The organism is Mucilaginibacter sp. JRF (assembly GCF_015223065.1).
Taxonomy (GTDB): Bacteria; Bacteroidota; Bacteroidia; order Sphingobacteriales; family Sphingobacteriaceae; genus Mucilaginibacter.
In genome coordinates, this window is record NZ_JADFBY010000011.1 from 1 (window position 1) to 115,343 (window position 115,343).

The 115,343-nt window shown below is 44.3% G+C and carries 86 protein-coding genes; 23 read left to right on the forward strand and 63 right to left on the reverse strand.

Features of this window, described 5'->3' with window-relative positions; translation table 11 throughout:
- Positions 1-499: 499 nt before the first annotated feature.
- Genes IM792_RS19225 through IM792_RS19245 form a run of 5 tightly spaced genes read right to left on the reverse strand, consistent with a single transcriptional unit; the run spans position 500 to position 7,990 of the window.
- Positions 500-1,390, reverse strand: a complete 891-nt coding sequence (locus tag IM792_RS19225) for a metallophosphoesterase (protein WP_194103536.1) — start codon at positions 1,388-1,390, stop codon at positions 500-502.
- A gap of 26 nt (positions 1,391-1,416) precedes the next feature.
- On the reverse strand, positions 1,417-1,677 hold the full coding sequence (locus IM792_RS19230; protein WP_194103537.1) for a hypothetical protein: 261 nt from the start codon (positions 1,675-1,677) through the stop codon (positions 1,417-1,419).
- A gap of 6 nt (positions 1,678-1,683) precedes the next feature.
- Positions 1,684-2,925 carry an alkaline phosphatase family protein gene (locus tag IM792_RS19235; RefSeq protein ID WP_194103538.1) on the reverse strand — a complete coding sequence of 414 codons (1,242 nt, stop codon included), beginning with the start codon at positions 2,923-2,925 and terminating at the stop codon, positions 1,684-1,686.
- A 14-nt stretch (positions 2,926-2,939) separates the two neighbouring features.
- On the reverse strand, positions 2,940-4,739 hold the full coding sequence (locus tag IM792_RS19240; protein WP_194103539.1) for a RagB/SusD family nutrient uptake outer membrane protein: 1,800 nt from the start codon (positions 4,737-4,739) through the stop codon (positions 2,940-2,942).
- Positions 4,740-4,750: 11 nt separating this feature from the next.
- A complete protein-coding gene (locus IM792_RS19245) occupies positions 4,751-7,990 on the reverse strand; it encodes a TonB-dependent receptor (RefSeq protein ID WP_194103540.1) in 3,240 nt (1,079 codons plus the stop codon).
- A gap of 135 nt (positions 7,991-8,125) precedes the next feature.
- Here IM792_RS19245 and IM792_RS19250 point away from each other — a divergent pair, with 135 nt between their 5' ends.
- Positions 8,126-8,746: a TetR family transcriptional regulator gene (locus IM792_RS19250; RefSeq protein WP_194103541.1), complete on the forward strand. Its 621-nt coding sequence runs from the start codon at positions 8,126-8,128 to the stop codon at positions 8,744-8,746.
- Positions 8,747-8,810: 64 nt separating this feature from the next.
- On the opposite strand, the gene IM792_RS19255 is transcribed toward IM792_RS19250, so the two are convergent.
- The 4 genes from IM792_RS19255 to IM792_RS19270 form a co-directional block, all read right to left on the reverse strand.
- Positions 8,811-9,503, reverse strand: coding sequence for a chitosanase (locus tag IM792_RS19255; RefSeq protein ID WP_194103542.1), 693 nt, complete (start codon positions 9,501-9,503; stop codon positions 8,811-8,813).
- 13 nt (positions 9,504-9,516) lie between these two features.
- The gene (locus tag IM792_RS19260; protein WP_194103543.1) at positions 9,517-10,560 is read right to left on the reverse strand and encodes a hypothetical protein; all 1,044 of its coding nucleotides are present in this window, start codon (positions 10,558-10,560) and stop codon (positions 9,517-9,519) included.
- A 61-nt stretch (positions 10,561-10,621) separates the two neighbouring features.
- Positions 10,622-10,951: a hypothetical protein gene (locus IM792_RS19265; protein WP_194103544.1), complete on the reverse strand. Its 330-nt coding sequence runs from the start codon at positions 10,949-10,951 to the stop codon at positions 10,622-10,624.
- 4 nt (positions 10,952-10,955) lie between these two features.
- Entirely contained in the window at positions 10,956-11,390 is a 435-nt protein-coding gene (locus IM792_RS19270; protein ID WP_194103545.1) for a hypothetical protein, read from the reverse strand.
- 255 nt (positions 11,391-11,645) lie between these two features.
- Between IM792_RS19270 and IM792_RS19275 the strand changes: the two genes are divergently transcribed.
- The gene (locus IM792_RS19275) at positions 11,646-12,428 is read left to right on the forward strand and encodes a helix-turn-helix transcriptional regulator (RefSeq protein ID WP_194103546.1); all 783 of its coding nucleotides are present in this window, start codon (positions 11,646-11,648) and stop codon (positions 12,426-12,428) included.
- Here the strand turns inward: IM792_RS19275 and IM792_RS19280 are convergent.
- The 20 genes from IM792_RS19280 to IM792_RS19375 are packed head-to-tail and all read right to left on the reverse strand — an operon-like array spanning position 12,421 to position 37,419.
- Positions 12,421-13,809, reverse strand: coding sequence for a DUF4157 domain-containing protein (locus tag IM792_RS19280; protein ID WP_194103547.1), 1,389 nt, complete (start codon positions 13,807-13,809; stop codon positions 12,421-12,423). The genes IM792_RS19275 and IM792_RS19280 overlap by 8 nt on opposite strands.
- A 28-nt stretch (positions 13,810-13,837) precedes the next feature.
- On the reverse strand, positions 13,838-15,073 hold the full coding sequence (locus IM792_RS19285) for a DUF4157 domain-containing protein (RefSeq protein WP_194103548.1): 1,236 nt from the start codon (positions 15,071-15,073) through the stop codon (positions 13,838-13,840).
- A 2-nt stretch (positions 15,074-15,075) separates the two neighbouring features.
- On the reverse strand, positions 15,076-16,446 hold the full coding sequence (locus tag IM792_RS19290; protein WP_194103549.1) for an ATP-binding protein: 1,371 nt from the start codon (positions 16,444-16,446) through the stop codon (positions 15,076-15,078).
- Entirely contained in the window at positions 16,440-17,915 is a 1,476-nt protein-coding gene (locus IM792_RS19295) for a contractile injection system tape measure protein (protein WP_194103550.1), read from the reverse strand. The genes IM792_RS19290 and IM792_RS19295 overlap by 7 nt, the downstream gene beginning before the upstream one ends.
- 2 nt (positions 17,916-17,917) lie before the next feature.
- The gene (locus IM792_RS19300; RefSeq protein WP_194103551.1) at positions 17,918-20,812 is read right to left on the reverse strand and encodes a hypothetical protein; all 2,895 of its coding nucleotides are present in this window, start codon (positions 20,810-20,812) and stop codon (positions 17,918-17,920) included.
- Between the two features lie 4 nt (positions 20,813-20,816).
- Entirely contained in the window at positions 20,817-23,423 is a 2,607-nt protein-coding gene (locus IM792_RS19305; RefSeq protein WP_194103552.1) for a hypothetical protein, read from the reverse strand.
- Between the two features lie 8 nt (positions 23,424-23,431).
- Positions 23,432-26,584: a hypothetical protein gene (locus IM792_RS19310; protein ID WP_194103553.1), complete on the reverse strand. Its 3,153-nt coding sequence runs from the start codon at positions 26,582-26,584 to the stop codon at positions 23,432-23,434.
- The gene (locus tag IM792_RS19315) at positions 26,581-27,003 is read right to left on the reverse strand and encodes a GPW/gp25 family protein (protein ID WP_194103554.1); all 423 of its coding nucleotides are present in this window, start codon (positions 27,001-27,003) and stop codon (positions 26,581-26,583) included. Before IM792_RS19315 ends, IM792_RS19310 begins: the two co-directional genes overlap by 4 nt.
- A 26-nt stretch (positions 27,004-27,029) precedes the next feature.
- Positions 27,030-27,287, reverse strand: a complete 258-nt coding sequence (locus tag IM792_RS19320; RefSeq protein WP_194103555.1) for a hypothetical protein — start codon at positions 27,285-27,287, stop codon at positions 27,030-27,032.
- A 10-nt stretch (positions 27,288-27,297) separates the two neighbouring features.
- Positions 27,298-29,184, reverse strand: a complete 1,887-nt coding sequence (gene vgrG / locus IM792_RS19325) for a type VI secretion system tip protein VgrG (protein WP_194103556.1) — start codon at positions 29,182-29,184, stop codon at positions 27,298-27,300.
- A 6-nt stretch (positions 29,185-29,190) separates the two neighbouring features.
- Entirely contained in the window at positions 29,191-29,901 is a 711-nt protein-coding gene (locus tag IM792_RS19330) for a hypothetical protein (protein ID WP_194103557.1), read from the reverse strand.
- A complete protein-coding gene (locus IM792_RS19335; RefSeq protein ID WP_194103558.1) occupies positions 29,901-30,062 on the reverse strand; it encodes a DUF5908 family protein in 162 nt (53 codons plus the stop codon). The genes IM792_RS19330 and IM792_RS19335 overlap by 1 nt, the downstream gene beginning before the upstream one ends.
- A gap of 3 nt (positions 30,063-30,065) precedes the next feature.
- Positions 30,066-30,602, reverse strand: coding sequence for a phage tail protein (locus IM792_RS19340; RefSeq protein ID WP_194103559.1), 537 nt, complete (start codon positions 30,600-30,602; stop codon positions 30,066-30,068).
- 19 nt (positions 30,603-30,621) lie between these two features.
- Positions 30,622-31,059, reverse strand: coding sequence for a phage tail protein (locus IM792_RS19345; RefSeq protein ID WP_194103560.1), 438 nt, complete (start codon positions 31,057-31,059; stop codon positions 30,622-30,624).
- Positions 31,060-31,093: 34 nt separating this feature from the next.
- Entirely contained in the window at positions 31,094-32,662 is a 1,569-nt protein-coding gene (locus IM792_RS19350; RefSeq protein ID WP_194103561.1) for a phage tail sheath C-terminal domain-containing protein, read from the reverse strand.
- An 18-nt stretch (positions 32,663-32,680) separates the two neighbouring features.
- On the reverse strand, positions 32,681-33,733 hold the full coding sequence (locus IM792_RS19355) for a hypothetical protein (RefSeq protein WP_194103562.1): 1,053 nt from the start codon (positions 33,731-33,733) through the stop codon (positions 32,681-32,683).
- A gap of 32 nt (positions 33,734-33,765) precedes the next feature.
- The gene (locus tag IM792_RS19360; RefSeq protein ID WP_194103563.1) at positions 33,766-34,377 is read right to left on the reverse strand and encodes a DUF4255 domain-containing protein; all 612 of its coding nucleotides are present in this window, start codon (positions 34,375-34,377) and stop codon (positions 33,766-33,768) included.
- A complete protein-coding gene (locus IM792_RS19365; protein ID WP_194103564.1) occupies positions 34,374-35,033 on the reverse strand; it encodes an FkbM family methyltransferase in 660 nt (219 codons plus the stop codon). Before IM792_RS19365 ends, IM792_RS19360 begins: the two co-directional genes overlap by 4 nt.
- Positions 35,033-35,773 carry a capsular polysaccharide synthesis protein gene (locus IM792_RS19370; protein ID WP_194103565.1) on the reverse strand — a complete coding sequence of 247 codons (741 nt, stop codon included), beginning with the start codon at positions 35,771-35,773 and terminating at the stop codon, positions 35,033-35,035. The genes IM792_RS19365 and IM792_RS19370 overlap by 1 nt, the downstream gene beginning before the upstream one ends.
- A 26-nt stretch (positions 35,774-35,799) precedes the next feature.
- Complete coding sequence (locus IM792_RS19375) at positions 35,800-37,419, reverse strand: glycosyltransferase family 2 protein (RefSeq protein WP_194103566.1); 1,620 nt, start codon at positions 37,417-37,419, stop codon at positions 35,800-35,802.
- Positions 37,420-37,876: 457 nt separating this feature from the next.
- Between IM792_RS19375 and IM792_RS19380 the strand changes: the two genes are divergently transcribed.
- The 9 genes from IM792_RS19380 (at position 37,877) to IM792_RS19420 (ending at position 48,232) form a co-directional block, all read left to right on the forward strand.
- Positions 37,877-38,938: a hypothetical protein gene (locus IM792_RS19380; RefSeq protein ID WP_194103567.1), complete on the forward strand. Its 1,062-nt coding sequence runs from the start codon at positions 37,877-37,879 to the stop codon at positions 38,936-38,938.
- 21 nt (positions 38,939-38,959) lie between these two features.
- On the forward strand, positions 38,960-40,006 hold the full coding sequence (locus IM792_RS19385; protein WP_194103568.1) for a hypothetical protein: 1,047 nt from the start codon (positions 38,960-38,962) through the stop codon (positions 40,004-40,006).
- Positions 40,007-40,189: 183 nt separating this feature from the next.
- Positions 40,190-42,445 carry a TonB-dependent receptor gene (locus IM792_RS19390; protein WP_194103569.1) on the forward strand — a complete coding sequence of 752 codons (2,256 nt, stop codon included), beginning with the start codon at positions 40,190-40,192 and terminating at the stop codon, positions 42,443-42,445.
- A 41-nt stretch (positions 42,446-42,486) separates the two neighbouring features.
- Positions 42,487-43,848: an HmuY family protein gene (locus tag IM792_RS19395; RefSeq protein WP_194103570.1), complete on the forward strand. Its 1,362-nt coding sequence runs from the start codon at positions 42,487-42,489 to the stop codon at positions 43,846-43,848.
- A 120-nt stretch (positions 43,849-43,968) separates the two neighbouring features.
- Positions 43,969-44,919, forward strand: coding sequence for an AraC family transcriptional regulator (locus IM792_RS19400; RefSeq protein WP_194103571.1), 951 nt, complete (start codon positions 43,969-43,971; stop codon positions 44,917-44,919).
- Between the two features lie 86 nt (positions 44,920-45,005).
- Positions 45,006-46,142, forward strand: a complete 1,137-nt coding sequence (locus IM792_RS19405) for an endonuclease/exonuclease/phosphatase family protein (protein WP_194103572.1) — start codon at positions 45,006-45,008, stop codon at positions 46,140-46,142.
- 185 nt (positions 46,143-46,327) lie between these two features.
- Complete coding sequence (locus IM792_RS19410) at positions 46,328-46,525, forward strand: hypothetical protein (protein ID WP_194103573.1); 198 nt, start codon at positions 46,328-46,330, stop codon at positions 46,523-46,525.
- 185 nt (positions 46,526-46,710) lie between these two features.
- The gene (locus IM792_RS19415; RefSeq protein WP_194103574.1) at positions 46,711-47,175 is read left to right on the forward strand and encodes an OmpA family protein; all 465 of its coding nucleotides are present in this window, start codon (positions 46,711-46,713) and stop codon (positions 47,173-47,175) included.
- A 169-nt stretch (positions 47,176-47,344) separates the two neighbouring features.
- Entirely contained in the window at positions 47,345-48,232 is an 888-nt protein-coding gene (locus tag IM792_RS19420) for a bestrophin family ion channel (RefSeq protein ID WP_194103575.1), read from the forward strand.
- A gap of 836 nt (positions 48,233-49,068) precedes the next feature.
- On the opposite strand, the gene IM792_RS19425 is transcribed toward IM792_RS19420, so the two are convergent.
- The 20 genes from IM792_RS19425 to IM792_RS19520 all read right to left on the reverse strand — a co-directional run bounded on the left by IM792_RS19425 (position 49,069) and on the right by IM792_RS19520 (position 82,825).
- Positions 49,069-50,133 carry a hypothetical protein gene (locus IM792_RS19425; protein WP_194103576.1) on the reverse strand — a complete coding sequence of 355 codons (1,065 nt, stop codon included), beginning with the start codon at positions 50,131-50,133 and terminating at the stop codon, positions 49,069-49,071.
- 386 nt (positions 50,134-50,519) lie between these two features.
- Complete coding sequence (locus IM792_RS19430) at positions 50,520-50,969, reverse strand: cold shock domain-containing protein (protein WP_194103577.1); 450 nt, start codon at positions 50,967-50,969, stop codon at positions 50,520-50,522.
- 126 nt (positions 50,970-51,095) lie between these two features.
- Positions 51,096-51,287: a cold-shock protein gene (locus IM792_RS19435; RefSeq protein ID WP_194103578.1), complete on the reverse strand. Its 192-nt coding sequence runs from the start codon at positions 51,285-51,287 to the stop codon at positions 51,096-51,098.
- A gap of 189 nt (positions 51,288-51,476) precedes the next feature.
- Positions 51,477-54,677: a GH92 family glycosyl hydrolase gene (locus IM792_RS19440; RefSeq protein ID WP_194103579.1), complete on the reverse strand. Its 3,201-nt coding sequence runs from the start codon at positions 54,675-54,677 to the stop codon at positions 51,477-51,479.
- Positions 54,678-54,733: 56 nt separating this feature from the next.
- The gene (locus IM792_RS19445; protein ID WP_194103580.1) at positions 54,734-55,864 is read right to left on the reverse strand and encodes a DUF5009 domain-containing protein; all 1,131 of its coding nucleotides are present in this window, start codon (positions 55,862-55,864) and stop codon (positions 54,734-54,736) included.
- Between the two features lie 23 nt (positions 55,865-55,887).
- A complete protein-coding gene (locus IM792_RS19450; protein WP_194103581.1) occupies positions 55,888-58,083 on the reverse strand; it encodes an alpha-N-acetylglucosaminidase in 2,196 nt (731 codons plus the stop codon).
- A gap of 84 nt (positions 58,084-58,167) precedes the next feature.
- Entirely contained in the window at positions 58,168-59,646 is a 1,479-nt protein-coding gene (locus IM792_RS19455; protein ID WP_194103582.1) for a RagB/SusD family nutrient uptake outer membrane protein, read from the reverse strand.
- A 5-nt stretch (positions 59,647-59,651) separates the two neighbouring features.
- The gene (locus tag IM792_RS19460) at positions 59,652-62,957 is read right to left on the reverse strand and encodes a TonB-dependent receptor (protein ID WP_194103583.1); all 3,306 of its coding nucleotides are present in this window, start codon (positions 62,955-62,957) and stop codon (positions 59,652-59,654) included.
- A 264-nt stretch (positions 62,958-63,221) separates the two neighbouring features.
- Positions 63,222-64,286 (reverse strand): FecR domain-containing protein, encoded by a 1,065-nt coding sequence (locus IM792_RS19465; RefSeq protein ID WP_194103584.1) that lies wholly within the window; start codon positions 64,284-64,286, stop codon positions 63,222-63,224.
- Positions 64,287-64,365: 79 nt separating this feature from the next.
- Entirely contained in the window at positions 64,366-64,908 is a 543-nt protein-coding gene (locus IM792_RS19470) for an RNA polymerase sigma-70 factor (protein ID WP_194103585.1), read from the reverse strand.
- 90 nt (positions 64,909-64,998) lie between these two features.
- Positions 64,999-66,291 carry a carboxypeptidase-like regulatory domain-containing protein gene (locus IM792_RS19475; RefSeq protein ID WP_194103586.1) on the reverse strand — a complete coding sequence of 431 codons (1,293 nt, stop codon included), beginning with the start codon at positions 66,289-66,291 and terminating at the stop codon, positions 64,999-65,001.
- Positions 66,292-66,316: 25 nt separating this feature from the next.
- On the reverse strand, positions 66,317-68,692 hold the full coding sequence (locus IM792_RS19480) for a carboxypeptidase-like regulatory domain-containing protein (RefSeq protein WP_194103587.1): 2,376 nt from the start codon (positions 68,690-68,692) through the stop codon (positions 66,317-66,319).
- 219 nt (positions 68,693-68,911) lie between these two features.
- Positions 68,912-69,784, reverse strand: coding sequence for an ATP-grasp fold amidoligase family protein (locus IM792_RS19485; protein WP_194103588.1), 873 nt, complete (start codon positions 69,782-69,784; stop codon positions 68,912-68,914).
- A gap of 210 nt (positions 69,785-69,994) precedes the next feature.
- Entirely contained in the window at positions 69,995-70,858 is an 864-nt protein-coding gene (locus IM792_RS19490; RefSeq protein ID WP_194103589.1) for a hypothetical protein, read from the reverse strand.
- 191 nt (positions 70,859-71,049) lie between these two features.
- Positions 71,050-71,934, reverse strand: coding sequence for an AraC family transcriptional regulator (locus tag IM792_RS19495; protein WP_194103590.1), 885 nt, complete (start codon positions 71,932-71,934; stop codon positions 71,050-71,052).
- Positions 71,935-71,961: 27 nt separating this feature from the next.
- Positions 71,962-74,961 carry a glycosyl hydrolase gene (locus IM792_RS19500; protein ID WP_194103591.1) on the reverse strand — a complete coding sequence of 1,000 codons (3,000 nt, stop codon included), beginning with the start codon at positions 74,959-74,961 and terminating at the stop codon, positions 71,962-71,964.
- A gap of 82 nt (positions 74,962-75,043) precedes the next feature.
- Positions 75,044-76,252, reverse strand: coding sequence for a glycoside hydrolase family 99-like domain-containing protein (locus IM792_RS19505; protein ID WP_194103592.1), 1,209 nt, complete (start codon positions 76,250-76,252; stop codon positions 75,044-75,046).
- A gap of 82 nt (positions 76,253-76,334) precedes the next feature.
- Complete coding sequence (locus IM792_RS19510; RefSeq protein WP_194103593.1) at positions 76,335-78,131, reverse strand: RagB/SusD family nutrient uptake outer membrane protein; 1,797 nt, start codon at positions 78,129-78,131, stop codon at positions 76,335-76,337.
- A gap of 13 nt (positions 78,132-78,144) precedes the next feature.
- Positions 78,145-81,447: a TonB-dependent receptor gene (locus IM792_RS19515; protein ID WP_194103594.1), complete on the reverse strand. Its 3,303-nt coding sequence runs from the start codon at positions 81,445-81,447 to the stop codon at positions 78,145-78,147.
- 214 nt (positions 81,448-81,661) lie between these two features.
- Positions 81,662-82,825 carry a FecR domain-containing protein gene (locus tag IM792_RS19520; protein ID WP_194103595.1) on the reverse strand — a complete coding sequence of 388 codons (1,164 nt, stop codon included), beginning with the start codon at positions 82,823-82,825 and terminating at the stop codon, positions 81,662-81,664.
- 254 nt (positions 82,826-83,079) lie between these two features.
- Here IM792_RS19520 and IM792_RS19525 point away from each other — a divergent pair, with 254 nt between their 5' ends.
- Positions 83,080-83,661 (forward strand): sigma-70 family RNA polymerase sigma factor, encoded by a 582-nt coding sequence (locus IM792_RS19525; protein ID WP_194103596.1) that lies wholly within the window; start codon positions 83,080-83,082, stop codon positions 83,659-83,661.
- Between the two features lie 4 nt (positions 83,662-83,665).
- On the opposite strand, the gene IM792_RS19530 is transcribed toward IM792_RS19525, so the two are convergent.
- The 5 genes from IM792_RS19530 to IM792_RS19550 all read right to left on the reverse strand — a co-directional run bounded on the left by IM792_RS19530 (position 83,666) and on the right by IM792_RS19550 (position 92,236).
- Positions 83,666-85,090 carry an arabinose isomerase gene (locus tag IM792_RS19530; RefSeq protein WP_194103597.1) on the reverse strand — a complete coding sequence of 475 codons (1,425 nt, stop codon included), beginning with the start codon at positions 85,088-85,090 and terminating at the stop codon, positions 83,666-83,668.
- A gap of 209 nt (positions 85,091-85,299) precedes the next feature.
- A complete protein-coding gene (locus IM792_RS19535; RefSeq protein ID WP_194103598.1) occupies positions 85,300-86,808 on the reverse strand; it encodes a RagB/SusD family nutrient uptake outer membrane protein in 1,509 nt (502 codons plus the stop codon).
- A 17-nt stretch (positions 86,809-86,825) separates the two neighbouring features.
- The gene (locus IM792_RS19540; RefSeq protein WP_194103599.1) at positions 86,826-90,158 is read right to left on the reverse strand and encodes a TonB-dependent receptor; all 3,333 of its coding nucleotides are present in this window, start codon (positions 90,156-90,158) and stop codon (positions 86,826-86,828) included.
- A 218-nt stretch (positions 90,159-90,376) separates the two neighbouring features.
- On the reverse strand, positions 90,377-91,573 hold the full coding sequence (locus tag IM792_RS19545) for a FecR domain-containing protein (RefSeq protein WP_194103600.1): 1,197 nt from the start codon (positions 91,571-91,573) through the stop codon (positions 90,377-90,379).
- 87 nt (positions 91,574-91,660) lie between these two features.
- The gene (locus tag IM792_RS19550; protein ID WP_194103601.1) at positions 91,661-92,236 is read right to left on the reverse strand and encodes an RNA polymerase sigma-70 factor; all 576 of its coding nucleotides are present in this window, start codon (positions 92,234-92,236) and stop codon (positions 91,661-91,663) included.
- 655 nt (positions 92,237-92,891) lie between these two features.
- Here IM792_RS19550 and IM792_RS19555 point away from each other — a divergent pair.
- From IM792_RS19555 to IM792_RS19570, 4 genes are all read left to right on the forward strand, one after another.
- Positions 92,892-94,244, forward strand: a complete 1,353-nt coding sequence (locus IM792_RS19555) for a caspase family protein (protein ID WP_194103602.1) — start codon at positions 92,892-92,894, stop codon at positions 94,242-94,244.
- A 1,558-nt stretch (positions 94,245-95,802) separates the two neighbouring features.
- Positions 95,803-96,045 (forward strand): hypothetical protein, encoded by a 243-nt coding sequence (locus IM792_RS19560; RefSeq protein WP_194103603.1) that lies wholly within the window; start codon positions 95,803-95,805, stop codon positions 96,043-96,045.
- Entirely contained in the window at positions 96,026-96,841 is an 816-nt protein-coding gene (xth, locus tag IM792_RS19565; RefSeq protein WP_228085277.1) for an exodeoxyribonuclease III, read from the forward strand. Before IM792_RS19560 ends, xth begins: the two co-directional genes overlap by 20 nt.
- Positions 96,838-97,569 (forward strand): DUF3891 family protein, encoded by a 732-nt coding sequence (locus IM792_RS19570; RefSeq protein ID WP_194103604.1) that lies wholly within the window; start codon positions 96,838-96,840, stop codon positions 97,567-97,569. Before xth ends, IM792_RS19570 begins: the two co-directional genes overlap by 4 nt.
- Positions 97,570-97,629: 60 nt before the next feature.
- On the opposite strand, the gene IM792_RS19575 is transcribed toward IM792_RS19570, so the two are convergent.
- The 4 genes from IM792_RS19575 to IM792_RS19590 all read right to left on the reverse strand — a co-directional run bounded on the left by IM792_RS19575 (position 97,630) and on the right by IM792_RS19590 (position 101,403).
- Entirely contained in the window at positions 97,630-98,586 is a 957-nt protein-coding gene (locus IM792_RS19575; RefSeq protein WP_194103605.1) for a manganese catalase family protein, read from the reverse strand.
- Positions 98,587-98,664: 78 nt separating this feature from the next.
- A complete protein-coding gene (locus IM792_RS19580) occupies positions 98,665-99,204 on the reverse strand; it encodes a DUF4142 domain-containing protein (RefSeq protein ID WP_194103606.1) in 540 nt (179 codons plus the stop codon).
- Positions 99,205-99,228: 24 nt separating this feature from the next.
- Complete coding sequence (locus IM792_RS19585; protein WP_194103607.1) at positions 99,229-100,212, reverse strand: SMP-30/gluconolactonase/LRE family protein; 984 nt, start codon at positions 100,210-100,212, stop codon at positions 99,229-99,231.
- A 3-nt stretch (positions 100,213-100,215) separates the two neighbouring features.
- Positions 100,216-101,403: a PQQ-dependent sugar dehydrogenase gene (locus tag IM792_RS19590; RefSeq protein ID WP_194103608.1), complete on the reverse strand. Its 1,188-nt coding sequence runs from the start codon at positions 101,401-101,403 to the stop codon at positions 100,216-100,218.
- Between the two features lie 243 nt (positions 101,404-101,646).
- On the opposite strand from IM792_RS19590, the gene IM792_RS19595 reads away from it, so the two are divergent.
- The 7 genes from IM792_RS19595 (at position 101,647) to IM792_RS19625 (ending at position 108,973) form a co-directional block, all read left to right on the forward strand.
- On the forward strand, positions 101,647-102,306 hold the full coding sequence (locus IM792_RS19595) for a DUF6766 family protein (RefSeq protein WP_194103609.1): 660 nt from the start codon (positions 101,647-101,649) through the stop codon (positions 102,304-102,306).
- Positions 102,307-102,380: 74 nt separating this feature from the next.
- Positions 102,381-103,934: an FAD-dependent oxidoreductase gene (locus IM792_RS19600; protein WP_194103610.1), complete on the forward strand. Its 1,554-nt coding sequence runs from the start codon at positions 102,381-102,383 to the stop codon at positions 103,932-103,934.
- Complete coding sequence (locus IM792_RS19605; protein WP_194103611.1) at positions 103,927-104,973, forward strand: glycoside hydrolase family 130 protein; 1,047 nt, start codon at positions 103,927-103,929, stop codon at positions 104,971-104,973. The genes IM792_RS19600 and IM792_RS19605 overlap by 8 nt, the downstream gene beginning before the upstream one ends.
- A 7-nt stretch (positions 104,974-104,980) precedes the next feature.
- Entirely contained in the window at positions 104,981-107,206 is a 2,226-nt protein-coding gene (locus tag IM792_RS19610) for a hypothetical protein (protein ID WP_194103612.1), read from the forward strand.
- A gap of 102 nt (positions 107,207-107,308) precedes the next feature.
- Positions 107,309-107,677, forward strand: a complete 369-nt coding sequence (locus tag IM792_RS19615) for an inorganic diphosphatase (protein ID WP_228085278.1) — start codon at positions 107,309-107,311, stop codon at positions 107,675-107,677.
- A gap of 208 nt (positions 107,678-107,885) precedes the next feature.
- On the forward strand, positions 107,886-108,446 hold the full coding sequence (locus IM792_RS19620) for a ferritin-like domain-containing protein (protein WP_194103614.1): 561 nt from the start codon (positions 107,886-107,888) through the stop codon (positions 108,444-108,446).
- A gap of 62 nt (positions 108,447-108,508) precedes the next feature.
- A complete protein-coding gene (locus tag IM792_RS19625; protein WP_194103615.1) occupies positions 108,509-108,973 on the forward strand; it encodes a hypothetical protein in 465 nt (154 codons plus the stop codon).
- A gap of 265 nt (positions 108,974-109,238) precedes the next feature.
- Here IM792_RS19625 and IM792_RS19630 read toward each other — a convergent pair whose 3' ends face one another.
- From IM792_RS19630 to IM792_RS19650, 5 genes are all read right to left on the reverse strand, one after another.
- Complete coding sequence (locus IM792_RS19630; protein ID WP_194103616.1) at positions 109,239-111,296, reverse strand: ATP-binding protein; 2,058 nt, start codon at positions 111,294-111,296, stop codon at positions 109,239-109,241.
- 71 nt (positions 111,297-111,367) lie between these two features.
- Positions 111,368-111,817, reverse strand: coding sequence for a hypothetical protein (locus IM792_RS19635; protein ID WP_194103617.1), 450 nt, complete (start codon positions 111,815-111,817; stop codon positions 111,368-111,370).
- 1 nt (position 111,818) lies between these two features.
- The gene (gene ligD / locus IM792_RS19640) at positions 111,819-114,557 is read right to left on the reverse strand and encodes a DNA ligase D (RefSeq protein ID WP_194103618.1); all 2,739 of its coding nucleotides are present in this window, start codon (positions 114,555-114,557) and stop codon (positions 111,819-111,821) included.
- Between the two features lie 3 nt (positions 114,558-114,560).
- The gene (locus IM792_RS19645) at positions 114,561-114,734 is read right to left on the reverse strand and encodes a DUF3606 domain-containing protein (protein ID WP_194103619.1); all 174 of its coding nucleotides are present in this window, start codon (positions 114,732-114,734) and stop codon (positions 114,561-114,563) included.
- Between the two features lie 102 nt (positions 114,735-114,836).
- Complete coding sequence (locus IM792_RS19650; RefSeq protein ID WP_194103620.1) at positions 114,837-114,977, reverse strand: DUF3606 domain-containing protein; 141 nt, start codon at positions 114,975-114,977, stop codon at positions 114,837-114,839.
- Positions 114,978-115,343: the final 366 nt, after the last annotated feature.

Here is a 115,343-nt window from a genome sequence, read left to right on the forward strand (position 1 = left end):
ATTCGCTTACCATTGCGGTAAGTAAATCTTTCACTATTTTTTCCTCCGAAATTCGCTTTCGAAGCTTCCCCCGTTTTGGGTCTGCAAAGGTAGAAATCTCTTTCTCTTTTCCAAAATAAAAAAACTTTATTTTTTTTTATTTTTTTCAAACTCTCAATCCGATCACTCCCTCAGCCTTTCAGCCTTAGAAGCCCCGCCGTTGCGGGTCGCAAAGGTAGCACTTTTTCTTTCACTCCGGCAAGAAATATTTTTTATTTTTTTTCTCGCCCTTTCCGTCGCTCCGGTCGCCGCTATATCAGCTCCCTTCGCTCCCACTCTACCCTCGTCTATCCTTTCAAATAACTCCGCTTTATCGTTCAAAGCGGCTGCAAAGGTACGCCTTTATCTTTCTCATCCAAATACTCACCCAGCTTTTCCTTGCTTATATGTTTAAACACGCTGTAAATCAATGGGAAAAAATTATAGCGAAGAGCAAACATTCGGGAGAAGGATGAATAATCTACTTTTCGAGCGCTATATAATTGTTCTCTACCGAGCCATCAGCATATAGTTTTAAAACCGCGTAACCCGGAGGCGTTTCCTGATAATAATAGGTACCGGCCGACTCCTTATCGCCCTTTCCCCACCAATATCCACTCATTGAACCATTGCAGAAATAATGCACGCCATTATATTCTACCTCGTCCTGCAAGTGCTGATGACCGCTTAAACACACTTTTACTTTATCCTTATGTTTATAAAAAAGCGCTTTCAATTCCTTGTAATCGCCGTGCTGGCCACCGCTCCAGGCGCAGGTTGATGATAGTATGGGGTAATGCGACATAATGAGCACAGGGGTATTAGCCGGCAGTTTAGTCAAATCATCGCTTAACCATTGCATCTGCTCCGCATCAAGGGTTGTACCTTTGTTATTTCCATCCAGAATAATGAAGTGCCATCCCTTTTGATCAAAGCTATAATAACGGCGCGGCATTTTTAAGCGTTTTACCACGTATGGTATGCCGTACATTTCATCCTGCTGCGATGGTGCCTTCCACCACGAATCGTGATTACCTATGCAACTGTGCACTTTAAGATTGGTGCCGCTGATAAATTTATCCCACAAAGCCCACTGGCTGGTTACCATATCGCGGGTAACGTTATCGTAAGAGGCATCGAATATGGAATCGCCGCCGTTCAAAATAAAATCGAAACGGTGAGCTTTGAGTACCTTATCAAGATAAGCAGCCGCCCTTGCAGGTGCGTCATCCTGATCGCGGATATGTATATCTGTAATATGCGCTATGGTCAGCACAGGTTTAGTCTTTTCGGCAGCCTGAGCACCCGGTGCCGGCAAAACAGCGGCACCACCCAGCAAGGCAGAGCTTTGAATAAAATCCCTTCTTTTCATTTGTTTATTGATAATGTAGATGATGATTAACCTTTACGCAGATTATCGGTATACATACCATATATGGCTATAGCGCCCCAAACAAAGTTGAGGAATGCCGCCGGGTACGAATGATCGTACAGAGCGCTGGCGCCTACAAATAATCCGCCTAAAATATTAGCTAAATGAAAAGCGACCGAGGTTGGTCGCCATTTTTTGATGATGAGCAGGAAATATGAAACTAAAAAAAGCAATGCACCAAGCCAGCCTAAAACATCAAATACTATTTTAGTGGTGGCCTGGTGCATACTTGTTTATTTTTTATTGATTATCCAGCGATTTACGGTATTGTATTTACCCTCCAATACTATCTTATAAAAGTCTGAAGCGGTTTCGCGGCTTAAATCTATATCAAATTTTCCATCCTTTACGGGTACCTCACCTATTAACTTATAATTATCGGGCTTGCCGGTTTCCTTAAAGTTATTGGTAGCGGCAAGCCATACCTTCACTTTACCTTCGGTATCGGCAGCTTTCCAGCTCAGGCTGATCTTATTATCGGCTTTAATAGCAACCGGGTTTGATAATGAAACTTTGCCTATCAGCGGCACGCCGTCAAGCTCGCGCTGCTGATCGGCTGATAGTTTTACATCCACAAAACGGGCTATGGTTGGCAATATATCAACCACAGCTACCTGCTGTGCCTGTTTGGCGTAGGTATTAAGTGGTTTAGCATTGGTAACTATCCATGAGGCACGCTCACGGTCGCTTTGGCCGCCATGATCTTTACCTTTTTGAGGATCGCGACCATGATCAGTTGTTATCACGATCAGCCAATCTTCCTTATACTTCTCTTTACGCTGCTTAATGGCTTCCCAAAGCTGACCTACACGACGGTCGGCAGCACGAACGGCATCATAAAACTGCTCGCTATCGCCATACATGTGGCCCATATCATCAGTATACTCCAGGTATACCCATGAAAGGTCGGGCGCATCCTGACTGATGGCACGTGCGGCATCATCAATAACAGCCTGATCAATGTTCGACATGAATTTGCGGCCCCTGTCATGCGGGTATTTCACGGTGTCGAGCTCCAAACCATCAAAATGATGATCGAGCTTGATGTTGCCGGTTTGTGCCAACCCCTCGCCTACCAGTTTGGTACGGTTATCTTCCCAGCTCGAAAATATGGCTGTTTTCTTTTCAGGATACTGATCCTCAAAAAACCTGAAGATGGTTGGGTAATGGTAGTTTGGCGCCGCGATATCATTATCGGGCACGTTATGCTTGTGGAACCATACACCGGTAATCACATTGTTATAGCCCGGGGCCGATATGGTTGGCGTTTGGTTGAACCCGCCCTTTTCGCCGCCCTGGAAAGCGCTCAACAGAGCGCCCTCCTTTGCTATGGCGTGCATATTAGGGGTCGATACTTTTTCCAGAACATCCTTTGATACACCATCAATGATCACAAAAATGGCTTTCTTTTTTTGTGCCGAGGCCAGGCCTGCAACACAAACAAGTACAGCAACGGTTATAAATTTCTTCATCATAACAATTTTAATAATTACCAGCCAAATATTTGCTTCAGGTTTGGATTAAGCAGCACCTGGTTTGCAGGTACCGGGCGATAGTAAAACTTCGGCTCCTGGAAAGTACCCATATCGGCAATGGTTTGTATGGTGCCTGATGTACCGTTTTTAAGAAACACACCCGCATCCTGCCCAATGGTGCCTGTACGGTAATAAACATAAGCTACCCCAAGTTCATTCTGCTCACGTACGGCAGGTATTGATTCAGAATTGGCTAATAAAATAATATCGCCAATGCCATCGCCTGTTAAATCGTGCTTGCCAAGGCCTGAGAAATAGATACCCTCTGGTTCCTTCTCCAACAGCTTACCGGCATTCCAGCGCATCAGGTCATCAAAACGGTAACCTTCAAGCGCCATCTCGATACGGCGCTCGCGACGGATTTCAAGCACGGCAGCACGTTGCGATGAGCTGATAGTTGGATAACGGGCATTCTGCACCGGATCAATCGCCGGACTTACCGACATACCCGGCATACCTACCCTTTGGCGCAACAAGTTGATACTTATATCCAGATCATTCTGTGTTAGCTCGCCAAGCTCGGCCTTAGCCTCGGCATAGGTAAGTAATATTTCGGCATAACGCAGTACCGGTATATCAATATTTTGCTGTACCTCATTACTGGTAACGTTTACAAAGCCCTTTATTTGGTGATAACCGCTAAAGTTTTTGGCCAATTGCTGTACATATAAACCACCACCTTGCGAATAGGTAGATGTATTTACAAGTACAAACCCCGGGTAAGCATAAGTTTGGCTCAACCTTGGGTCGCGGTTTTGAAACTCCTGCACGAACGAGAAAGTTGCATAACCGCTTTGGTTGGTGTATGGCGTACCATCGGTTCTTAAATAATCCTGCAACAGATCTTTTGACGGCGATACCTCATAGTTACCGAATACGGTAGTGCTAAAGCCGCTGCCTAATACACCGAATTGAAAATAACGGGCAAGTATTACTTCGGAGTTACGGCTCAGGTCTTCCTGAACAAACAGGTTATGATAATCCTGGTCAGGGTTGCCGGTGGTGTATAACTCGAAACCACCGTTATCAATTATATCCTTTGATACATCGCCGCCAAGTTGTAAAAACTCATTCGCGGTAGCGGTAAGGTTAAGTTCAGAATGGTAGCGTCTGTAAGTACCTTCGTACAGGGCGAATTTTGCCTGGTAGGCTTTTACCACCCATTGGTTTACACCGCCCTGGTCGCCATCCTGATACACGTGCTCAGCGGCGAAGGCCAGATCTTCCATAATTTTCCCAACCACAAACTCGCGGGTGTCGCGAGGTTTGGTAAGCAACTCGGTATCGTCAACGTTCATGGTTTGTTCGTACCATGGCACATCTGAGTAGCGTTTTACCTTATCTATATAGAATTGCGCCCTGAAAAAGCGTGCTATACCTTCATAGTTGTTCAATATTTCGTCAGACAGGCGCGCATTTCTGAAATTCTCCAGAAAGTAATTGGCGCTGCGCAGTTGCTCCCAGTTCCAGCCTGATACTATGGTTGAGGCGGTTGGATTGCCTACCATCATGGTTTTAACTTCAACAGCACCGGTTGTTGGGGCGTTATCAGTTGAGCGGTCATCATTATAGATGCCGAATCCCGGAAAATTGTATAAGCTGTTCAAATACATTTTCAGATCTTCCTCACTGTTAAAGTAATTGCCCTCGCCAATATTACTTTGATTTTGCCTGTCTAAAAAATCCTTTTTACAGGCGCTAAGGCTAATTGCCGCCAGCGCAATGCCGGCTATATATTTTTTAATGAGTTTCATTGTTCGCTTTATTAAAAGTTTACGTTTAGGCCGATAGAGTATCTGCGCTGCCATGGGTAAGCGTAGCCGTTACCGCTACGGTTAGTATCATTATTCGGGTTTATAGCCGCATTTACGTTAACTGCTTCCGGATCGTAGTATTTTTTTAGTGCCGACCACTCGTAGATGTTCTCGCCACTTACATAGAACCTTACGTTTGACATGCCCCACTTTTTGGTAAGCGTAGCCGGTAAGGTGTAACCTACAGTAAGGTTTTTAAAGCGTATATAAGCCGCGTTTAACATGTAACCTGTTTGCGGTATAGCTAAACCTTTGGCGTTACCTGTGGTAGTACCCAGGTTAACATCCGCCAACCATGATTGCAGTATAGGGTAACGTGCATCTAAATTTTGGTTGCCTAAACCAGCATTGATATAAGCCTGTGAGTGTTTGGCCATATCCACATCGCTATCATTATTAGGCCTGTAAAAATCAAGCAGGTGCGTGTAGCCACCGGCGTATGGTTGCTGGTAGAAGCCCCAGTAAAGGTAATCAAGCGGATAGTAATCGCGTTTGGCCACACCCTGGAAGAATGCGCGGATATCAAAGCCTTTCCAGCTCGCGTTAAGGTCAACACCAAAACGGTAGCGTGGCGATGAGTTACCAATAACCGAAAGATCCTTGGCATCATTAGCGGTAAGGCCGGTTTCGATAGCGCCGTTGCCGTCAATATCCTTATACTTTGGCCAGCCCGGTACTATTGAAAGCGCATCCCACGGAATGATTGATGATTGATCAAGCGCGTCTATCTCTGCCTGGTTTTGGAACAGGCCATCGCTTTGCAAGCCCCATATTTCGCCCAGTTCCATACCTTCACGGTAACGGGTTAAGCTACCACTTGGGTTACTGAAACGGGTAATGTGTGAGCGGCTGTCAGACACTACTACCCTCGCGCTAAAGTTAACCGGGTCGCTGCTGGTTCTGAAAGTGGTTTGGTATGCTGCCGAGAATTCCCAACCGCGGGTTCTCAGGTCGGCGGCGTTTTCAATTGGTGGCGTAGCACCCAATACACCCGGCATTTCCTGCCCTGCTACCAACATGCCTTTGGTATCGCGCTGATAGATATCAAACGTAAAGTTCAGTTTATTATTAAATAAACCAATATCGGTACCCAGGTTTACGGTTGATACATCTTCCCAGGTATAGTTAGGGCTTACCAGTTGAGGCACACCTATGTTAATAGGCAACTCACCATTAATAAGGTAGTTTGATGATGGCCTGCTGAATGTTGGCTGGAAGCCGTAATCAGAAACCAGCTGATTGCCTAATGAACCGTATGATCCTCTTATTTTAAAATTACTTACTACGTTACGCAGGTTCTCCATAAAATCCTCCTGATCAACACGCCAAGCCGCTGATGCTGACGGGAAGAAACCAAAGCGTTTTTCTTTAGGGAAACGTGAAGTACCATCGTAACGACCGTTAAACTCAAGGATATACTTATCATCATAAGTATAGTTTACACGGTAAAACAAACCTTGCAAAGCCCAGTCATTGATAGGATTGCGCGGCTGACCTGCCAGCGTAGTTGCCAACCCTACTGTTGGGTACGATGACGAGATCAGGTTATTCATCGTAAAGTCGGTAATATCAGTTTTTGAATATTCCTGATTATAACCACCCATTACACTAATCGCGTGCTTGTTCCACTTATCGCTATAGGTGGCATATAAGTTAAGTACGGTATAATCGGTAAAGGCGGTGTATTTACGGGCATAGCTGGTACCCTCGCTACGTACATCGTTCGGGCCAAAACCTATATCAATAGGTAAGCCATACTCGTCATAGTTTTCAGCGCCACGGCGGTAGGTGAACTCACCGTTAACTTTCAGCTTGTTTTTGATAAGCGATAACTCGCCATTGAACTGGGTTTGCAAGCTGAAATATTTATCAGATGCCTTACCACCCTCAGTTAACCTCGCGCCTGTACGGCCAACCTCGGTATTAGCCCAGGTACCATCAGGATTTTTATCATAATCAGTAGGGAAAAGGTTATAAATACCCGATATAGAATAGTTTGACGGGTTTTCGCGCCTTGTTGATGTTAGATAAGTGTTGTTACCTAGGTTTAACCAAGGTGTTACCTGATAATTCACCTTACTACGGAAGCTGTAACGATCAAAATAATCATCAGCTATTTTAAGTAAACCATTTTGGCGGTTATAGTTACCTGACAGGTAATACTGTGCCTTTGGCGATTTGCCGCTTATTGAAAGGGCATGATCTTGCGAGAAGGTATAATCACTTAAAAAGTAACGGGTCCAGTCGCGGTTACCCATGTACTCCCAAAGACTGTTGTCTGTAGGGTTAACACGCACACCTGGAATTGATGGATTATCTGAACGCTCTTTAGCGTACTGGTAATACTGGTCGCTGTAGTTTACGTTATCCCAAGGGGTATTGTTGGTTGATAGCTCCAGCAAACGTGAATAGATATATGGGTCGGTAATTTTATCGGGCATTACCGTTGGTTTGTTGAATGATGAGTTGTTGCTGTAACTTAAGCTCACACCATCCTGTGTACCGGTTTTTGTAGTGATCAATATAACACCGAACGCGGCACGTGCACCGTATACGGCAGCTGATGACGCATCTTTAATAACCGATAAATTTTCGATATCCTGCGGATTCAAACGGTTAAGTTCAACCGCGTCCGATGGTACACCATCTATCAGGATAAGCGGATCGCCACCATTAATTGAAGTGATACCACGAATGTTGATGTTAGCGGCTGCACCAGGCTCGCCCGAGCCAAAATCGATATTAAGGTTGGGTACCAAACCCTGTAAGCCCTGCGCCACGTTTGATATTGGGCGGCTGGCCAGTGTTTTAGCGCTTATCTGATCGACCGCGCCCGATAGGTTTACCTTTTTTTGCGTACCGTAACCTACAACTACAACCTCGTTAAGTTCGGAGTTGTCGGCTTTCAGGTTAACGTCAACAGATTTACGGTTACCTACCGTTACTTCCTGTTTAACATAGCCAATGTAAGTAAATACCAAAACGGCATCAGGGCCTGATACATTGAGGGAGTAAGTACCCTTAACGTCGGTTTGCGCGCCGGTTGATTTACCTTTTTCCTGAACGGATACGCCGATAAGCGTTTCGCCAAGATCATCTTTTACTGTACCCGTGACCTTTACTTGTTGAGAGTAGGCAAGGTTGGCGTACAATAACAGACATGCAATTAGTGTGATGTAAAGTTTTTTCATGTCAGCATTTTATTTGCTGCAAAGGAATAGCAGCAATGTTAAGCCGACGTGAAATGCTTATTAAATAAACTGACCAATCAGTAAATTTATTTTTTTTCTGTTTTTCTTAGCGCCATGTTTTACTTTTAATGAATTATGGGCAGACGGAGTTTAAAGGAAGATCAGCAAAAACGAATTGTAGAGGCATTTTATGAAGTGGCTAAACGCGAGGGTATCGAGAATACCTCATTTGGCAAGGTGGCCAAGGAGTTAGAGATGCACCAAAGTTTGGTGATACACTATTTTGCCAATAAGGAAGATCTGCTGCTGGGGTTGATAGATTTTATAATGATGCGCTATGAAAATATCTACCAGGCTGAAAGTGAATTGGACGACCAGCCCCTTGAAAGATTGACAAGCGTACTGCACAACATATTTTCGCGAAAGTGGGATAATTATATTGACGACAGTATTTTTTACAATTGCTTCGCGCTGATATTCAGGCATCAGGAAATTAAGAACCGCTTTCGCGAATTGCACCTGATGCTGCGCGGCTGGCTGCAAAACTTGATACAGGCCTGTATAGATAAAAAGCAATTGGTTTATGATGATGCCTCAAAGGCCGCCGATATTATATTCGTGATATCTGACGGAGCCTATTATTATCTCAGCATGATAGAAGACCCGGTTGCTTATGATATGCACCTGGAACGATATAAAGAGGAAGCCTTCAGGTTATTAGGTTTGAATGTGGCCGCAGCCAAAGTCAATAACTAAACAGCATAAAAAAACGCCCCTTATCATGTTTTGATGAGGGGCGTTTTTTTAAGATACCTTTTACTTAGGCTACGGTAACACCATGTGCCTTTACAGGTTGTTCCAGATCCCAATTATTGGCCTTTATCTGATCTTTAAAGCATTGCGTGCGATAAACCGTGTTGCGCAATATTTGGTTCGAGTGGGTTTCCAGCCAGTGGTGCCTTGCGCGTACGTATTGTGCTATCCATGTTTTTTCGTCGCCGCCCTTTACCGGTGGCGATTCGGCAAACCTTTCGCGCAAAAAGCCTAATATGCTGCCCGAATGGATATGGCTATCATATATAACCAGCAAACTTAACGGCAGGGTAAAACCCATTTGCTTGAACCAGCCTATTGCCGGCAGGTAATAGAACGAGTCAAAAAAATCATCCTGACACTTGCGCATCACCGGGTCGGTTCGGCCGGCCAGCTGTAAGGTATCGCAAAAAAGCTTATCGGTACTGAGGCTTGGTTTTTTGCCTATGCGGTTAGCGTAGGGCGATAGCGTAGCGGCATGTGCACCGCCCGCGGCAATGTACTTGCCAATAAGCGCCTTTAAATTTCCAAATTCAGTAGTTTGTGATCGGCCGAAAGTGATCTGCACAATGCGGGTTTTGGTTTCCGGATCGTTATAATCCTTTAGTTTTACCAGCGCGCCATACTTACCCTCGGTAGCGCCGGTTTCAAACACATTTACAATGCGTTCAATTTTTTCTTTAATTTCTTCAGTTATCATTTTTTTAGATTAATCAGGGGGTATTAATTACTTTACTATCATCAGGTTTTTTGCCGTTACCGCGCAGGTTGGCTATCTTGTTCAAAATATCAAACCAAAACGGCGCGCCCATCATAATAGCCAGCACTGTGGCGGCCAGGCCAACCAGCTTAATAAATATAAAGAGCGCTATGCCGGATGAATCTTTACCGGCAAACATCCCTTTATTCCATCCCAACGGAATGGTATCTTCGAGCGTTGCCTTTATGCCTTTAATGTCCTGATAGTTGGCAATAATTATTTTATTTAGCTCCTCAACTGTGGCCGAGTCAGCTTTTTTATCGGCAGTTGTTAATGCCTGTGTTACCTTTTTCTTGAACATCAAACTATCTGATGCTGACGCGTACGATTGCTCAGCCAGTTTGATACGCGCTTCGGGGTTGTTATACAGATAGGTGGCAATGCTTATGCTATCGGCATTTAAAAACCCTACCGCCACTACCGATATCCAAAAGGTGAAACGACGCGTGTATTTAGTTTTTAATGCGCCGCCTACCCGCTCCATGTTGGAATTGTACCAATCTTCTATCTTACCTTTAAAAATATCAAGCTCGCTAAGTGTGCGTGTAGTTACCGAAGCGTAAGTTTGCCGGGCTTCGTTAGCATAGCTAAGCAGTACCCGTTGCAGATCAATAGGTAATGCCGTTGTGTTTTGAATGGCCGTTTCTATTTGGCCTAATGTACCGGCAATTAATCTGGGCGTTGCAGGGTCGAATGATATTTTTTCGATCAGCGCCGAGGTGAAATCTTTTGGGTTTATATAAGCGTTTGATTGCCCCGGCTTTGATAGGGCAGTTATTGAACAATGGTCTAATATGGCTTTGCCTAAGCTAACCACACTACCATTATACAAAGTTAGCTCTTTATTAAATATACTTAGTAGCCATTGTTCTAACATTTTTGCCCGGTATCGCCCCATGGTTATTACTATCTCCAGAGCCGAACTAACAATAATGCTTAGCAGAAAATAGATAAATATCATTCCTGCCACCAGATCTAAGATGGGGAAACTGCTCATAAATAAGTTGGGTAAATTGGTTTATAATTAATAAGTGGTGGTATTAAAGCTGATACCTCAATTAAGGTATCAGCTTTAATACGGAGTTGGTTACGAGATTAAAAACATCATTCTTAAACTCGTCCGACTTTATTTTGGCCAGGCCCGCGTTTTTCAGGGCTATCATTTGTATCAGATCTTTTTGGCTTAGCAGGTTGTATTCAAAATCTTCTTTAGATAGTGTGCCCTGCTGTAGTTGTAAGGTCCATGTCTTCAGGTCGGCCTTAAGTTCGTTTATAATGGCCAGCCCATCCTTTGTAGCATCATCAACTACTCCGTTCAGGTTTTTTTTAGCGAGGTCAAGCACGCCCGATTCAAGCGTTTTTAACAGGTTGTCAAAATCAAAAGGCATAACTTTATGGTTTTATTTCTGATGGTTTAATTTTTTTGCTCTCTAACTCGGCTATCTGGTCAAACGCCTTACCGACTATCTTTTTCTGTGCGCTGATAAAGGCGGTATCAAGTGTTGATTTTTCTTTCCATCTAACAAAATATCCACCCAGCAAATGCTTGTCGGGCGCATTCAGCAACTCCCACATGGTTATCGTAATACCGTTGTTGGCTCGATGTTTATCATACTCAATGGCCTTGTCAACCTTTATTTGCAGGTCTTTTACTTCGGCCTCGTGCGATGAGTAGGGTTCTGTTGCCTTACCCATCAGGTTAAGCGCGTCAACCTTTAACGACGTGACCTGCGTATAGGCAACCTGATCAAACGGTGACATTAGCGGACTACAGGCTGCCATTACCGTAATAATGATAGCCGCAACATGAATTTTAAGTGACTTCATAGCATGGTTATTTTAGGTATATCAAAACAGAAATTATATCAGCAATGAGGGTTTATATAATATTATTAGCAACAGTAATGCATCATTTTATACAGGTAAATAACATGCCCTGATATTGATGGAAATTTAACTTGCAGCAAATAATCAAAATTGCATATATTTGAAGCATACCCCTCTCGGGTGGACTACGCTTTCCACTGTATATCAAATATTTATTACACCGACGTATGACTTTAACTTTAATGTTTGAGGGTTATGAAAAACAACACCACACCATCTTATCTCGATTTTTTAAACAGGGTAAAATCCTACAAAAGCATTGATATTGCCACACCCGGTAATATTTTAAAAAGCTTTCCGCTGGTTGATATTTCATCCCTTTATCCGGGAGCGGTATTTATTACCGATTATGTGAACAACAGATACCTGTACCTGGCCATCAACAGCAATAAATTCCTCGGTTATTCTGATTCATTTTTACTTGGCGAGGGACCATCATTCATCAACAGCCTCTTACACCCTTATGATTTTAAGGTGTACAATGAAAAGATATTCCCGGCTAATATTGCCTGCCTTAAAAAATACGCCGATACCGATTATAAAAACCTGCTTTTCACTGTAAATTGTCGCTTGCGCGATGGTAAGGGCAAATACTGCGCGCTGAGGTTATGCTCATCATTCATCAGCATAGCTGATGATGGCACGCCGCTGTTAGAGATCAGTGCCCTGTCAGACATATCCGACTATAAAAGCGATGTCAAGATCGTTCATCTTATACAGAAATATAACGCTCAAAACAAGATCAGCCTGCTTAACCGCAAATGCTACCTGCCTTGTGTAAACCAGGTGTTACTCACCAAACGCGAGGTTGATATATTACGTTGGGTATGCGAAGGCTTTAGCAGCAAGCAAATTGCCGATAAGCTGAACATCAGCATATATACCATCAACAACCACCGCAAGAACATGCTCAGAAAATCGCAGTGCCATAACCTTACCGAGTTACTGCACAACGCGGTTAACGAGGGGCTTATTTAGGCCAATCAAACCTCAATTCGAGCAAGTTAGGCGTAGGAGCAAAACCTCTTTGAGCAAACGGATCAAGGAACCTACCGCCCGGTTGATCAATTAACACACTGCTTTGCCGCACCTGCAACAAAACAGACAGTGGCAAAAATGGCGTTGAAGCCATTTGCGCTATAAGCCTTGCATGGTCAGGTAATTCGGCAGCAATTTCGGCACGCCTGCCGGCCGCGTCAATATTCGCATTAAACCCTTGCGCCTTTAAATGATTCGATTTATACGTGCGGGCATCACCTGCCGGTGTTGATAATATCCCTTGATCACGCATCATGGCAAAATAGTTCTCTACAATAAATGCCTGCTGCTCGGGCGCGTACTGAAAAAAGCTATTTGTTGAATTTATTGAATACGCATAAGCGAAATTACGGTTACCCCTTGTAGCGCTTGCATGCAACTGTTGCAAAAGCGAGGTTGTTATATACCCTGCACCATTATGCTGAAATTGCCAAACATGCGTCATTTCGTGTACTAACAACTGCTTGTGTTCATCTTTGGTTATATCAAAATCAAGCGGGAGCCTGATGTTGTTGCCCGCGGTGGTTCCGGCTGAAATGCTTGTAATGATTAGCCTAACCCTCGAATAATCAACGCTGGTTCCAAATATGGGGCTCACTACATCTCTTTCCGGCTGACTTAAACGCCTGCCTGCCACAAGTGAATGTACATCGCTTACCTGCGTCAAAAACTCATCAACTACCGGCGAGTGTATGGATAAGCCTCCCCTCGGCCCCGGCTCTGCATCCTTACGTATAGTATTGTTTTTACCCTGTTGCAGTGTATGCGTTAACTCGTGCGCCAGCAAATGCCTGCCCGATGCTGAATCGGGAGCGTATTGGCCTTTGTTAAAATAAACATCGTTACCTACGGTAAATGCCCGGGCATGCAAACCTTGCGAAAGCTGCGCCGCGTGTTCGCTGTTATGTATCCTTACATTTGAAAAATCGGCCCCGAAACGGCTCTCCATAAAGCTGCGGGTATTTGATGGCATTGGCGAACCGCCGCCCTTAGTACCATCTATTTGTTGCGTGGTTGAATTATTAATGGCTACGCCGCTATCGTTACCTTTTCGTTGCACAACATCCGCCACAGGTTGATGGGTATGTTCATCATCGCCACACCCACCGCATTTGCGCTGAATAAAGTTATCATTAGCGGGCATACGCATAACCCTGTCGGCCACGGCATCAGCTTCGTGCTCCATGGGGTCGTTAGCGCTGCCAACGGTTAGTTTGCATTGTACATGATGATTGCCTGCCGATTCATTTTGCCGGTCGATACCGGCTATGTTCAGCGTATTTTTATGTTCAGGAGATGATACACGATCATGAGTTGGCATGTGGATAGATATTTAAGGTTCAAGTTTTTTATGGTGTAACACAGGTAGTAGGTTCGGGTGTAGGCGCATTACCATTGGTACCATTCACCGTTAACCGCCTTGCTTGCAGATCCTGTAATTTACTCAGATGTGTAGCACGCGTGGTAGCATCTAAACAAAAGAAAGCACCTATAGCGGCATCTATCAATCTTTTACGAGTGCCATGCTGCATACGGCCTGTACCAATAAATTCGTCAGCCGTACCCTCGTGGTAAAATGCCAGAAACTCTCTGAGTATGCGGTTATTGCCCCCGGACAAACCTGTACGGTATTGCTCAATATGTTCCAACTCATGCGCTACCTGTAATACCCTGCGCGATATGTGCGTGCGTGTGGTATTGGTTAAAAAGTCATCGCCAACGCAAATATCGCCTTGCGCTGTCGCTCCTGAGCCTACACTTTGGGTACGTAAACCAATCTGCGTTGCGAAGTAATATATCTTACGCACCTTTGATGCCTGCGATGGCATGTACGAGCAAATGATACTGTTAACCACCTGCATCGCCTTATCCTGATTGGCACCCGTGCCAGCGGCGATGGCGACAATAGCATCGGCCCTTGTGTCAACAGCATTGGGTTGCCCTTGGGCTTGTCTGCCTACATCAGTAGCTCCCTCGGGACACGCTGCTGGCGTTATGGAGGGGCTTCCTTCTTCAAAACAAGCCCGTTGAATAAGCTTGCGGTTCAAACTACCGGTTTGTTGCAGGGTGTGCGTTAACTCATGCGCCAGTAAATGCTTACCCTCTGTGGTGTTAGGTTTATATTGATTGCTGTTAAAATAAATATCGTTACCATAAGTAAAAGCCCTGGCGTTGATCTGCCTGCTCAAGCTTGCCGATGCGCTGTCGGTATGTATCCTCACATTGCTCAGATCGGTACCGAACCGGCTGCTCATGAACGAGCCGGTGTCCCTGTCCATAGCATGCCCACCACTTGCCGATGCTTGTAAGGCATTGCTGAAAGAGTTGGTTACAGTGCCGCCGCCCGATACATCCGATGCTTTGCGCCTTACCTGGTTTTCTTCTTCCTTTTCGCACTCAGCACATTTACGCTGCATAAAGCTTTGTGCCGATGTACGGGTAATGTTATCTGCCTGATGTATACCTTGATCGCCATCAACCGTTGGTTTTAATGGCGCAAGTGTACCATTAAGCAAGCCACCAGTACGACTTGCAGCCTGCATTGCAGCATCCTGCTTTTCCGAAGCTTTATCGGCAACTAACATGGTTAAACAGTTTTACCTTCTTTTTTAAATTCCTTTTTTATGCCTTCGGCGATATCGGCATATCTGATAATATTCTCGTTACGGTTTAGCGCCATTAACGAGGCATATTGTACTACGTTTATAATGGAGCCACCTGCAATTTCATACTGCTCAGCAATATTTTCGAGGTTGATATCATCAGCCAAATGTGTTTGGTTACTGAACGAGTTTTGCCATAACGAAAACCGCTCTGTTGATTTTGGTACCGGGAAATAGATGATAGACTGCAACCTGCGCCCAAATGCCTCATCAACATTATTGCGCATGTTTGATGACAGTATAACTAGCCCGTTATAATTCTCCAAACGCTGCAACAGGTAAGCCACTTCCTGATTGGCATATTTATCGTGCGCATCGGCAATGGTGGTGCGTTTGCCGAACAGGGCATCGGCTTCGTCAAAAAACAATATCCAGTTCTTGTTCTCGGCCTTCATAAAAACCTTTTCAAGGTTCTTCTCTGTTTCGCCAATATATTTTGATATGATCATCGACAGATCAATACGATACACATCAACATTGGCCAGCTTGCCAAACAAACCCGCGGTAAGGGTTTTGCCCGTACCCGGCGGCCCGTGAAACAATGCCTTATAGCCCGGCTTAAGCTTTTTGCTCATGCCCCAATCATTCATCAGTTTATTGCCGTGCTGCAACCATATCTTTATCTCGTTAAGCTGCTGCATGGTGTGGCGGTCTAAAACCAGGTCGTCCCAATCCAGCGTGGTGGTGATCTTTTTAGCCGGAAAATCCATACTAAAGGATGGACTACGCAGCTTACCACCTGTAAACAGGTCTACATATTCATCATTCAACATCAGTTGTCCGCATAAAACAGGTTCGTTAGCGGGCGATGGCGCCAGCCACAATATATTATGCGTTTTAAAAACATGATCGGCATCAAACAATTGCAACACCTTGAAACGGTGCCCCAGGTCATTACCCGCCAGTATGAACAAGGCTGTTTCGCCGGTTGGCAAAAAGCCTGAATGCGCGCTTCCTTTTAATCCGCCAAAGGGTGTATACCCCCGCTCCTTATATTCTCCGCTTAAAAAAACGTCCAAAAATTGCGGACTAACATGGGGCAACAAAGCCAGTATCAGTACAATACGTTCATCAAAACTGAGGTTATAAAAGCTAACAAACTCCGCAAATACTGAGCTTTTGTTATTTAACGGCGGCGGAGTTATGTCATAAATATTCTTGTAGGCCCCCTCCCCGCCTTTGTACAAACTAAGCCGGGCATTCAACACCGCCTCAAACCATTCTATCTCCGCCAGTACATCAACCGCGTTTAAATAGATGGCATCCTTGTTAACCGTTGCATCATCAGTTACCATTCAGTATATATTATCTGTTTAAGCCAGGGCAGTTTAGCGGTGCCAATGCCCCAAGGCAATCTGTCTAAAAGTATATCGGTACCGGTACGCTCAACCTGTAAAAGCCAGTTATCATCTTTAAAAGATAGCTTGCCGTTACGCAATAAAAACGTTTGCCTGAGCGCGCCAATGCTGGCACCTTTTAATGCCGACCAATGTTCAGCAACAGCTTCTAATAGCGAATCGGCTTCCTGCTTTTCGTCGTCGGTAAGTTTTATATCATTTGGTAAAGTATCGGTAAGTTCTACACCACAAAGTATTTTGTTGAAGGGCATCTCCCATTCATTATATTCATCATCGCCACATTGCAAATAATAAAGCAATACAGTTGCCTTTTGCTGATGCTGTACTGATGCGAACTGATTAGCATCATTCAACAAGCCGACACCCTTAAAGTAGTTGCTTAAAAACGGGTGCAATAAAATAAGCCCGGCATTAATTATGTACAAGCCTTCGTGCTTTATCGTATCAGCGGCGGGTTTAGTAGCTGCTTTTTCATCAGAAAGTGCAGTATATTTTGCAGCAGGAAAATTGTTGATGGCTGTAAATACATTTTCGTCAACCTTTAATAAAATGGCTTTGTTTAGTATTTCCTCATGCGGTATATCGGCGTGTTGTATCAGTTCATAAACAAACTTTTGGTCGTTAGCGTTATTGCCGTGATGCCATATATATTTAAATAAGCGACAATAATATTCATTTAACGATATATCAAACAGATCGCTCAGGGTTGATTGCCCCTGAAACAGGTTATCCAGATCTACCGAACTCAATGATCGCTCCTTTACCAAAAGCTGGATGAATTGCTGCTGCTGGCCGATGGTCAGGTAGTTAAAAACACGCTGAATTATATTTTTGGCATCCTGCCCGGCTTGTGCGTCAATCATAGTTAATACTTGTGATAATATGGTTTCCAGATGTTTTGCAGATGAATCACCCAACACTTGTCGCGGATCATTTATAAGCTCGTTTTTTTGCCACCAGGGATATACGCCATACTGCAAAAAATACAATAAGGCAATCATCTCCTGCTCCCCGGCAGAACGGTATTGTATATCGTCCGACGATTTTTTATTAGCATCAGCAGCTATTTCAAAAGCAGTACTTCCCCCATCGGGCCATGATGGTGTATGCTGATAATTACCCGTATCATTAAATAATGCGGCCAGCTCCTTTACCAGTTTTTGCTGCATTAATTCGGGTAAGCGATGCTCAAGATCATGTACCGATATGGTGCCGATATCAACATTAAGCTGATCAATAACCAAATACCCGCCAGCGCTGATGCCTTGATTAAATACGCCCTCAAGCACACTGGTTATATCAGCCTCAAAATTGGCCTCAATATGCTTGCGTAACGAAAATGCCAAAGCCTCATCGCTTACATTGAGCTTTACAACTTGCTTACGTACCAAAATATCGTTATGCACGGTTAGCGGTTGGTTTTAAGTTTCAGGTTAACACGGTTAACGGTATTGGCTACTTCTGATGCCTGACCTCGCAACTCCTGATTTTGCACCAGGGTTGTGCCCGAATTCATATCGGCCAACAAACCTTTAATTATGAGCGCATTACTTGCATCATTAGTTACCCCGGCTTTATCAATCTGTTTGGCCAGCGCATCTGTAGTGCGGATAAATTCCTTTTCCTTTTCGGCGCGACCAGGATCATCAGCAGCCATGCCCTCTAAATCAACTTGCCGCCTTTGGAAATCCTCAACTTGCGCGGTAAGATCTACATCGCCTACAACAAAATCCTTCGTGTTAAGCGTACGGGTTTTAATACCCGACTCAAATACGTTGTTGAACAATGTCGAGTTATTCTTCAACCGCTCGTCAAAACTGTTGAACTGCGAATTGAAGCTATCGAGTTTGGTAGAAGTTACAGCCAGTTTCAGGTCGAATTTTGATTCAACATCCACAAACTTGTCGTTAACTTTTGCATTAACTCGGGTATCAATATCATCAAGTTTGGCGTATGATGCTATGGTATTCGTTAAATCCAGCTTATAATTCGGTATTCTTTCAAAAAGGGTATCTAACGGGAATTTAATTATTGGTGTGTTAGGCATCGGTATAGGTTTAAATATTGGCGGATCAGGAACCACATCCTTATCAACACTGGCATAAGGCAGCATAAAATCGGCCACTACCTTTTTATCGGCCGAGGTGTATACAAGCACAAAGGTACCGCCACGCACTACGCCTCCGGTATGTTCAAGTCCGGGGTTTTGCCTCAAAAAGTTGCCCAGCATTAACCCTTCTTTCTTTTTAATGAGTTGCTGCTGGTAGATGTTTGACAGCAGATCGGTCTTTTGCAAAATATCGGTATTGCTTATAAAATCGTGCGGGGTGGCTGAGTTAGAGAACGCGAACTGCTTGGTTTGCGCCTTAACATTGGCCGCCGCCGTAATTACGTTAGCTACCGATGCCCTGAATTGCACGGGGTTAAAGGCAGGGTCGGATACATCCTTATTATTATCGATAACGCTTTGCCGGGCGGTTTTAAATTCAGTTACCGGGATGGTGCTTACCACTGCTTTCAATTCATCATTAGCGAGGTCGGCCTTGTCAAGCCGCTCCACAAATGTGGTACGTAACGATTTCTCGTACAGGTGCAAATGCGGGAAGAACCAGGGTTTTAAGGGTATGGTATCGGCCAGTTTTTCTACCTGTACCGATTGTATGTTTATAGGCAGATTATTATCAAGTATCAGCTTATTAAGCGCGGCTTCGGTTTCGCTCAGCGTAAAGCCGATATGCCCCTCTACCCTGAAAAAATCATAAGGCAAAATATTATACTGCAACGGATTAAGCGTAACCTGGTTATTAGAGTAACTGGCAGCTGAGTATGATAATATCCTGTCTTCCTTTCTGCGCACGTTGGCTTCAAAATTCCAGTACAGGTTTAGCGGCAGGCTACGGTTATAGCTGTAGTAAAACGGAATACTGCGCTGGCCTACCGGTTTATCCTCGTACATACCCGGTGTAACCTTCAAGCCCTGCGCCACGCTTTGCACTTCTGACGATACAGGTATCTTAAAGTTAGTTATCATGGCATGTATCCGCATAAAGCAGAAGCGGGTTTGCTCGGCAATATTGGCATTGCTGTTTATTACGGGCGAATAAAAAAAGTGATGCCTGTACTCTACATCAATACGCACGGGGTTAAACCGGCGAATAAGCGTACCAATATTAAAACGAATGGTACTACTTAACAACTGCGCCCGCGATGTGGTATTGCTTAACAATTGTGCCCTGCCGGTGGTGATATTTAGCCGAGTTAAATCAACAGCCGTAACCGGCGATGCTATAGGCCCTACCGATGTATTGATGCTTGCCGCCCTCACCAAACCCATCAGCACGTGTTTTGGGAACAGGTCAACATCCGGGTCGGTTAAAACATCTTCGGCAAAAAGTGTTTCGCGCATTTCGTTGTAGGCATAACCAATATCGCGCGCGAAATCATATATATACTGTACGTAGATGGATGGCGACAGGCTGAAGTGTTTATCGATCAGTGTATTCCATTCGTTAGTAGGGTCGCCGTTGGCAAACTCGCCCTCAACAATGGGTTTACAAACCTGGTAAGCCTTGCTCAGCTTGGCTTTTATATCATCCTTAATAATTAAGGCATTGGTAAATGAGGCATTAAGCTCGGCATAAGTATCAATCGCGGTGCTCACTACTACCCTCGGGATGGCGATATCCTCCAGCGAAAAATAATCGGTATTGGTTGCGGGCATACTTTGCAGCAGCAAGCGCATATTGTTTTTATGAATGAGCAGTACCTTCAGGTTCTTTTCGGAAATGGCGCCCTTATTATCGCAATCGGTACCGGTGCACAGGTCGGGATCGTTAGTATAGGTTTCTAAATAAAGTATGCCTACAAAATCACTTATCACTCCGCCGGTAACTTCGCCAAATGTGGTCAGATCCTTACCCGGTATGGTGCCTGATATGCGGCTATCCCTTAACTCATAAAGCGCCAAAGGTTGATCGGCATTCAGCCTGAAGTAACCGTACTTGGCATTCTGATCCTCAAAAACATCAAACTGATCAAACTCCTGGTCTGTTTCAAAATTCAGCAGATCGCCATCGGTAGTTATGGCCGCGCCTTGCGATACTACAATGTGTCCGTTATCAAGCGAGCCTATTTCCAGTCCGCTTATAATGCCTACACCAATGGCCTTGGTGCGTGTTAACCGTGATTGCACATCGAGGTAGTTGAACAGATCATTCAACTGGTCGGCGGTCAATACCTGGTCGTTCTCAAAAATGGTGAACCGGGTATTATCTTTATTAATACTATCTAACACGTTACTCATAATTTCACGTTTTAAGTGTACCTAATGCGTTTTGATTCAATATAAAAAGCTGCCGTTCGGCGCTGTTTTTGCAATCCTCGAGTTTTGCCGGCGGGTAGATGGTTTTTAGCGCTGTAAGTGTTTTTACAAACTGGTTGAGCCTTACATTGCCCGCATCAACCTTACCGGCCTTTACATCAAGCCAGTTTTTGTAATCTCTTTCAAAAATTACCAGTTGCTCGTTACTTACCCAGCATATTTTAACAAAGGTGTGTGCCGGTGCTTCCATGCGGATAATACGCTCGCAGTACCGCCTGAAATCCATATTTAAAAAGCGGGGAGCGTAAGCAGGCAGCACAATACTTATCCTGAACGAATAAGGGTCCTTATCATCACAATCGCGGCAATTGCTATCGACACATATCGGCAAAAATGGGTCGACCGTTGGCTGGGGCGGCGATGCCGGAGTCGCGACACTCTTTTCGGGCAATAACAACAGGTGCTCTACCAAAAACATACCTTCATCGCTTTGGCTTAAGGCCATCAGCTTATAAAAGTTGTTCATGGTAGTTTTTGCCGTGTTGGTGTTCGGGTAGGTTACGCCGCTTTTGCCAACAACAACACCGGCTTTTTTTAATATGTACGAAAAACTGTTATCTGCATTTTTAATTACCGACAGGTTACTGAAGGTACTCAATAGCTCGATCGCGTCATCCCGGTCATATTCTGCTGATTCCTTAAGCGGGAACCTTTGTGCACCCTCAAGCAGGACTGTTTTGGTTTTATTGTCGATTATTTGATACCAATACTCATCCAGATTAGCGGCATTCAGGCCTTTTTTGATGGTGCTGTATACGTTTACCAAACTGCGGCGTTGTATATTTTTAAAGCCCAACAGGCGTTGCAAACGGTTTTCCAATCCGCTGATGTTGGCGCTATTCCACAGGGCGGCGGTATTGGTGTAATTGTAGGCTGCAAAGCGTTTGCCGCTTACGGCCGGGTAATCTTTTAAAAAGTTTATTTTGGTGGTTATGATGTCTCTTTCGTTAACAATAGCAGGCGAGATCTGGCTTTTATTGCCGGCCGATAGACCTGTGTTAAGTACGCTCACATAATCATAAAATGTTTCGGCAAAGCGCGATAGCAAGTGATCCAGAAACATATTGCGGCGTTTGTTAAAAGTACCCGCATCCGCAACGGTTTGTATGTTGGCCGCCACAAGCGCCGGGTTAACAAACAGCTCATTGGCATCCTTAAATGATGTTACTACCTGCGAAAAATAAGTATTCTGTTCATCGTCTGTAGATAGCAGATTACGCAGGTGCGACAGCTGCGAAAAGTAGCAGGCCAATTGCTGATCGAACAGATACAGATACCCTTGTAACTGCCGGGCCTGTATCTTACGCTCAGGCGTGGCATCGCTTGGTAAACCCCAATGGCTTATGCCATAGTTTTTAGGGAAATGGTTTTGTATTGAGTAGTAATTACCCGCGTCAACATAATTGCCGGTATCATAGACGATATCATCGGTTTTCACCTGATCGTTGCCGCTAATGGCGGCGTTCATCAGCTTATCAAACCGGGCCTTTACCACATTAAGATCAGGCCTGAACGGGATACCCTCTTTGTAAAACAATATATTCGATCCCAGAATATTAACCACAGGCTGCTTACCATCCTCAACATCAATTATCCATTTATTTTTGAGCGCGTCAACCTGACCGGTGGTATTGAATACAATGTCGGTTATGTTGGCAACCCCATCAACAGCAAGTATCTGCTGCATAATGTCAGACAGGTGTATCTCTGTTTTCAGATCAGAATTCGCCAGTTCCTCATCCTTTATAAAACCATGCGTAAGCAACGGCCCTTCAAATATGGCATCGGCAGATATGCCTTGCGCAAGTATATCGCGCAACCAATAAAAATTTATAAGCGGTGTAAGGTGCTGCTGTATGTTAAAGAATATCTGCGCCAGCACATTAAACGGATCGGCATTGTTCTTAAGCTCTATCTCGCTGCACATCCTGAACTGCTGTGCGGTAACCTCGTTAATATCAACAAAATCCTCGCACAGGTTACGGTTAGCCATTAATTGCCGGCGTACGGTATTTTTTATATTGGCTTTTGATGCATTAATTATATTGGTATCAAACTCTATCAACACATCATAATATCCCTTTATCTCAACCTTTTCCCAGCGCTGGCTATCGGGCACATCAAACTGTAGCTTTTTGCGGATAATATCGGCATATACAGGTTTGGTACGTTTAGTTAACCACGCATTTTTAACGCCATCAATATCAATCAGCAGCTTACGGTAATCATTTATGGTGACCGCATTGTTAGGCAATATTTGCGCTGCGGAGAAAAAGTGCTTACGGATATTCTTAACCGTATCGGTTTCGGTAGCCAGCAGATCGGGAATGGAATTGTTTGTACGATAGCTCAGATCGGTTATGGCATAGCACAGTAATTCCAGCGTGGTTATCCCCGGATCGTGAATGTTATAATCCGTCCATATAGCCGATGCGGTTTGCTCAATATAGGCTATACCGGCTTTCCTGAGCTCGTCATAATCAAAAGCTGGGTCTGATGGCTTCTGCTTAGATATGGTTATATCATCAAACATAATTGCTGCTAATTATTAATTACCTCATGATGGTTGTGTGAAACCAGTATAGCTGCCGGGTTTGAAGCCTCGGCCACCTCAACACTGCGGCCAAAACTTATACGTTTGCCGCCATAATGAAACAGCGACAGTTGCGTGATATAGTCCACATATTCCATATCTTCCAAAAACTTGACCACCATTGATTTGGTTACCTTACCGCCAAAATGTATATCACTGCTGGTATTCCTCAACCAGGGCGACAAAAATTCCTGCAAACGCTGGTTAATTACCTTTTCGTAATAATTGAATTCAAAACCTCGCTTTAATTTCAGGCTTACTACAACCTTAACCGGTTCATAATACGGGTTACTTACATGCTGCTCGGCCCAGGCCGTGGTGTGGCCTTTTACAAATGCGTAAACTTCTTCAATGGTATTCTTATCAACCTTGGGTTGAAACGGATCTACCGCGTTACGATTGGTCAGATCGGGTACCAATATAAACATAGTATGCCCCGGCGAATAAAATGAGCCCGGCGATGCATGGTTAATACACTTCACCTTATGTACCTGCGGAAACTGCTGTAATATCAATCGTTCATGATCCCATATACTTACGCCGCGTTGCTTATGCCTTAAGCGCTCGCTTACCCTTATATAGTAGGCATCACTATCCTCCAGCACCTTACCACCAAATGAGGCATAGGGTTGTTTTACTGTTTTTATAGCCCCGGTTTCGCTCACCATTTTATTTACGGTGCCCGCAACCAATGGCGCGGCTAAATGCGATGCCGCGTTGGCCTGATCAAAAAATACAGCCACCGCCGCATTAGCCAGCACAGCCGATAGGTTACAAACAGTATCGGTATTTTTTTTGATAGATGCCTTTAACCATAACAGATCCGGCGGGAATATACTGTTTGATGTTGTGGCCTCGCGGGGAATGATATATTTGATGATGCCGCTGGTAAGTAAACCGTTGGTGGTATCAAATAAAAGGTCATCATTGGTGAGCTGTTTCCAATAATCATCGCACAATACGCTCCAGGTTACCGCCACTTTTTCCTTTTCAGGATTGGCGCTGCCCTCAGCCAGTTGGAACAGTACGCAAACAGAGTCCTGCGCCTGTAAGCCGCTTAGGCCTATGTATAGTTCGCCCTCGTTGGTGTACTCGGGGAGTAGCTTTACCAGGTTATTTTGCAAAAACGCGTGCTGGCTTTTAGCATAAGCATGCTCACGCATTTGCCCGAACGGCCCGTAATGGAAAAACTCTATCTCCTCGTCAATATAATCGTTAAGCGATAATCCGTTAAATGAGGTTTTAGTGGTAACCGCTGTATAATTCAGTGTAATGGATTGTACCTCGGGCGCGAATGGCTCAGCCGGTAAGGCTAATGTACCGCCATCTTTACTAAACCGTAAAATCTCGGCGGCATATTTATTACGGAACTCATCAAACATGAAACCGTGGTTAAGCCGCAGGCTAAGCATTCCCTTTCGGATATCCTTAAACAAATTGAGCTGCAAAATGAGTAACGGCTTAAATAACAATTGTGCCGATTTAACCGACTTAGATTGCAACGATGTATAAGCAGGCAACAAGTAGGATATTTTACTTGACAGATTTTGCTGCATGGTTTGCCCGGCATTTACCAAATAAGGCGCAACCACTACCGGGAAACTAAAAATGGGCAACTTTACCTGCAAGGCCGGGTTGGTAAACTTCCAACTGGTGGAAGCCTGCGCGTTGTTTACATTAAATAACGACACGCTTTTTGAACTCTCCTGCCAGCTAAATCCATCCTTAAATGCTGCAAGAGCTGTAAAATTGGCATTGTTGTTATTGCTGCCGCCGTAGTTCTTAAAATAATCGCCAAGCTGTGCGGCTGGGATGTTTTTCCACTCCACATCTAAACTAAATTCTTTCAGTCGCTTTGAAAAAGCCTCATCGTGCTTTATGTAGAAATTAGAGTTCTTTTCGGCAAGCGAGCCGAAGGGTTTAAAGCTTTTCTTGGCATCCAGCGAACCCTGATCATTCTCAATATCAATACCTTTAACGCCTGTTACTTCGGCTGTTATGGTAGCATCCATCAATTCAGCCGAACTAAGGTTGCTATAGCCAAAATCAGCTTTTTGATTGTTGACCAGTAATTGAATAATAGGTTTCGTTGTATCAAATTCACCGCCATGTATGGCTTTATTATAAACTGTTACAGCAGGTTCATCGGCGTTAACGGTAAACGTTACTGTGATGGTAAACACCTTATTATCAGCAGAGGTAATCTTAGCCGGTAATGTTTTGGGGCCGATCCATCCCTTTTCGCCGGTTATACTTACGCTGAACAGATCGGCAGTCAGTGTAGTATTTACCGCCGAAGCCGCTATGCTACTTACTGACAGGTTAATGATAACCCTACGGGTGCCTTGTTTCATCAATAAAACATCGGCAGCTAAGCAAAAACCTACATTGGCCAGCGGCATGGCTTTACTGCCAAAACCCAGCCATTTAGGGTTACTTTCATCCAGCTCGGCGCCCAACCCATCTATCGAGTTGGCTATGGGCGCGTGATGTATAAAATTCTTATTTACCTGATCAATGTATAATGATTTAAGCCCCTCTATTTTGGCATTGTTCACCACAATATCGTGGGCAAGTTCGTAGTGGAGTTCCTTTTTCAGATCATCCTTACCGGCCAGTACTTTTGTACCCTTGGCGAGCAATGTATTGGTGGTGCCTTTTTTTAGTTCGAACTGCACGTGCACCCTATCGGGCACGGGGGCATTACGTTTAAACTTTAATACCTCGCCATAGTAAAAATCAAGGTGCCTTTGGGTGAGCTTGTTCATCAGCGCCTGCGGGTGGGTGTACAGCTCAATAAAACTATCCCACAGGGCTAAGTGCGGTGGCAGTTTATTGTCATCGGCCAGGCGCGAAAACTCATCAAAACTAATATCAAAAAAATCGGCCCAGGTGCCGTTTACCGGATTAGCTGTGTTGGCCTTATCAATATCATAATACTTAATTTGCCCGGCAACCGCCTGCAAAAAAGCATACAGCTGCTGCTTGGTACGTGCATCAACAGGTACCTTTAAAGGGTCGAGCCACTCAGGCATGCGCTGCTGCTGCGTTTGGCCATCCCTTTTCAGAATAACTTTATAGTTGATCGCTTTGTCGCTCATGCTGTTTTATTATTGGCTTCGTTAATATAGAACGGATATACCAGGTTAAACCTTGAGTTGGTATTGATCACCTCATAATCAACTGATATATCTATTCTCCCTTCGGATATAAAATCGGTAAGCAGTTTTATGGTCAGCAGCTTTATCCTGGGTTCAAATATCAGGATGGCGTTTTTTACGGTTATTTTTATGGCCGTTTCGGTTGAGGAGTTCATGGCCTCAAAAACATAATCATCTAAATTGCAACCATACAGCGGCTGCAAAAAGCGTTCGCCAATGGTGGTTGATAGCAATATCTCCAGGCTTTTGTTAATATCATCCTCATCAGATGTCAGCAACAAACTGTTCGTTTTTTTAGAGAATGTAGGCGGAAAACTCCAGCCCCTGCCTAAAAATGATCGTTCAGAAATATCAGCCATAACTCAATTATTAATAAGATAGATTACTAAGCCCCGGTTATTTTTACCGTAGCGTTTTGCAATTGCTCGCCGTTATAACTCACGCTTATCTCAAAAGCTTCCGGATGAGCAACTAAATGTTTTACCACACCCTGCGCAACGGCTATGAATAATAGCTTCATTTGCTTATTACTTTCAGGAGCGGCATTACCCATTATACCCGGCCAGTTCTCTAAAAAGGCATCCTCAATGGCCTTGGCCATGCTGCCATTGGTATCATTATTATTTCCAGATTTTAGCGCCATAATTTAATATTTATCCGGTTTTAACCTTTAGTGATAGTAACGCCGGGGTAGCCGGTGGCATTGGCGGTATGGGCGGTGCGGGGGTTACCGGTAACGCGCCCAAAGCAAGCTGGCCGGGGTGCATGTGGGTTTGGTATATATTAACTATCTGGTTCAAATAGTTAAGCAACTCATCGCCAAACACCAGCGGATGGCCCGCGCCTTCAACCAGCTCTATCTGCGGGGCATCAACAACAACCTTGTTGTTGGCCTTTATTTTTATAATACCCGGACTAATGTCGATCAAAACACTGTTGCCATTACTATCCGTAATTTTTATCTCTGATGGGTCGGTAGTTATCTTATTCCCGTTCTGATCTTCAACCCTGAAACCCTTTTTATCATCGGTGATGAATACCTTGTTGCTGGCCGGTGTTTCAAACTGTATCTCTTTCAGCTCATCATCAAAGGTCATTTTCAGCTTTTCGCGCGAGGTGTAGCCTTTCTTAAAATTATCATCAGTTGGTGTAATGGGTGGCGGCAGCTTTGAGCTGTGCAGCATACCTAATATAATAGGTAGCCGCGGGTCGTCGTTTAAAAAGCCGAGTACTACCTCATCGCCCACCTCGGGCCTGAAGAACAGGCCACGATCATCACCGGCATCGGCCAGCGCCATGCGTGCCCAAACACCGTCAACGTTATCGCTAACACCGCTTATTTTTATTTTAACCCGTTGATTGCCTTCGGGGTCAACATTATCAGTAACAATACCTGTAGCAAGGCCGGTTACGCCGGGCAACATGCCCGATGCCTTTGGCGCTTCCACCTTATTATCCTCCGTAAACCAACTGTTGGCATAGCCAAACTGCGCATGTGTTTTCCAGCCGGATGAAAGGGTGAACTCGTGCATTACACCACTTACAAAGGCATTGCCGTTAAACCTTTCGCCTAAACCGGCCAGGCCTACAATATCGCCCGCGTTAATGGTGGCAATACCCTGAAACTTTACCCGCCCCCGTATTTTCGACAGGCGCGATTTCAGCAAAGCCGCATCAGCCCAGCCCTGCCGTTCATCGGGCGGTATAGCACCCGCGTGCTGAATAACATATTGTTGTGGTCCCGCTACAGATGCCAACTCGGTAGCCTGCATATTGCCATGCTCGGTAAGCTCCTGCGGTTCGGCGGCGGATGTTTCAGCAACCTCCAGGTTGTCCATATCCCACGAGCGGCTCACTACCGACGAATATTGATTGCGGCTATCCATCTCGGCATCAAGCTCTAAAATGGTAGCGCCGTGCAGTAAATTCAAACTTACATCATCAGATACCACAGGCTTTTTTATTACAATGCCTTCATCGTTAGTAGTAACTACCTTGCCGTTTACTTCGGCCCGGCTTACAATAAAATCCCAATCGGTACAATTGTATTGCACCATTTCCTTGTGGTTTACCTTGGTATCCTCCACATCAATACCTGTAGCTGCAAAGCCACCATCGGTTAATATTTTGGTGATGATATCGGCATCGGTAATATCATGAAAGCAGGCACTTTTACGCCCAATGGTGGTTGATATCGCCCTGTGCTTGCACTCCAGTATCAGGTGCGGGGCGGCGTTATTCCTGATCTTGAGGGATTGTTTTATAATGATGCCATCAAATATTGCCGTGGTATTGTCCGGATCACCGGCGGATATGCTTACTTTATTGCCCGGTTTAAAAAGGTCGCCATCAGTTAGCGGGAATAACCCGTTCGAGGCTTCGCCATCCTGCAAGGTAATAACGGCGGTAGATACCTTGTTAACTATTTTTTGTACAGAAACAGCCAACTTGGGTACACTGCGCGGTATCTCCAACCCATTAACACTGATGATAAACTCAGCTACGGAGTGTACAGCCGGTATGATTCTTTCTTCGGGCATCTCTCCTTATTTTTTTAATGGCGGAAAAAACAGTTTTTGGCCGGGTGTTAAATTTCTGAAGTCCTTTAAGTTATTCACTTTGGCCACTTGCAGGTAGTATCTGAAATCGCCGTATATCTGGTTGATCAGAGCGGGCAAGGTGTCCCCTTCCTTCACCACCCTCACATGCGTCAGGTCGGCCGATTTATCTTTTTGCTCGGCCTGCTTTACCTCGGGCATCAGCTTTTCGGCAAAGGTGGCGGTAATTACAGCCCTAAGTGGTGTGCCATCAAACTTGAATAGCTTGTATTGTATATTGGTTGATTTCAGTTCGCAATCAAACTCGTACTGGTTGGTGCGCAGCCAGGTTAATGTACCCCAGGTTATGCGTAAAAAGCAGGTGCGGTGCCATTTACCATCATAGCCAACGGCCTCGTAAAACTCTTTTATCTTATCGGCCACGTTCAGTTTTTTGCCGGTGGCGTTGGTGCCATCCAAAAAAAACTTAAGCGTTACCTCTAACGGACGTGTACCTAAAAAGCCGCCCTCGCTGCCGTTGCCCCCAATAGCGTTAGTGCTCTCGGTTATAACCGAATAGTTGAGCGTAAACTCATCGGGGTTGATGAATGCCGTAAAGGTTTTTTCGGCAGCGCCGGTACGGTTGGCGTTGGTCCACGATTGTATCTTAAGCTTTTGAGGATCGGTGCCCGGTAGCAGGCCGCTAATCATGTCTAACATCAGCGTTCGTTTTTAAGATTCAGAATTTCAATTACCCGCTCTACACACTCCTTAAGTATCTCCTCCTTTTGTGTTGAATTTACTTCGGATGATGAGGCGCTGGCATTGTTATCAGCAGAAACACTTACTGATACCACAAGCTCGTTAATTATTACCGGCATAGTTTAAAAGCTTACTGAACCCGATATACTGCCACTTACAGCACCGGCAACACCGGCCATAAGCGACAGATCCAAGCCCATTGGTTTAAAGTATTGATAGGATAATTCCAGTGTTTCAATGGCCAAAGTATTTTGCTCGGCGTTAAACTCTGATATTTCAATTTTAACAGGATAGGCGTTAAATACATGCCACACCGCCACCGGTACATGCAGATCATTCAACAGGCTGATAACGATATTCTTTGGCTCGAATTCAAAATTCTCGATGGCGTTTTTACACCATACCGAAATGAACGAACCAATGAACAGCCCACGTTTTAATACCAGCTTTTGAAACTGCGGCACGCCCGGCATTTGATGTTTAAAGCGATGTTCGCCCCCCTCGGCAACAGCCTCGGTAGGTATGCTTACGCTGAGGCCGCTCACGCTTTGAAAGCGCAGATCCTGCGGGGTTTGCGGAAACATCTCGATAACCACCATAAAGTGGAAACCCGGCGGCGGATAGATCAGCCCATCCAAAATACCATTGATGATACCCATAAGCTTTTAAATTTGATTACTATCCGTTTTGTATAACAAGGCCCTCGTGCGCAATATCCAGCTGCTCAATAGCTACTTCGTTGCCATCGGCCTTAAGGTCGGTACTTTGAATTTTTAGCGGAAATGCGTTCTTAACCTTCCAGGTAACTACCGGCTCGTGGTTCTCGTTCAGCAGGTTTATGGTGATATCCCGGCGTTCAACCGTGTTGAGCGATATGGTATCAAACCATTTATAAAACTCGTTATCATTACTAAAAACGCCGCGTTTAAAGGTGATGTTACCAAACTCACGCATACCGGGCATCTTTATTTTGCTGTATTCGGGCGATGCGCCGTCGCGGTATTCAATAACCTTATTTTCGACGTTTAGGCCGCTTACCTCGGAGAAACCGATATTGGTACCGCCCCACTCAACCTTAAAGTGAAATTTGGGTAGCGGATATTTATTATTTGCCATGATGGAACAGATTTAATGTTGATGAATTGATGTATTATGCTTCCTGCAACTTGTGTGAGAATTTGAGTATGATAAACTCAGCCGGACGAACAACTGCCATCCCTATCTCGATGTTCATGCGGCCTTCCAGTATGTCAAGCGCTGTCATGGTAACACCAAGGCCTACCCTTACAAAAAAGGCTTGCTCGGGCTTGGCACCTGCAAGCGCGCCGGCACGCCATTGTTTTATCAGGAAGTTCTCTATCATGGCCCTTACCCTTACCCAGGTATTGGCATCATTAGGTTCAAACACCACCCATTCGGTACCTTTTTTAATTGATTCCTCAGCAAAGATGAAGAAACGGCGTACAGGCACATATCGCCACTCGTTATCATTACCGGCCAATGTGCGTGCTCCCCAAACAATGAGGCCCTTACCTGTAAAATAGCGTATGGCGTTTATTGATTTACCCGAGGTTGGGTCAACATTCAGGCTCATTTGGTCGGAGTGTGATATTTTTAAGCTTGCTGCCGTGGTATAAGCTAATGATACATTGGCGGGCGCTTTCCAAACACCTCTTGAGCTATCAACCGCGGCATAAATACCCGCTATAGCTGTTGATGGAGGCATAACAATGTTCAGTTTACCCAGCTCAAGCTTTATCAGGTTATACAACTCGGTATTACCCGAAACAACTGCCGGTGCAGGTGGAGACGATACTACTGTTGGCGCCGGTTTTTTCAGGTTTAGCCCATCGCGAATGGCAGGTTTTATTGTAGGCAACGGACTTTGTATGGTAGCCAAGTTGATCACCCCTATAGTTGTGGCATCAGTAGCTTCGTTAGCATCGGTAACCGGTGCCCCGTCTTTTGTATATATAATATTTATATCGGTATCGGCATAACGGTAATTCAGCGTGGTTTCAATATCAGGGAAATAGGCCGCGCCGTATTTAAGCAGATCGATATTACTACCCAGCGGAGCCGCGTTTCTGAAACCCTCGGCAGATGCGTTGATCTCGTTTGGTGTACCGGTAACATGCTTTACATCCAGTATGGTAAACCTGTCCTGCAATAAAAAGCATTGGTTGAGGGCTTCATTAATAATGGTATGGTATCTGTCGCTATCCAACGCGGTAGCATCAGGAAAAAGCAGCAATGTTGGTTCATCAACTTTCGCCGCTTCGGCCAGGCCGTTCCGCAGATCAGCAATATTCACATTGGTATCTGACGGGGCACCGGCCAGGTAATCGCCAACAGAAATAATGTAGCAAGGACCGCCGCCATTGGCAAAGTACAATTGCAGGCCATAGTACATTTTGTAGCGGGAGCGTTTAGCCAGATCGCGGCTTGTACCAATGGTTCTGTTTATTACACCACCAACGGTAACATCAGTAATGGTTACTGATATTGATGTTTCCTTTTGGGCCAAACCAAACAGCTGCTCATACTCCAGCAGCGAGCTGATTTTTTGCGGCAGCAGTTTAAGGCTCTTTCCATTAAACGTAGCTTTCTCGGTATAGCCAATAAATGCCGGAATAGCTGTTTCCACTTCAGCTACAGAAGGTGGAAAGGTGGGTATCTCCTTGATGTAGACCCCCGGTGTTTTAAATACGTCAGCCATAATGATGGTGTTTTTGATTTAAATGGTTATGAAAATGTCTGAAAAGGTATCTGCACCTTCTGTCTTTATAAGATGCAGAGGCGGATTAGGTAAATTGGCAATAATAAGGTTATCACTTTGATCGGTTAGCTTGATGCCCGTAACCGGGGCCTCCTTTAGCGGCAGCATGTTATTTGATGCCACAATGAACACTCCCGGAGGCGCCCCCGCCCCCACACTGAAAGCTATTGGCGTACCGTTGGCCTTAGCTATTTTAACACCTGTTACTGTTTGATTAAAGCGCTTGGTAACAATGTAACGCCATTTGGTAAGCCTGTTGGCAAAAGCTATTTTGTAATGTTTGGTATCAATTGAGTTATCATTATTTTGAAACTGGTATGTTGTAGGCAAATCATTCTTGTAGAATATCTCAACCATACCAAATGTATCGGCCACATCTGCCGGGTTAATGGAATATATCGATGCCTTTTCTGCACCCTCAACAAACAATTTTGCACGGCCGGTTGAGGCCTTGTTCAGATCAAATGAATAGTTGAATATGTTATTGGAGTTTGCCAGTTGCTGTTGCAGCACTTCGTCGTTATCAATAAACCGCAGTTCGGCGTTTTGCGATGCGGCGGTATTGGTGTGTACATAGCTTAGACTATTGCTCACAAAAGGCAAAATATCCGAATCGGAAACTATTTTGCTGGTGGTATTGGCAACCAACAACGGCTCGGATGTGGCAGATAAATTATCAACCAGGTTATTAAAATAGTATTTGCTTGTACGGGGTTTAATCAGGTTAAGCTGGCTGATGTTCTCAAAGGTGCTCAGCTTTAACTTTATTAAGAACGAAAAGCGGGTACCGTTGCGCAGGGCATTGTGAATTACATCCTTATTATCAACCGTATTAACTTTGGTAAACAGCGCGCCACCGTATTCGCCGGCAATAAAGCGCAGGCCTAAAGTATTGAGCAGCATTTGGCAATCTCTGGTAGGCACCAACAGCAGGTCGGCACTTTTACCTGATTGGTAAAAGCTGTGCTCAAACTCAATATCAAACAAGGCCTTATACTTTATCTTTATCATCGCTTTAATAATTGGCAGTGTTTCGGCTGCGTTTAGTTATCAGATATATTGATCTCGGTAATTGGCGGCGCTTCCATTTTGGGCTCCATATCAATAAAGCTCATGGTGCGCACCTTATAAATTACGTTGGGCATGTATTTGGCTCCCATGGCTCCCCACAGGTTGTTTTGCTGCTCAAAAGTTGTTGGATGCAGTGATACCAACAGCCGGTTTAACTTATGCCAGGGCTTATCGGCATCAACCTTGGCGTTCATTTGCGGGTATTGACCCGAATCAAACACATAGGTTGTTTGAAAAAAGGATATCACATACGACAGTAGCCTTAACGCCGTAGGATAATTAGCCGCGAATACCGAGAACAGCACATAAGCATTCAAATTTACCGGCGGGTTGATCATCTGTATCTTATCATCAACCTTGCGGTAGGTTTGCTGCGAATCGGCAATGCGGTCTTCTTCCAGGTTGATGAGTGTGAGTATCACTCTGAAAACGTTATCGCCCTCGGTAGTTACCGCGAAATTACCCTCGGGTGTCATCAGTGCCGAAACTATAACGCAGTCAACATTCCCAAAATTCGCGGCGTCCTTGCGCTTTAAATATTGGTTCAGTTCATCTGCTAAAAATTCAAGTGCGGTACGTATCATGCTATTAGTGGTATTCGGGGTTTTGAATAAACAAATTGCCTTGCCGATGATATTTCGGGATTGAACAACAGTTGATAACCATAATCCAGCAGTTTTTGATGATCAAAAGCCGGGGTATGGGTTTCAACAATTATTACCTGTATATTTTTAAAATCGTGCTGTTCGGCATCATTAAAGATCAACTCCTCATAACCTTCAATGTCCATTTTTAAAACAAACACCGGCTTATTAAGGGCGTGTATAAAATCGAACAAACCAACTACATCAACCGTGATGGATGTATTGGCGTTGGGCAGGCTTGTCCACCGGCCGCTCCATTCGCTTTGGTCGGGCGCGTAAATTTCCATTTGGCCTGATGTTACCCCTACTGCCTTATTATAAGCCTGTATATTTTTAAACTTGGCGGCATTTGCATCCAGGTATTTAAAGCTATCAGGATTAGGCTCGAACGATATTATCTCCGCATTTTTTAGGTACATGGCACACATGGCCGAAAACGCCCCGATATGCGCACCGCAATCAATAACATACGATGCCGTGTCAGGTTCCAACGCCGCGAGCTGATCTTTTACATGGTACATGTCCATGTGCATTATCTCGGGGATAACCCATTGGTCATCATCGGTATTTGTTCGGTGATCAAGTTCTACCAGCATCAGTTTCTGTATATTAATTGTCCGTTATTGGCTATGTTGGTTTTTGAGCGTACTAATAAAAAATTAAAGAATGTACCGTCGGCCAACAAGTCCTGCCCGGCATCCTTCTCTACCACCCCGCGCACCATATTACCCGATAGCATGTAGCTGTAAGCATCATCCTCAAATGCCTCATCGTGCTCGTTATAGCTTCCTTTTTTAAAAAATGCTTGCGGGTTGCTCCAGCAAATGGGTTGTACCTGCATCACATCAAGCTCATGCCAGGGCAGGCCGCTCTCATTAATAGTGGCCGTTAGCGCTTTTGAGCCGATGGTTAGCCACTCCAGCTTTTGCCCCGACCGCAGGATATCGCAAACCGTATTATAATACTTGCGGGCTATAAAACTACCCTCGGGCGCGCCCATAAAATTGTTGGTAACCTCGCCCGAGCGTTCCCGGTAACCCATAAAATCATAGTGTTTCAAACTATCTATTAAAGGTTCTATTGATCGCATCAGCATACAATCGGCGTCAATCCAGATACCACCGTAACGGGCCAGTAAAAACGCCCTGATATAATCGGCCCGATGGGCAACGTATAAACCTGACAGATCAATATCCGTATCAATATCTCTCAGTTCGGCAAAACTTTCGGGGCTTATTAAACATACATTGGGTGCATGGGCAAAAATGCTTTCGCGGCACTTTTTTATCCATTCGGGTGCTGTGCCTTCCCAGTATATCCAAACATATAAGCCCATATTTTTAACCGTGTTATTTATATTATTTATGCCGATAGTAATACCGGATTTATACTATTCTTTATTTGCTCAGTATCCTGATAGTTATCTAAGCGCTGCCTGATGTGCGCTCGTAAAGCATCGTCATACCGGCGCTCAACAGGATGAATCCAATACGCGTTTTCGGTAGCAAAACATTGCCCGGCATCATCCAAAGTATAGGTTTGGCGGTACTGCACATAGTTGTGCGAGCATGGGTTTTGCACAATATCATACCCCAACAAATTAACCAGCGTGGGTAGGATGATCTCCTCGGTAGCCCATATCTGGGTATGTTGCATGATGCGTTTCAGAATTTCGTTCTCCTTAAAAAGCTTAACCAGATCGGCACAAGCCGCAGAGGTAAATACGGTTGATGGCCAAAAAGTCCAATGCACAAACTGCGCCCGGCCATAGGTAAGGGTATTGAACAACGGCTCCCACAGATCGTACTCTCTAAATGCCTGTATCGACGTAAAAACATCCGTATCATAATAGGTTATCCGCTCCGGCCGATTTGATAGCATGCCCGCGTTATTATTTCCGGACAAATAATCGCATATAAAATCGCCGTAACCGCTACAAACACTCAACTGGTCTGAGTCAACTATGGTGAATGCCTCAAAATCAAAGTTCGCGATAGCATATTCCATACAATCAAGCGCGGCCGTATGCAAATACCCATGCTGCATGGGTTGCGGCGTCGGGTGAAAGCACGCGTTATATTTTTCGAATGGGAAATCGCTCCCGCTCATATCAAAATCGCTCCCCCCGTTATATATTATTATTGCCGATGACGGATCATTATGATACAGGTTAAGAACCAGATCAATAACGCATTCCTCACTCTCGTGTATCAGGCAGGCGTTTATGTTTCTGACGCTTTGTTTTACATCTGCCTTTTCTACCAATGTTTTGGTTTGCCTTTGGGGGATAATTGGTTTATGATAACGCGCCCAATCATCCTGCATAATTGCTTCCAGTTGTGCTAAGGGATATGGCTTCCACCATTCATTATCGGTTTGCTTGGGGCTGGCATTTTTATCGTGTATCATGTGCACGGCAATGGTGGCATCGCTTAACACAGTGATATACTCAGGCCGGGTATTCCATACAAACAGGCCATCCATGCCTACATCTATCTCGGCATAACTATTAATGCTCCAAAGCTCGCGGGTATAACATAACGAACTGCCCAGCAACCATACCCGCTGATCGGCCGGGTAGGTATATTCATATCCCGCTTTGCGGCGCGTATCGTAATACAATAAATTATTTATGCCGCATAGTTGGGTGCCATTATTTAGTAACTCGTTAACCTGGTACTCCAAGCGGTGGGGCGCATACCAATCATCATCATCCCAGTTGGCTATTATATCGCCCTTGGCCATAGTGCAGGCCATATTCAGTTTTTTACCCAAACTGGTTTTGGTATGCAGGCGTACGTAGTTAATCAGTTCGCTGTCAGGTAAAAGGTCGGCTATACTATCGCTGCCATCATCAATTATTATCAACTCCTTATTAATATATGTTTGCCTTAAAAAATAAGTTATAGCATTAGGGATAAACTCACGCCTGTTGTAAGTTGGCATTATACACGAAACAAGTGGTTGATTATGCTTGTCCATAAGTTCAAATAAATTTTGGCGAAACCAGGGCGTGGCAGTCAAAAACGTTCACAACCGGCAAAAGCTTCGCTACTCTCACTTACATGAGCCTGACTTTTAAGAAAATAATATCAAACTAAAAACCATTGCCCGTTAGGGCGGTGCCATTTATAAAACTCAAAAAAAATTGAGGAACTTGATTTATACAATTTAGGTAAGAACGTGAATTGGGGTATTCAACTATGGTAAAACTCACCAATATTTAAATGCATAACAATAGCTATTTGTAGCTATTGTTATGCTTAAAGCATTATATGATTGTGCATATTATCACTGTAAATAATATGATAAATGAGCAGTAAAAAGAAAAATTGCTCAGTTACGATTTCCCAGTTATGGGACAAGAAATGTACATGCGTTAATAAGGTATTTATATCATAAATAATAATTAGTCACTTTGCTATATAAACCTATAGTAATGAGAGCGCACACCTACCAACTGCTCATCTGCGGATTATTTATCGCTTTATCATCATGCAGAAAAGAACCTGCCATACAGGGTTCAAACAGTAACCCGTCTACCGAAAGCGACGATCAGCTAAAAATCACCTCTGTTAATGAGGATTATCTGCCACTCACGGTTAAAACCATCGCCGGCAAGCGTAATGTAAAGGGCTACCTTGATGGTACCGGCGACGCGGCCTTGTTTAACGGCAGCTGGGGCATTGAGCTTACTGATGACGGTAACCTTTACGTGGCCGATATATTTAACAATAAAATACGCAAGATAACGCCCGACGGTGTAGTTACAACGGTTAAAATACCGCTTAGGCCCGACCGTACATCGCTACGAAATCCGGCCGTGATCAAAATAGCCAAGGATGGTACCATGAACATTTTGGCGCTGGAGTATACCTACAATTTTAAATACAGAGTTTGGATAGTTAAGCCCAATGGCGAGCTATATAACCCTGAGATAAAAAGCAATGAATTTTTTGTTGACATGGGTAAAGATCCTTATGAAGATAACTACTGGATATGCGGAGCCCAAACCACGGGTAATGGGAGCGCCCGCGGGCTTATAGCTAAATTTTTGACTGTTAATGATACGCTGGGTACAAATCCCTACAGCCCTGACAATAACCAAATTGTTGACCCTCAATATCCATCAATCACTGGTATTTTTTGCGGATATAACGGGGTTAAGTACCTGGTAGTAAACCAGCGGTATATTTATAAACTTACCAAATCGGGCGAGTTTAAGCGGATATTTATAAACTATAATTTTAGAGGCATATACAGTATTATAGCCAATAAGGATAGTCGCACGGTATATGTGGCCGATGACGGACGCATCCTTGCCATATCAAATAATCACTTGCAATTTTTGGTAGGCCCGCGCGCGCCTTATGATGGCCGCGATGGTGTAGGCAGCAGCGCGGATGTAAGGGCACACCACATGGTTTTATCTAAGGATGAAAACACGCTGTACTTTACTGATTACAGCCATTATACCATTCGTAAAATATTGCTGAAGTAACGATACTTTAAACCTACCATCATGAAAAACAAAAGCTATACCTTGATCGCCCTGGCATTGATCATCTCAGTATTTCAGGCTTGCAAAAAAGAAAGCCCTGTATCTGAATCTATTAATGCTGAAAAACTTGCAAGCCAAACCCGTGCATCTGTAAGTGATAATTACGTGGTAAGCACATTTTTTGAAGGATACCCCGCACTTGATAATGCTTTCAGGTTATGCCGTTCAGCTAATGGCACATTATATGCAAGCTCGGCTTTTGCTAACAAAATTTATAAGATAACCACTAATGCTGTGGTTTCTGATCAGGCAATACTACCAGCCGGCAGTAATGTAATAGGTGTAAAGGCAGGGGAAAGTGGCACCACCTATGCGGCTTTGTATGCAGAAAACAGAGTTGTTAAGATAGATAGAAATGGTGTTATAACTACAGTTCCGGTAAGTTTAGCTCTTAAAAATCCGGCAGATGTAGCCATTGGACCCGATAGTACACTTTACATATGCGATGCAGGAAACAAACGCATTGTTAAAGTAACACCATCGGGTACTGCAACCGTTTTGGCCGGTAAAACCGGGGTTGCAGGTACCGCTGACGGAAAAGGTGCAAATGCACGCTTTATATTCGCCATAAATATTCGTTACGCATCTGACAATACATTATGGGTTACAGATGTTGACCCCGTATCACACGCTCCCGGAAAAACATTACGCAAAATTACGCTCGATGGAACTGTGACTACTTTTTTCACGGTTCCATCAAGCGGCGTACAAACCGGTATTGTTGATTTCGCACCTGCCAAGCGCGATAAAAACTTTAACGTATCATCTCGTGTAAACTTTTTTGTAGTTACAAGCAATGTTCCTTCATCCGGAGGGCTTGAGCATAAAATCAGTCATTTAAGTTTTGATGGAACAGAAACTACGATTGTACCATTTAATAGCGGTGAGTATACAGATGGCCCTGCTGGTCAGGCTATATTTGGCGCTCCACAAGGTATAGCTGTTACACCGGAAGCCATATTTGTTACAGACGGTTCAAAGATCAGGAAGATCAGTAAAAAACTTTAAGTTGTATTTTACAATTATTTAAACAAATAGATGTTTAACCACCAAAAAGGCAATTTACAAGCATTTTTAAGCGTAACATTTACACTACACTCCCGATTTCGTTACATTTAATCCCTCTCGCGTTGGTAAGATTAAGTTAAAATAACACACTTTTGCGGCGTTATATATATTTAGTCTAAATAAATGTATCCCAGATTAATTTTTACGCTCATAGCGTTTTGTGTATTTATCAGCACGTCGATCGCCCAAAACAATAAGGGTAATATTACAGGCAAAGTTTTAACTAATGATGGTAATCCGGCTCCGGGTATCACCATAAAACTGCTTAATACATCAACCACCACAACATCGCAGGCCGATGGGAATTATTCAATCAATACTTCCCCGGGTAGATACACCATACAATTTAGCGCAGTAGGTTTAACAACAAAACAAATTGATGTTGAGCTTAACGGCGAAACAACGCGTGTGGCCGATGTGGTTTTAGAGATCAACTCGTTCGATCTGAAAGATGTGGTTGTAACCGGCCAGTACGCGCCGCAATCCCTTAAGAATTCGGTGTACATGGTGCGCACCGTAAGCAGCGAACAGATACGCTTGCGTAATGCCACTAAAATACAAGAAGTATTGAGCGATCAGCTGGGTTTCAGGTTTAGTAATGATCTTACGCTGGGTACTGCGGATGTTTCCATGATGGGCGTTTCAGGCCAGCGGGTTAAGATATTATTGGATGGTGTGCCGATACTTGATCGTGGTGAAACACGCGAGGGTTTGAACCAGATCGACATTAACACTATTGATCATGTGGAGATAGTGGATGGCCCCATGTCGGTAAGTTATGGTACCGATGCTTTAGGTGGCGTTATCAACCTGATCACTAAAAAATCAAAGGGCGATCAATTATCTATCCATGCCCGTGTGCAGGAAGAAACCGCCGGAAAGAAATACGACGCATTCCAAAACAGCGGTACGCATTACGAAAATGTAGGTTTGAACTGGAACCACAAAAGTTGGGAGTTTGGCGGTAATTTTAGTCGCAACAACTTTGATGGCGCCACATTAGGCTGGATGCCAAAGGATCAATGGCTGGGCAATGCCCTGGCAGGCTACCGCACCAATAACCTGCATGTATGGTACAGGTTGGATGGTACTAACGAAACCCTAAAAAACAACGGACCGGTAAACGTGAACACCGGCATACGTACCGATGCGCATTATATTACCTACCGTTGGATGCATCAGCTACAAGCCGAATGGCTGGTAAACAATAAGCTGAGCATAAACGGCGTAGCTTCATATACCGACTATAGCCGCAGAACACTTACTACCACCCTGAACACCCTCACCGGCGACAGGCGCTTAACCCTGGGCGCAGGCGAGCAGGATAAGGCCGTGTTCGATAATAAATTCTTTCGTGCTACGGCGCAGTACTCTTTATCAAAAACGGTATCGTTACAGCCGGGTGTTGAGGTAAACCTTACCGGCAGCAGCGGCGCGCGTATTAATGGCACCCCTACTATTAATGATTATGCCTTCTTCATCTCGTCAGAAATTCAACCTACTGATGCCATCAGTGTAAGGCCGGGGTTAAGGTTCATCAAAAACTCGGTTTACGATGCGCCGCCGGTAATACCATCCATCAATACAAAATTTAAACTTAACGATGCCTTTGACCTGCGCCTGGCTTATGCCCGCGGTTTCCGTTCGCCGGCATTGCGTGAATTGTATTTCAACTTTATTGATGCCAACCACTCCATCAGGGGTAACACCAACTTAAAGGCCGAATATTCAAACAGTTTTAACGGTTCGGTAAGCTGGGTAATGGCGGGTGATAACAGGTTTAGCTTACGCTCATCATTAGGCGGCTTTTATAATGATTTTAAGGACCTGATCACCATCGGCTATGATCCGGCTGATCCATCAGTGATGATGTATATCAATATTGACAAGGCCAAAACCAAAGGCATTACGTTTAATAATACCATCAACTTTAAAAACCTTGAAGCCAGGGTTGGCGCAGCCTACATCGGCACATATAATAAGCTTGTTGATGATGTAAACAACGAGGCCAAATTTGTTTACTACCCCGAAGTAAGCAGTACGTTGCTTTACCACTTTACTAAAATTAAGGCTGATGCCAGCTTGTTTTACAAATTCAATGGCACGTTACCCACTTACGAGGTAATCACTAATACCACTACCGGCGAAAATGATGTCCGCCTGGCCAAACGGTCCGCTTTCAGCATTGCCGATTTCACACTCAATAAGTACATCACCAAAACTATTAATCTATCGGCAGGGGTTAAAAACCTGTTCAACGTAACCAACGTCAACAATACATCAACCAATACCGATGGGGCGCACAGTACAGGTGGCCCGGTGCCAATGGGTTATGGCCGGTCGTACTTTTTGGGGCTCAACTTCCAGTTTCATAAATAGCGCATTAATCTTCAATTAAATCATAAAACAACAAACAAACGATGAAAAAAATCCTATACATGATGTTAGGTTTGGCGCTTTTAACCAGCGCTTGCTCAAAGGATGATCCGGCTGCTCCGGATAATTTGATCAACTTTTCGGCCTCAACACAAGGTATCGAATCAACCAGTACATCTGCCGATGTTACCCTTACCTTAAGCAGAGCTGCTGACGTAGCCGTACCGGTAACCATTAACCTGGTAACTACAGGCGTAACTTACGGTACTGAATTTACAACTACCCCGGCTGCTACAAACAACGCTATCACCGTAACCGTACCGGCAGGTAGCAACACCGTATCATTCAAAATAAATAAAGCCGAAGGCCTTTTCCTTAACGGTGGCGAATCAGTAACCTTTAACATAGCTACAGCGGGCAGCCCGATATTGGTTGGTGCAACAAACAGCACAAAGGTTAGCTTTGCCGCTATAACATCTGATGGCACTACCCTCACCCTTAACGGTGGTGAAGGTGGCGCGGCAGCGGTTAATTCTGTTTTTGTAGACCTTAGCGCTAACAAACAAACATCAGTATTACGTAACAGCTGGGATCTGGGTTTTTACGCCGGTGACGATTTCAGGGTGATCATCAACAACACTACCGCTGCATCAGTTATCGCGGTTGATAAAACCGACCTTACCCAGGTTTCAGAAAGCGATATCACTATCAGCAACCTTAATTTAGGTTACGGTCAGGGTTCTTTCAGCATTATTGATGATGTTAACGGCGACCTTACCAAAACCGCTATCCCACAAGTATCAGCAACAGATGCCGAGAACAAAGTATACGTTATTAACCGTGTAGGCGGCTCAGCAACAACATCACCGGCTGCCGATCTGTATAAAATACGTGTACTACGCGCAAACGGTGGCTACAGCCTGCAATACGCTAAACTGAATGAAACTACATTCAAAACCATCAGTATAGCTAAAAATTCAACCTTTAATTTTAACTACGTATCATTTGAAAAAGGTGCCGAAGTTGAGGTTGAACCAACCAAAGATCACTGGGATATGCAATGGACTTACAGCATTTACTACACCGGTACAATCCCTTATGCTTTCTCTGATCTGGTATTTACCAACAGCTTAGGCGGCATAACATCAGCCGAAGTATTGACCAGTACTGTTAGTTACGATGCTTACGCATCGGCCAATGTTGCTACCACTACATTTACTACCAGCCGTAACACTATGGGTTCGGCATGGAGAGCTACCACAGGTACCGTTGGTGTAAAAACTGATCGTTTTTATGTAATTAAAGATGCCGCGGGCAACGTATACAAACTGAAATTCAACAGCTTTACCACTCAGGATGGTGGTACTCGCGGTTATCCGGTTATTCAATACGCTTTGGTGAAATAAGCATCATATTAAATAAATACTTACACCCAATAAGCAGCTTAATTATTAACGCTGCTTATTGGGTTTTATACATTTTACATAAGCCACTGTGCAAAGGCTTTACAAAACAGGTTGTACCGCATGCATATCAATATCTTTTCGCCGGATAGTAAACTTTCCCTAAATGAGCATAACGCCCCCTCGAAGGAGTCGGACCTGGTTAATATACGGTCTGAACTGGCAGGAACATGGGGCGCCATGACATCGAACACCTATTGGTTCAGCAACTTTTGCCTGATAGTAAGCGAATTTGATTTGAATAACGATACCGTTTTTAGCATTGAGATGGATGATTTTGCCTGGCAAACAAGCTTTGTAATTGAGGGGGGCTTAACTGTTATATCTCAAACAGCAGCGCTAAAATGGCAATGCAACAGGGCCGATGGTAATTACAATCGCACCTTTAACGCTAAGGCCAGCATTGCGCATAATACCAAAATATTCAGCATTGTGGTTACCAAACAATCCGTGGCGAGGTTGTGGGGCGATGGCATCAATCTATCGGCACAACAGTATGATAAACAGATGTTTACCCTGGTTGAAAAGGATTCGTCCCTCAGTAATAAAATCAATATACTGCTTGAATACTTAACATCAAATGATCATGCTCCTAACCTAAAAAGAGCCATCAGCGAAGAAAAGGTGCTGGAGATCATGGCCATGAAACTGCATTTTAACCTGAACGTGGCCGATAAGTCGGCAGCCTTTAAGCTAACCCGCGAGGATATAGCCAAGCTTTACCAGGCCAGGCAATTGGTGGAGAGTAATATAAAAACACCATTCTCTATACTGGCACTATCTAAAAAGATAGGCCTGAATGATTTTAAGCTTAAAAAAGGCTTTAAGGAATATTTTGGCAATACTGTTTTTGGATACCTGAACAACATACGCATGGAAACCGCCTACAAGCTGCTAAGCAACGGCAAAAGTGTTACCGAGGTAGCTACCACCGTTGGATACAAAAATCCGCATCATTTCGCGGCTGCCTTTAAAAAGAGTTACCAGGTATCGCCCAGCAAAATACGGATGTAGGCATTGCTACTTATTTAATATTTGTTTAACAATTGGTTAGTATATTTAAATAATCAACTGGCTGTTAACACCTTAAATAAAACGCCATGCCATTTTATCATGCCATTAAAGCAAATACTCCCGAGGGAAAACGCACCATTACCAAGTTACAAGTGTTACGCAAGCAACTTGCTGCCGAAATTCCGGAAAAGCAAATGGAGAGTAACCTGCTGCTGGGCACCTGGAACATCAGGGAGTTTGGCGGTAGTAAATATGGTGGCCGCATAAGTGAATCGTACTATTACATTGCCGAGATCATCTCTAAATTCGACATTATTGCCGTGCAGGAAGTGCGTGATAATCTTAAGGCGCTGGATAAGGTGATGAATATTTTGGGCAACCATTGGTCGTACATGTTTACTGATGTTACCGAGGGTAGGCAGGGAAATTCTGAACGCACGGCATTTTTGTTTGATACCCGTAAGGTTAGGTTCGGTGGTTTGGCCGGTCAGTTAGTGTTACCTCCGTTTGAGGAGAAAGACCCTGTTAGCGGGCAAACCATTTACAAGCCGGTTAAACAGCTGGCACGCACGCCATTTATTTGTGGCTTTAAGGCAGGGTGGACAGATTTCACACTTACTACTGTGCATATTCTTTACGGCGAATCAACAGCTGAAGACCCGGAGCGGGTAAAAGAAATTGAGGATCTGGCGCAAATGATAGCACAGAAAGCTGAAAAGGCCACGGCATGGTCGCACAATATGATACTGCTGGGCGATTTTAACATTTTTAAGCGGGAGGATAAAACCTACGAAGCCATAACCAAAGCAGGTTTCATCACCCCCGAGGCTTTGCAAAAGCTACCATCAAACGCGTTAAAAAATAAGTTTTATGATCAGATAGCATTCAGGGTTAGGCCAAATAAGTTTGAAACTACGGGCAAAGCCGGAGTGTTCGATTTTTTTAAGTCTGTTTTTAAGGATGATGAAACAGATGAACATGAGTACGCCGACGAGATGGGTAAAGGATATATGCAAAACTCCGAAGGTGAGCCTAAAGATGATAAGGCTAAAAGGAGCTATTACAAAACCTATTGGCGAACCTTCCAGATGTCGGACCATTTGCCTATGTGGGTTGAGATACGTATTGACCATACTGACAATTATTTACAGAAAAAACTATTACCACCACAAACCGAGAATACAACTACCGATACCCCTGCCCTGCCGGTTACAGATCAGTAACGTTTTGTTAACAGCTTAACTATTTAATTGCGACACAGTTAATGTATACACTTGTTTACTGATGATATGATAAATATTGAAACTTTTACACAGGTTACACAAAACACTTTACATTCATAAACCAGAGCGAAAACTTAGTAATGCTTTTTATACTTTAGCTGAATAATTGTTAAAAAAGTATCACTATGTCGAGCAATAATCCGATATCAAATAACTTACCTAAACTTGGTCAGCGTGTACGCATTCAAGATGGTAACAAAGAAGTTAATGCCATATTTTTAGCATACCTAAATGCTGATGATAATTACTACTTGACCGATAGCGGCCGCCTTATTCCACAGGAGGAAATAAGCCACTTTACTGAAGCCGTTGAGATGAACTAATAAAGGTAGTGTTGTTGGTGCTATAGCTATAAGCATAAATAGCTAAAATAGCACCACGACACTCACAACTTATTGGAGTATAGATATTTACTCACTATTTATACACTACACGTTTTAGTTTACGACAGTATTCGTGTGCATAAAATCAACCTGTCAAATTACTTTATTTGATAAAATTTTAAGCCATGAAAACAAAAATTATCTTATCAGCACTATCGCTTCTGATAGTTTCGGCTTCATATAAAGCTGATGGGCCGGTTAGCAAAAACGCCCCTACCGCAAGTAAAGCAGCAAAACCAGCGGCACTGTCAGTAAAGGATATGACCCGCAACTTAGAGTTCGACTTTTGTAAGGCAGACATCCGCCAGCCTAATGACAACCAGTTAGATCAGCTTGCGAAATATTTGAAGGATGGCAAACACGCCGTATCATTACGTGGCCATGCCGATGCTATAGGTACTTATGTGGGCAACTGGAAAATGTCGGACAAGCGAGCCATCGAGGTAAAAAAACAACTGATAAGCAAAGGTGTGGATTCAACTTTGATAGTTACTACCCCATTTGGTGATACCCTGCCTATATCGAGCAATAAAACAGCACAAGGCCGCCAAAAGAACCGTCGTGTAGAGATCGTTCTTAAAGCTCGTTAGAAATTAGTTAGAATAGTTCATTCCTTTTAAAACTTTTTTAAAATATGTGGTGTTCTGTTATCGCTTTGTTATATTGGTAAAACGCTGATTTTGAATATCGAAATTCGATTTTTTCAATTTAGGCTCTTATCAATAGGTGTTAAAACAACAGCGAGGAGAACAATAGAATATGTTATTAGCGAAACAGATATCCATCATATATTTTTTAAAGTTAATTAAGTGGGAAGTACTGGCCATATTTCTGTATGCCTGTATAGTTGGCGGGTTAGATTATTTTACTTTTTTTAAGGATCTTACCATCCCCTTAAGCGTATCGGCAATGGTGGGCACGCTGTTGTCGCTGCTGCTGGCTTTCCGTACCTCGCAATCGTACGAGCGCTGGTGGGAAGCACGTATTATTTGGGGAGCCATTGTTAATGATAGCCGCACGCTTATCCGCCAGCTAATACAGTTTTTACCCAATAACGATCAAAAACAACAATACATTAGCGAGTTTGCCATAAGGCAATCCATTTGGTGCTATGCCCTGGCCGAAGGTTTACGTAAATGCCCGGCTACCGAAAAGGTTAATAATTATATAGCCCAGCTTGGTGCCGATAGTGATAACCGACCCAACCTGCTCCTCTCAAAACATACCGAACAGTTAGCTCATTTAAGTGAGCAATATCAGCTTAACCCCAACAAACAGGTACAGATAGACAGCACTATACAACGCCTCACCGATTCAATGGGCCGATGCGAACGTATCAAAAACACGGTTTTTCCTCGTGCATATAGTGTGCTGATCCACTTCCTGATCTACGTGCTGACCACTATTTTCCCATTCGGGTTGGATGATCACCACTGGGCCATTGAGATATGTATGGCCACTACGGTACCGGTACTTTTCATTGCTATTGAGCGTACCGCCATACTAATGCAAGACCCATTTGAGAACAAACCGACCGATACACCAATGACGGCCCTTTCCCGCACCATTGAACGCAACCTGATGGAAATGGCCGGCTTACCAAAACCCGAGCAGCCTACACAGCCGGATAGGTTCTATTTGATGTAATCGGCATCAGCATCAGCATCAATTATAACTGATGGATCACCAAGATTTATTGGATTGACTTGCTATGCTATTTCCTATCATCACCATTGTGAGTATTTGAACAACACTACCGGACACTACAATTTCACACAAGGGCATTAATTTCATACATAATTAGCCGTTAGGATAAAATTATTTCGACAAAGTAGAAAATAGTTTCAACTATACACAACTTTGTATACAACATTTGCGTATATATGCACAACCCTAATGTGATTTAAACAAATGATTTTTCTCATTGCAACTCCAGTTGTGCTTGTATTGGTATACATGGCTCAAAAATTTTGCGCTAACGTAAGCGCCGAAGCATTAAACAAAGATCAGGCTGATAGCTGGTCTGTAGATCCCCGATTCCAAAAGAAATAATTATAAATACATAAGCAAAGCGGTATTTGCTATGCTTTGATTTTTTGTAATTCAACTAAAGGATCTTTGTTTTCAAATTTACTAACCCGCCCCGTAAGGCGGGTTTTGCTGTTTATAATAGTTTCGTATCTCACTATATTATATAAAAAGCGCTATTCCCTATTTACCAAATCAAGTAGCAATAATGAAATATCTATACACACTTCTATTTTTAGTAGCTGTTAAACCTGTAAATAACTGATAGGTATTGAAAAATATCGGCATTGATCAAATTAGATGTTATAGGTTTATAGTCACTTTCACCTTCAGGCTTAGCTTTATAACTAAGTGTAAACAACCGCAATCTTCAAATCCCCCAATAAAAAATCTGTAAACAAAAAAAGCCGGAACCTTACGGCTCCGGCTATGAGAGATATGTATTTATTAATTAATTATTTGAAGTTAATTGTTACCGCTTTATCAGCCATATCAGAGTATTGGGTAGTCCATTTGATCAGGCCGTAGTTTGATTCCTGGTAGCTTTTGTATGGCTCATCAAACAATTCGTAGGTCATGGCAACTTTTACACGTGGGTTGGCACGGCATTTATCTAAGAATGTGTGGATGAATGCGTTTTGATTAGTTTCGTTAACTGAGAATGAGTTAGTTGATTTGTAACGGAAACCGAACTCAGTGAACCAGATATCTTTAGTTGGGAACAGGGTTGACAATGTTGTAGTGATATCAGTAACCTTGTTGCTTTTGCCGGCACTTTCCATATCTGAGTACCAGTGGTAACCGATAGCATCATACTTAACACCGTAGTTTGAGCAGAAGGTTAAGAAACCCCAGTGTAACCAACCGGCATCGATCATGGTTTTAGCACCCGGGTCGTTAGCTTTGATACCTTCGTCGGCACCTTTTAGGTATGAGGCAACCACTGCGCTTCTGGTAGCATCGTAATGTGAAGCTTCACGACCGCTTTTGCCCGAGATCAACAGGTCAAGCTCTAAATCGTTACCCAGGTTATAGTACTCAAAGTACTCACCATATTTGCCAGCGAAGTTAGCGCCAAGGGTACGGCCTTTTTCGTAAGCTGATTGCTCAGTGTCGGTTTCTTTCAATGTTCTTAAGTAAAGCATTGGCAGTAAGTTAACCTGACCGTTTTTAGCAGCATCACGCAGTGAGGTCCACAGGCTTGATGATGAAGCTGAGATAGTACCATCAGATGAAGTGATCACGTTGATACGGTACCAGTTCATGCCCATACCTTTTATCAGCTCGATTTGCTTAGAGGCCGGGGTAGCCAGGTAAGGCGCATCACCAAACGGGTGACCGTTGATACCCAATTTAAGCGTTGAAGCCGAAGTACTGGCGGTTTTTAAAGTTGTTTGAGATTGGCTTGAAGCAACAGCTTCGTCAGCAGGAACAACATCATTTTGCTTTGAGCAAGAGGCGAAGGTGAATCCAGCAGCGCATACCGCAACTGCTAAACTCTTTGCAAAGTTTTTAATCATTAGGGTTTTTTTAATCAATAGTTACAGTCTTTTACGCCTTTGTATTATAAAGGTTACAACGTATAGCTATATTTTTTAAAAAAATTTCAATTGAAGAAAAACTCCGAATTATAATTATCTGAAAATGTTTCGATTAAAGCATTCTACAGCATTTTTTGCAAGCCAAAAACTATTCCGAAATCAGACAAAATAAAAAGCCCCGGATAAATAACCCGGGGCTTTAGTAATGAATATTTATTTTTCGGACAGAGAAATAATAACCAATAGTTAACCTACAAGCACATCATAATGATGATTTTTCTTCAAGTAAGGTTATATCTATAGGTACAAATTACTTTCTATCAATTACCAACAAATGCTGATAGGATGAACAACAAATAGTATAGTTACGCTTTTTTAACTTTAACAGCATTAGGGCCTTTTGCGCCTTGTTCAATCTCAAAGGTAACCTTATCGTTTTCCTTAATTTGCTCCAATATGCCATTGATGTGCACAAAGATGCTCTCTTGAGTTAGCTGATCTTTGATAAAGCCATAGCCTTTTGAGTCGTTAAAAAAAGCTACTTTTCCGTTTCTGACAACCTCAACAGGTATATCTTCCTGCCTTGCTATACCAATCTGAATGTTCTCTAACGATACCTGCTTACGTTTACCGGGCACTTGCGGGGTCGACGTAATATCACCGTTTTCGTCAACATAGGCCATCATGTCGTCAAGGTCGCCGCCTTTTACAGCATTGGCCTTACGTTCTTCGGCTTTCTCTCTTTTGTCCTGTTGCTTTCTAAGTTTTTTCTTTTCGCGTTCTTTTTTGTTGAATGTTTCTGTGGATCTACCCATGTATTAATTTATGTGTTTTTTTGTTTTGCTGTATTGAAATGCAAGGAGGAAGTTATTTGTATAAAAATAGGTAAAAAAAAAGCATTCCCCTAAACAGGGGAATGCTATACAATAATTTATAGTGTGTTAAGCTACTTTTACATTAATTGCATTAGGGCCTTTACGGCCTTCTTCAACCTCGTAATTAACAACATCGTTCTCACGAATGCTATCAATCAGGCCGGTAGTATGAACAAAGATTTCGCGACCACCATTGCTTGGTGTAATGAATCCGAAACCTTTAGTTTCATTAAAAAATTTTACTGTTCCTTGTTGCATTATTTATTGCTTTATTAATAAGTACGCAAGATACGCATAATAAACGACTTAGCTTTCCTTTTGCTAAAATTTATTAAATATAATTTAAACAGCAAGGCTAAATTATTTGAATAAAAAGCGCCTTAAGCCGCTTTAAGCAGCATAAACCAACATTAATACCTCCCTCATAAATATTTTGCGCTTTGATAATTACCGGCGATTTTCTTTTCGATAAAGCATATTTACCTCAGCAGCGGTAAGCGGTGTTTTATAAATTTTAACCTTATCCAACTCCCCCTGAAATATTCGCTCACCCGGAAACTCCTCATTTTGGCCTAAAACCCATTTGCTGGTGTTGCTAAGGTTGGCACTTTCTTCGAGTACGGTAGTTCCCGCTAATGCACCATCAATATATAGTTCGAGCTTTTTGCCGCTGCAAACACCCGCAATATGGTGCCAATGATCTTTCCAATCGGCAGGCAGGTTCACGGTTAAATCTCCGCGCCCCCAGCCACCGGCAAAAAAGGTGAGTGTTTTTTGATCGGTTATCTGTAATACATGGCTATCACCTTTGGTGATAATATCTACCAAACCCTTTTGGCTACCTGTAGGATATACCCAGCCCATCATGGTGAGAGTTTCGCCCATTTCATCCAGACTTGGGGCATTAGACACCTCAACGTGGTTATCCTCATTAAATATAAATGTGCCGCTATTGTTTTTATTGGCTGATATAATGTGCCCGTTATTTTCAAACCCCGATGAATCAGTAATGATATCCCCTCCTTTCACCCCTACCGGAGATAGCGATAATAACAACGCCTCCATTGCTTGCTGATAAACCTTATAGCGCACCTGCTGACCATTCACCGTGACTTGCTGAAAGCCTGAAGTTGGGGAGGTCAATTTATGCTGTACATCCTTTTTCTCCCCCTCATCCAGCGAAACCGTATCGGTAAGTATCAGTTTATTGTTCAGCTTTACAGGCACATAAAACGTACGCATTTGTCCATCAATGTTTTGAATCATGTAGCTTAGCTGACCATCTTCGTGCAAGCTCACCATGGGTGTAGTTTTGATTCCTATAATACGCAAAGCGTTTTCGGCTTTCAACTTTACCGGGGTAACCTTAACGTTGAGCGGCTTAAAACCTTCAATATTTACAGTTGTAGCTTTAGCGGCGTATAGTTTTAGGGAGATAGAATCTTTAACAATCTGCCCGTGCTCAACAAGTGTATTTTTATACGTGTACGGCTTACCATCTTTTAAAACAACTATCTTTTGCAAGCCTGTGCTGCCGTTGTTGGTTAGCGAGTAACGGATGTAAAAGAGCTGATCGGGCTTTACTTTATGGGTTGATACTGATATGTTTGATACCCGTATATCCGTCGGATTTTGAGTTTCTGATAGTTCTTTTGGGTCTTTATCAAGCGGCCATTGCGATGGTTGAGCACTCATTTTAAAGTCGACATTACAACCATTAGCTAATAATTCATGTGGTATGATTAGCTGCTGCCAATCTTTACCGTTGATACTTAATGCTTTCACGTAGCCGCCTTGTTGATCGCTGTTGATAGTTAACTTACGGCCATTAGGCAGGTTTAAAGTTGCCGACCGGAACAATGGAGTACCAATGCTATATAATGGCCTGCCGGGGACTGTTGGGTAAAGGCCCATAGCGCTGAACAGGTACCAGCTTGACGTTGAGCCGAGATCATCATTACCCGGCAAACCGCCCGGGGTATTACTGAAACGCTCCAGCATAATTTGCCTGTTCCATTTCTGTGTTAAGTCGGGCCGACCGGCCTGGTTGAACAGATAGGGCACATGAAATACAGTTTCGTTATCAAAAACCAGCACCTGATTTTGCAGAACAGAATCCAGTCGCGCGGCAAAAAGTTGATCACCGCCATTCAGGTTGATCAGATCTTTAGCATTATGCGGCACAAAGTAACCATACACCCATTGGTCGCCCTCCTTATAGCCCGACATGCCGGGCTGTAATTTGAACTCATCGCCATTTTTGGGCAAAAAAGTAACCGCGTCCTTATTAAACAAGTTTCGGTAGTTATATGCCTTACCCGATTCTAAACGCCAGATACTGCTATCGGCCATTACATGCTTAGCAAACTGCGTCAAAGCCCAATCATCATAAGCGTATTCAACCGTACGGGTAACTGATTCGGCATGCGTAAAGGGCACATACCCGTTTTGATGATAGGCGGCCATATCCTTTTGTAAAAACGGACCGGTAACCAGGCTTTTCTTCATGGCCTCGTAAGCCTCTGCCTTATCAAAGCCTGTAATACCTTTCAGATAACTGTCGACTATAATTGGTATGGCGTGGTTACCCGTCATTGATTCAATGGGTAAATGACCGTTTTGCCGATAAACATCAAGCATGGAAAGTATCACATCCTTTTGTTTATCCGGGTACAGCAGCGTTAACAATGGGTGCAATGTACGGAAGGTATCCCAGGGTGAAAAGGCACCGTATTGATTGTTACCGCTACGCTGATGTATGTTACCATCACCTCCCCGGTATCGGCCATCGGCATCATCAATAACCCAGGGTATCAGCAATGAATGATACAAGGCGGTATAGAAAACGGTTTTATTTTGTTCATTATCATCGGCCACATCAATTACCGATAGCTGTTTTTGCCAGGATAAAGCGGTTTGTTTATGTATATCATCAAAGCCTGAATTGCCCTGCTCTCTACTGATGTTTTGCTTAGCCGCTGCGTAGTCAATTGCAGAAGTGCTCAGCCTTACATTAATTACTTTTTTTGATGCAGATGATTTTGAAAAGGTAAACAGCCAACCGCCCTTAACCTTCTTTTTGGTAAGATAGGCCTCCGAAAAAAGCATGATCGTATTGCGACTACCAATATGCAGTTCCTGCTTTAATGGAGTTACCGCCTCCCCTGCATCGGCTACAAATAATTGAACTGCTGCTCCTTTTACAAATGCAAAACGAAAGATACCGGTACGGGGTGTGGTTGCAGCTTCGACAGTGGTGCCATCATCATCAAAAACAACTTTGTAATATCCGGGTGAGGCTACCTCTGTTTTGTGCGAGAATTTTCGGCTGTAATTACCCGAATCTAAATTAGCGCCAATAGCTACCGGCATTATACCCAGCTGCCCAGCCGAACCTTCAGGAAAACCACTCATGTGGCCAAAACAACTGAAATGGTAGATAACCGAATCGGCATAATTATAACCCCGTGCACCTTTCAAACTCGTTTCGGGGCTTAACTGTATAAAGCCCGATGGCGCTACAGCACCGGGATAAGTACCACCCGCGCTCCCCCACCGGGTTAATACATTGCTTTTTGCCGTGCCAATAAAGGGGTTTACATATTGCAGGTAGTTATTTGCATGCTGCGCATGCGCGCTAAGGCTCATAGTCAGCAATGCGCACAGTATAAGGGTCGTGTTTGTAAATAGCCTTTTCAACACGCTTATATTTTTATGTAGATCTTCCGCTTATCTAACACATAAGCCACCAGCCAGCACAACAGCATATAACATATCGCGAAAACCAGCGTACCGAACGAACCCGGAAATATCTGCTGAAATAATACCCGGTTGATCCACTCATAAAGACTGACACCCGGTTGTACCCAAATGGTAATAATGATAGTAAACAGCAACTCTGACAGTAAATATATAGCCAGCGGATTACGCCCGAACGTTAAAAAGAAGTTAGTGCCCAGGTTTAAATTCTTTATTTCGATGGCATACAATAAAAAGCCTAATATGGCCATATCAATACCGATGGTTAACAGGGTAAAGGTGCTTGTCCATAATTTTTTTCCTATCGGGAAAAACTGCCCCCAAAACAAAGCCACACAAATAAACAGCGCGCCGAAAATGAATAACTTGGCCACTGCCTCGTAGTTTTTCCCTTTACGCTGAATAAAAGCACCGGCCAGGTAACCGCCTATTACATTTACTATGGATGGTAGTGTACCCAGTAATCCTTCGGGTTCAAAAGCTACCGGACCACCTTTATCATGATACATGTGGGAATCGCCTATAAGTAGTATATCAAGCTTTGTACCTACATTATCCAGCATGGTAAACTCGGCGCCTGTAATACCAAACACCAGCAGAATAACCCAATAAGCCAACAACAGTATTACAGAAATAATGATAACCGCCCGCTGCGAAAAATAATGCACCATCAGCGCGCCGAAAAAATAGCATAAAGCTATGCGTTGCAATACCCCCATAACACGGGTATTGGCAACCGGGTTAAATGCCCAGCCACCACCATCACGATGCATAAACGGGAACCAGTACATTAAATAACCCAACAAAAATATGATGAGGGTACGCTTGATAACCTTACCAAAAAACACAGCATCGGTTTCGTATCTCTTTTTTGAAAAGCTCAGCGCGTTGCCTACGGCAAAAAGGAACGATGGAAACACCAGATCCGTTGGTGTAAAGCCGAACCATTGCGCATGATCAAGCGGCGACCATACCGCCGCCCCCGAACCGGGCGCGTTAACAATGATCATAAAACAGATTGTCAGTCCGCGAAAAACATCGAGCGCGGTAAATCTTTGGCTGGTAGTAGCAGTCATTTATTTTATTTATGATTGATAGATCAATAAGCCGCTTTAATAATTGAATTGTATTTGGCGTACAAGGCTTTCGCCGTTTCAACCGGATCGCCTTTCGCAACATCGGTATAAGCGTTATCGTGCTTGTTCACCCACTGCCATTCCCAGTTTTTTACGGCCTTATCAAAAGCCGCTTCATCAAAGGCCTTACCGGTGGCCATGGCCTTGCTTAATCCTGTAAAATATAACTGCCAGCGTGGTTTATAATAGCCCTTTATCAACCCCGACCATTGCCTGTTTGAGTATTCGCGCAGGCCACTTTCCTTATCGCCCCAAAGCGTTACCAGATCGCGCGCGTTAAATTCATACAGATCCTTTTCTTTAGCAGTGATGCCGTTGGCTCTTGCCTCGTTTATCCACTTGCCTAATAAAAAATCCTTGCGAGTAGCCAGCAGCGCGTCCATATCATCCATCAGTTGTAAAAAGGCGGTACTGTGGCGTTTAAACTCCTCTTTATTGTTGCTTTTATAGGCCGATACCCATTGCTGCTGTAGCGGCGTGGCATAGTTAGCCAATACCTGGCGGGTAACATCAACCACATCATACTGATAGCCATCACTTTGCTTAAGGCTGTCGGAGGCATTAATTAACAACTCCCAGGCTTGCACCAGCTTTGTGGGGTCGTAATTGAGTTTAGTTAATACCCTGTCGATAGTTTTTTGCTGAGTTGGTCGTGCTATAATAATTGATTCGGGGCCACCTTCGGTAAGGCCGCCGCTGTAAACTGAATTTAATAACAGGTTCCATGCCTTATCAGCATTAGTATTGATGGCGCCATAACGGCGTTGGGCATAATTTTTTATCCAGGCATCGGCATCAATGGGGGTATCGCGCCAAACATTTTCCAGCATCAGGGCGAATAAGGCAGGGTTTTGCTCTATCCCCTCGGGCGTAATGCCAATGCCGACCATATTCTTTGATTCAGGATCGTGCAGGGCAATAGCCGGATCGGCCGCCACATGGCGCATTCTACCAAACATACTGATGTTGCCGCCAAAATTTTGCAGCATATTCCATATCCAGGGCTTGCCATAGTAAGCATCGGTACGGTTCCATACCGGGTGCGATTCGCTGTACAGATCAAGCACGATCATGTGCTCATCGGGCACGGCATTCAGCAACGCCTTTATTTGTTGCTGCTGCCAAAACTTGCTGTTATAGTGAAACATCCAACCCTGCATAACCCATACGGCCTTTGGGTCGGCGGCGGTCATGGAGTGGAGCACCTTTTTACTCATTCCGTCCAAATAGGTCGAATCGTTAGTTGGTGGAATATTCTCATTAAAGGTATCGGCCGAGTAAAAGTGATCGGTACCAAATTCTTTGGTTTGCGCTTCTATATATTTTTTGCCGATCTGCTCAAACATGGCATCATCCGGGTCGAGTATATAAACATCAGGGAAACCGGCATCCCAATTGGTTTTTTTAACCCTGGCATTCGGGAATTTTTGTTTAAATGATGGCGGCACATGCCCGGTGAATGATGATAATACAGGCGTCATCCCGAAAGAGCGTTCACGCTCCAGTATCTGCTTTTGCAGTTGTTTGTGGCTATCCATCCAATGCTGCGGCAGCGGGCCACCCCAGGAATCAATATTACCCATCCAAAACCATGAAAAATAAGCAGGGCCGCTAAAAAAGGCATCTAATTCTTTATCTGTAAAGCCCATTTCTTTATACACCTGTTGCCAGATAGCCTCCTCGCCTGTTATGGCCAGCGGCATGTTGATGCCGTTCAGCGCCATCCAGTCGATCTCCTTTTGCCAGCGCTCCCAATCCCACCAGGCCATGGTGTAATTGAACGTGCAATAGTTTAAGTAGTAGCGGTACTTATAGGGTGTGGCCTTATGTATTTTGCTATTAACAACAGGCAATGTTACAGGCAGGTTCAAATTAGTACCATTCCAGCCGATATCGCTATTGCAATAATTTTTAAGATAATAATTCAATGCCGAAGCTACTGATAGGCCATTGCTACCGCGCAGCACTATTTTGTCATCGCGGTTATCCAGCTCAAAAACATCTTTACCATCATCCTGCGGTACATCCTCAATTAAAAAAGCATTGGCTTTTCCGGGTATAACCCGTTCAATAAATGCTTGTAGTGCCGGTTTATTTACCTGCGCATATGTTTGAAAACTAACTGTAAAAATTAATAGCGAGAGTAAGCCTTTCTTCATCAGTATAATTTAGAGTATGATATTTAAAAATACCGGCAGCCTGACATAAACAGGCCACCGGTATTTATTTGAGCGTTACTAAATTTAGAAATTAGGATTTTGAATTAAAACACCTTTACTCTTATCGATCTCCTCCTGCGGAATTGGATAATAGTAGTGCTTTGGTCTTATAAAAGTAACGGTTTTATTCCTGTCGATAGGCGCTTTTGATACCGCGCGGTTATAAATAGCGGCAATATCAACAATATTATCTTTGTCCCAACGCATCAGATCCTGATGGCGCTCACCCTCCCCGGCCAGTTCAACACGGCGTTCGTGTATCAGCTCGGTCATGCCTGCGCCAACTACCGGCGGCAGCGATGTTGAGGCCCGCCTGCGTACCTGATTTATTAATGCATCGCCAGCGCCTAAACCTTGTGTGCGTATCAAAGCCTCAGCAACTAAAAGATAAATATCTGCCGAGCGCATAAGCGGCACAGCATAAGTGTGATCAGGACCGCCACCATCAGCTTCGGTATTAAACACGGCATATTTTTTAAAGCTGAACCCGGTAGATGAAAGATCGGCAGTAAAAGTGGTTAAACCGTTACCATCACCCAGATCCATCTGATCGCCAACACTTAATAGCGTGGCTGCCTTGCGTGGGTCGTTAGCCTCAAACTCATCGGCAAGGCCCTGCAATGGCTGACTAAAACCATAACCTCCCCATGGTCGCGGAATGTAGTAAATGGTATAATCGTTCTGTATCACATTTTGCACCGCTTGCACGGCAAACAAAATCTCCTTGCTGCTTTCGTTAGCACGGGTAAAGTTATCGGCATAATTTGCGGCAAGCGCGTAATTGCTGTTGTTAACCACCTGCTGACCGGCAGCGATAGCTTCGGGGAATTTTTCCCAATACATATATAGCTTGGTCAACAAACCCAATGCAGTACCCTTGCTTACGCGACCACGATCGGCAGCGCCATAGCTTTCGGGTAACAGATCAACAGCTTTCAGCAGATCATCCTCTATTTGCTGCCTTACCTCCTCAATGGTCGACTTGGCCTTATTAAAATTCTGATTAGTGTAATCCTCGTCAGTAATAATAGGTACATCGCCATAAATAACCATTAAACGCCAGTAACCAAAGGCACGCATAAAATATGCCTCGCCCATACTGCGGTTTTTAACAGCTTCGCTAATGGCCGTAATTTTAGGTATGTTGATAATGCAGTTGGTTGAGCGGTTAACGGTTTCGTACTTCCATCTCCAGCTGTAACGCACCTGTGCGTTCGAGGCATCGTAAGTTAAATTTTCAATAGCCTCGTCCTCACTATGGTCGCCCGAGCGCCAGTAATCATCAGATGCTATATCAAAAGTAGTTTCGGCATGCGATATATAATCTTCACCCTCCAGCAAGCTGTAAATACCGGTTATGGCATTTACCGCGTCGGCCTCGTTACGGAAATAATTAGATGTATTGTATACCCCTTTCTGATCCAGATCAAGGGCTTTTTTACAGGCAGGGGCAAAAGTTATACCCATCGCCATCATCATATATAGTATATTCTTTGTTTTCATGGAGATCATAATTTAACTGTTGCACCAAATGTTATTGTACGTACTGCCGGGTATTGCGCTACGTCAACACCGCGTTGTAAGTTGCCGTTGGTATATCCCAGCTCGGGCGTATAACCTTTGTAACCGGTTATCATGAACACGTTTTGCCCCGAAGCGTACAAACGCACACTGTTCAATGCCGCTTTTTGAGTCCACGATTTTGGCAGGGTGTAGCCTATGGTTACGTTTTTAAGGCTGAAATAGCTGCCGCTCTCCACAAACAAGTCGGATGTGCGATAGTTATCGTTAGCCCTGTCAAGCGACATGCGCGGGATAGTGTTACTTGTTCCGGGCCCCGTCCAGCGGCCCAATGTTTCGCTGTAAAGGTTGAACGGATATGTTGGGTCGATGCCCTGCATCCTGTCGGCATTGTACAGGCTTACACCAAATACACCGGTAAAATTGGCCGCGAGATCAAACCCTTTGTATGATACGCTGCCTTGTAAGCCTGCCGTTACGTTAGGATTTGGATTACCCAGGTTAGCACGGTCATTACCGTCTATATGTCCGTCGCCGTTAAGATCGAGGAAGCGCACATCGCCCGGTTTTATATTTGCCTTGCGCGAATCATTAGCCAAAGCAGGGTCGCTGTCAATTTCGGCCTGGGTTTGATATAGTCCGTTGGTTTTCCAACCGTAAAATGATGCTATAGGCTGCCCCTCGTAAGTACGTGATATCTCCTGGCTTGAACGGCCATAAACTGTTGACCCCACGTAAGTACCCGGCCCGTTTAGCGTGGTTACCTTATTTTTGATGAATGATGCATTGGCACCTATGGTATATTTAACCTCGCTGCCGCCCTGATAATTAACATCAACCTCAAAACCCTTGTTGCTCATTTCGCCAATGTTTTGGAAAGGTATGGTTACCAGGCCATAGGCACCTACTAATGATGGAGCTATCAGCATATCCTTAGTGGCTTTGTTAAAATAAGTAACTGTGGTATTCAGTTGATTATTCAGGAAACCGGCCTCTAAGCTCACATTGGTCATGGCGGTACGTTCCCAATGTATATCGGGGTTGGCAATGGTTGTAATGGCCGAGCCGCTTACACCTGTACCGCCAAAGGCGTAACCACCATTACCATAGGTATTGTTGATGGTAATAGTACTCAGGTATTGGAACGGCGTAACGCTTTGGTTACCCAACTCGCCCCAGCCACCGGTAAGTTTCAGGTTGCTGATCCAGTTAATATCCTTAATAAACTGCTCGTTTGATAAGCGCCAGCCTAATGAGAATGCCGGGAAGTAACCCCAACGGTTATTCTCGGCAAAGCGCGATGAACCATCAGCACGGAAAGTTACCGTAGCCAGGAAGCGGCCATCGTAATCATAAAACGCCCTTGCAAAGCCCGATGCCAATGCCGATGGCGCATCGTAAGTACCGGTAGCGCTAAATAGCGATGCTCCGTTATTCAGCACACGCTGATCCGGGTCGGTATCATCAAAACCTACACGACCGGCGCCAAAGTTGCTACCCTTAAAGTTTTGGTATGATACACCGCCGGTAAATGTTAAATGGCTTTTGCCTATCTCTTTATCATAAGTTAAAAAGCCTTCGATCAATTGAGAGCTTATCTCATTTTCGCCTTGTGTAAGCGTTGAAGCATTGGTTGGCCTTGCCTGGTTAATATCATACAACTGAAAATTATAGGTACGGCCTATAGCTCCATCAAAGGCATAGTTAACGCGGAATTTTAACTCCTTAAGTATGCTAATCTCGGCAAAGGCATTGGCCAACGCACGGTACTTACGGTTATACCTGTCTGTTTGCTGTATGGTTGAATATGGATTGTTAATATCACCCAATTGGTTGGCAAACGCCTTTGATGTTCCGAATGTACCATCGGGGTTAACGGTTGGTATAGCAGGGTTAAACCTCAATGCCGAAAATATTAAACCGGTTTGCGAGTTGTTATTATCAAACCCATTATTGTTGGCAAAGGTTAGCTGCACATTTTCGCCCAGCTTTAACCATGGTTTTACCTTATGCTCGGAGTTGATACGAACGCTGTAACGCTTAAAGTCCGACTTATCAATAATACCCTTCTCATTATAAATTGATGTAGACAGATAATAGGTTGATACATCGTTACCGCCTTGTATGTTAACATCGCCATTGGTTACATGGCCGGTGCCCATAATGGCGCGCTGCCAGTCGGTACGCTGGGTTGAGTAATATCCATCGGTCCATGGGGCTTCAATATCAACACCATCATTGGTATAGCGCTCACGTTTCAGGGTATACAGATCGGGCGCGGTTAGCAGGCTGATGTATTTGGTTGAGTTGGAAAAGCCGCTGTAAAAATTCACCGTGGTTGATAGCTTTTGGCTGTAGGTACCTTTTTTAGTGGTAACCAATACCACACCGTTAGCAGCCCTTGTACCATAAATAGCGCTTGATGATGCATCCTTCAATATATCAACCGAGGCAATATCATTAGGGTTGATATCATTCAACGCGTCGGGGTTACTGGTGGGCACACCATCAATAACTACCAGCGGGTTGGCATCATTAAGCGTACCGGTACCCCTTATCCTAATGCTTGGCGCAGCACCCGGCGAGCCATCGTTACGTACAATGTTTACACCGCTTGCCCTGCCTTCAAGCGCCTGGGCGGCGGTGGTTACGGGCAGGTTTTGTATATCGGCACCCTTTACATTGGCTACCGAACCTGTAAGGTCAACCTTTTTACTGGTACCGTAACCTACCACCACTACCTCGCCCAGTGCTGATGGCAATGCGGATAAGGTTACGTTAATAGGCTGATCGCCGGTAATGGTTACCAGCTTTTTTTCGAACCCGATATAGCTGAACTCCAGCACGCCATTTACCTGCGCGTTAATGCTGAACGCGCCGTTAACATCTGTAGTAGTAGCTACATTGCTGCCTTGCAGCCGCACCGTTACACCTATGAGCGGCTGACCGATGGAATCAATAACTCGGCCTTTTACCAGTATCTGGCTGTTCGCATTTTCGGTCGTTGAAATGATGACCACATGCCCGTCAGACATTTTGTAGGATAGGTTATCATCTATCAGTTGGTTAAGTACCTGCTCAACAGTGGCATCCTTTACGTTCAGATCAACACGACCCAGTTTTTTAAGGGCGGCATAGTTGTAAAAGAAACGGTAATCGCTTTGTTTTTGAATTTTGGTAAGTATGCTGCTTACCTCGGTTTGCTTAATGTTGAGTGTAAATTTTTGCTGCGAGTATACGTGTGCCGAAACCTGCATACATGTCACAAAAATCAAGAGGAAAGCTGCTTTCATTAGCAAAATAACTTTTAGGCATACAGAGGCACCCCGAATGGCAAATGCCCTTCTTGTTTTTTTCATTACTTTTGTTTTGAAAATTAACGGATAGAGTAAGCGCCGTCGAAAATCGTCTTACTCTTAATTAATAAGTCCCATATTTTTACAGGGAGGGGGTGCAACCCTTCCCTTGTTTATTATATATGCTGTACTTTTTCAGGAATCGGTTTGGTATATCTTTTTCTTCATACTTTGGTTTTTGAGTTATTAATAGTTTAGTTTTTATTGCTTACGGGCCAGGTAAACCGTGCCCTGTTCAATTTTAGCCTTTATTGGTACAATATCCTTTAATATACGCAGCGCGGTTTCAAGGTTCTCGTTCTCGAGCACACCGCTTATCTGCTCGTTACGCAGAGTAGCATCCTCAAATACAATACGTACATTATACTTACGCTCCATAGCCAGGGCTACATCGGCAAAGGCGGTGTTGGCGAATATTATCTTATTCTCTGTCCAGGCATTTTCGGGATAAACATTATCAACCGGCGCTGCCAGGGCAGCAACCTCGTATTTTATTTGAGGTTCTATCTTTTTATCATCCTTTGTAACATTGGCTACAGGCTTATTAATGGTCAGCTTTTCGTTAGGTGTTAGTATGATCTTCTTTTCCGGGTCGGCAGCTAACTCAACCTGTACCTTACCTTCAAGCAGGGTAGTTTCAATTTTATCATCATTACGGTAGGCCTTCAGGTTGAACACTGTACCCAGCACCTTAACCGTTATGCCCCCTGTATGTACAAAAAAGGGTTTCGCGGCATCCTTAGCTACTTCAAAAAAGCCTTCGCCATCAAGCTGAACCTCACGGGTTGCGCCCTCAAAATTGGCAGGATACGTAAAATGACTCCCCGCGTTAAGTTTAACTTTGGTACCATCAGCCAAAACAACCTGTTTTGTTTTACCATAAGGCACATCAATTTGTTGTGTTACGGCTAATTGGTTTTGCCGGCCTTTTAGATAATTGATATATAACATGTATGCCGCTACCGCAATGGCCAGCATAGCCGCCGCCGAGCCTATCCATTTTAAATATTTAACAGTGCTTACTGGCTTAACTTCGGTCTCATTGTGCTCATCATTATTGTTGATCCGTGTCCAAATAGCATCTATTTCTTTATCAATATCCAGCGGTTGCTCATCCGCTTTTTGCGAGAGAGCGTCGGTAACTTGCTGCGTTTTTTTATAGTGCGGGTATTGTGCTAAAAATAATTCGAGTTCCTTCAACTCCTCCTCAGTGGCTGAACCATCCATGCGTTTGGCCATCAGTTCAGCAAACCTTGATTTTCCCATATCTTACTAATCTGATACAAGGACAGATACAAATACTGATTTTCCTAAAGGTTTTGAAACTTTTTTTGGGAAAAGCCAATTATTTAAAATTACTGATAACAGTTTCTATTTTTTTAACAGCGATGGCAAGCTGCGCGAAAACCGTTTTGTTTGACAGATCGAGTATCGTGGCTACCTCGTTACTGGTAAGCCCATCCTCTTTCACCATTTTAAATATGAGTTTGCAGCGTGGGGGCAGGTTGTTTACAGCAGCTATAATTTCCTGCTGTAATTGTTTGCTGATGAGCAACTGCGCCGGATCGGCATCGAGTTGAAAATAAAGTCTGTTACCGGCATTAAGTTCGCGCGCCTTACGGGATGTAGTGCTTTTTACGTGATTTAAACAGGCATTTTTAACTGATACATACAGGTAAACCTCAATGTTGCGCACCATGGCCAAACTATCGCGGTTATGCCATAGCTTAACAAACACATCGTTCACTATCTCTTTACCCGCTTCGGTATCATCTATATAAGTATACGCGAAGCGCGAAAGCTTTACGGCCTGCATACGGTACAAGGCGTTAAAAGCTGACTCATCATGATCAAAACGAACTAAATCAAAAAGTTCCTGTGTGTTCAAAGCAGTAGCAATTAACAATTTCTTTTTGTAAAAAACGGCCTTGTTAATTATTAAATGCTACTAAAATGTTACAACAAAAATGGCGTATGACTAATCCGGATAGTACTCGTAAGGGAGTTTGGTACCTATCTTTTCCCACCAGCCCCAAAAGCCACTCATGTACAGGTTGGTATTATCCATAGCGCCGTTCTCCTTAATATTTACGGGTATGCTATTGGTAAGCCACATCTCGGTATACGGGTTAAGCCTGGGCGGCATAACCAGCTGACTGGTGCTGATATCATTAGTGCGTACGGCAATGTTTTCGGTAGACAGCGCCGTATTGTTTCTGAACTTGTAATACTCTTCGGGCTCTTTGTTCTTTTTATAAACCACCTGTAATTGGTTTTTGAAGCTTAAAGCCCTGACCTTATCCTTTTTTTCAGATATATCATCTACTTTCAGCAATTCGCTCATCTTTATCTCGGTATCCTTTTCGGCTAATACCTTTTTATAATACCTCAACGAATCCTTACCAAAACGATTGGCGATGATTTTATTGAGCGCCGCCATGTGGTCTGATACCTTTTTCAGCGAATCGGCATGTAGGGCATATTGCTGATCGTATATTTTTTTGACACGCTGCTTCTCCTTATTATCAACTTGCATGAAACGACGTATTTCAAATCCTTCTTCCTTCAACCTGCCATCATACAGCGCGCGTGTAAAGTGCATAAGCGACAGCGCGTAAACCTTTCGCCTGTTCTCCTCCCACCGGGCTTGCCTTTCGCCCTTGCCCTTCATTTCATTAAACAAGTAGTAAGCCTGGTAATCAACATCGTTGCTCGAGGTATATAATTTAAAATCAACCAGCGCTATAGTTACCAGGTAACCCAGATCCTCATTTTGAACCATAATGGGCACCGAAGCATAAGCGTGTAATATTTGAGTACTCTTATCAAACTCAAAACCGATCTCCTGCGGATTAGCTATGGTACAATGCGCCGCATACTCAGAGCTACCTATAAAAGCAGCGGTAAAGGCCTCGCCCCAGCGTTTCCAGTTATCGTTCGATCGGGAAGTGATGATCACATCTTTAAGTTGATTGCTCACCGGTTTCATCACAAAGCTCAGGTTAGCGCCCATACCCGGCGCTACGGTTTGCATCTGGGTTTCGTAACCTATAAAAGATACCACCACCTTTAAATTACCACTGCCCGGCACACGTAGCACAAAATTCCCCTTATCATCCGTCACCGTGCCTATCTTCGATTCGGATATAAAAACGGTAGCTCCCGCAAGCGGTGCCCCATCAGTATCAGCCACCCGGCCATACAGATTTTGCTGAGCGGCAACCCGCAAACAACTCATCAAAAGCAGGAAAGCTACAAGTATGGTTTTCATCGGTTGACAAGGTTTTTGCATCATATTAAAAAGCTTGTGTTTGGTATAAATAGCCAGTTTTACCTTCGGCAGATAGTCCCTCAATTACTATGGCTACTTTTTTTACGTTGGCCGGGGCTTTAAACTCAATTGTGGCTTGTCCATCATCATTGCTTCGCAAATCGGCTTTCCAATACACTGTGCCTGCCATGCGTATATTTTGTTTACCCTGCGCGTTAGCCGGTGGGTTATAAAACTCGCGCGCCTTGTGGTAGCCATTGTACCTGAGCAGCATTAAACCCGGCACCGGCTTGTTGTTTCTGAGCGGTTCAATACCGGCATTGTAATCAACCGTTCCGTTTTTTGTGGTGATGATGAGCGCCCCCCCGCTTGCCTGCATACCATAAGCTACCAGTTTTGCGCCGCCGCGTAGTACCTCAATGGTTTGTATGGTTGCTACAGGAATATTATTTAACCTCGAAAACGACGATGCTACAGGTACACCATCCAAAACTATCAACATTGGTTTACCCATACCGCCTGCCGCGAATGGCACACTTTTATATGAATTGCTATTATTATCAATTACCGATTTAAAGGATACTCCCGTGAGTTTGCCTTGCAGGCACATTTCCAGATCGTGGCAATTGATCAGATCTTGAAAGGTTAAAACCTGATCGGCATTGCCTGCACCATTCAAGTTATTTGATGATGCCAGCGCCTTTTCGGTAACGGTAGGCTGTTTTGCTTTGATAACCACTTCCTTTAACTGCTTCGACCTGTTGTTAAACAGTTGCTGATTGGCTGTGATATATTTTTTCAACTGATCATCTGAGGCTGTCAGGCGATGGATAGTTTCGGGCCATGCCAGGATCTTATTATCTAAGGTGATTTTCCCATCGCTATTACCTTTATCATCAGCACCTATTAAGTTAAATAATTGCTGTTCAAATAATAGAGGGAGATCAAAAGTAAAGCGCCCCTTATCGTCGGTTACTGCATTCAAAGTAAAAGCCGAATCAGACCGGGAAACAAGCATTACCTTTCCATTAGATATGGGCACATCTTTTTTCGACAAAAGCGTGCCGCTTACGCTTTGGCTTTTCTCAGCAGGATACAGCAACTGAGGGTCTTTTCCCGCTAACATATCCTTCCAGTTAAAGCGGCGCCATCCCTGGGTAAGCATCAGGTTATCGAGCAATAAGGCCGTTTCGGGAGATCTATCCTTAAAATATCGATCAGGATTTTCAATGGCGCCTTTCAAGTCCGACGTTAATAACAAATCGGCCATGATCGAGGGCATGTTCAGACTATCGCTATTCAAAGTTTGATCTAACACAGCTACCGAAAATTTGGCATTTACCGGGTTTAACAACGCATCGCTTACTTTGAGTGTAAGTTTGCGGTTAGTAGCGGTTGTAGTTTGCGGGGCGGAGAGTTGTAACCTAAGCTGATCGTTCCGGTTAATAAATACCAAGCGCTCGGCCAGTGGTTCCGCGGCCATATCAAACAGCGTAAGCTGAGCTATGCCCGTCGGGAAATCCCGACGCTTTAGCGCAACCGTCGCCTTATTGTTCACCAGGTTTACCTGTGTTGTATTGATCACCTTATGATTGGCTTGCGTTACCAATAAAACACTTTGCCCGGCAGCCTTGCCATGATAGTTTACAGTAGCCCTTATCTCATTTCTATCCTCATTATTTGCCGTTAAAACATAGCCCGATTCGGCAATTTGTGGTAGCGGTATTTTTTTCTCGATCCCATTACTGAATTTAACAACCGCGCTGTATTGATGCCCTGCCTCCGGCTTAAAACTAAAACGCCCCATACCCGCGTAAGCGGAGCGAAAAGAGGCTATGCTTTTGCCGCTTTCATCAGTAACCGAGCCCGATACCGCTATGCCCTTCCCCTGCTTATCTATCGCTTTAAAACCGACAACAGACACCAGCTGATCAACCAGTTTGCCACCTTCCGCAAAAAAGTATAGCTGATCTTCCTTATTCCCTGTTTGCTTTTGAGCAACCGTTATATTATCGCTCGCATTCCCCACCTTTAGTACGGCATGATAAAAGAACTCCTCGCCAAAGTTTTTCATCCAGTTGGTGTAGGCTCGCAATGTATAATTTCCGTTTTTTAAACTGTCGGGTATTTCTATTGTGCCTGATGCAGTGCCGGCTTCTATTTGGTAGTTTAATGTGGTACTGTATCCATTATCCGCATCCAGCAGGTCTATATAAAGTATCTTGCTGGTGTCTGACAAGCGGTGGTTTTCAGCCATCACCACATAAGCCTTAAAGTTCAGCGTATCGCCTGCGGCGGCATAGTTTCTATCTAAATGCAGGTGTACCTTTTGCTGCGGAAATTTATTTGCATAGCGGGTTAACAATGCGGTTATCTTATCGCCGGGATCATCGATCACCATGAAAGCACACGACAACGCAAGCATCAATACCGCGACCGGTAAAAGTATTTTGGCAGATGGCATAATTGGTTTAGATCAGGAAGTATATACTTTGGTTTATAATTACGGTGGTTAGCCGTGTGTATCAAGTTGGTTAATCTCGACACTCAAAGTTAACTATATGTCAATCATTATCATAAAGTTAAAATATAAATTATATTATGCTACCGGGTTTAACGATCAGATCATGCCCTTGCAGTATTCATCCCAATAGTAGGTAAACAGGCGGTCGGCATTTTTGGTGAAGCCCACGCCTATGCCGGGTGTAGGTGTAAACTCGCCGAACACCGCACCCCTACTGGTAGCGTAAAAATCAATACGCACATATATTTGATAGGCCTTGCTTAACACGTTGGCCTGACTGATAATTTGCGCGATACATTTTGGCGGGGTAGCATCTAAGGCGTTAACATACTTTTTGCCGATATTCTCCTTCGGCGACCAATATTTATCATAAACGTTTACTGTACCCTCGCGCGGGCCGATGCGGTGTATAGCCTCAATGCGCGCTATTTCGCCATTGAAAGCATGTAACTTATAGTCAACAGGTATGCGGTATTCACCTTGCTCACACGTCAAAAATTCTTCGATCAATATCTCGGTCAATGGGTTTTCGGCCAGTGTTTGCTCCATCTCAACCAACAGCTCGCGGCGTGTATAATACCGCTTATCCATGTAGTTATAGCCATTGTTTATCAGGAAAACATTATTACACGAATGACCAACGGTTGGTTTAATAACAAACTGCGCGGGGATGGCATTAAAATCAATATCGTTAACATTACGGCCCTGCCAATATATCGTAGGGGTTTGGCAGCCATACATAGCAGCAAAGCGCGATGCGTTGGCCTTGTTGCTCAATATGCGTTGCCAATGAGGTTGGCTGCGCAAATCATCAAGGCTGGCGAAGTTTTGAATAGGCGTATTCCGCAATTCCTCCGCTCCCGCAGATTGCCAAAAAGCTTTGTGACGACGTTTAATGCGATTAGTAAAAAGCGAGGGGGTGAATGACAGCCCCGAGAGCACAGGCAACTTACTGCTTATGTTCAGCATAATAATTTAGGTTTACAGTTTAAGAATTGGTTGAATAAAAGTAATGCGTTCAACTATATATTGATTGCACATAAACAGCACAAACATTGCGTAACCGGCATTGCACATAACAATAAAAACGCTATAAATAATGTACTTATAGCGCTTTAGATATTGCTTGTATTATATTTTCACTAAGTGCAGGCACCCACTTGGCACCCACCCTTAATTTTAAAGAACCGGAGTATTGCCGTTCAATACCTTCCAAATAGCGGCACCCGGCGTTGGGAAACTCACACCTTTGGTATTACCACGGGTAGCGTTATCCTGCCCGAAAAAGTATAGCGGGTGCCCTTTGTATACCAACTGCGTTTTACCGAATACGTTAATGGTTGAGAATTGCGACTTATCCAACGTTGAAGGGATGCTGCCAACATTAGCCACAACATCCACCGGCCAAACGGCATCATTACTAAAGTCGGCCCGGGTGAAGGTATTGGTATCATGCGTATCCCGGCTGAACAAGTAAAGCGTGTGGCCATTGGCATCAACCAAATACTTTGATGACCCGGTGCCCGCAATACCCTGATCATTGTATTGAACATCATCATGCCCCACCAGTTGCGCGTTCGATATCATTACCGAATAATCGGCTTTGGCTATAAACCATATCCCCCCAATCCCGTCACCATTGGTATCACCGCCTTTAGCATCATCCTTATAATAGTAAAGTGGCCATCCTTTGTAGGTAGTTTGTTTAGAACCATCAGCCCTGGTGATTACGCCAAAATCAGTTGCCGCCAAACCGGTGCCTACCGATGGGTTCTCTACATAAAACACCGGCCAAACTACAGCACAGCCCTCAACGCAGGTTGAGGCCGTGGCGGCATCATTGCTAAAAAAGTAAAGTGAACGCCCCTTATTATCCGTCAGTATATTGCCGAATGTTGTGTTTTGACTCAGTTGCACTCCGGTAACCTTAGTTGTATCATCCGGATTAGGATCGGATGATGATTTGCTACAGGAAACTGCCAGTACGCTTACCACAGTAAACGCAGCTATAATAATGAGATAGCTTAATTTTAGTGTTTTCATTTTTTCGATGTATTTAATCTTTTGATTTAATACAATTACCTGCCAATCGGAGGATATGGTTGCCTGGCGGGTGAAAAATAAAATGAAAGCGGTGTGGATCAATGTTGGAAATAATAACATTTCCATAAGAACCCCATTCTATTTTAAAGAAAAAAAACGCTATTAGTTTTTAGCAGGAACATAGAAAATTTTCACGTTTTCACAATCGGATAATTTCGATACTGAGTGGGCGTGCAGCCCATTTTCTCTTTAAACACCCTGCTAAAATAATGCACCGAATCAAAATTCAACAAGGCGCATATTTCCTTCATCAATAGCTTATCCTGTTTAATTAACCCGGCCGCTTTGTTTATTTTTTGTTGCAAAAAATACTGACCCGGTGGCACTCCCCAATGAAGTTTAAATAATCGCCTGAATGTGGAATAACTTAAATTAAGATCGATAGCAGCCTGCTCCGGCGAATATGGTTTATACAGATTCGCGCTAAACAATTCTCTGGCTTTATCCATCATTTTATATTCGGTGCTATGCATCACCTGGCTTTGCTTAACACCGGCATGATATTCCTGTATCAGGTTTATAACGGCCCCGGTAACCGCGGGTGTGTAGCTTTTCTGCTCTTTGCGGGTACCATCCATTATGGCTTTGAACATATCACGTATACGTTGTTTATAACCAACCTGAAAGCAAGCAACCTCCGGCCTGATAAAACCGGAGGTATACAAACTGTCTATCATTTTACCCTGCACGCCTACCCAATATTCATCCCAACCTTTGTCGTGATCGGGCTTGTAGCGGTGCCGTTCGTTAGGGAACAGAAATATGATTGTGCCCGGCTTAACCCTGGTTAAACTAACCGATTCCGATTCAAACAAGCCATAACCCTTTGCTATATAAATAATTTGATACTCTTGCAAAACCCGCCAATCCTCCCAATTAAAACAATGCGGCAAAGGATGACGCTTTAGGGGATACTCGTCGGCCACCTTAATACGTGTGCAGCCGGTATTTACAATACTTAAGCCCAGGTCATCATTCTTGCGGTCAGTCCGGAGGTATTTAATGTAATTTATCATGGTGTATCAATTTAGTTGGCAGCAACCCTATTCACCGCTTATTTGTACAATGTTAACAGGCCCAAGTAACCCAGATGGTAATAGTTTTGATTTTGCATCGTAAACCGTATTGCTGGCAAAGGAGTGGCGCTTGGTAGGCCGTGGTTTGCCGTTGATCAACCAATCAGGCCATTGGCCGTTTTGGGGGCCATCATAAGGCAGTTTCGCATCGCCTATCATGCGGTTAGGCCACAGGTTAGCTATTTCAATTTCAAGCACATTATTTTTTTGCTTTAATGCTGATGAAATATTTACTCTCCACGGCGCTGTCCAAACTACACCCAAATCTTTACCGTTTAGCTTTACCCGCGCTATGTTCTTTACTTCGCCAAGGTTTAAATAGTAATTACCCTTATCGGCATACATAGCCTTATCAATATCGAATACTTTGGTATAAACAGCTATACCCGAATAATACTTGATGCCTTGGTTCTCCATGGTCGACCAATCTTTGAGCTCCTTAAAATCAATTTTTGCCGGTCCACCCCATTTGGTATCAAAAGCAACTTGCCAGTTAGTGCTCAGATCCTTAATGGCATCTGTACGAGTTAATAACTTGCCGGGGTTTTGTGTCCCTTTATTATCGCTTGAGAACACCACAAAACAACTCTCATGCGCATCTAACGAAAGATTAATTGTTGTTGAGCCTGCATCCTGCGTAAAATATTTTACGGGTTTAATGGTACCATCAATGGCATTCCAAACTTCAGGCGCTCCCTTTGCCGACCGAAAGCGGGCATCAAACGTAATAGGTTTATCGGAGCTATTGGCGCAAAAATAAATATCCCAGTCGGCAGCCGTGCGGTGTGTATACCTTACCGGGGCATCGGTTGAAAAATCTTCGGCAAAACCCATTTTAGCAAGCACTGCTGAGGTAGCATCGTAATGCGGATATAAGCCTCCATCCAATTCGAGCAATTGCCCGCCGGTTATAATTTTACCTATGCCATAGGTACGGTTCAGCACACTGGTGGTAGCTGGTGCACTGCCCCAAATGCGGTTAGCTATTTCTTTTACCTGCTGATCGCATTGCGGATAACCAACCAGGCTGGGCGATATTTCCGGCTTTTGCCCTATCACAATGGCTCCGGCTTTTATTAGTTCTTCAATTTTAATGAGCAACTGGGGCGTAATGGTTTTAATAGCCGGAAGCACTAATATTTTGTACGATGCTCCGCCCGGAAACTGTATTTCGTTACCACGCACAAAGGCTTTTAACAATTGTGTACCTGTGCAACCATCAAAATTAAATCCTTTCCTGTCGCCAATAGTATCGCGGGTCAAGGCTGAAGGTGGTGGCAAAAAAACATTCGGAGCGCCCTCGGGGGTTAGGTAAAGTATATCAGCTACTGTTCGGCCTTGTTGCAGCAGGTATTGGCAACGGCTAAGGTAACTATGATAAGCCGGCACCATTGACCACCATGTTTGTCCGCTATCCCAATGCACACCGAAAGGCCCCATGGTTGCGCCGGGCTTTAGCGAGTCGGGCAAAAACTGATTGGTGAACGTGTGGAAATAGAACTTATTGATACCCGCTGCAAAAGCCCAGTCGCCCTGATCTTTCATTGATGCCGGGTGTTGTTTCCAGCCCTCGGTAGGTAAAGCGGTAAATGATTCGGCCTGAACCACACTGTTGCCATTTACATGAGCAATAGAAGAAGCCTCCGCAGCGCTGAATGCCGTATTATAGCCATATCCCTTACTCCAAAACTCAGCCATAGGTATGTCGGCAAAACTCCCCAGATCAATATCCGAGGTTTGATTAAGATCATAAGGTTCGATGGATAATTTTAACCCTTTATTGTGCGCGTAACGCTTAACATAGCTCGCATGGTTGTCAAATATCATATCCTGAAGTGTAAGGCGAACATCCCATAAAAAGCGCTCACTCACGGCCGTGTTGCCAATAACGTGCCCGTTAAAAGCAGGCAGGTATTTAACCGGATCGTACCCGCGGCGCTTTTTAAACTCCGCTATAAAAGCCGGCGTCCAGTTTTGCGAGCTTGATTCCCAGCTATCAATATGCAAGGCTTTCAAACCGCCCTCGGCATTTGTATCAAACTGGTAGTCTTTCAATATCTTGCCTACATAAATATCCAGATGCTTTTTTATGGCCGCGGTATCCATTTTGTTCGATTCAAAACCAACACCGGGCAATGGCGCCGGACGCGAAACAGCGCCATTATTACGGCTCACAAAACGCAACACCTTCCATTTGCCCCTGGTCGGCTTCCAGTTTAACCTGCCCGAGCTATCCATTTTTTGGGTAAGCACAATAATATCTTTGGTGTTGATGCCGTCCGTCCCGCCGGTTAATTCCTCCATCGGGATATTTGGCCTAACAGTATCTGTAGATGAAAAAGGCCCGCGGTAATAAAGCGCCTTTTCTTTATATCCTTTCAATGGCTTTGCATCATTTAACGGGATAGCCACAACTGCCACATCTTTGTAATACAGCTCCCTTTGTTGCTGCATTTGGGCGGTTAGGCCATCATTACCAAAATAAGGTTTAGGCTCGGCTGGTACGGGCAATACCACCGCATTACGCTCACCGGCAGATACTATGGTTTCGCTGGCTACCAATGTTTGCATTGATTCTTCGGGTTTTATCCAGGGGCCACCGGCTCCCTGCCACCCCGGGCCTATACCTAATGATATACTGATACCCTGCCGTTTAGCTTCGCTAAACATGTACGAAAGTATCGACAGCCATCTATCGCTCAAAAACTCTATTTTACCTTGAGGTATACCTACGTTTACTTCTAAAAACAAAACGCTCCCAATACCGGCAGCCTTCATTGATACCAGATCGCGCTTAACGCTTTCCTGAGTAATATTGCCATCCATAAAATACCAGTACACGCCGGGCTTATAGGCGTTACCGGGGCTGGCGAAGTTGGCTTTCAGGTTTTTTATCTGTGCTTGCGCTGCTACGTAGCATAAAAGGCAGCATGCAGTGGTAAATAATTTGATCTTAAATTTCATCATAAATGGCAGTGTTGCATGCCGCCATCGCCTAATAAAAGTGATGACGGCATACTTAATAAATTGGTAGCTCTTAATTTACTTATTAATCGGGTTGCAGAAATACTTTTTTTACCGCCTCCAGATAACCATAACCATATTTCTTTTCAGGTTCGAGCATACTGCCTTCAGCCCACTCATTCCAGGCGTTTATTGTAATCAGCTTAGGTTGTTTAGGATGTGCCTTGAGGTAATCTTTAGCCTGCTCCAAATAATTTTTAAAATCAGTAGGATTGATATCCTTAACAAAGGACTGGGTAGTGGTTGGGAAACGAGGGTTATTATCCCAGCCTATTGATACGTGCGGAAAGTAAGGAATACTGAAAGTTTTATCCCAAACGGCCCATTGCGATATAGCCTTTTTGCCCCAATCAACATAATTACCGGCAGGCGATGTAAAATGCACCCATTGGTAATTGGTCATGCTTTTAAAGCCGAAGTATTCAATGGTTGAGTTTTGTGTTTGTGATTTATCGCCGGGTACGGCATCAAGTGTTGATGGAATATTGCCCCACAAAATAGCCTGAAGATGCAAGCCCGGAAAGCCTGCTTTAATTGTTTCTTCCTTAAAATGATCAAGTGCTTCCTTAGCTTGCTTTGCCCCGCCGAGGCCATTAATAAAGGTGGAGAGCTCGTAAATGCTGAATACCGGCTCGCCGTTTATCTTGTAATAGTTCTTCTTTTTAAAATAGTCGTTAATGATGTGTTTTATCATGCCATCAAACGTAGCGCGGTCAACGCCACCTTTCCAGTACACCTTGGTTTTGTCGGGATTGGCCGGGTCAAGGTATGAGTTATGATCATGATTGGCCCACATCAGGTAAAAGCTCATATCGGTATTATTAGGAGCCTTCAAAAAACCATCATTCAACGCACCCTCTAAAAAGGGCTTATTATCATACCAATACCAATCGAAAATAAAAACGTTGACACCATACTTTGTGGCCGCTGCAATCTTTTTCTGAGCTGCTTTTGGAGTGGCTTCATTCTCGTATCCCCAAAGTGGTACCAGGGGTTGTTCGTGGCCCTCAAATTTAGGTTTGGCCTTGTAGATCGCCTCCCACTCTCCTTTTCCGTCCGGGAAAACGCCAATATCCTTAAACCTTGGTTCGGGGTGATAACCCGGCCAGTAAAAGGCAGCTACATCGTACTTTTGTTTTGATGAGCCTTTTTGCGCCAATACATCCGTACCGGTAAAAGCGATAAAGGCAACGGCCGTAATAAATAATTGACCAATGATGAATAGTTTTTTCATAGTTTATAAATAGCAATAGTGTTGTATAATGATCAAACCGGCAAGGCTGTTAGCTGTCTGCCGGTTTGATGGGTTGCATAAATTAATAGCCGGGATTTTCAACCAATTTAGGGTTATTAGATGTACGGGCATTGGTAAGCGGCAAATAATAGTTCTCGGTTCTGAACTGCGGAATGCGCGATGAACCATCAACATTATTAATGAATTGCACCATGTATTTACCGGTGGCTCCATCCAGTATATAACGGATACCCGACCAGCGTACAGACAGATCATTAACAGCGGTGCGCCATCTTCGTACATCCCAATAGCGCTGGCCTTCAAACGCCAGCTCGACCTTGCGTTCATGGTGTATCTGTTCGCGTGTAACGGCGGCCAGGGTTGCGATACCGGCACGACTCCTCACCTGGTTAACAGCGCTGGTGGCTTCGGCAATATTACCTAACTCATAGGCGGCTTCGGCATTGTTAAGTAAAATTTCGGCGTATCTGAATATCAGCCAGTCCTGCGCTGAAGTTGCCCATCCGCTGTTTGCACCGGCCATATTATCGTGGCTCTCATCCAGATATTTTAAAACACCAATACCTGTACCCTGGTAATCCTGCTCACCTGTGGCTGGTATGCCGTTGTACGCGCCGTCCGTTCTGATAGAGCCATCGGGCAGGCGTATACCCGCATGAAAATCAAGCCTGGTACCTTTCCAGCTGGTATTTTGAGTGTAGAACGTAGCAAAAAAGCGCGGGTCCCTATCGCCCCATAACTCCTCGGTAGTTAGTATTTTGCCTTGCAGGGCATCACGATCCAACTTACCCGATGAACCATCAACCATCTCGAATGATTCGGCAAACTCAAGGTATGATTGTTCGTACAATCCACGAGCCCAGGCTTGCGGCCTTGGGCAATTAAAAAAGTCGACACCCCAACCGTTTCCGCCCGCGTCCTGGTTAACGTTATCGTGACGTTTGGCAAAGATCACCTCACTGTTGTTCTTCACTAAAAATATGTTGCGAAAATTGGTTGACTTGTTTACATCAGCATTGTAAAGCGCGTATTTACCGCTGGTGATTATAGCCTGCGATGCATCATACGATTTTTGGTAATATGATTGCGCTAATGACGCGGGTATACCCACTATCCCATTTAACCCTACGGTACCAAACTGGGCTATGCTGGCTGCGTACAGCGCTGCCCTGCTTTTTAGTGCCAGCGCGGCATATTTTGACGGGCGACCAAGATTCTCGGCACTTATAACCTCCGGCAGATCGTTAGCGCAGGCATCTATCTCGGCAATAATAAAATCGTAAATACTTTGCTCGGTTGCACGTACGGGGTAAAGTGTTTCTTCGGGCTCATCGGCACTCTGCACTTTGGTTATCAGCGGGATGCCACCATAACGTTTAACCATCGAAAAATAACAGAATGCTCTTAAAAACCGCGCCTCGGCCATTTTTGATGTAATATCGGTAGCAGGCAGTGGTGATGATGGCAGCTTTTCAAGAAACTGGTTGATGTTGCGGATAGTGTTGTAACCCCACCAATCAAGCAGCCCTCCATTAATGTTTAGGTTGCCATATTTAAACATGAATGCTGTACTTGGATTCCAATCTCTGAACTGTGGGAAACTCTCGTCAGATACATCATTGATATCGAACGCGTGCCAGCTTCCGTCGCCCTCAAAAGGGCCGTTAGCGCTGCAATCATTACCCAAAACAGGCATGCCATAGTATATTTGAGTAAGATAGGCGTTAACAAGAGCCGGATCGTTAAATACATCCGCATCTGAGATTATATTAAGCGGACGCTTATCAAGCACCTGTTTATTACACGAAAAACATGCGCCCAAACTGATCAAAACGATTAATGATACTATTTTTTTCATGATCTTTTTAATGTTAGAGGGTAAGATTCAAACCAAATGAGATAGTGCGTTGCTGCGGATAGTAATACCCGGCCTGGCCCGAAGGCGCTTCTGGGTCAACGTAATATTTTTTGAGCGGGTTGATGGTGAACAGGTTTGTACCTGCCAGATACAGGCGCAGGTTACGCACCTTTGCCTTGGTTAACAACGCTACCGGTAACGAATAGCCTATAGCCAGGGTTTTCAACCTCAAATAACTGGCCTTCTTAAAATTATAGTCGGACTGTAGGCCATTGGTCGCCGCCCCTGCAATTCTGGGTGCTGCGGCATTGGCAGAGTTGTTTTGCTCTGTCCACATATTCTCGTAATAGGCTTTTGAATAATTGAGGCTACCCCTTAGTAAATTGGTGTTGCTGTAATAGTTAAAAGCGCCTTGTAATAGTGATTGCAGGTCGAAATTCTTATACTTCAGGTTGATGGTGGCACCTGTCATCCAGTTGGGTACCGTGCTGGTGCCTATCTGCTGCTGATCGCGAAAATCGAGCTTACCATCGCCGTTAATATCAACATATTTTACATCACCCGGGCGCAGTGCGGCGTTTCCTCCCGGATAGGTAAATGGCAAATTGTCTATTTCCTGCTGGTTAGTGAACAACCCGTCAGACACGTAACCAAAGGTAACATCGGTCCATCGGCCTGATACCTGGCTCAGGCGTATCTGATCAGCATCGGTATACACCGGCTCCTCATAATGTACCCATTTAGCACGCGACCATGATAGGTTTGCCGATACCTCGTACCTTAACTCGCCTATGTTGCCGCTGGTACCTAAGTTTAATTCAAAGCCACGGTTGTTTTGGCTGTTCAGATTTTCGGCCGGTAAGCCCGCGCCAAATGTGCTTGGTAATGATAACAGCCTGGTTGCCGGTATGCCCGATAGGGTACGGTAAAACGCCTCAACTGTACCAAATAGCTTCCTGTTCCAAAAAGAGAAATCGGTAGCTACGTTGTATATACTGATCTTTTGCCAGGTAAGGTTGGGGTTGGGTAATCCGGTTGATACTATACCTACCTGTGTGCCATTACCAATTAGCCACTGCCCGTTAAACTGGTAACCGGTAAGGTATTGAAAATCGCCAACATTATCTAAACCCGAGCTACCGTAACTCATGCGCAGCTTTAACTCATCAATAGATTTGATTTTTTTGAGGAACTCCTCCTGCCCTAAACGCCACGACAAGGCAGCACCCGGAAAATACCCCCAGCGACTGTTACTGGGGAATCGGGCAGAAGCATCGGCACGGAGGCTGGTTTCAATAATGTACTTATCTTTATATGAGTAGTTTAACCTGCCTACATAACTTGCACGCCCCATCTCGGTAGAGTAACTGTTTGCCTGGCTTGATTGTACCGCACCGGCAAACAGCTCATCAACAGCTGGGGTCAAAAAATTATCGCGCCCGGCCAAAATGTAATTGGTGTTATAATCTATCAACTCGTACAGCGCCAGCGCGGTAATATGATGATCGCCACCAAGCACCTTATCATAATTAAGTGATAACTGGCTGGTTATATTTCGCCGTTGGGTAGTTTGGTAAATAAGTTTGGCCTGCGTGCCTAACGAGCCGGCAAGGGTGTACTTATCCGTTGAATAATCGTAAGTGTAAAAGCTATAGGGTTTTGTAAAGTTTTTTTGTGTGATGTAGGTTTTATCGTAGTTAATAAATGCCTTGGCACTGAGGCCCTCAACCGCGCGTATCTTATAATCGGCTATAAAGGTGCCTTTGTAATTTTGCGTATTGTTTTTGCTGTAGCCAAATATCTCCTGATCGCTTGATAGCAATACACTACCTACCCCAAGCGCGTTGGCGTACGAATTTTTAGATGCATCGGGCAAGGTTGACGGATAGATAGGCAATGAACTCCAAAGATCGCCCCATACGCCACCACCGGCAAACTGACGGCGTTCGGTTTCTGACTTGGCCTCATCAACGCCTGATATTAGTAATTGTATCGACAGATCATCATTTATTTTAGCATCGAGGTTTGATTGCAGGTTATATCTTTTATAACCACCGCCATTATTTTTCCAAACCACACCCTGATCCATATAACCTATAAATCCAAAATACTTGATCTTATCGCTACCGCCACGTACTGATAGGTTTTGCTGGGTTTGAGGTGCCCATGTACGCATGGCTATCTTTTTCCAATCGGTATTAGGATAGGCGGGATCATTACCCGCGTAAAACTTATCTATTTGCTCCTGGGTGTATTGCGCCGGCTTACCCTGATTGGCGTAAAAAAGGTTGGTAAGCTCGGCATATTGACCTGAGTTAACCGGGTCGGTCATGATGGTGTTACCTTGTAAGGTATATGATGAGTTGATGGTTATATCAGGCTTCCCCTCTTTACCGCGCTTGGTGGTTACCAGCACTACACCATTACCCGCGCGTGCACCATAAATTGAGGCTGCACCATCCTTTAAAATACTGATGGTTTCTATCTGGTTAGGGTCGATATTGTTAAAATCAGATTCCACACCATCAACTATCCATATGGCCCCACCAAAACCACGTATGCTAATGCTGGCCTGATCGGCACCCGGCTGGCCGCTTGTTTGTTGCGATACCAAACCCGGCAAACGCCCCGCCAGCGAATTGATTGTACTGGCTACCGGTGCCGCGGTAATATCCTCTGACTTTACCGAGGCTACCGAACCCGTTAACGTTGCCTTTTTTTGCGTACCGTAACCCACTACCACCACCTCGTTCAACTTATTGTCTGACGGTTGCAGGCTTACATTTATTTGTGTTTTACCCTCAACCACAACTTCTTTACTGGTGTAGCCTAAAAAGCTAAAAACCAAAGTAGCTGTAGGCTCAACCCGGGCGAGCGAATAGGCACCATCTTTATTGGTAACGGTACCAATAGTGGTACCCTTTACCGTTACGCTTACGCCGGGTAAGGGCAGATTTTTTTCGTCAGTTACCACACCTGTAACAGTTATGGCTTTGCTTACCGGCTCATTAGCTGCCGGTTTTTTGCGGGCTACAATAAGTATATTTTTATTGTTGGCCACATAGCTAAAAGGCTGATCGGCAAAGCAATCATTAAGTACTTTGCCCAAAGCAGCATCGCGCACGTTGATGGTAACGGGTTTAGCCTGGCTGAGTAGTTGATCCTCATAAAGAAAATGATAACCGCTTTGCCGGGTTATCTCATCCAATAATCTATCGAACGACAGGTTTTTAACATGGAGCGTTATTTTTTGCGCAAGACTTGTTGCCGATGCCTGCATAAAAAACAGTAGACAAATAACAAATGTTAATTTCATTGTCAACAGTAAGTTAGGGCCCCTGCCGCGCACAGGCATGCAGAGAACTTTAGTAAATTCTTTATACATTTGAATGTTAGGTTAAATAATAATCGGTTTGTAAGAGAATTGAGATTTGACCTTATGCAGTGCATAGCGCTGATCGATCAGGGAGCGGTAACGACGCTTCCTGATTTAGATTTCATCATGGTCATTTCATTAAAAACAAGTTGGGTTAGTTAGCTTTTACCATGATCCTCCTTCCATCTATTTTAAATTTGGCTATACCAATAGTTTCCAGATAGCTAAGCATTTCGGTAATACTTTGTGTGCGCGTTACCGAGCCGCTTATCAGCTTATCGCTTATCTTGCCATCGTACACTACATCTACATCATACCACCGCGAAATTTTACGCATGGCACATTGTATGTTTTCCTTTTTGAATGAGAAATAGCCGTTTTTCCAGGCAATAGCATCCTGCACATTAACGGTTTTGGTAGTTATGTTGTGGCTGCCATTTTCGGCAACGCCCTGTTGCCCGGGTGTAAGCACTACGGCTTCATTGGCGGTACTCAATTTAACCGAACCTTCGAGCAAGGTTGTTTTGGTTGATGGATCATCATCATAGGCGGCGATGTTAAAATGAGTACCAATAACCCTGATGTTTACATTACCAGAATTTACGGTGAACGGCATATTCTTATCTTTAGCTACTTCAAAGTAAGCTTCGCCATTAAGCTCTACATGGCGCTCACTCCCAGCAAAAGCTACCGGGTATTTTAATGATGATGCCGAGTTTAACCAAACCGAAGTTCCATCCGGAAGCATTACCTCGTATTGGCCACCGCGAGGGGTTATGATGGTGTTATAAGCAATTGCATCGCTTTTACCTGCCGAAGATCTGCCCTCGTTATTATACTGTAAGCGGCCATTGTTTAGTTTATTGATGGTTGTATTACCGGATTGTGCTATGCGGCCCTTCGTGGCGTCGTTCAAATCAACCCTTGTACCATTATCAAGTATCAGTATGGCTCTGTTAGTACCCGGAACAATAGCTTGATTAACCTTAGTGATTTTTACGGGAACGCTGTTTACCTTGCTTTTAAGCTTACTTGTATAAAAGAAGCCAATGCCAATTAGCAGTAATATAGAAGCAGCGGCTGACCATAACCAAAGCCTGCGCACAGGTCGGGTTGCATTTGGCGGTAGCTCCATCCTGCTTTCTATTCGCTGGTAGATGCGGGTTTTTACAGTGTCCTGATCGGGTATTGATGGTTTATCATCAAACCGATCAATATCAAATTCATCTTTATAATTATCTAATAAAGCTATCTCATTGGGTGTGGCTATGCCTGCCAAATACCTTTTGTAAAGCCGCAGGTACTCCTCTTGGGTCATAAAACTATAATTGGTTTTTACCTATAGAGTATATGCGGATAAAAACCTCCCATACTTTTTTATAGTTTTTTTATCGACCCAATTACGGTCAGGATAGATGGGGTTACCAAATTGATAAAAGAGATTTATATTGGCTGGATAAACCAATTAGCAAATACATTTAGTATTTCATATTGCCTTAGTGCAATTATAAACCTGATGATGATAACTCCAATTATCTCATCAATAAAATATTGGCACCTAATTAATTAACGATGGCGAAGATATTTCGAAGCGACGAGGATCTGTGGCACGATATTCTGGCAGGCGATGACAGGGCATTCGCCGAATTTTATGATCGTTACTGGCTGCGAATGTATAAGGCCGCCCTATATTATTTAAAGGATGCCGATGCCAGCGAGGAAGTGGTGCAGGAAGTGTTTGTATTGATATGGAACAAGCGGCATACGCTCGACATCAAAAATTTTGCGGCCTATTTAAATTCATCAACCCGGTATGAGGTGTACCGACGCTTAAAAGCTGCCAAAAGCATTTTTATTGAATTAGATGAAAGTAAAATATCTCCGCTTAGTGTAGTGTATAATAAAGGAGATGAAAAACTAAACGAAACCGATAGCACCAACATTTTAAACGAATGCCTGCAAGAATTACCTAAACGTTGCCGCGAAATATTTTACATGAGCAAGGTAAAACAGCTAACCAATACCGAAATTGCCGAGCAGTTGGGCATCAGCAAACACACGGTTGAAAATCAGTTAGCGGTAGCGCTAAAATACCTGCGGGTTAATTTGAGTAAGATAGCTGTGCTGGTGTTACTGCTAATGAAGAATCCGTAAACTACTAACACACCTGTACCGTTTGCAAACCTAAAATATCGCCCAGCTTTTTTAACCTTGATGCCAGCCTGCCTTTACCAATGGCACAATGGTGCGCCGGGCCTTGCTGGTTCCAGGCTTCCACAAAGTTACGTGCCCCTATCTGGAATTTGTACCTGCTGTTGGTGTTACCAATCTCAAGTATCGGCCCTGCAACAGATTCGCCCTCGGCCACTAAAAAGAATAGCGAACCATCGCCGGTTTCAACTACCGAAAAAAGGGTAACCGGCCCGTGGCTGACCGACATTTCGACCGAAAGGCCATTACCTACTTTACCATGATATACTTGCAGCGGCTTAACCTTTATTTTCCCCTCGGCTATGCGGGGGTGGCATGGGCCATCGTGCCCCATTAAAACTACATCATCCTCATAATCCATCGCGTAATACTCCGTGAATGACCCTCCAGCTCCAAAGCTGTCCATTATTTTCATGGCCTGGGCATTCTTAATTTCGTACTCGCCCGCTACCGGCACATTATGGCCGGTAAGTAATGAATTGCCGAGGATTACCGAGGTCATGGTATTCTCGTTAGCGGCATTACCTACCCCACGGTGATAATAAGCTAATGAACCCAGCTGATAGGTTTCAACCAACTGATCTAAAGCAACCGCGGTTTTAGCGGCCCGCACTAATTCATCTTCCGGACAATCAGGCTGTACATCAAACCAGGTATTTATCTCCCGGAGTTTTTCATTGGTTTGCTCGTCGGTCACCGCTTCGCGCATGGCAGAGAGATGGTCAACTTCAATTATCTCGATATGGCCGCCAAATACAGCACATTGCAGGGTGAGATCGGTGTAAATATCCAACATACCATTGTAGTAATTACCCATTACCCCCAAGCGGTTATAGTACATGGTTCGTTTAACGCGGGCGGCATCTATCCATTGTTCAACCTCATCCCAAACATGCCCGTCGCCCTCAAGCATGCCGGTAATTTGATAGAACGGTATTTTACTTCGCTTAAAAACATTCGCTATCTCGGGCACCGGGCAGGCCGAACAGAATGCCAGCCACTCGCCGGTCATGGTTGTTCTGTTATTCAGTTGGTTAAAAGATGTATAATCTATCCTGCTTAATGGTGTAAGGTTGAGTATGATAACCGGAACCTTCGCTTTTCTGACAACCGGTAATACTGTAGAAGACAGCGCGTAAGTGGTAACGTACAAAAATATAATATCTACATCCTCAGCCTTAAAACGGTCGCCGGCTGCAAAGGCCAGCTCGGGTGTATCAACCAAACCAACATTAATAGTTTCGGCCGAATACAGGTTTAATCTTTCAGCTACCTGATCAACGTATTCTTTCAGGCGTTTTTCCAATCCGTCAAATTGTTCCCAATATGCTTTAAGGCCTATACCAAACAGGCCAACCCTTATTTTACTCATAACTAATAGCGGTTTATAATTGTACCCAAAAATAAGTTTTGGCGCGGGTATATTGTTTGTCGGATTTGATCATACAGTTGCACATTTTGCTGTTTGTTGTATGATGAATATCTGCAATATACTTTAGATAGACCCATAAAAAAACGGGCAAGCCATTTTACAAGCTTGCCCGTTTTACGCATTTTGCTTACAGCAAACAGGGGTAATTTCTATAACGGATTTTGTGTGAGATTATCTAACGTTACTTCGCGTTGTGGAATTTGCAACAATAGTTTGTTAGCGGTTACCGTGTACGAACCTGCCGGATATTGCGCCGGAGCTTTGCTGATTTCACGCTGGCCGTGGGCATTCATAATTTCAACAGCGGTACCTGTTCTTACCAGATCGTACCAGCGGTGATTTTCAAAGGCCAGCTCTACCTTGCGCTCTTGCGCGATAGCATCCCTGAAAGCCTGTTGATTGGCCACATTAAGTGCTGGTACGGCATTGCCCGATGTTTTTGGCTGTAAACCGGCCCTGTTTCTTACAGCGTTAAGCAACTCGAAAGCTTCGCCATTGGCAATAAAGCCTTGCTCATTCAGGCACTCGGCAATCTCAAGCATCACGTCGGCATAACGTATTATCGGGAAATTCACGTTGGTTTGCCCCGGCTGCACAAAGCCCTGGTTATACTTGGTGATGTAGGGCACCTCGTGATAAGTTCCGCTGAGGGTAAAGCCTTCGGATAGGGAAACCGCTTTGCGCAGATCATCTACTTCATAAGCATTGATCAGATCAGTGGTTGGTGTGTTCCATCCGCTGTTGTAGCTCAGGTTGGTACCCGGATCATTGGTTACGCTCGTGCCCGAATCAAACGGCGCGAACTGGTACATAAAATTGCTCGACAGGTTAGGGTCAGATCCCAGATACTGAATTTCAAATATCGACTCCGCATTGTTTTTATTAGCAGGCTGAAATATTGACGCATAGCTGGGCAATAAACTGTAGCCGGTAACCTTGCGCAGGGCAGCCAATGCTTCGCCATAGTTTTTACGGGTTAGGTAAACTTCGCCAAGCAGCGCATTAGCTGTACCGCTGGTTACACGGCCCTTATCGGCAGCGGCGTAAGTAGCGGGCAGCTTTGATGCGGCATCGGTAAGATCGGCAATAATTTGATCGTAAACGGCATCAACCGTGGCGCGGCCATTTGATCCGGCCTGCTCAGGTGCCTGAACCGTTTGCAGGCGCAAAGGCACCCCACCAAACTGGCGCACCAGGTTAAAGTAATAAAAGGCACGTAAAACCTTAACCTCGCCAATGGCCTGATTGCGGCTTTGGTCCGGCATGGTTATGCGCCCCTCGGCACCCAGCACATCATTACAACGGGCAATGCCCATGTAGCTTTGCTGCCAAAAATCCTGTATCAGCGTATTGGTTGATATAACCAGGAACTGATCAACAAACTCACGGTTCTCTTGCCCGCGTTGCGGAGCATTGTATTGAAAGGTGGTATTATCTGAACGCATCTCGCCAAACAGCCAAAAGCTGAACAAACCCAGATCTCGCAATGAGCGGTAAGCACCTACCACGCCCTGCTTTAGGTCTGATTCTGTTTGCCAGTAATTAGCGCCTGTTAACCCGGCTTCGGGAGCCTGGTTTAAAAAGTCCTTTTTGCACGATATACCCAATAGCGCAATACACAGCAAAACTACATGGGTGTATTTATGTATATTTTTCATGATGTTTCTATATAAATTTAAAAGGTCATGTTTATGCCGATGGTCATGGTTCTTGGTAGTGGGTAGCCCAAAAAGTCGCGGCCTGGTGTCAGCGCGCTCGATCCGTTGGTTAAGGCTTCGGGGTTACCACCGCTGTATTTAGTGAATGTTACCAAATTTTGCACACTACCATACAAACGCATAGCTTTAAATACCTTTGAATTGGTGATGAACTTTTGCTTGAAATTATACCCCAGCGTTATGTTTTGAATACGCAAAAAGCTTGCATCCTCTATCCAGCTTGAGTTAACATCGCGGTAAAGCACACGGCCGCCGTTGGTTGTAGGGGTTACGCCATCGCCCGGGTTATCAGGCGAGCGCCAGCGGTTAAGTACTTTTCTGTCCACATTAAATACACCATCAATATTGGTTAAAAACTCGTTTGATGTTTTCATGATCTCGCCACCTTGCGAGCCCACAAGCAACACATTCAGATCAAAATTCTTATAACCAAAAGTATTGCTGAAGCCATAGGTAAAATCAGGATACGGATCGCCTATTACCGCGAAATCCTTTACCGGTTCAATAATGCCGTTACCATCCACATCACGGTATTTGATAGAGCCTACTACCGATGAAGCATTTTTAGGTGAGTTATCAAAATCAGCCTGATCGCGGTATACGCCCTCTACAATGTATCCGTAAAACTGACCAAGTGGTTTGCCCACTTCGGTTTTATGGGTAAAGTTACCCTCGCCACTACGGCCTGAGTAAATTGGCGCGTTGCTTTGGTTAAGTGCCAAAACCACATTGCGGTTAAAGGAAATATTGGCATTGGCGTCCCAGGTAAAGCCGCCTTTTAAAATTTCGCCGGTTACTACAGCTTCAAAGCCACGGTTACGCATTTTACCCAGGTTAACAGTAGCCGAAGCAAAGCCTGACGATAAAGGCAGCTCATTACTCAGCAACAAGTTGTAGGTTATACGATTATAATAATCGAGCGTAAAGTTCAGGCGGTTATGGAGTACCGATAGATCCAGACCCATATCAAACTGGCGGGAGTTTTCCCACGTAAGTTCGGAGTTGCTGATGCTGCTTGATACCCTGCCGCCTGTAACCGTACCTCCAAAAGTATAGTTAGCGCTACTGATGTTTGATGCGTACAGATAGTTACCAATATTAAAATTACCTGCCAAACCATAAGTGGCACGCAGTTTCATGTTATCTATCCAGTTTATCTTTTTGATAAAGCTTTCTTCGGACATACGCCATGACACCGCTGCCGATGGGAAGGTACCATAACGCTTGTTCGCACCAAAACGCGATGAACCATCCGTACGGATAGATGCGGTGAACAGGTAACGATCCTTAAAGGTATAGTTAACCCTTGCCAGGTATGATACAAGCGACCATTTGTCAACAAAGGCGCTTTGTCCATTCAGTAAAGGCGAGGCGTTAATGGTTTCGATCAGGTTATCGGGATAGTTAGTGGCATTAAATCCGTAACCCTCGTTTCTCTCCTGCTGCGCGGTATAACCTAATAAGGCATTAAAACGGTGATCCTTGCTGAAATTCTTATCGTAATTCAAAGTAAACTCCGACAGCCAGTTAAACGAATCGCTATACGACGTATTTGAGTTAGGTATTGATGGATTAGGGTTTTGATTACTGGTTTCGCCGTATACAAATGATGGGCTGAAGTAGAATGATTTATTGGTACCATAATCAACATTGTAGGCGTACTTGGCTTTTAGTCCGTCAATAATTTCCAACTCGGCACTTGCAGATGCTAAACTTCTGAAGTATTTGGCATTGGTACCAGCAAACTCTAACGTGTTTAAAGGATTGCCTGCGCCTATAGCCCCCGGCGAGGTAATAAATAATGTTCTGTTACCATTATCATCAGTTACAGGTACTATCGGGCTTAACCAAAGCGTACGGGTAAGCACATCGCGCTGGCCGGTTTCAAACGAGTTACGGTTTTGTATACCACCGCTTGGCGCAATGTTTAAGCTAACCTTTAACTTTTTGCTTAATTGGGATTGTACGTTGGCTTGTACCGTGTAGCGGGTATAATCGGTGTACTTTACTGTACCTTCCTGCTTAAGCCTGCCCAACGAGAATGAGTACTGTGTATTGTCAGATCCTCCGCGCAAACTCGCGTCAATATTATGTTGTAAGCCCGATTGTAATACCGTGTTATACCAATCAGTACCCTCACCATATTGCGATGGATTACGGAACTCTACCGGGATATCCTCCTCAGTAGCGGCACGGCCTTGTGCAGCCAGCGCATCAACGATCATATCCTGGCGATACTGGGCGTATTCAGTACCATTCAATACCTGCTGACGGCCTTTTTGCGGCACCTGTTGCGTACCTATGTACGAGTTAACACTAATTACCGGCGGACCTTTTTTACCTTTTTTGGTGGTGATGATAACCACACCGTTTGATCCCCTTGAACCGTAGATAGCGGTTGAGGATGCATCCTTCAATACGTTAACCGATTCAATATCATCAGGACTCAACACGTTCAGCGGGTTATAAACCTGACCTGTGGTGTTTGATATAGCGAACCCATCAATTACATACAGCGGATTATCGCCTGCACCAATCGACCCGGAACCACGTACCCGCACCGTTGTACCACCACCAGGTGAACCTGTGGTTTGGCTAATGCGCACACCAGGCATTTGGCCTACCAGTTTCTGATCAATAGACGCTACCGGCAGATCCTTAACCTGCGCCGCCGTAACCGTGGCTACCGAGCCTGTAAGGTCTTTCTTTTCGCGGCTGCCGTAGCCTATTACCACCACCTCGTTAAGGCTTTGGTTGGCATCCTGCAAAACGGCATTCAGTACCGTTTTACCTGCAACAGGTAGTTCGAGCGTGTTAAATCCTATGTAGGTAAATACCAATACGGCATCTTCAGCCACTTTTATTTTGTAAGCACCGTTAATGTCTGTAACCGCGGTAGCCGTTCCGTTTTTTTCTTTAATAGTTACACCGGGTAATATGCCTCCCTTGCTATCAGTTACCTTACCGGTAACATCAATAGCGGCTATTTTAGGTGCCGGCTTTAACGATATAAGAATAGTAGTGTTGGTTATTTTGTACGATAAAGGCTGCTGGGCAAAACAAATATCAAGCACCTCCTTAAGCGAAGCCTGATCGGCACGCAGGGTAACCGGAGCTGCTTGCTTAAGCTCGGCACTGGTGTATAAAAAATCGTATTGGGTTTGAGCCTGAATAATATCAAAAACATCACGTAATGAGGCCTTTTTAACGTTTAGCGAAACGCGTTGTGCATAGGTAGCCGCGGATACCTGCATAAAGGTTACGGCCAGCATTACAAACGTTAACTTCATGATAAGCAAATATTTAAAAAGGCAGCCGCGTTTAGTGCCGCCCGTAAAAGCAGTAAAATTTTTGTACATTTGGTTGTTAGATTTAATGTGTTTAGTTGTATGCTTTGCAATTGGTACAAACGATCTGGCGATGGCTTAACAGCCCAGGCCAGGGGCGGGCCAACGCTCCTGGTTCTTTTTTTAACAGACAGATCATCCGAAATAATTTCTTCTTTGTATTATTCGATCACTATCCTCCTTCCCATCATCTTAAAGTGAATATTGTTATCCAGTTGTTCTAAATGGCTTAGCAGTTCGGCTATATCCTTAGTGCGGTAAAATGTGCCGCCAAACTGTTTACTGTTCAGGTTCTTGCCTTTAAACTCCACATCAACATCATACCAGCGCGATACCTGTTTCATGATGCTCCGTATATCCTGATCATCAAAGCGGAAATAACCATTTTTCCAGGCCATTGCCCGGGCTATGTTGCCTTGCGAAAGCTGTATATCATCTGATGACGCGCTCGTAGCCGCCTGCTGGCCGGGTATCAATATACGGTGCTGCTTGCCTTTGGTAAGCTGTACCGAACCTTCTATCAAAGTAGTGGTAGTAACCTCATCATCACTATAGCCTGAAATATTGAAACGGGTGCCGAGTACCCTGATCTCCGTTTCGCCGGTTTTAACTATAAAGGGTTTAGTTTTATCCTTAGCAACCTCAAAATAAGCCTCGCCGGTAAGCATAACCTGCCGGGTGTTGCCTGTAAATGCTGATGGAAACCGCAATGATGACGCGGAGTTTAACCAAACCCGTGTACCATCAGGCAAGGTTATCTGGTATTCGCCTCCTTTTGGGGTTTTTAAGTTATTGTAGCTTAATTGGTTTTGTGTGTTTGATGTTTCGCCGGGGTTGTATTCTATCTGCCCTGAGCGTACCTTACGGATGTTGGAACTACCGTTTATCGCCACCATACCCTGCTGCTGCGCTTCCAGATCTATCACCTCGCCACCAGCCAGTGTTAGGGTAGCTTTTTTACTGCCGGGTTCTATCTTTATTGATTCGTTGGGCTTTGCCGATGCTATGCCTTGCTGACCTTTTTTCCCGGTCTTGTCAAAAAGTAATAAACCAACCGAAACAAAAACCACCAACATTGCCGCCGCGTAATACCATTTTGTTGAAAGCTTGCGTTCTATTTCAACAGGTTCGGCAGGCGCTAAACGTTCATCGGCAATAATGGCGTTAAATATGGCATCGGCTTCCGCTTTGTTCATCCGTGCATCGTCGGGCAGCGAAAACAATAACTCATCTATAACGGGCGATACCTCGCCGGCATCCGTAACATCCAGATGGTTCAACAACGCTGCGCAATCATCACTGCTGATAGTATTATCGAGATATTGTTGCAGTAAATGTTTTAACCTTTCCCTTGTCATACAATGTGCTATAATTGCAGCCTTTTTAGCAGCTTTTATTATAGAACACCGGCCGGACACAGGTTAACTACCCGACCATCAATTTTTTTATACCAGGAATAAAATGAGCAGGGAATAAAGCAGATCAATGTACCTGAGATCGGCACGTAGGGTTTTTAATGCTTCGGTTAGGTGATTGTTAACCGTACTGGTTGATATCTGGAGTTGTGTGGCTATCTCTTTATGGGTAAGCCCCTCCTCGCGGCTTAAGCGATAAACCTTTTGTTGCTGCTGCGGTAGTGTGCGTATGGTTTTTTCGGTATGATATATCAGGTCTTTTTCAATAATGCGTTCCTCAGTAGCGTTGTGTATATAGTCGATACGGTTTAAGAGCGCATCAAATAAGTTTTGCGACCGGTTTATCTCCCTGAGTTTATTTAACGATAGGCGCTTGGCTATTACAAAAATATACAGCCACAAATTGCCCGCCGGGTCGAGCTTGGCACGATTGACCCAAAGTTTGATAAAAGTTTCCTGCACTATCTCGCAGGCCATATCATGATCCTTTAAAAAGCGGAGCGCAAGATTATATACCTTATTGTGATATTTTAAATAAATGAGTTTGAGCACAGCATCGCTTCCTTCGGTTAAATGCTGAATATCATCGTTTAATATATCTTCCACTTTTTTAAGTGTAGTTAAATTACAGGTTATAATGTTTTGATGAACAACCTTTACAGCACGTTGGTGTACTCCTTTCTCCTCTGCAACCAAATATAACGGTATCGGGAGTAAATAAACATTACATACGTAAAATACACGTAACCTAAATGTTAAGGCTGATAGATCAATTGGTTTGTATATAGCGAAATAATGATTTACGCCAAAACTAAGATATAATGCATCGTCAGGTTCACTGTCCTGAACTGTCTTGTCCTATCGTGGAATATTATTTGAGTTTTAGTATTGCGTTGAGCTTAAACAAAAAACTTTGATTTTATTGTTCGGCGGAGAGTATATTGAGGAGGTAGAATATAAGAACTATACCCTGAGCAGCGTTATGAGCCTATTATTTACCACAAGTGGGACACTTGCGGTAGCGAGGGGATCTTTCTGATTCATGCCCGAATTAATGCTGTATACATTTACGATAAATTTCTTCCGGGCTATTTTTGTTGTCAAGCTCTTAAATACACAAAAAACAAAAATCGCAGGTATATGAGAGGCTTAGTATCGGTTTAAAAATAAAGTTTTCACTGATAAGATTAAATAATTTACAATGGTAAAGTTTGATTCTTGATACCTTAAACACTAATTTGGATAATGAATTTAAATCGTCATGAAAAAAATCCTTGCTATAGCAATTGACCAATATAGCGATCTCAATATAAAAAACCTGAGCAACTGCCTAAATGATGTGAATTCACTCATCGATATTCTTTCTCAGCGTTATGATTTTGAAGAGATAGAACTGATCACAAAACCCGAACAAACCACCCGGTCATTTCTTTATAACGTCTTATATCAGGAATTGATCAATTTACTGCCTGAAGACGAAATTTTAATTATTTATGCAGGACATGGCGAATACAATAGTTTACTGGAGACCTCATACTGGTTATGTTCGGACTCGCAAAAGGATATTGTAAGCACATGGTTCAACGTCATAGAACTATTGAGCTTTTTTAAGGGTTCAAAAGCAAGACATATTGCATTGATTTCGGATAGCTGTTTTTCGGGTGCTGTATTTGAACACTCACGCGGCGGAGGTATTGCCGCCTTATATAATAAAACATCAAGGCAGGCACTTACATCCGGTGGGATAGAAAAGGTAAGTGATGGGGTGGAGAATTCAAACAGCCCTTTCAACCTAACTCTTCAAAGAGTACTGAATGAAAACACTTCATTAACACTTTCTTTTGCGGAGTTTGCCGAAAAGGTAATCTTAAATTTCCGTCCCGACAAAGTACAAACCCCAGCCTACGGATCGCTGGCCTCGTCTGGTGACAAAGGAGGAACTTTATTTTTCCATTTGAAAAATGATAAAGTTTTAAGTCCTTATAAATCTATTCAAATACCATTGGATATTGACATTCAGGTCAAGGTGGATTCTAACTTTGAGATTCCATTCTTCAATGATAGCGAAGATTTTAAAAGTCAGTTCGTCAATATTTTTGTACAGCAATTAGGTTATTCAATTATTAACGACATACGGAACTTCGTTGCAGAAGATAGGGAATACTCAATTTCATACAGTAATGAATTAGCTTTCTATCTTGATGTAAGCTATACCATTGAAACATTTAGCAAAGAATTCTTGAGCATTGTTATTCAAAGGAGCAATTATTTCGGCGGTGTGCATCCAAACCACTATATCTATACACTTAATTTCATGTTTGAGCCTGACCGATTGGTGCAACTGTTTGATGTGATTAGTTTTGAGGGTTACCAAAATCAGGAAGAATACCTTAAATCAATGGTAAAAAAATATGCATATCCTGAAACCAAGGAATTTATGTTGGATTACACAAGTTATGAGTATATCTATAAATTGGATTTCAGTATAAGCGAAGAATTCCTAACTATTTATTATTTCAACCTGATGCCTCACGCTTTTAAAGCATCGGGTATTCTTCAAATCCCAATTCAGGATATCAATTTCAAAGCAAAATTTCAACAAGGACATTTATAAATTACTCGGCATCGTGTCGCCATTTATATCAGCACCCCTTAACTATGGTATAGCTATTAGCGAAAAACGCCCCAGATCTTCTGATCTGAGGCGTTTAAAAAAATTTGATTTTTTAATCTGGCGGAGAGAGAGGGATTTGAACCCCCGCCCCAAAACCGCAATTCAGAACTATTTTAGCACTTTTAAAAAAAGGGGTCTCGTCTAAGCCCCCTCTCAAATCAGTTATTTTTCTAAGCCGACTATCAAATGTAATAAAATTTTATAGAAATCAGCGCTACGCTTTTCCTGAATTTACTACTTCCAAATCAGTTGTCTAAATGGAATAGAGGCCGGTTTGGATAATGAGGTCTATAGCACTTGTTGCTTCTGCAGAAAAGAGTCGGAGCTCGCAAATCAGGAAGCATATGTGACCATTGATTAAAACAAACGAAAAGCGTCGGCCGCCCTACACCAATAAAAGTATTGCGGGCAGCAATTTTACGCGCGAAACTGAAGATCCATGGCGCCGCCAACGCAAACGCACTAGTTGTTGTATCTAAAATTAAGTGTGTCTTGAAAGAGATCAACTTAAACAACAAAGCATAGACCAGTACTCTGGAACTAAGTAAACGGCAGCCATACTTAGCCTTGGGCAATCGCTCAAACCTTACAATCTCGGGTAGCGCCGGAACAATGACAGAATAGGCATAGTCAATTATAATGGGCCGTATTGTTCGTTTTAATAACAACATCTTTATACAAACGACAGAACGAAAAAAAGCGAGGGCGAATTAGCCACAGCGATTTACCAACAAACTGCAGAACTACCTTCAGATATACACTGGGGGCATCAAAACTCCCCACAGACAACGACAAAGGCAAGGGTTTACCGGTCGTAAAAAAAAAAATTGTAAAGACGCGAACAAACAGAAATGGTATTTCCACCACCTTTATGATTTCCAGCCTGGTCTAAGTTTTCAAAATCCAGAGGTTGTAACCGAAGCTAAAAGATCATGGCTTAGACGGTTTTCGTTTAGATGCAGTACCTTTTAAGATAAACGCCCCCCGATAACACGCCGAGGAACCTGAATTTGTATTCGCATTGTTGCAAGAGCTCATCACTAAATTTTATCAGTTCGCTGATCAGAATGTGTGCGAGATACCTGGAGCTCATTATAGACAATGGCAGATCCTAGCTATGCCGGCAGAAGTGCTGACTATTGAATATTTGGCAAAAGAAACGTACTCATATCCCACATTCTCAGCAATAAATCGATGCATTTCAAGGCCAATGAAAAGCAAATTGAATTTGATCCATACGGATATGATTAAAAACGAGGATAACGATTTCTTCAATTTATCTGAAAAGCGCTTCCTAAAAAAACAAAGAATCTGAACCTAAAGGCTAATTAAACATAGCAGATTACAAAACGACATACGAAGTTCAATAACAATCGCTATTATACAATAACAGACGTTTAGTTGCGATGGGCTGCAGATGAGTGCAACCGTCATTGAATGATAGAAGTTATGTTTTAATCGATCCTGAACATTAGTTACTTAAATCTGTTACTGTTATATGAAAAATACATTTAAGAAAGAAGACCATACCAGTTTGATCGTAGTAATAGCAGTAGGCGTAGCAGCAGGTATTGGCCTGGGCTGGTTATTCCTTACAGATAAAGGAGTAGCATACTGTGACCAGATAGCACGCAGGCTTAAAGAAGGTGTTAGCAATACCGCAGCTGGTTTTATCGATCAGAAAACCGTTATTCCTAAAAAGGCAGCAAAAGTTGCCACCGATGCCGCGATCAAAGACTAAGTCCGGCGTGAAGATAGCCACTTATAATATCAATGGAGTTAATGGCCGTATTGATAGCCTACTGCGCTGGCTGAAGGAGGCCAGACCCGATGTGGTATGTCTGCAGGAATTGAAAACGGAAGATCATAAATTCCCCGAACGAACATTGCTCAATGCGGGCTACCACTCCATATGGCAGGGACAAAAGAGCTGGAACGGTGTAGCCATTCTCTCCAGGTATGGAGAGATACAGGAAACACGCCGGGGTCTGGGCGGCGACCCGCACGACATCCATAGCCGTTATCTTGAAGCATATATCAATGGAATAGTTATTGGCTGTATTTATTTACCTAATGGTAATCCTTTTCCGGGCCCTAAGTTCGAATACAAACTGAAATGGATAAAACGGTTGACTTCCCATGCTAAAAAACTAAAAGGTTTTGATCTGCCTGTTGCCTTGATCGGCGACTATAATATCATACCTACCGATCAGGATACCTATAAACCAGAAAAATATATTGAAAATGCACTATTCCGGCCGGAAGCCAGGAAGCTTTGGAATGCGTTGCTAAAACTTGGCTGGACGGATGCTATCCGGCATTTGCATCCGGAGAATATCATCTATACCTTTTGGGATTACCTGCGTAATGCTTACGGTCGAAATGCCGGGCTGCGATTGGATCATTTCTTATTAGATGATAACCTAAGGTCAAGACTGCTGTCAGCCGGCGTCGATAAAGATGTTCGTAGCTGGAAGCATTCAAGCGACCATGCGCCGGCATGGATCGAATTAGCAGACCAAACCAAAAAAACATGATCGTTAATTATACAGAAACCGGCTGGGAAGTGATCACGCAGCGGGCACATGGATTACTGGCAGCTGAGATTGCAGCACAATGGAAGCATAGCATTCGTACTGAACGTTGGACCGAAACTTTACTGGCCATTGCTGAGCATGATGATGCACAGGTGGAATTGGAACGTGACAACTTGCTTACGCAGCAAGGCGGCCCTCTAGATTTTAAAATGAAAGCGTTCGAAAAACGGCATTGTACACAAACAATGGATTTTGCCTTAAGCAAAAGCCGCTATATCGCCCTATTATCATCCATGCACCTGGATTTTGTTTATTCGAAAGATTGCCCGCATGATAAAAAAGCGACTATATTTTTGAAAAATCAGGCCGAGCTCAGACGGCAGTTGCGTAAAGAATTAGGTATTACGATTAAGGAAGCAGAGCGGGATTATCGGCTAATGGAGTGGTGTGACGCGTTATCGCTTTTGCTTTGCCAGCATGAAAATCAACCGGAAGCAAGAGCCGTAGAGGTCAGTGAGGGCCCTGATAAAAAGAATCACAGATTATCTCAGACCGGAGAAGATTCGCTAACTGTTGATCCCTGGCCGTTTGAAAGTGATAGTTTTAAGGTCTATTTTGAAACCCGGCTGATACCACAGCTTACTTTTAAAGATTCAGAAGAATTCCGTGCTGAATTTCGCAAAGCACCTGTCATTGAGAAACGCTGGTCTATAAAAAAGAACGTGTAGATTAAATAAACATAACGGATCAACATGGGCCGGCGGCATGCTGCCGGCCCATGTTAGTTGCTACTTTTTACCGCGGGGATTTGGACCTGCTTTCTTGGTCATTTCCTTTTCGGTTTTTTCCTTAAATTCTGTAAATGCATCGGCAAGTGCCTGCAATTCGGGATCAAGTCCAGGGGCAAACTCCTCCGGACGTTCAGGTGCGGGCGGTATCAAATACGATTCCCTTGGTTCTTTCAACGTGGTTAGTACTGTACCGTCATTAGCCGGTGCGCTACCCTGAAATATCTTGCCCATTTCTGAGCTGTCCAACCTGAAGTGGTATTGTTCGCGGTTTATTCCGGCATCGATCAGCTTTTTTACTTCCGGGTACTGCGAGGCATCGAATTTAGGGATCGGGAGGGCTTTCGCCCAGTCGATACCTAAGGTCTCCAGTGCCTTGGCGAACGCCATCTCATGCGCCTCGTCCCGGGCGATCAGAAAGGCTACCGTAGCACGCAGTGTTTTATTTTCAGACATTTGGTAGATACGGCATTTTTGAAGCCTGCCCGTCGATTCAAGCACCAGGTTATCCATCAGATCAAGGACTAGGTTACCGTGATTGTGAACATATGATCCGCTCCAGGGATTTCCGGCGGCGTCGACCGGCAAAGCTCCTTGCGCTCCGACAATGAAGTGGTGCGGGTTTTGTTGCTCTTTTGCCATATCCATAGTTGCTTTGCCGCCTCTCCCCGGCGCATCGAACTTATTGCCATGGTATTCCGGCGCTCCGTCCAGCAAACGGGAAATAGTTTTGGTGATCAACTCTACGTGGCTGATCTCTTCGATCCCGACGCCCTGGATCAGGTCGAGGTAAGGAATGTTATTGCCCCGGAAATTAAAACTCTGAAATAAATACTGCATCATTGTACGCATTTCGCCGAACTGGCCGCCGAGGCCTTCCTGTAGTGCATTAGCTGCTGATGGATCCGGTTGATCGTCAACGATTGGATTAATTAAACTTTGAATATGATAAAACATGATTTTTATTTTTATAGTGTTTGATGAAATGAAATACTTCAGGTTATAACACCTGATTTTAATGATCAGGCGTTTGGTTTAACCTAACTTGCTGACTAGCATTTGTCCTCTTTCCGTATATTCGGTTATCGTAGCTAACGCCAGCGCGGTCACATGCATTACATGCGCATCTTTAGCGGCAGCGTTAAGTGACGACACCGCAGTATGCAACTTTTGATGCGTTTCGACCTGTCCCTGCATAAATGCCTTGTCAAACGCGGCACCGCTTACCGACTGCAGTTTGCTCAATAAAGCTTTTCCTTCCGGGCTTGGTGCAGGCAGGGTGGTACCCATGTCTTTCAGGATCTTCACCATTGTCTCCTGTTCAGCGGCTTCAAACTTTGCAAAAGTTTTAATCTCTGCATTTGATACTTTTTTAAGAGCAAACTGGCTGGTTTGCAACGAGACGGTACCTAACTGAGCAATCTTAGCCTGTAAGGCTGTATCAGAACTTTGCGCTTCCGCAGCAAGCGGCTCTAAAAGGCTACCGGCGAATGTCGCGCCTGCGCCAACGAATACAGCACCCTTCAGGGATCTTGAAAAAAAGCCGCGACGTGAATTTGAATTTGTTGTTTCCATTTGTAAATGATTATGGGTTTTGTATTAGCTTTTCGGTTTCGGGATCGGTTTGAAAACCGCATGCTGTATGGCGAACTGTTTCGACGGTACAGCGTTGCTATCAACTAATTCGTTAAAACGTGAATTCATAACCCAAACGTTGTAACGGTTAAAAGTGGCCGTTGCGGGATAAGTAAAACGATCGGCAATCAGCGTTGTTGCAGCCAGTTTGGCGGTTTGCCAGTTGTCTGTTGATTCTAACTGAAAGATCTTGTCATTACCGCCATTAACCACCACGGTAAGTTTGTTCTGGGCATTTAACAGCATCCCGTCGGCGCCCATAAAAAATTGGTCTGTTTTTACTGCCTGTACATCATTCGGGTTAGCTAAACTCATTTTGTAGATCATACCCGTGGCACTATTATCCAAAAGCAAAAATCCCCCACTATGAAAAGCGATACCATTGATCCCAATACCTTCGGTGATCAACTTTTCATTGGCACCAAATACACTGGCCTTTCCGGCAGCGTCCACTTTATAAACGGTATGGGCAAAGCTGTCGGTGATGTAAGCGTTACCGGCGGCATCAAAGGTCAGGTCATTCGGAAAATGCTTGCCTTGCATTAAGCCCGAAAGGTCGATATCTGCTAATTTTTTGCCCGTAGCAAGGTCAATGATCAGTAGCCTGGCTTCCCTGTCACGCGTAGCCGGGGTAGTGAACTTACTATAGTTGGCGTCTCCTTCACAAACATAAAGGCGTTTCCCGTCAGCATGTATCTTCATGCCATAGGTCGACTTTAAAGTATTGTCGCTGTACAATGGCGAATAGATCCCTGCCGGAGTAACTTTACCAACCGTGCCCAACCTTGCTGACGACACGTAATAAATGTTACGCGTACTGTCGTAAGCGATGCCCTCAGGGTAACTGTCTTCCGCGCTGAAGTTGATCCGGGAGGTGGGGCTTGGTTCGATAACCTTGCATCCGGCGATCAGTAGTGCGCCTATGGTAATATATTGATAGATCTTCATGTGTTAGCTTTTTCTTTTAACTGCGTAAATAACTCCGTTACCATCATCTGATATGTAAACCACACCGGCTGGTGTGATGGTGATCCCGGCGGGTCGGCCGAAGCGGTTATTTCCTTTGAGAAATCCGGTCAGGAAATCTTCAACGCCTACAGCAATGCCATTCTGAAAGCGGATGCGCTGCACCTTAAAGCCAACAGCTTTTTTAGCATTCCAGGACCCATGCCAGGCAACCAAGCCATCGCCCTTATATCCCAACGGTATATTCGATTGGTCTTTAAAGAATTGGAAGGCGATCGGCGCCATATGCGCGGTCAGTTCTAAAGTCGACGGCTGTGTTGTCTTAACCACAGATTCTTTAATATCTCCGGCCGGGTCTTCACGGCTCTGATCGACCTCCCGTTTACCGTAGGCGAACGGAAAACCGTAATTACCTCCTTTAATGATATGGTTAACCTCTTCAGGCGGCCAGTCACTGCCTTTACCGTCACCACCATTATCGATGCCCCATAATTCACCTGTTGTTGGATGAAAATCAAAACCGATGGTATTGCGCAGGCCACTGGCAAAGATGCTCCGTTTCCAGGTTTTGGGATCGACCTGTAACATGGTCGCCGCTTCTTTATCACTTTCTTTACAATCGTTACATAAAGTACCGACAGATATATAAAGCATACCGTCTGGCCCGAAGGCAATGGTTCGGTTAGGGTGTTGGCCACCGTTAGGCAGGTCATCGATCAGCAATTCCATCGCGCCCAGGGTGCCGTCAGCTTTAACCGGGTATCTGCGCAGTTGCTGATTGTTGCACAGGTACATGAAGCCTTCCTTCATGGCGATGCCATGGACGCCTTTGAAATCATATAATACCGTTTTTAATTCGTCGAACTTCTGATCGCCATCATTATCTGTCAACATCAGCACATCGCCGCCATCGCGCCTGGTAATGTATAATTGCCCTTTAGGTCCGGTATAAAGCATACGGGGCCGACCCAATCCTGATGCTGCGACTTTTACCTCCCAGCCTTCAGGAACCTTTAGCAAATTGACCATTTCAGGTAGGAAATCGAGATGTTGCGGATAATTCGTGACCATATCCGTTTTTGTGCCCATCTTGGGCGGATTACCCCGTTGGGCATAGGCCTCACAGTTCAGCAGGGCAATACTTCCTATAGCGATAAGTTTCAGTATTCTCATAAGTTGATTAATTTCTAATTAAATCAAGCTTATTTCAACCCGAAATGTTTTGATTTAAAAAACTATATATTATAAACCGTAAGTAGTTCATCAATTATTTGAAAATCAATATTTTCTATCATTAACCTAAAAGACAGTGTCGCAGGGGTGTAAAACATAGAGGAAAAAGAACGAATATGGATTTTACTTTTAATTAAAAACATAATGACTGTGAATGAGGTTAATGCTCTATAACCGATCACCATGAAAAAACACGGCTTTTTGTACCGTAACAGTTTGAGCCTTGTTTTCCTGACGCTATTCCTGCTCACACTGGTTGCGCAGGCCCTTACCGGGTGGAAAGAACACAACCAGGAACTTCAGGATGAGCATGCCCTGGCCTTGAACTTTATGGCTTACCTTTCTACCGGCCACTTCATTTCGTCGACTTTCGAGAATTTCCAGAGCGAATTCCTGCAAATGGCTTTATATGTTATCCTCACCGTCGGTTTGCGCCAACAGGGTTCCGCCGAATCGAAAAGCCTGGACGAGTCAGAAGATGTAGATCGCGAGCCAATCGCCTCCGCAGATGCGCCCGGCCCTGTCAAGAAAGGCGGTTGGCTGCTCAAACTTTACAGTTATTCTCTTTCCATCGCATTTATCGGTCTATTTCTGATTAGCTGGGGCTTACACCTCTATGGCAGCTGGGTTGACCATAATGACAAGCAACAGCTGCAAGGGAAAGCTTTCCAGAGTTTGTTCGCTTACTTAGGCGAACCGAACTTTTGGTTCGAGACCTTCCAGAACTGGCAAAGTGAATTCCTATCCGTTCTATCGATAGTTGTACTAACTATTTTCCTGCGGCAAAAAGGTTCGCCGGAATCCAAACCGGTCGACGCGCCGCATATGGAAACCGGTAAATAATTTTTGCTGGGTCTCCAATGCAGTACCGAAGATCAACACTCATACCTCGTTATATACATCACCAACATACACCTATGACAACGCATAAAAGATCAACTATCGGACGCGATGGCGCTAATGACAGCCCCTGGCAAGATCAGCTCACCGGAAATTTAGCGGGATTGTCTGGTTTTTCGACAGACACCGTTTATGACTGCCTCATCATTGGAGCGGGCATTACGGGTTTAACTGCGGCACTGCTTTTACAGAATGCGGGAAGAAAATTGATCATCGCCGAGGCCTACTGCCTTGGTTTCGGAACTACCGGCGGCACCAGTGCACACATCAATACCTTCGCAGACACCACTTACAAAGAAGCAGCAAGCGCTTTTGGAAAAGAAGGCGCACAGCTTTTCGCTGACGCCATCAACGAAGGGGCCGGGTTAATTAGAGCAAGTATCAGCGATCACCAGATCGACTGTGACTATGAAGCCAAAACAGGCTTCGTTTATGCCGAGGACGAAGCGCAGGCCAAACAACTGGCTGACGTGTATGATGGCGCAAAAGCGGTGGGTGTGCCGGTATCTTATGTTGATCAAGCGCCTGCACCGGTTACTTATCAAACGGCTTTAGAATTCCCTGATCAGGCCCAATTCCATCCACTCAAATACCTGCAAGCTTTGCTGAGCGAATACATCAAAGCCGGCGGAATATTGCTGGAGGACACCAAAATTGAAACTGTAAAAACTGAAGGTAATTTTCATGTGGCGGATCTACCACAGGGCGAAATCAAGGCCAGGCAGGTGATCTACGCGACACATATCCCGCCGGGTATCAATTCCTATAGTCTGCGTTGCGCGCCCTACCGCAGTTATGTACTGGCGGTAAAACTAAATGGTGATACCTATCCGGATGTTTTGGTTTACGATATGCAGGAGCCCTATCACTATTTCCGGACACATGTGGTAGATGGTGAAAAGTTGCTCATCGCAGGCGGGAATGACCACAAGACGGGTCATGACGAACCGAAAAAGGCGTTTGCCGATCTGGAGAAATATGTACGGGATAATTATGATGTATCATCAGTAAAATACCGCTGGTCAAGCCAGTATTATGTTCCGGTAGACGGTTTTCCATACATCGGGCAAATGCCCGAAGCTGCCAAAGGCATTTATTGTGCTACCGGTTATAACGGTAATGGCATGATGCTGGGTAGTATAGCAGGTAAAATCCTGAGCGACCTGGCGCAAGGTAAAGATAATAAATATGCAGACATCTTCAGCCCATCCCGCTTGAAACCGATCGCGGGATTCACGGCTTTTGTGCAGGAGAACGCGGATGTGGCCTATCACTTTGTAGCGGACCGATCCGGCATTCACGAAACGGATTCATTAAAACGATTATCACCCGGAACCGGGCAGGTTGTCGAAGTAGACGGTAAAAAGATCGCCGCCTACCGCGACGATTCGGGTAAAATCCATGCGCTCAGCCCGGTCTGCACGCATGCCGGTTGTATCGTAAACTGGAACGGTGAAGAGAAAAGCTGGGATTGCCCTTGCCATGGTGCACGTTATGATATTGATGGCAAGGTACTGACCGGCCCTGCGACGCTGAATTTAGCAACTATTGATCCTGAGAATAATGCGTGACCTTGCACAACGATTTCCTGAAAATCCGCTGCTCCTTCCAAAAGACCTGGTTCCTAGCGGTCCGGGCCTGCAGATCATCAGCTTGCTGAACCCGGGCGTGTTTCGGTACCAGGAAAAAATATGGTTGCTGGTACGGGTGGCTGAAGGCGTTGCCGAAAAGGAAGGTGTGATCTTTTTTCCCGCACTGAACGCTACCGGCAATACCGAGATCATCGAAGTACCGTTGAATGACCCCGACCTGATCGCGACAGATGCCAGGGTGATCAATTACAAAGGCCTTGATTACCTGACGACCATATCCCATTTACGGTTGTTATTCAGCGAAGACGGCATACACTTTACGGAGCCGCAAAGCTCTGCATCCCTGTTTGGCGCCGGTTACCTCGAACGGTTTGGTATCGAAGATTGCCGGGTGACCCGGATCGATGATACGTACTACCTGACCTATACCGCTGTTTCCGATAGCGGCGTTGGCGTCGGCTTACAAACAACAAAAGACTGGCAGCATTTTGAACCGGGCGGCATGATCCTGCCGCCGCATAATAAGGATTGCGCCATTTTCGAGGAAAAGATAAACGGGAAATATTTTTGCCTGCACCGCCCGAGCAGTAAAGAGATCGGTGGCAATTATATCTGGCTGGCTGAATCGTCCGACAGCCGGCAATGGGGTAATCATCATTGCCTGATCAAAACAAGGCCGGGCCTGTGGGACAGTGCCCGTGTAGGCGCCGGTGCGGCCCCGATCCGAACTGCGCAGGGCTGGCTGGAAATTTACCATGGTGCCAACGAACAACACCAGTACTGTCTTGGCGCTTTTTTGATGGACCTGGACGATCCATCAAAAGTGATCGGCCGGACGACCGAACCGATCATGGTGCCGACAGAACCTTACGAACTTAGCGGCTTTTTTGGCTATGCGGTCTTCACCAACGGGCATATCGTCAATGGCGATCAGCTGACCATTTATTACGGGGCGGCTGACGAGTTCGTTTGCGGCGCGCATTTTTCAATTACCGAAATATTAAACCAACTAAACTGAACACACGATGAAGGCAACATCAGCATGGCTCTTAAATGCCAACGCTCACCTGAATGATCCTGCGCCACCCATTGTCTTTGAAAAACAGGCGGCGGGCTATTCTTTTAAAGTTCACATTTTTTATGATTCCTGCTGGCTGGTCGCGGCCTGGTCAAAAGGCAGCCGAATCGCGTTCCGAATGGCCTATTCACCTAACGACCGGCTGGAACTGAAAAAGCTTTCGGAAAAGGACGGAAAGATCATTTTAAAGATCAGTTCGCTGATCGGCGAGCAGGAATGCGTTGTCGATCTGCCGGATGCGGAAGCTATTCCCGTATTGCGCCTGACAACTACCTTAAAGCCAACCGCGCCGCTGTTGTTCCCTTACTGGCCGCGGGATATCGTCGTTCTGGGTGCCGCAGGCAGCGAACTTTTGGCCGAGGGAGAAATCAAAGTCAAACAGGTGGGCACACGCTCGGGGCAGTTATATTTCAGCTTAACCCGTCCGAAGGCTGGTTCCGTGCTGTACCTGCAAAATTTGACAGCGCTGGCAGATTACAACCAGGCCACGGAAACCTCCGCCGGTGAGACGGTAGGCGGCGAATGGCCGGAGATCGGCTTTGCCCTTCCGCCGACGATAAAGAACAAGCCTTTAGAAGCAGGAAAAAGCTATGTATTGAGCGACGCCCTGATCGCTTTTAGTGAAGAGGTTCCGGCCGACGAACCGGCCATGGTACGTCAGTACCTGGACCTGACGGCGGCTATTTACTTAGCACTGCCCAAACCGGAGACCAGTTATAAGCACTGGCCGGATATCCTGCAAAAGGGTTTGACCGATCTGCAAACCAGTCCTGGTTGCTGGTCGCAGGTAGATGGCAATCACTATCTGAATGCTTACCTTTCTGATTATAAAACTCCGCCGGAGATCATGGTACAACTGGCCGTTTTGTTACCCTTGCTGGATTATGTGGAGTGGACAGATGCTGAACTGGAGATGATGAAAACGATCAAGGACGGTCTGACTGCTTTTTATGATGCTGACCTGGGCACGATCATGCGCTGGCATCCGAAGATGGCTGATAAAATGGAAGCGGTCGAGGAGCAGATGCAACCCATGGTTATGGATTCCTGGTACCTTAACCACCCGCTGCTTAACCTTTCCCGTTTGGCGTTGAAAGGCGATAAGGTTGCTAAAAAACTCTTCCTCGATTCGCTGGAGTTCGCTATAAAGGTGGCCCATCATTTTGACTATACCTGGCCGGTATTTTATAAGATGGACACGCTGGAGGTCGTGAAAGCCGAGACCCAGCCGGGAAAAGGAGGTGAAAAAGACGTGCCCGGCCTGTTTTCACACATTATGCTCCAAGCCTGGGAATTGACCGGTGAAAAACGATATCTGGCTGAAGCCGAGAAGTCTGCCCTACGCTTGCAGGGATTGGGATTCGAACTCTTTTACCAGGCTAATAACACCGCGTTCTCTGCCGGTGCGATGCTGCGATTATACAAGGTCACCGGAAGGGAAGTGTACAAAGAAATAAGCTACCTGTGTATAGCCAATATACTACAGAATACCAGCCTCTGGGACTGCAACTATGGCTACGGGAAGAACTTCCCGTCTTTTTTCCGTTTATTCCCTTTGAACGATGCACCTTACACGGCAGCCTACGAGGAGGAAGAGGTGTTTTGTGCCTTGCACGACTATCTCCGCCATGCTGAAGGGGAAGATATGCTGCCTTCGCTCAGACTTTTACTGGCGGAATATATCCGTTACCTGGTCGACCGCGCGGTGTATTATTACCCGCCCATGCTCCCTAAAGAAATGCTATCCGAAGAGGTCAAAACCGGTGAAGTGGACGCGAGTTTATGGATCGCACTGGAAGATATGCACGATGGCTGGGAAAGATCAGGTGAGGTCGGGCAGGAAGTTTACGGCGCAGGCAATGCTTTCGGTATCCTGCCGCGGCACTATATGCAGGTCGACGGGCAGCCGTTCATGATCTATACTGATTATCCGACCTATGGTTTTTCAGCGAAAAAGCAACGTCCGGCGAATTTCAGGCTGGCCGGTGATGGACGTCTGAACAGCAGGCTGATGATCGTGAAGACAGGCAAAGGAAAACTGCCTGAATTTGATATCAGGTTGAAGGGACACCGGGAAGCTTGGAAAGGAACCAAAACAAAGGATGGCCACTTCGAATTCATCTTACCAGGTGACAGCGAAGTGCATATTGACTGGAAAGATGGAAAAAAATAAAATAGTTACGGCGATGGTAGAGAGTCCGAAAGGCTCAGGCCAAAAATTCGACTTTGACGAAACAGAAGGACGCTTCAGGCTCAATAAAATTTTGCCGGGGGATTGGTTTTCCCGTTTGATTTCGGCATGATACCCGGCACAAAGGGTGAAGATGGTGATCCGCTTGATATCATCATTATAGCGGAGGAAAAGACTTTTCCGGGCTGTTTAATTGACTGCCGTATTATCGGCGTTCTTGAGGCAGAACAAACCGAGCGCGATGGCCGGACAGTTGGTAATGATCGGTTCGTCGGCATACCGGAGGTATCGCAGTTATTCCCTGATATCCGGGAACTGGCGCAGCTGCCGGAAAGTATCCTGAATCAGGTTGAACATTTTTTTAAGAATTATAATGAACAGGCCGGCAAGATCTTCCGGATCATTGCCCGGCAAGATGCGGCTACAGCTGAAAGTTTACTGACAGCGCTATGAAACGAAAAATCTATATCCTATTCTTTGGCCTGGCAGTAGTCAGTTTATTGGTCTGTAAATACTGGCCAAGTCCAAAAGTTAAGTCAAGGGCACCGGTCGCAGTGTGCGGCAGACCGGATAAGAATAATTATTAATTCGAACGCAGATGAAATACCACTTTTTGGAATACAAATTGCATTTATACAAACACAAAATCTAATCTACCATTATGCCTACAAAATCAAACAAAAAAGCGACTGCAGCAGCTGCAAGTCGTACACCTGAAGCAGAAAGCGCTTTGAAAGAGTTATTCGTCGACGAACTGAAGGATATTTATTGGGCAGAGAAGCATTTGGCAACAGCACTGCCGAAACTGATCAAGGGCGCGACCTCAGAAGATCTGAAACAAACCATTACAACCCACCTCGAAGAAACCAAGAACCAGATCACGCGTTTGGAAAGTGTGTTTGCCTCTGTAGGTGAAAAAGCCACGGCTAAAAAATGCCTGGCCATGGAAGGCCTGTTAGCTGAAGCGACCGAACTGCTGGAAGATACTGAGAAAGGCACTGAAGTACGTGATGTGGCCATTATCTCTGCAGCTCAAAAGGTTGAACATTATGAGATCGCCTCTTACGGTACCTTGCGTACATTGGCCGGCACCTTAGGTTTCAGTGAAGCACAAGGCTTACTGGATGAGACCGTGGCAGAAGAAAAGAACGCGGACTCTTTATTGACCCAGGTCGCAGAGAATTATGTAAATGAAGCTGCTGCTGCTGAGGTTGAAGAATAAGTTTTAGTTGCTATACAAGAGGCCGGTATATCCGGCCTCTTTTTAAATCTATAATCATCATTATGGACCAGCTATCAAAATCATTGCTCACAGGTTTCATGGGTACGAATGCAATGACCGTGTCCAGTGATCTGATGTCAAAAATAATGGGTGAAAACTTTAGGGAGCCGGCGCATCTTGAAACCCTGATCAAACGCTTATTTCCCCACTGGTCCTGTCATGCCAAAAGGATCTCTGCCTGGGGAGCGCACTACGCTATGGGCTTTATCTTCGCCGCAATTTACGTGGAGTTATGGCAAACCAAAAAGATCGAACACTCGCTTAAAAACGGGATGCTCTTAGGCCTTGTTAGTGGCGTGTTAGGATATCTGATATGGAAGGGAACCTTTAAAGCGCACCCTTTACCACCTTGGATAAATTATAAACATTATTATCTTCAGCGAATTCCAGCTCATATCATCTTTGCAGTAATTGCTACGCTGACCTATAGGTTGATCGAGTTAAATGATCGACATAATTCAAAATAGATCAGCTTAAAGAAATCATTATCGTTATACTATCTGCTACTGCACCTATGTAAATACTTTGTAATAGGCTACATCAGAGTTCGATGGAGTGTCAATCAAAACATGATCCTTGAAGTTGCTAGCATTGCCGAAACTTTTACTGGAGCGAGGGATCGACGAAAAAAGGCAAAAGGATACTATAGGGAATGGTTGAAAGCATCTGCTGCTAATTGAGGATTTGACTTATTGAAAAATTTAGAGAAAAAATCTGGCTATTAGTCATTAATTACAACGGTAAACTAAAATAGAAAGTAGATCCTTTAGCGATAACACTCTCTGCCCAAATCTTTCCGTGATGGCGATCAATAATTTCAGCGCTCAGGTAAAGCCCTATACCAAAACCGGAAATGTGCTGGGTATAAATATCTTTTACCCTATAGTACCGGTCAAATATGTGTGTCAGATCTTCATTTTTTACCCCTATTCCCTCATCAGCGACACCAACTGTGACAAACTGGCCATCTGTCGACAATGTTAAGTTAATCTCTTTATCACTGTATGAATATTTAATAGCGTTACTAAGTAGATTGGAAATAACCGAGCTAATTTTATCGCGGTCAGCGAAAACATCAATCTTTCTTGAACCGTTGTATTTCACGTTATGTGAGGCAGAAGTGAGGGTGCTATCCTCTATAACTTCCTTGATTAATTGGTCAAGGTCAAATGCGCTTTTTTCAATAAATATCTTACCGGATTCTAAACGGGAAATATTAAGGAAACCATTTATCATGTTACTCATACGTTTAACCTGTGCATATGCTCTTTCCATCGCGCCCGGCAGAAAAGTGTCCTTACTATCTTTCATTTTCAGATTTGCGACTTGAATGATCGCCTGCAGCGAAGTAAGCGGGGTCTTGAGTTCGTGACTGACCATCCCGATAAAATCGTTTTTCCGTTGTTCGTCCTTTTTTTGCTCAGTTACATCCATCACAAAACCCGAAAAAACCGTAAAATTACCATCCAAATCCGCGCTTATTTTTCCAAAAGAGCGCAACCATATCAATTCCTGATCATTGAACCGAAATTGCTGGTAGGTGATATCATAGTCGCCTCCTTCGGTAATTGCTTTATCGATAGCAGCAAGGATCTTTGGCCGATCTTCGTCGCTCACTTGTTTGATTGCCTCATCATAGGTCATAGGGCTTTCTCTATTGTAACCAAAAATATTCGCCAATGTTGAATTGTATACAAGTGCTTTAGTAACTGGTTCAATATGCCAGGCGCCGAGTTTTGCCGCCGAGATTGCCATACTGGCCATTTCATCTGCCTCCTTCAATTTGAATCTGGCCATTACCTGATCGGTGACGTCTTGAGTAAATACCATTACACCGGCTATGGAGCCATCATTATTTCGGTAAGGCTGATAGGCTGCATTTAAATAGCCGTCGATGCGGACCCCATTGTGATGAACTGTATAGGGTGTGTTATAAATATCCAAGGGTTTGCCCGTCAGCCTGACCTGATCAATGAGGGGCCTAAAGTAAGCTTCAGTTTCGGGTATTAGGGTAAACAGCTTCGTTCCGAGCAGATCTTCAGCTGTGCGTCCGATCAATTTAGCATAAACGTTGTTTACGATCTCAACAAGCATTTCCTCTCCGGTTAGCACAATGATGCCGAATGTTGCGTCGCGGATAAGGTTTTGAAAACGACTTTCGCTTTGACGTACCTGCTCCATCGCCAGTTTAAGTTCTGTTTGCGAAGAGGTCAGCCTGTCATTTTCAGCATGCTCAAATTCACCGAGTTTTGTTAACCTTTCGTTATCCAATAGATTGGAAAGCCGAAGTTCAATCTGTTCCATTACAATTCTAGCCAATCCTTCCAAAATTTTTTTATCCTGATCGCTGAATTTACGTGGCTTGGTATCTACAAGACAAACAGTGCCGATCAGGTAACCGTCGTGAGTTACTAATGGCGCACCCGCATAGAACCGAAGACCAAAATCGCCGCAAACTAGCGGATTCCGCGCTACGACAGGATCTTGAAGAGCATCTTCCACGACATTGACTTCAGGTGATAGAACTGTAAGCGAACAAAAACTTTCCCCGCGGGGCCCCATTGTACTGGACATACCTACGCTAGACGGGAAAGACACATTTTCCGCATCTACCAGCGAAATCATCGCTATTGAAGTTTGAAATATTTCGGCGACAAGGTTAGCTATGTTTACAAAAGACTTTTCCGCATAAGTTCCCAAAAGATGGTATCGACGTAAGGCATCTACACGTTCCTGCTCATTTGGAAGAATTATATTCTTATTAAAGGTATTATGGATTGGTTCAGCCATTCAGTTTGTAAAGGTCTAAAGTTAAATATAAATCAGAATCATGATAACTAATTATACGGCAGACCTCAAGGTTAGCTAAATGACTTTCTTAATTTGTTAATAACTGTCCCGGCTACAATGCCCCCAAAAGTGTACCAGGCAACGGTCATAACTTTGGTCGCTGTCGTACGGGTGACCGGGGCATCGCTAAGGCCCATTGGTTTGGTCAGTGTTAATGCGCCAACTCCGGCTGCCAGCCCGCTTATGGTGCCGATCCACGGTAGTTGTTTCTTTTTACCAAAACCTATTAGGCTATAATAAGCCGCATTGCTTAGCAGATCGGCGGCCATCGTCGCTGCAAATAATTGATCACCGGTAGGCGGCTCGATCCCTGCCGTCTCCAGGCCTTTAGACAATGCTTCTTCGCCGACGAGATCAACTCTGGGCGCCTCGTGTACGAATTCCTCAACAGCCTGGTGAAGAATATTCAATGCTAACGCACCGGCGATACCGCCGATAATACTGCTTGTTAGTTTTTTCATGTTATTTAAATGTGGCCTGCGCCTTTTTCAATGTTTTCTCCAGATCAATGCCTTCGTCTAAGACACCTTTAAATAGGTCACCGGTCTCTTTAAGGCGATCCAGTGCATTGTGAATGTTAAAATGCTGTATCGTCAGCCCTGGCTTGACCTCGTCCCAGCTTAGCGGCATGGAAACGGTGGCACCCGGTTTTGGCCGCAGCGAATATGGGCCTGCTATCGTCGCACCCGGCCGGTTCTGTAAATAATCCAGGTACATTTTGCCTTTGCGGGCCGCGATGCTGCGTTCCAGGCTGGTGTAATCCGGGATCTGTTCATGTACGTGTTTGACAATGATGTTGGCGAATATCTGTGACTGCTGGTAGCTGTATTTGCCACCCAGCGGGATATAGATGTGCATGCCTGTCGAGCCGGAAGTTTTTGGATAACTGGGTACATCGATGGCATCGAGTATATCTTTAACCAGGCGCGCGGCTTCGACCACCTGGTCATAAGTATGTTTATCAGGGTCAAGGTCGATCACGCAATAATCCGGGTTATCAGGTGTCTGCGCCCTGCTGAACCATGGATTGATCTCGATACAGCCTAAAGAATTCATCCAAAGTAAGCTTGCTTCGTCTGTGCCAACCAGATACTTGGTAACCTTTCCTTCATCTGTTACATGATCGAATGTTTTCGCCCAGTCCGGAGCTTTATCGGTCACGTTCTTCTGGTAAAAGCTTTGCCCGTGTATCCCACCGGGAAACCTGTTCAGTGACATAGGCCGGTCCTTGAGATATGGCATCATGTACTCGCCGACCTTGTAATAGTAGTTGAGCATGTCACCCTTGGTGATCTTGTCTTCCGGCCAGTAAAGTTTGGTAACGTGATTGAATTTAAGGTCATGACCGCAAACCTTTTTCGTCTGTGTGTCCTCGGTAGGGTTAAGCAGGGTTTTACGTTCCGTGCTCTTTACAGGCTCCAGTTTAAGGTCGGTCTTCTTAGAGGAAGCGTTCGGTCTTTTAGATGATGTTTTCGCCGTTTCCTTTTCTGCCGGCTTTTCGGCATCCTTGGTTTCCTTTACGGTTTCATCTGTATGTGCTGGTTTTTCCAACACCACATCTTTTGCGTTCTTATCCGTCCGCATACCTTTAAAGGAGGCCTGACGAAAAACGCCGTCACTGGTGACCTCGGCAAAACCCACCTCGCAAACCAGTTCCGGTTTTAACCAGGTAGGCTTTGCGCCCATACGTTTCGGGCGGAATCGTGTCGGTTTATCGACATCCACTTCATAATCGAACGGGCTATTACCTGTAATAAGTGGCTTGAATTGCGCCATCATCTCTTTTTGCAATTTATCCGAAAAGCCCGTGCCGACCTTGCCAACAAACTGGAGTTCACCTTTGTTATCGTAAACACCCAGGATCAAAGCACTGAAAGATTTGCCGGTACCTTCGTTTTTAGTGAACCCTGCGATCACGACTTCCTGACGGCGCTGCACTTTTACCTTCAGCCATTCTTTGGAGCGCAGGTCGGATGTGTAAACACTGTCGGCTTTTTTTGCGATAATACCTTCCAATCCCATACGCTCTGCCGCAGCAAAAAACTCAATGCCGTTCGCATCGAATACTTTGCTTTGCCGGATGTGCTCGTTATCCGTTGGCAAGATCGATCGCAGAATAGCTTGTCGCTCTATCAGCGGCAGTCCCATCAGGTTTTTGCCTTCATACCAGAGAATATCGAAAATGTAAAAGACGAGGTTGCCATCGGCTTCACTTCGCCAATTCTGCATCGCACCGAAATCAGATATCCCTTTTTCATTCAGCACCAACAACTCACCGTCGAGTACGGCATTCATATTCCATTGCTTCAGCGCATTGTTGATCGGGTAATATTTTTCAAAAGGGAGGTTATTGCGGGAAATGAGTGTTACATCGTCTTTCTGTATATTGGCAATAGCACGGTAGCCGTCCCATTTGACCTCATATAGCCAACCAGGCTCATCAAAGGGTTCGTCAACCAAGGTTGCTTTCATCGGTTTGAGCTTCGCCGGAACTTTAGCTTTCGGCGCAGATTTCAAGATGGTTTGCGTGTCGATCTCCGGTGATTCTTCGGTTTCTACTTCTTCCGCCAGATCTTCGTCGGGCACCACGTCCTCTTCATGTCCGTTCTGCCAAACCTTTTCGCTACTCTTAGCCATTTCATCGATGGTCTTGCCGGAAAGCACCGATCTGTCTTTTTTGGTGATGTCCTTATCTGTCGCGAACTCATCCTTATGTTTGATCATTAACCAGCCGTTCTCGCCCATCCCATGGGTTTTTACCATCGCAAATTCCCCGTTCAGCTTCTCGCCATGCAGCTTGATCTTTAACTGGCCCAAGGCCAGTTGCTTTAATAAATGTTTTTCCTGGGCTTTCTTTCCCTTGATCGGTTCAATAGGCTCGTATGTTCCTTCGTCCCAGACGATCACTGTGCCGCCGCCATATTCGCCCTTTGGAATGATGCCTTCGAAATTCAGGTAATCAAACGGGTGGTCCTCGACCATCATGGCCAAATGCTTGATCTTTGGATCCAGGCTCGGGCCCTTGGGAACCGCCCAACTTTTCAATACGCCCTCCATTTCCAGCCGAAAGTCATAATGCAGCCTGCTGGCATCATGCTTTTGCACGACAAAGATCAGATGATCTTTATCCTTACTTTTACCGGCTTTAGGTTCGGATGTCTTCCTGAAATCCCTTTTTTTAACGTACTCTGCCAGGCCCATTTGCTATGTTTTAAGTCCTCGTTTCACATCAGTCACTGCAGTGCCGGCAGCAATCACGGCGGCTTTAATTTTGTCCTGGGAAACGTTAAATTCCCTGGCCCAAAATTCAAGCGCATAAGCATCTTCAATGTCGACATTTCGGGTATCTGGAGCCGACTTTTTAATTTTTCTAATCATTCTGCTGTTAGATAGGTAGACAACAAAGCCCCTTTCGGGGCTTGTTCGTTTATGATCATTTTGGCTATTTCGTTTTCTTATCGGCAATTTTTTTCTATCACTTTACGATCGTTCGAGCCGGTTGCTTTTTGCACCAACCAACGCCAGAGTACTGATACCTAGTTTTTCAGCTTCATACTTCACTTCATACTTTTCGCCTGAATTTACTTTTTTGCGATCCGTTGTTATTCCCTTAGTTGCCACGGTGTGTTTTTATTAAGTAAACTATTAATTTACAACAAAATACATAACCAATAGTTTGAATTGAAAAATGCTCAATATTGGCTTTCTTATTAAGTATCTCCATGTGTTAAATTATATATATATACATAGGCACCAACAAGGGCACTACATCGTAATCTTCATAAATTGCGTTATAAGACCACTTTGACCTATGTGTTGTCAACTACCATTGAAAGTTTTTTGGTAGAAAGGTATTAATTCGATACAGTAATAACAATTTCCCCAAATGCCCCTTTGCGCAAATGATTAAAAGCAGCTTTGGCGTCCTAAAAAGTATATACGCTGTTAATTATCGGTTTGACAACTCGATCTTCTATAGTTTTTATC

Excerpts from the sequence above, each read along its gene's own strand:
- IM792_RS19225 (WP_194103536.1), bottom strand. The coding sequence starts at position 1,390 with ATGAAAAGAAGGGATTTTATTCAAAGCTCTGCCTTGCTGGGTGGTGCC.
- IM792_RS19230 (WP_194103537.1), bottom strand. The coding sequence starts at position 1,677 with ATGCACCAGGCCACCACTAAAATAGTATTTGATGTTTTAGGCTGGCTT.
- IM792_RS19235 (WP_194103538.1), bottom strand. The coding sequence starts at position 2,925 with ATGATGAAGAAATTTATAACCGTTGCTGTACTTGTTTGTGTTGCAGGC.
- IM792_RS19240 (WP_194103539.1), bottom strand. The coding sequence starts at position 4,739 with ATGAAACTCATTAAAAAATATATAGCCGGCATTGCGCTGGCGGCAATT.
- IM792_RS19245 (WP_194103540.1), bottom strand. The coding sequence starts at position 7,990 with ATGAAAAAACTTTACATCACACTAATTGCATGTCTGTTATTGTACGCC.
- IM792_RS19250 (WP_194103541.1), top strand. The coding sequence starts at position 8,126 with ATGGGCAGACGGAGTTTAAAGGAAGATCAGCAAAAACGAATTGTAGAG.
- IM792_RS19255 (WP_194103542.1), bottom strand. The coding sequence starts at position 9,503 with ATGATAACTGAAGAAATTAAAGAAAAAATTGAACGCATTGTAAATGTG.
- IM792_RS19260 (WP_194103543.1), bottom strand. The coding sequence starts at position 10,560 with ATGAGCAGTTTCCCCATCTTAGATCTGGTGGCAGGAATGATATTTATC.
- IM792_RS19265 (WP_194103544.1), bottom strand. The coding sequence starts at position 10,951 with ATGCCTTTTGATTTTGACAACCTGTTAAAAACGCTTGAATCGGGCGTG.
- IM792_RS19270 (WP_194103545.1), bottom strand. The coding sequence starts at position 11,390 with ATGAAGTCACTTAAAATTCATGTTGCGGCTATCATTATTACGGTAATG.
- IM792_RS19275 (WP_194103546.1), top strand. The coding sequence starts at position 11,646 with ATGAAAAACAACACCACACCATCTTATCTCGATTTTTTAAACAGGGTA.
- IM792_RS19280 (WP_194103547.1), bottom strand. The coding sequence starts at position 13,809 with ATGCCAACTCATGATCGTGTATCATCTCCTGAACATAAAAATACGCTG.
- IM792_RS19285 (WP_194103548.1), bottom strand. The coding sequence starts at position 15,073 with ATGTTAGTTGCCGATAAAGCTTCGGAAAAGCAGGATGCTGCAATGCAG.
- IM792_RS19290 (WP_194103549.1), bottom strand. The coding sequence starts at position 16,446 with ATGGTAACTGATGATGCAACGGTTAACAAGGATGCCATCTATTTAAAC.
- IM792_RS19300 (WP_194103551.1), bottom strand. The coding sequence starts at position 20,812 with ATGAGTAACGTGTTAGATAGTATTAATAAAGATAATACCCGGTTCACC.
- IM792_RS19305 (WP_194103552.1), bottom strand. The coding sequence starts at position 23,423 with ATGTTTGATGATATAACCATATCTAAGCAGAAGCCATCAGACCCAGCT.
- IM792_RS19310 (WP_194103553.1), bottom strand. The coding sequence starts at position 26,584 with ATGAGCGACAAAGCGATCAACTATAAAGTTATTCTGAAAAGGGATGGC.
- IM792_RS19315 (WP_194103554.1), bottom strand. The coding sequence starts at position 27,003 with ATGGCTGATATTTCTGAACGATCATTTTTAGGCAGGGGCTGGAGTTTT.
- IM792_RS19320 (WP_194103555.1), bottom strand. The coding sequence starts at position 27,287 with ATGGCGCTAAAATCTGGAAATAATAATGATACCAATGGCAGCATGGCC.
- vgrG (WP_194103556.1), bottom strand. The coding sequence starts at position 29,184 with ATGCCCGAAGAAAGAATCATACCGGCTGTACACTCCGTAGCTGAGTTT.
- IM792_RS19330 (WP_194103557.1), bottom strand. The coding sequence starts at position 29,901 with ATGTTAGACATGATTAGCGGCCTGCTACCGGGCACCGATCCTCAAAAG.
- IM792_RS19335 (WP_194103558.1), bottom strand. The coding sequence starts at position 30,062 with ATGCCGGTAATAATTAACGAGCTTGTGGTATCAGTAAGTGTTTCTGCT.
- IM792_RS19340 (WP_194103559.1), bottom strand. The coding sequence starts at position 30,602 with ATGGGTATCATCAATGGTATTTTGGATGGGCTGATCTATCCGCCGCCG.
- IM792_RS19345 (WP_194103560.1), bottom strand. The coding sequence starts at position 31,059 with ATGGCAAATAATAAATATCCGCTACCCAAATTTCACTTTAAGGTTGAG.
- IM792_RS19350 (WP_194103561.1), bottom strand. The coding sequence starts at position 32,662 with ATGGCTGACGTATTTAAAACACCGGGGGTCTACATCAAGGAGATACCC.
- IM792_RS19355 (WP_194103562.1), bottom strand. The coding sequence starts at position 33,733 with ATGATAAAGATAAAGTATAAGGCCTTGTTTGATATTGAGTTTGAGCAC.
- IM792_RS19360 (WP_194103563.1), bottom strand. The coding sequence starts at position 34,377 with ATGATACGTACCGCACTTGAATTTTTAGCAGATGAACTGAACCAATAT.
- IM792_RS19365 (WP_194103564.1), bottom strand. The coding sequence starts at position 35,033 with ATGCTGGTAGAACTTGATCACCGAACAAATACCGATGATGACCAATGG.
- IM792_RS19370 (WP_194103565.1), bottom strand. The coding sequence starts at position 35,773 with ATGGGCTTATATGTTTGGATATACTGGGAAGGCACAGCACCCGAATGG.
- IM792_RS19375 (WP_194103566.1), bottom strand. The coding sequence starts at position 37,419 with ATGGACAAGCATAATCAACCACTTGTTTCGTGTATAATGCCAACTTAC.
- IM792_RS19380 (WP_194103567.1), top strand. The coding sequence starts at position 37,877 with ATGAGAGCGCACACCTACCAACTGCTCATCTGCGGATTATTTATCGCT.
- IM792_RS19385 (WP_194103568.1), top strand. The coding sequence starts at position 38,960 with ATGAAAAACAAAAGCTATACCTTGATCGCCCTGGCATTGATCATCTCA.
- IM792_RS19390 (WP_194103569.1), top strand. The coding sequence starts at position 40,190 with ATGTATCCCAGATTAATTTTTACGCTCATAGCGTTTTGTGTATTTATC.
- IM792_RS19395 (WP_194103570.1), top strand. The coding sequence starts at position 42,487 with ATGAAAAAAATCCTATACATGATGTTAGGTTTGGCGCTTTTAACCAGC.
- IM792_RS19400 (WP_194103571.1), top strand. The coding sequence starts at position 43,969 with ATGCATATCAATATCTTTTCGCCGGATAGTAAACTTTCCCTAAATGAG.
- IM792_RS19405 (WP_194103572.1), top strand. The coding sequence starts at position 45,006 with ATGCCATTTTATCATGCCATTAAAGCAAATACTCCCGAGGGAAAACGC.
- IM792_RS19410 (WP_194103573.1), top strand. The coding sequence starts at position 46,328 with ATGTCGAGCAATAATCCGATATCAAATAACTTACCTAAACTTGGTCAG.
- IM792_RS19415 (WP_194103574.1), top strand. The coding sequence starts at position 46,711 with ATGAAAACAAAAATTATCTTATCAGCACTATCGCTTCTGATAGTTTCG.
- IM792_RS19420 (WP_194103575.1), top strand. The coding sequence starts at position 47,345 with ATGTTATTAGCGAAACAGATATCCATCATATATTTTTTAAAGTTAATT.
- IM792_RS19425 (WP_194103576.1), bottom strand. The coding sequence starts at position 50,133 with ATGATTAAAAACTTTGCAAAGAGTTTAGCAGTTGCGGTATGCGCTGCT.
- IM792_RS19430 (WP_194103577.1), bottom strand. The coding sequence starts at position 50,969 with ATGGGTAGATCCACAGAAACATTCAACAAAAAAGAACGCGAAAAGAAA.
- IM792_RS19435 (WP_194103578.1), bottom strand. The coding sequence starts at position 51,287 with ATGCAACAAGGAACAGTAAAATTTTTTAATGAAACTAAAGGTTTCGGA.
- IM792_RS19440 (WP_194103579.1), bottom strand. The coding sequence starts at position 54,677 with ATGAGCCTTAGCGCGCATGCGCAGCATGCAAATAACTACCTGCAATAT.
- IM792_RS19445 (WP_194103580.1), bottom strand. The coding sequence starts at position 55,864 with ATGACTGCTACTACCAGCCAAAGATTTACCGCGCTCGATGTTTTTCGC.
- IM792_RS19450 (WP_194103581.1), bottom strand. The coding sequence starts at position 58,083 with ATGAAGAAAGGCTTACTCTCGCTATTAATTTTTACAGTTAGTTTTCAA.
- IM792_RS19455 (WP_194103582.1), bottom strand. The coding sequence starts at position 59,646 with ATGAAAACAAAGAATATACTATATATGATGATGGCGATGGGTATAACT.
- IM792_RS19460 (WP_194103583.1), bottom strand. The coding sequence starts at position 62,957 with ATGAAAGCAGCTTTCCTCTTGATTTTTGTGACATGTATGCAGGTTTCG.
- IM792_RS19465 (WP_194103584.1), bottom strand. The coding sequence starts at position 64,286 with ATGGGAAAATCAAGGTTTGCTGAACTGATGGCCAAACGCATGGATGGT.
- IM792_RS19475 (WP_194103586.1), bottom strand. The coding sequence starts at position 66,291 with ATGAAAACCATACTTGTAGCTTTCCTGCTTTTGATGAGTTGTTTGCGG.
- IM792_RS19480 (WP_194103587.1), bottom strand. The coding sequence starts at position 68,692 with ATGGTGATCGATGATCCCGGCGATAAGATAACCGCATTGTTAACCCGC.
- IM792_RS19485 (WP_194103588.1), bottom strand. The coding sequence starts at position 69,784 with ATGCTGAACATAAGCAGTAAGTTGCCTGTGCTCTCGGGGCTGTCATTC.
- IM792_RS19490 (WP_194103589.1), bottom strand. The coding sequence starts at position 70,858 with ATGAAAACACTAAAATTAAGCTATCTCATTATTATAGCTGCGTTTACT.
- IM792_RS19495 (WP_194103590.1), bottom strand. The coding sequence starts at position 71,934 with ATGATAAATTACATTAAATACCTCCGGACTGACCGCAAGAATGATGAC.
- IM792_RS19500 (WP_194103591.1), bottom strand. The coding sequence starts at position 74,961 with ATGATGAAATTTAAGATCAAATTATTTACCACTGCATGCTGCCTTTTA.
- IM792_RS19505 (WP_194103592.1), bottom strand. The coding sequence starts at position 76,252 with ATGAAAAAACTATTCATCATTGGTCAATTATTTATTACGGCCGTTGCC.
- IM792_RS19510 (WP_194103593.1), bottom strand. The coding sequence starts at position 78,131 with ATGAAAAAAATAGTATCATTAATCGTTTTGATCAGTTTGGGCGCATGT.
- IM792_RS19515 (WP_194103594.1), bottom strand. The coding sequence starts at position 81,447 with ATGAAATTAACATTTGTTATTTGTCTACTGTTTTTTATGCAGGCATCG.
- IM792_RS19520 (WP_194103595.1), bottom strand. The coding sequence starts at position 82,825 with ATGACCCAAGAGGAGTACCTGCGGCTTTACAAAAGGTATTTGGCAGGC.
- IM792_RS19525 (WP_194103596.1), top strand. The coding sequence starts at position 83,080 with ATGGCGAAGATATTTCGAAGCGACGAGGATCTGTGGCACGATATTCTG.
- IM792_RS19530 (WP_194103597.1), bottom strand. The coding sequence starts at position 85,090 with ATGAGTAAAATAAGGGTTGGCCTGTTTGGTATAGGCCTTAAAGCATAT.
- IM792_RS19535 (WP_194103598.1), bottom strand. The coding sequence starts at position 86,808 with ATGAAAAATATACATAAATACACCCATGTAGTTTTGCTGTGTATTGCG.
- IM792_RS19540 (WP_194103599.1), bottom strand. The coding sequence starts at position 90,158 with ATGAAGTTAACGTTTGTAATGCTGGCCGTAACCTTTATGCAGGTATCC.
- IM792_RS19545 (WP_194103600.1), bottom strand. The coding sequence starts at position 91,573 with ATGACAAGGGAAAGGTTAAAACATTTACTGCAACAATATCTCGATAAT.
- IM792_RS19555 (WP_194103602.1), top strand. The coding sequence starts at position 92,892 with ATGAAAAAAATCCTTGCTATAGCAATTGACCAATATAGCGATCTCAAT.
- IM792_RS19560 (WP_194103603.1), top strand. The coding sequence starts at position 95,803 with ATGAAAAATACATTTAAGAAAGAAGACCATACCAGTTTGATCGTAGTA.
- xth (WP_228085277.1), top strand. The coding sequence starts at position 96,026 with ATGCCGCGATCAAAGACTAAGTCCGGCGTGAAGATAGCCACTTATAAT.
- IM792_RS19570 (WP_194103604.1), top strand. The coding sequence starts at position 96,838 with ATGATCGTTAATTATACAGAAACCGGCTGGGAAGTGATCACGCAGCGG.
- IM792_RS19575 (WP_194103605.1), bottom strand. The coding sequence starts at position 98,586 with ATGTTTTATCATATTCAAAGTTTAATTAATCCAATCGTTGACGATCAA.
- IM792_RS19580 (WP_194103606.1), bottom strand. The coding sequence starts at position 99,204 with ATGGAAACAACAAATTCAAATTCACGTCGCGGCTTTTTTTCAAGATCC.
- IM792_RS19585 (WP_194103607.1), bottom strand. The coding sequence starts at position 100,212 with ATGAAGATCTATCAATATATTACCATAGGCGCACTACTGATCGCCGGA.
- IM792_RS19590 (WP_194103608.1), bottom strand. The coding sequence starts at position 101,403 with ATGAGAATACTGAAACTTATCGCTATAGGAAGTATTGCCCTGCTGAAC.
- IM792_RS19595 (WP_194103609.1), top strand. The coding sequence starts at position 101,647 with ATGAAAAAACACGGCTTTTTGTACCGTAACAGTTTGAGCCTTGTTTTC.
- IM792_RS19600 (WP_194103610.1), top strand. The coding sequence starts at position 102,381 with ATGACAACGCATAAAAGATCAACTATCGGACGCGATGGCGCTAATGAC.
- IM792_RS19605 (WP_194103611.1), top strand. The coding sequence starts at position 103,927 with ATGCGTGACCTTGCACAACGATTTCCTGAAAATCCGCTGCTCCTTCCA.
- IM792_RS19610 (WP_194103612.1), top strand. The coding sequence starts at position 104,981 with ATGAAGGCAACATCAGCATGGCTCTTAAATGCCAACGCTCACCTGAAT.
- IM792_RS19620 (WP_194103614.1), top strand. The coding sequence starts at position 107,886 with ATGCCTACAAAATCAAACAAAAAAGCGACTGCAGCAGCTGCAAGTCGT.
- IM792_RS19625 (WP_194103615.1), top strand. The coding sequence starts at position 108,509 with ATGGACCAGCTATCAAAATCATTGCTCACAGGTTTCATGGGTACGAAT.
- IM792_RS19630 (WP_194103616.1), bottom strand. The coding sequence starts at position 111,296 with ATGGCTGAACCAATCCATAATACCTTTAATAAGAATATAATTCTTCCA.
- IM792_RS19635 (WP_194103617.1), bottom strand. The coding sequence starts at position 111,817 with ATGAAAAAACTAACAAGCAGTATTATCGGCGGTATCGCCGGTGCGTTA.
- ligD (WP_194103618.1), bottom strand. The coding sequence starts at position 114,557 with ATGGGCCTGGCAGAGTACGTTAAAAAAAGGGATTTCAGGAAGACATCC.
- IM792_RS19645 (WP_194103619.1), bottom strand. The coding sequence starts at position 114,734 with ATGATTAGAAAAATTAAAAAGTCGGCTCCAGATACCCGAAATGTCGAC.